Annotated in this window: 98 protein-coding genes, 1 pseudogene, 2 CRISPR repeat arrays and 1 other annotated feature; of the genes and pseudogenes, 76 read left to right on the top strand and 23 right to left on the bottom strand. The window is 48.5% G+C overall.

The genetic code is table 11. From position 1 onward, the window contains the following. Positions 1-242 precede the first annotated feature (242 nt). Both ACFVTB_RS02875 and ACFVTB_RS02870 read right to left on the bottom strand, forming a co-directional pair. Positions 243-1,328: an AbrB family transcriptional regulator gene (locus tag ACFVTB_RS02875; RefSeq protein WP_387744817.1), complete on the bottom strand. Its 1,086-nt coding sequence runs from the start codon at positions 1,326-1,328 to the stop codon at positions 243-245. After that, positions 1,325-2,056, bottom strand: a complete 732-nt coding sequence (locus tag ACFVTB_RS02870) for an MBL fold metallo-hydrolase (RefSeq protein ID WP_387744814.1) — start codon at positions 2,054-2,056, stop codon at positions 1,325-1,327. Before ACFVTB_RS02870 ends, ACFVTB_RS02875 begins: the two co-directional genes overlap by 4 nt. 203 nt (positions 2,057-2,259) lie before the next feature. Between ACFVTB_RS02870 and ACFVTB_RS02865 the strand changes: the two genes are divergently transcribed. The 11 genes from ACFVTB_RS02865 to ACFVTB_RS02815 all read left to right on the top strand — a co-directional run bounded on the left by ACFVTB_RS02865 (position 2,260) and on the right by ACFVTB_RS02815 (position 20,821). Continuing rightward, a complete protein-coding gene (locus ACFVTB_RS02865) occupies positions 2,260-3,156 on the top strand; it encodes a TetR/AcrR family transcriptional regulator (protein WP_387744811.1) in 897 nt (298 codons plus the stop codon). A gap of 88 nt (positions 3,157-3,244) precedes the next feature. Beyond that, positions 3,245-3,512: a binding site (T-box leader), on the top strand. Positions 3,513-3,630: 118 nt separating this feature from the next. Beyond that, positions 3,631-4,719 carry an aspartate-semialdehyde dehydrogenase gene (gene asd / locus ACFVTB_RS02860; protein ID WP_387744809.1) on the top strand — a complete coding sequence of 363 codons (1,089 nt, stop codon included), beginning with the start codon at positions 3,631-3,633 and terminating at the stop codon, positions 4,717-4,719. 1,056 nt (positions 4,720-5,775) lie between these two features. After that, positions 5,776-7,758, top strand: coding sequence for an AraC family transcriptional regulator (locus ACFVTB_RS02855; RefSeq protein ID WP_387744806.1), 1,983 nt, complete (start codon positions 5,776-5,778; stop codon positions 7,756-7,758). A gap of 178 nt (positions 7,759-7,936) precedes the next feature. After that, positions 7,937-8,869, top strand: coding sequence for a FecCD family ABC transporter permease (locus tag ACFVTB_RS02850; RefSeq protein WP_387744931.1), 933 nt, complete (start codon positions 7,937-7,939; stop codon positions 8,867-8,869). Then, a complete protein-coding gene (locus tag ACFVTB_RS02845) occupies positions 8,862-9,866 on the top strand; it encodes a FecCD family ABC transporter permease (protein WP_387744804.1) in 1,005 nt (334 codons plus the stop codon). Before ACFVTB_RS02850 ends, ACFVTB_RS02845 begins: the two co-directional genes overlap by 8 nt. 1,018 nt (positions 9,867-10,884) lie before the next feature. Then, on the top strand, positions 10,885-11,553 hold the full coding sequence (locus ACFVTB_RS02840) for a FadR/GntR family transcriptional regulator (RefSeq protein ID WP_387744801.1): 669 nt from the start codon (positions 10,885-10,887) through the stop codon (positions 11,551-11,553). A 28-nt stretch (positions 11,554-11,581) separates the two neighbouring features. Beyond that, entirely contained in the window at positions 11,582-12,799 is a 1,218-nt protein-coding gene (locus ACFVTB_RS02835; RefSeq protein ID WP_387744798.1) for a CynX/NimT family MFS transporter, read from the top strand. 583 nt (positions 12,800-13,382) lie between these two features. After that, positions 13,383-15,221 carry a UbiD family decarboxylase gene (locus ACFVTB_RS02830; RefSeq protein WP_387744795.1) on the top strand — a complete coding sequence of 613 codons (1,839 nt, stop codon included), beginning with the start codon at positions 13,383-13,385 and terminating at the stop codon, positions 15,219-15,221. A 143-nt stretch (positions 15,222-15,364) separates the two neighbouring features. Next, positions 15,365-17,752 carry a polyprenyl synthetase family protein gene (locus ACFVTB_RS02825; RefSeq protein WP_387744792.1) on the top strand — a complete coding sequence of 796 codons (2,388 nt, stop codon included), beginning with the start codon at positions 15,365-15,367 and terminating at the stop codon, positions 17,750-17,752. Between the two features lie 289 nt (positions 17,753-18,041). Continuing rightward, positions 18,042-19,520 carry an Lsa family ABC-F type ribosomal protection protein gene (locus tag ACFVTB_RS02820; protein WP_387744789.1) on the top strand — a complete coding sequence of 493 codons (1,479 nt, stop codon included), beginning with the start codon at positions 18,042-18,044 and terminating at the stop codon, positions 19,518-19,520. 56 nt (positions 19,521-19,576) lie between these two features. Beyond that, a complete protein-coding gene (locus ACFVTB_RS02815) occupies positions 19,577-20,821 on the top strand; it encodes a winged helix-turn-helix domain-containing protein (RefSeq protein ID WP_387744787.1) in 1,245 nt (414 codons plus the stop codon). A gap of 168 nt (positions 20,822-20,989) precedes the next feature. Here the strand turns inward: ACFVTB_RS02815 and ACFVTB_RS02810 are convergent, their stop codons facing one another. Further along, positions 20,990-21,496 carry an SRPBCC family protein gene (locus ACFVTB_RS02810; RefSeq protein ID WP_387744784.1) on the bottom strand — a complete coding sequence of 169 codons (507 nt, stop codon included), beginning with the start codon at positions 21,494-21,496 and terminating at the stop codon, positions 20,990-20,992. A 269-nt stretch (positions 21,497-21,765) separates the two neighbouring features. Here ACFVTB_RS02810 and ACFVTB_RS02805 point away from each other — a divergent pair, with 269 nt between their 5' ends. Then, positions 21,766-22,551 carry a nucleotidyltransferase domain-containing protein gene (locus ACFVTB_RS02805; RefSeq protein ID WP_387744782.1) on the top strand — a complete coding sequence of 262 codons (786 nt, stop codon included), beginning with the start codon at positions 21,766-21,768 and terminating at the stop codon, positions 22,549-22,551. A 187-nt stretch (positions 22,552-22,738) separates the two neighbouring features. Here ACFVTB_RS02805 and ACFVTB_RS02800 read toward each other — a convergent pair whose 3' ends face one another. Next, complete coding sequence (locus ACFVTB_RS02800) at positions 22,739-23,500, bottom strand: SDR family oxidoreductase (protein WP_387744779.1); 762 nt, start codon at positions 23,498-23,500, stop codon at positions 22,739-22,741. A 248-nt stretch (positions 23,501-23,748) separates the two neighbouring features. Between ACFVTB_RS02800 and ACFVTB_RS02795 the strand changes: the two genes are divergently transcribed. Beyond that, the gene (locus tag ACFVTB_RS02795) at positions 23,749-24,234 is read left to right on the top strand and encodes a DinB family protein (RefSeq protein ID WP_387744778.1); all 486 of its coding nucleotides are present in this window, start codon (positions 23,749-23,751) and stop codon (positions 24,232-24,234) included. An 86-nt stretch (positions 24,235-24,320) separates the two neighbouring features. Here the strand turns inward: ACFVTB_RS02795 and ACFVTB_RS02790 are convergent, their stop codons facing one another. Further along, positions 24,321-24,992 carry an HAD-IA family hydrolase gene (locus ACFVTB_RS02790; protein WP_387744775.1) on the bottom strand — a complete coding sequence of 224 codons (672 nt, stop codon included), beginning with the start codon at positions 24,990-24,992 and terminating at the stop codon, positions 24,321-24,323. 302 nt (positions 24,993-25,294) lie between these two features. On the opposite strand from ACFVTB_RS02790, the gene ACFVTB_RS02785 reads away from it, so the two are divergent. The 3 genes from ACFVTB_RS02785 to ACFVTB_RS02775 all read left to right on the top strand — a co-directional run bounded on the left by ACFVTB_RS02785 (position 25,295) and on the right by ACFVTB_RS02775 (position 27,991). Further along, positions 25,295-26,203 (top strand): NAD(P)/FAD-dependent oxidoreductase, encoded by a 909-nt coding sequence (locus ACFVTB_RS02785; RefSeq protein WP_387744772.1) that lies wholly within the window; start codon positions 25,295-25,297, stop codon positions 26,201-26,203. Between the two features lie 206 nt (positions 26,204-26,409). Beyond that, a complete protein-coding gene (locus ACFVTB_RS02780) occupies positions 26,410-27,186 on the top strand; it encodes a DeoR/GlpR family DNA-binding transcription regulator (RefSeq protein ID WP_387744769.1) in 777 nt (258 codons plus the stop codon). Beyond that, a complete protein-coding gene (locus tag ACFVTB_RS02775) occupies positions 27,179-27,991 on the top strand; it encodes an HAD family hydrolase (protein WP_387744766.1) in 813 nt (270 codons plus the stop codon). The genes ACFVTB_RS02780 and ACFVTB_RS02775 overlap by 8 nt, the downstream gene beginning before the upstream one ends. A 118-nt stretch (positions 27,992-28,109) precedes the next feature. On the opposite strand, the gene ACFVTB_RS02770 is transcribed toward ACFVTB_RS02775, so the two are convergent. Next, the gene (locus ACFVTB_RS02770; RefSeq protein ID WP_387744764.1) at positions 28,110-29,465 is read right to left on the bottom strand and encodes an MFS transporter; all 1,356 of its coding nucleotides are present in this window, start codon (positions 29,463-29,465) and stop codon (positions 28,110-28,112) included. A gap of 160 nt (positions 29,466-29,625) precedes the next feature. Here ACFVTB_RS02770 and ACFVTB_RS02765 point away from each other — a divergent pair, with 160 nt between their 5' ends. From ACFVTB_RS02765 to ACFVTB_RS02755, 3 genes are all read left to right on the top strand, one after another. Further along, positions 29,626-29,946 carry an ArsR/SmtB family transcription factor gene (locus ACFVTB_RS02765; RefSeq protein WP_387744761.1) on the top strand — a complete coding sequence of 107 codons (321 nt, stop codon included), beginning with the start codon at positions 29,626-29,628 and terminating at the stop codon, positions 29,944-29,946. Between the two features lie 142 nt (positions 29,947-30,088). Beyond that, on the top strand, positions 30,089-30,478 hold the full coding sequence (locus tag ACFVTB_RS02760; RefSeq protein ID WP_387744928.1) for a tautomerase family protein: 390 nt from the start codon (positions 30,089-30,091) through the stop codon (positions 30,476-30,478). Positions 30,479-30,555: 77 nt separating this feature from the next. After that, entirely contained in the window at positions 30,556-31,101 is a 546-nt protein-coding gene (locus ACFVTB_RS02755; RefSeq protein WP_387744758.1) for a GrpB family protein, read from the top strand. Positions 31,102-31,521: 420 nt separating this feature from the next. Here ACFVTB_RS02755 and ACFVTB_RS02750 read toward each other — a convergent pair whose 3' ends face one another. Next, positions 31,522-31,935 carry a hypothetical protein gene (locus ACFVTB_RS02750; RefSeq protein ID WP_387744756.1) on the bottom strand — a complete coding sequence of 138 codons (414 nt, stop codon included), beginning with the start codon at positions 31,933-31,935 and terminating at the stop codon, positions 31,522-31,524. 224 nt (positions 31,936-32,159) lie between these two features. On the opposite strand from ACFVTB_RS02750, the gene ACFVTB_RS02745 reads away from it, so the two are divergent. The 5 genes from ACFVTB_RS02745 to ACFVTB_RS02725 all read left to right on the top strand — a co-directional run bounded on the left by ACFVTB_RS02745 (position 32,160) and on the right by ACFVTB_RS02725 (position 38,978). Continuing rightward, a complete protein-coding gene (locus ACFVTB_RS02745) occupies positions 32,160-32,825 on the top strand; it encodes a GntR family transcriptional regulator (protein ID WP_387744753.1) in 666 nt (221 codons plus the stop codon). 20 nt (positions 32,826-32,845) lie between these two features. Then, entirely contained in the window at positions 32,846-34,531 is a 1,686-nt protein-coding gene (gene ilvD / locus ACFVTB_RS02740) for a dihydroxy-acid dehydratase (protein ID WP_387744750.1), read from the top strand. Positions 34,532-34,792: 261 nt separating this feature from the next. Beyond that, a complete protein-coding gene (locus tag ACFVTB_RS02735) occupies positions 34,793-35,572 on the top strand; it encodes an alpha/beta fold hydrolase (protein WP_387744925.1) in 780 nt (259 codons plus the stop codon). Positions 35,573-35,741: 169 nt separating this feature from the next. Then, positions 35,742-37,700, top strand: a complete 1,959-nt coding sequence (locus ACFVTB_RS02730) for an AraC family transcriptional regulator (RefSeq protein WP_387744747.1) — start codon at positions 35,742-35,744, stop codon at positions 37,698-37,700. A gap of 258 nt (positions 37,701-37,958) precedes the next feature. Beyond that, positions 37,959-38,978 carry a hypothetical protein gene (locus ACFVTB_RS02725; protein WP_387744744.1) on the top strand — a complete coding sequence of 340 codons (1,020 nt, stop codon included), beginning with the start codon at positions 37,959-37,961 and terminating at the stop codon, positions 38,976-38,978. Positions 38,979-38,981: 3 nt separating this feature from the next. On the opposite strand, the gene ACFVTB_RS02720 is transcribed toward ACFVTB_RS02725, so the two are convergent. Next, a complete protein-coding gene (locus tag ACFVTB_RS02720) occupies positions 38,982-39,245 on the bottom strand; it encodes a translation initiation factor 2 (RefSeq protein ID WP_387744741.1) in 264 nt (87 codons plus the stop codon). 135 nt (positions 39,246-39,380) lie between these two features. On the opposite strand from ACFVTB_RS02720, the gene ACFVTB_RS02715 reads away from it, so the two are divergent. The 11 genes from ACFVTB_RS02715 (at position 39,381) to ACFVTB_RS02665 (ending at position 49,689) form a co-directional block, all read left to right on the top strand. Then, on the top strand, positions 39,381-39,728 hold the full coding sequence (locus ACFVTB_RS02715; RefSeq protein ID WP_387744739.1) for a DUF1801 domain-containing protein: 348 nt from the start codon (positions 39,381-39,383) through the stop codon (positions 39,726-39,728). A 179-nt stretch (positions 39,729-39,907) separates the two neighbouring features. Continuing rightward, positions 39,908-40,228 (top strand): DMT family transporter, encoded by a 321-nt coding sequence (locus ACFVTB_RS02710; RefSeq protein ID WP_387744736.1) that lies wholly within the window; start codon positions 39,908-39,910, stop codon positions 40,226-40,228. Positions 40,229-40,243: 15 nt separating this feature from the next. Beyond that, positions 40,244-40,597, top strand: coding sequence for a DMT family transporter (locus ACFVTB_RS02705; RefSeq protein ID WP_387744733.1), 354 nt, complete (start codon positions 40,244-40,246; stop codon positions 40,595-40,597). Between the two features lie 22 nt (positions 40,598-40,619). Continuing rightward, the gene (locus ACFVTB_RS02700; protein WP_387744730.1) at positions 40,620-41,159 is read left to right on the top strand and encodes a TetR/AcrR family transcriptional regulator; all 540 of its coding nucleotides are present in this window, start codon (positions 40,620-40,622) and stop codon (positions 41,157-41,159) included. 250 nt (positions 41,160-41,409) lie between these two features. Continuing rightward, entirely contained in the window at positions 41,410-43,500 is a 2,091-nt protein-coding gene (locus ACFVTB_RS02695; protein ID WP_387744727.1) for a serine hydrolase domain-containing protein, read from the top strand. Between the two features lie 121 nt (positions 43,501-43,621). Further along, positions 43,622-44,305, top strand: a complete 684-nt coding sequence (locus ACFVTB_RS02690) for a response regulator (RefSeq protein ID WP_387744724.1) — start codon at positions 43,622-43,624, stop codon at positions 44,303-44,305. Positions 44,306-44,317: 12 nt separating this feature from the next. Next, positions 44,318-45,355: a sensor histidine kinase gene (locus tag ACFVTB_RS02685; protein ID WP_387744721.1), complete on the top strand. Its 1,038-nt coding sequence runs from the start codon at positions 44,318-44,320 to the stop codon at positions 45,353-45,355. A gap of 102 nt (positions 45,356-45,457) precedes the next feature. After that, complete coding sequence (locus tag ACFVTB_RS02680; RefSeq protein WP_387744718.1) at positions 45,458-46,243, top strand: ABC transporter ATP-binding protein; 786 nt, start codon at positions 45,458-45,460, stop codon at positions 46,241-46,243. Continuing rightward, positions 46,221-48,146 (top strand): ABC transporter permease, encoded by a 1,926-nt coding sequence (locus ACFVTB_RS02675; protein ID WP_387744715.1) that lies wholly within the window; start codon positions 46,221-46,223, stop codon positions 48,144-48,146. The genes ACFVTB_RS02680 and ACFVTB_RS02675 overlap by 23 nt, the downstream gene beginning before the upstream one ends. Before the next feature lie 155 nt (positions 48,147-48,301). Beyond that, positions 48,302-49,276 carry an NAD(P)/FAD-dependent oxidoreductase gene (locus ACFVTB_RS02670; RefSeq protein ID WP_387744922.1) on the top strand — a complete coding sequence of 325 codons (975 nt, stop codon included), beginning with the start codon at positions 48,302-48,304 and terminating at the stop codon, positions 49,274-49,276. A 47-nt stretch (positions 49,277-49,323) separates the two neighbouring features. Further along, a complete protein-coding gene (locus ACFVTB_RS02665) occupies positions 49,324-49,689 on the top strand; it encodes a HesB/IscA family protein (protein WP_387744713.1) in 366 nt (121 codons plus the stop codon). A 150-nt stretch (positions 49,690-49,839) separates the two neighbouring features. Here the strand turns inward: ACFVTB_RS02665 and ACFVTB_RS02660 are convergent, their stop codons facing one another. Beyond that, the gene (locus ACFVTB_RS02660; RefSeq protein ID WP_387744710.1) at positions 49,840-50,493 is read right to left on the bottom strand and encodes a helix-turn-helix transcriptional regulator; all 654 of its coding nucleotides are present in this window, start codon (positions 50,491-50,493) and stop codon (positions 49,840-49,842) included. Between the two features lie 199 nt (positions 50,494-50,692). On the opposite strand from ACFVTB_RS02660, the gene ACFVTB_RS02655 reads away from it, so the two are divergent. From ACFVTB_RS02655 to ACFVTB_RS02640, 4 genes are all read left to right on the top strand, one after another. Continuing rightward, a complete protein-coding gene (locus ACFVTB_RS02655) occupies positions 50,693-50,929 on the top strand; it encodes a ferredoxin family protein (RefSeq protein ID WP_387744708.1) in 237 nt (78 codons plus the stop codon). Between the two features lie 92 nt (positions 50,930-51,021). Then, the gene (locus ACFVTB_RS02650) at positions 51,022-51,609 is read left to right on the top strand and encodes a TetR/AcrR family transcriptional regulator (RefSeq protein ID WP_387744705.1); all 588 of its coding nucleotides are present in this window, start codon (positions 51,022-51,024) and stop codon (positions 51,607-51,609) included. A 206-nt stretch (positions 51,610-51,815) separates the two neighbouring features. Beyond that, a complete protein-coding gene (locus ACFVTB_RS02645) occupies positions 51,816-52,700 on the top strand; it encodes an MBL fold metallo-hydrolase (RefSeq protein ID WP_387744703.1) in 885 nt (294 codons plus the stop codon). Positions 52,701-52,720: 20 nt separating this feature from the next. Next, complete coding sequence (locus tag ACFVTB_RS02640) at positions 52,721-53,605, top strand: MBL fold metallo-hydrolase (RefSeq protein ID WP_387744700.1); 885 nt, start codon at positions 52,721-52,723, stop codon at positions 53,603-53,605. A 180-nt stretch (positions 53,606-53,785) separates the two neighbouring features. On the opposite strand, the gene ACFVTB_RS02635 is transcribed toward ACFVTB_RS02640, so the two are convergent. The 5 genes from ACFVTB_RS02635 to ACFVTB_RS02615 form a co-directional block, all read right to left on the bottom strand. Next, positions 53,786-54,061 carry a HesB/YadR/YfhF family protein gene (locus ACFVTB_RS02635; protein WP_387744697.1) on the bottom strand — a complete coding sequence of 92 codons (276 nt, stop codon included), beginning with the start codon at positions 54,059-54,061 and terminating at the stop codon, positions 53,786-53,788. Positions 54,062-54,291: 230 nt separating this feature from the next. After that, positions 54,292-55,767: a DHA2 family efflux MFS transporter permease subunit gene (locus ACFVTB_RS02630; protein ID WP_387744694.1), complete on the bottom strand. Its 1,476-nt coding sequence runs from the start codon at positions 55,765-55,767 to the stop codon at positions 54,292-54,294. A 43-nt stretch (positions 55,768-55,810) separates the two neighbouring features. Beyond that, the gene (locus ACFVTB_RS02625; protein ID WP_387744919.1) at positions 55,811-56,569 is read right to left on the bottom strand and encodes a MerR family transcriptional regulator; all 759 of its coding nucleotides are present in this window, start codon (positions 56,567-56,569) and stop codon (positions 55,811-55,813) included. A 375-nt stretch (positions 56,570-56,944) separates the two neighbouring features. Further along, complete coding sequence (locus tag ACFVTB_RS02620) at positions 56,945-58,234, bottom strand: arsenic transporter (protein WP_387744691.1); 1,290 nt, start codon at positions 58,232-58,234, stop codon at positions 56,945-56,947. A gap of 15 nt (positions 58,235-58,249) precedes the next feature. Continuing rightward, positions 58,250-58,558, bottom strand: a complete 309-nt coding sequence (locus tag ACFVTB_RS02615; RefSeq protein ID WP_387744917.1) for an ArsR/SmtB family transcription factor — start codon at positions 58,556-58,558, stop codon at positions 58,250-58,252. 168 nt (positions 58,559-58,726) lie between these two features. Between ACFVTB_RS02615 and ACFVTB_RS02610 the strand changes: the two genes are divergently transcribed. Then, entirely contained in the window at positions 58,727-59,386 is a 660-nt protein-coding gene (locus ACFVTB_RS02610) for a YHYH domain-containing protein (RefSeq protein WP_387744689.1), read from the top strand. Between the two features lie 152 nt (positions 59,387-59,538). Here the strand turns inward: ACFVTB_RS02610 and ACFVTB_RS02605 are convergent, their stop codons facing one another. Next, a complete protein-coding gene (locus tag ACFVTB_RS02605; RefSeq protein WP_387744686.1) occupies positions 59,539-60,162 on the bottom strand; it encodes a TetR/AcrR family transcriptional regulator in 624 nt (207 codons plus the stop codon). 306 nt (positions 60,163-60,468) lie between these two features. Between ACFVTB_RS02605 and ACFVTB_RS02600 the strand changes: the two genes are divergently transcribed. The 13 genes from ACFVTB_RS02600 to ACFVTB_RS02540 all read left to right on the top strand — a co-directional run bounded on the left by ACFVTB_RS02600 (position 60,469) and on the right by ACFVTB_RS02540 (position 78,005). Continuing rightward, the gene (locus tag ACFVTB_RS02600; protein ID WP_387744684.1) at positions 60,469-61,926 is read left to right on the top strand and encodes a 4-hydroxyphenylacetate 3-hydroxylase family protein; all 1,458 of its coding nucleotides are present in this window, start codon (positions 60,469-60,471) and stop codon (positions 61,924-61,926) included. Positions 61,927-61,985: 59 nt separating this feature from the next. Continuing rightward, positions 61,986-63,131, top strand: coding sequence for an FMNH2-dependent alkanesulfonate monooxygenase (gene ssuD, locus ACFVTB_RS02595; RefSeq protein WP_387744681.1), 1,146 nt, complete (start codon positions 61,986-61,988; stop codon positions 63,129-63,131). A gap of 163 nt (positions 63,132-63,294) precedes the next feature. Next, positions 63,295-64,062 (top strand): methionine ABC transporter ATP-binding protein, encoded by a 768-nt coding sequence (locus ACFVTB_RS02590; RefSeq protein WP_387744678.1) that lies wholly within the window; start codon positions 63,295-63,297, stop codon positions 64,060-64,062. After that, the gene (locus ACFVTB_RS02585) at positions 64,055-64,219 is read left to right on the top strand and encodes a hypothetical protein (protein WP_387744675.1); all 165 of its coding nucleotides are present in this window, start codon (positions 64,055-64,057) and stop codon (positions 64,217-64,219) included. The genes ACFVTB_RS02590 and ACFVTB_RS02585 overlap by 8 nt, the downstream gene beginning before the upstream one ends. 471 nt (positions 64,220-64,690) lie before the next feature. Continuing rightward, the gene (locus ACFVTB_RS02580; protein ID WP_387744672.1) at positions 64,691-65,584 is read left to right on the top strand and encodes an ABC transporter permease; all 894 of its coding nucleotides are present in this window, start codon (positions 64,691-64,693) and stop codon (positions 65,582-65,584) included. A 3-nt stretch (positions 65,585-65,587) separates the two neighbouring features. Beyond that, positions 65,588-66,481: a carbohydrate ABC transporter permease gene (locus ACFVTB_RS02575; protein ID WP_387744669.1), complete on the top strand. Its 894-nt coding sequence runs from the start codon at positions 65,588-65,590 to the stop codon at positions 66,479-66,481. Between the two features lie 96 nt (positions 66,482-66,577). Further along, positions 66,578-68,245: a type 2 periplasmic-binding domain-containing protein gene (locus ACFVTB_RS02570; protein ID WP_387744666.1), complete on the top strand. Its 1,668-nt coding sequence runs from the start codon at positions 66,578-66,580 to the stop codon at positions 68,243-68,245. A 152-nt stretch (positions 68,246-68,397) separates the two neighbouring features. Then, positions 68,398-70,206 (top strand): cache domain-containing sensor histidine kinase, encoded by a 1,809-nt coding sequence (locus ACFVTB_RS02565; RefSeq protein ID WP_387744663.1) that lies wholly within the window; start codon positions 68,398-68,400, stop codon positions 70,204-70,206. Beyond that, positions 70,178-71,785 carry a response regulator gene (locus tag ACFVTB_RS02560; RefSeq protein ID WP_387744660.1) on the top strand — a complete coding sequence of 536 codons (1,608 nt, stop codon included), beginning with the start codon at positions 70,178-70,180 and terminating at the stop codon, positions 71,783-71,785. Before ACFVTB_RS02565 ends, ACFVTB_RS02560 begins: the two co-directional genes overlap by 29 nt. Before the next feature lie 27 nt (positions 71,786-71,812). Next, positions 71,813-74,134 carry a glycoside hydrolase family 95 protein gene (locus tag ACFVTB_RS02555; protein WP_387744657.1) on the top strand — a complete coding sequence of 774 codons (2,322 nt, stop codon included), beginning with the start codon at positions 71,813-71,815 and terminating at the stop codon, positions 74,132-74,134. A 141-nt stretch (positions 74,135-74,275) separates the two neighbouring features. Further along, on the top strand, positions 74,276-75,712 hold the full coding sequence (locus ACFVTB_RS02550) for a spore germination protein (RefSeq protein ID WP_387744654.1): 1,437 nt from the start codon (positions 74,276-74,278) through the stop codon (positions 75,710-75,712). Between the two features lie 9 nt (positions 75,713-75,721). Further along, positions 75,722-76,876, top strand: coding sequence for a Ger(x)C family spore germination protein (locus ACFVTB_RS02545; RefSeq protein ID WP_387744651.1), 1,155 nt, complete (start codon positions 75,722-75,724; stop codon positions 76,874-76,876). 16 nt (positions 76,877-76,892) lie between these two features. Next, positions 76,893-78,005, top strand: a complete 1,113-nt coding sequence (locus tag ACFVTB_RS02540) for a GerAB/ArcD/ProY family transporter (RefSeq protein WP_387744648.1) — start codon at positions 76,893-76,895, stop codon at positions 78,003-78,005. Here ACFVTB_RS02540 and ACFVTB_RS02535 read toward each other — a convergent pair. After that, on the bottom strand, positions 78,002-79,144 hold the full coding sequence (locus ACFVTB_RS02535; RefSeq protein ID WP_387744645.1) for a chromate transporter: 1,143 nt from the start codon (positions 79,142-79,144) through the stop codon (positions 78,002-78,004). The genes ACFVTB_RS02540 and ACFVTB_RS02535 overlap by 4 nt on opposite strands. 363 nt (positions 79,145-79,507) lie before the next feature. Between ACFVTB_RS02535 and ACFVTB_RS02530 the strand changes: the two are divergent. From ACFVTB_RS02530 to ACFVTB_RS02520, 3 genes and pseudogenes are all read left to right on the top strand, one after another. Beyond that, positions 79,508-80,542 (top strand): annotated as a pseudogene (locus tag ACFVTB_RS02530) (IS1595 family transposase). 145 nt (positions 80,543-80,687) lie between these two features. After that, a complete protein-coding gene (locus ACFVTB_RS02525) occupies positions 80,688-81,041 on the top strand; it encodes a flagellar basal body-associated FliL family protein (RefSeq protein ID WP_387744642.1) in 354 nt (117 codons plus the stop codon). Between the two features lie 254 nt (positions 81,042-81,295). Continuing rightward, positions 81,296-81,748, top strand: a complete 453-nt coding sequence (locus ACFVTB_RS02520) for a hypothetical protein (protein ID WP_387744639.1) — start codon at positions 81,296-81,298, stop codon at positions 81,746-81,748. A gap of 60 nt (positions 81,749-81,808) precedes the next feature. On the opposite strand, the gene ACFVTB_RS02515 is transcribed toward ACFVTB_RS02520, so the two are convergent. Continuing rightward, positions 81,809-82,075, bottom strand: a complete 267-nt coding sequence (locus ACFVTB_RS02515) for a hypothetical protein (protein ID WP_387744636.1) — start codon at positions 82,073-82,075, stop codon at positions 81,809-81,811. 23 nt (positions 82,076-82,098) lie between these two features. Further along, entirely contained in the window at positions 82,099-83,529 is a 1,431-nt protein-coding gene (locus ACFVTB_RS02510; protein WP_387744634.1) for a glycosyltransferase family 4 protein, read from the bottom strand. A 293-nt stretch (positions 83,530-83,822) separates the two neighbouring features. Here ACFVTB_RS02510 and ACFVTB_RS02505 point away from each other — a divergent pair, with 293 nt between their 5' ends. Genes ACFVTB_RS02505 through ACFVTB_RS02485 form a run of 5 tightly spaced genes read left to right on the top strand, consistent with a single transcriptional unit; the run spans position 83,823 to position 89,933 of the window. Continuing rightward, positions 83,823-85,100 carry a nucleotide sugar dehydrogenase gene (locus tag ACFVTB_RS02505; RefSeq protein WP_387744631.1) on the top strand — a complete coding sequence of 426 codons (1,278 nt, stop codon included), beginning with the start codon at positions 83,823-83,825 and terminating at the stop codon, positions 85,098-85,100. A 12-nt stretch (positions 85,101-85,112) separates the two neighbouring features. Then, complete coding sequence (locus tag ACFVTB_RS02500) at positions 85,113-86,075, top strand: NAD-dependent epimerase/dehydratase family protein (protein ID WP_387744628.1); 963 nt, start codon at positions 85,113-85,115, stop codon at positions 86,073-86,075. Positions 86,076-86,089: 14 nt separating this feature from the next. Beyond that, positions 86,090-87,307 (top strand): glycosyltransferase family 4 protein, encoded by a 1,218-nt coding sequence (locus ACFVTB_RS02495; RefSeq protein ID WP_387744625.1) that lies wholly within the window; start codon positions 86,090-86,092, stop codon positions 87,305-87,307. Continuing rightward, positions 87,304-88,665 carry a glycosyltransferase family 4 protein gene (locus ACFVTB_RS02490; RefSeq protein ID WP_387744622.1) on the top strand — a complete coding sequence of 454 codons (1,362 nt, stop codon included), beginning with the start codon at positions 87,304-87,306 and terminating at the stop codon, positions 88,663-88,665. The genes ACFVTB_RS02495 and ACFVTB_RS02490 overlap by 4 nt, the downstream gene beginning before the upstream one ends. 32 nt (positions 88,666-88,697) lie before the next feature. Next, a complete protein-coding gene (locus ACFVTB_RS02485; RefSeq protein WP_387744619.1) occupies positions 88,698-89,933 on the top strand; it encodes a sialidase family protein in 1,236 nt (411 codons plus the stop codon). A gap of 59 nt (positions 89,934-89,992) precedes the next feature. Here ACFVTB_RS02485 and ACFVTB_RS02480 read toward each other — a convergent pair whose 3' ends face one another. Next, positions 89,993-90,451: a hypothetical protein gene (locus ACFVTB_RS02480; RefSeq protein WP_387744616.1), complete on the bottom strand. Its 459-nt coding sequence runs from the start codon at positions 90,449-90,451 to the stop codon at positions 89,993-89,995. Between the two features lie 133 nt (positions 90,452-90,584). Between ACFVTB_RS02480 and ACFVTB_RS02475 the strand changes: the two genes are divergently transcribed. Continuing rightward, the gene (locus ACFVTB_RS02475; RefSeq protein WP_387744613.1) at positions 90,585-91,226 is read left to right on the top strand and encodes a class I SAM-dependent methyltransferase; all 642 of its coding nucleotides are present in this window, start codon (positions 90,585-90,587) and stop codon (positions 91,224-91,226) included. A gap of 77 nt (positions 91,227-91,303) precedes the next feature. Here ACFVTB_RS02475 and ACFVTB_RS02470 read toward each other — a convergent pair whose 3' ends face one another. Then, entirely contained in the window at positions 91,304-92,215 is a 912-nt protein-coding gene (locus ACFVTB_RS02470) for an NAD-dependent epimerase/dehydratase family protein (RefSeq protein WP_387744610.1), read from the bottom strand. Between the two features lie 175 nt (positions 92,216-92,390). On the opposite strand from ACFVTB_RS02470, the gene ACFVTB_RS02465 reads away from it, so the two are divergent. Further along, positions 92,391-93,782: a glycosyltransferase gene (locus tag ACFVTB_RS02465; protein ID WP_387744608.1), complete on the top strand. Its 1,392-nt coding sequence runs from the start codon at positions 92,391-92,393 to the stop codon at positions 93,780-93,782. A gap of 229 nt (positions 93,783-94,011) precedes the next feature. Then, positions 94,012-94,557, top strand: a complete 546-nt coding sequence (locus ACFVTB_RS02460) for an HXXEE domain-containing protein (RefSeq protein WP_387744605.1) — start codon at positions 94,012-94,014, stop codon at positions 94,555-94,557. 126 nt (positions 94,558-94,683) lie between these two features. On the opposite strand, the gene ACFVTB_RS02455 is transcribed toward ACFVTB_RS02460, so the two are convergent. Beyond that, positions 94,684-95,067 (bottom strand): VOC family protein, encoded by a 384-nt coding sequence (locus ACFVTB_RS02455; protein ID WP_387744602.1) that lies wholly within the window; start codon positions 95,065-95,067, stop codon positions 94,684-94,686. Positions 95,068-95,339: 272 nt separating this feature from the next. Between ACFVTB_RS02455 and ACFVTB_RS02450 the strand changes: the two genes are divergently transcribed. Further along, the gene (locus ACFVTB_RS02450) at positions 95,340-96,374 is read left to right on the top strand and encodes a TIM barrel protein (protein WP_387744599.1); all 1,035 of its coding nucleotides are present in this window, start codon (positions 95,340-95,342) and stop codon (positions 96,372-96,374) included. A gap of 56 nt (positions 96,375-96,430) precedes the next feature. On the opposite strand, the gene ACFVTB_RS02445 is transcribed toward ACFVTB_RS02450, so the two are convergent. Then, positions 96,431-97,408: a helix-turn-helix transcriptional regulator gene (locus tag ACFVTB_RS02445; RefSeq protein WP_387744596.1), complete on the bottom strand. Its 978-nt coding sequence runs from the start codon at positions 97,406-97,408 to the stop codon at positions 96,431-96,433. 106 nt (positions 97,409-97,514) lie between these two features. On the opposite strand from ACFVTB_RS02445, the gene ACFVTB_RS02440 reads away from it, so the two are divergent. Next, the gene (locus ACFVTB_RS02440) at positions 97,515-98,744 is read left to right on the top strand and encodes a carbohydrate kinase family protein (RefSeq protein ID WP_387744593.1); all 1,230 of its coding nucleotides are present in this window, start codon (positions 97,515-97,517) and stop codon (positions 98,742-98,744) included. A 114-nt stretch (positions 98,745-98,858) separates the two neighbouring features. Here ACFVTB_RS02440 and ACFVTB_RS02435 read toward each other — a convergent pair whose 3' ends face one another. Next, positions 98,859-99,761, bottom strand: coding sequence for an SDR family oxidoreductase (locus ACFVTB_RS02435; RefSeq protein WP_387744590.1), 903 nt, complete (start codon positions 99,759-99,761; stop codon positions 98,859-98,861). Positions 99,762-100,004: 243 nt separating this feature from the next. Here ACFVTB_RS02435 and ACFVTB_RS02430 point away from each other — a divergent pair, with 243 nt between their 5' ends. From ACFVTB_RS02430 to ACFVTB_RS02385, 10 genes are all read left to right on the top strand, one after another. Beyond that, the gene (locus tag ACFVTB_RS02430; protein WP_387744587.1) at positions 100,005-100,682 is read left to right on the top strand and encodes a response regulator transcription factor; all 678 of its coding nucleotides are present in this window, start codon (positions 100,005-100,007) and stop codon (positions 100,680-100,682) included. Further along, the gene (locus tag ACFVTB_RS02425) at positions 100,679-102,094 is read left to right on the top strand and encodes an ATP-binding protein (RefSeq protein WP_387744584.1); all 1,416 of its coding nucleotides are present in this window, start codon (positions 100,679-100,681) and stop codon (positions 102,092-102,094) included. The genes ACFVTB_RS02430 and ACFVTB_RS02425 overlap by 4 nt, the downstream gene beginning before the upstream one ends. Before the next feature lie 106 nt (positions 102,095-102,200). Beyond that, on the top strand, positions 102,201-103,319 hold the full coding sequence (locus ACFVTB_RS02420) for a Fe(3+) ABC transporter substrate-binding protein (protein ID WP_387744581.1): 1,119 nt from the start codon (positions 102,201-102,203) through the stop codon (positions 103,317-103,319). Then, positions 103,319-104,974, top strand: a complete 1,656-nt coding sequence (locus ACFVTB_RS02415) for an ABC transporter permease (protein WP_387744578.1) — start codon at positions 103,319-103,321, stop codon at positions 104,972-104,974. The genes ACFVTB_RS02420 and ACFVTB_RS02415 overlap by 1 nt, the downstream gene beginning before the upstream one ends. Further along, a complete protein-coding gene (locus tag ACFVTB_RS02410) occupies positions 104,971-105,633 on the top strand; it encodes an ABC transporter ATP-binding protein (RefSeq protein ID WP_387744575.1) in 663 nt (220 codons plus the stop codon). Before ACFVTB_RS02415 ends, ACFVTB_RS02410 begins: the two co-directional genes overlap by 4 nt. Positions 105,634-105,861: 228 nt before the next feature. Next, positions 105,862-106,493: direct repeats of the CRISPR family, unit length 32 nt; unit sequence ATTTCAATCCACGCTCCTACGTAAGGAGCGAC. 1,053 nt (positions 106,494-107,546) lie between these two features. After that, positions 107,547-108,830, top strand: a complete 1,284-nt coding sequence (locus tag ACFVTB_RS02405; RefSeq protein ID WP_387744572.1) for an ABC transporter substrate-binding protein — start codon at positions 107,547-107,549, stop codon at positions 108,828-108,830. A 65-nt stretch (positions 108,831-108,895) separates the two neighbouring features. Next, positions 108,896-109,837, top strand: coding sequence for a carbohydrate ABC transporter permease (locus ACFVTB_RS02400; protein WP_387744570.1), 942 nt, complete (start codon positions 108,896-108,898; stop codon positions 109,835-109,837). After that, the gene (locus ACFVTB_RS02395) at positions 109,834-110,646 is read left to right on the top strand and encodes a carbohydrate ABC transporter permease (RefSeq protein ID WP_387744567.1); all 813 of its coding nucleotides are present in this window, start codon (positions 109,834-109,836) and stop codon (positions 110,644-110,646) included. Before ACFVTB_RS02400 ends, ACFVTB_RS02395 begins: the two co-directional genes overlap by 4 nt. Positions 110,647-110,735: 89 nt before the next feature. After that, positions 110,736-112,478: a cache domain-containing sensor histidine kinase gene (locus ACFVTB_RS02390; RefSeq protein WP_387744564.1), complete on the top strand. Its 1,743-nt coding sequence runs from the start codon at positions 110,736-110,738 to the stop codon at positions 112,476-112,478. Then, the gene (locus ACFVTB_RS02385) at positions 112,475-114,019 is read left to right on the top strand and encodes a response regulator transcription factor (RefSeq protein ID WP_387744561.1); all 1,545 of its coding nucleotides are present in this window, start codon (positions 112,475-112,477) and stop codon (positions 114,017-114,019) included. Before ACFVTB_RS02390 ends, ACFVTB_RS02385 begins: the two co-directional genes overlap by 4 nt. Positions 114,020-114,170: 151 nt before the next feature. Beyond that, positions 114,171-115,277: direct repeats of the CRISPR family, unit length 32 nt; unit sequence ATTTCAATCCACGCTCCTACATAAGGAGCGAC. Between the last annotated feature and the right edge of the window lie 66 nt (positions 115,278-115,343).

The raw sequence follows: 115,343 nt of genomic DNA, 5'->3' as shown, positions 1-115,343 counted from the left end.
AGAAAGAAAATATATGCACCGTATGCTTGCTGTATTACCGTTATTTTTCCTCATAATAACAGACTCGATAAGGCAGAGGTAAGTGTATTATCAAGTGATGTAATTTTAATTGAAATTCTCATTTTGTTAAACGTAATGGATGCTGCAAATCGTCGTTATTATAAGCTTCTCATATCATATATTGCAAGGACGCACAGGACTAAAATCCTGTGCGTCTTTCTTATAACTAGATCAGTGACAATTTATAAAGCTTTATCCTCGGCCGTTTGCCCCCGGTGGGCCATCCTTTTCAGCAGTACCCGCATCAATGGGGTGACGGCGAAAAAGATGAACCACGTTCGAAACAGCTGATAACAGGTGACGATGCCGGGATCGGCATGAATTTCCTTCGCAATTAACCCCATTTGATCCATGCCGCCAGGCGCCATGCTCAGAAATGCGGTAGCAGGGGAGAGCGGATGGAGCACAGTCAGAAAAGCGCTGAGTCCCAGTGTGCCGCCGATCAGTATCAGTCCGCTGGCAAGCGCCAAACCGATCGTTCTCACTTTATGCTGAAGCTTTTCCGGATGGAGCAGCAGGCCGATGTAGGCGCCAATCATAAGCTGTGCCGCGTTCAGGACGGTTGACGGCAAAGCCGGACCTTCCAAACCGGATAAATTTACAACGGCTGTCGCAATCATCGGTCCAAGCAGAAAGGCGGTAGGCAGCTTTATTTTCTGACCCAAAAATGCGGCTGCGACGATGATTGGCGCAAACCAAAGCGCATTCGGAAGCAAGCCTTCCCAAGTCGCGCCCTCTGCAACCGCCCGAGCAGCATCGGCAGGATGGACGCCGCCGAACAGCGGACTGAAAATGAGCGGCGGAATGCATAATACAATTAGCATCAAGCGCGACACCTGCATAAACGTCACGACAGTCAAATCAATATCTTTCGAATCCTCGGCCAGCATAATCATTTGCGACAGTCCGCCGGGTATGCTGCCCATAAGCGACGTAGCCAGCGGCTGGCCCGTCAGCTTGGAGACAACAAAGGCGATCAAACCGCAAAACAACATAAGCAATACGGTCATGAGCAGCATGGTAGGCAGTTGTCTCCACATTTCAAGCAGCGTTTCATGCGTTAGAGAAAGACCAAATGAGTAACCGATTAAGATCATGGCCGTATTTCGCATTGAAGTGGGCCAGTTCGGCTGCAGCGATCGGATAAGTCTGACGCCGATAAAGACGGCGACCATTGGTCCGAGCAGCCAAGCAATTGGTATGTGCAGTAACGAGAAGAGCGCTCCCCCGGCTAGTGCCAGCAGGAGCGTGCTCAGAAAGCGGATCATGAACGGTCAGCTAGTTTCGCGATCCGTTCATTGACGCCGCCTTGGATTAGTCCGCCATGATAACAGACGACTTGTTCGATATCATAATCGATTAATGCTTTCAGCGAATCGAGCGCCTGATCCAGATCGGGCGTCATTTGAGGATTCGGTCCTTCCAAAACACCGTCATTTGCGACCATCGCGTCGCCGGCGATTAATGTTTTGCTAGCGTGATGGTAGAAGCTGACATGGCCCGGCGTATGTCCAGGCGTATGAATAACGGTCAGCCCGCCACCGAATGGAAGCTTATCGCCATGGGTGAAGGTGCGATGCACATGCTTGAGGCCGGATTCAGGATAGGCCTGCTCGAATTGTACACGAGCCTCATTATCGGGCAGCGACTGCAGCATGCCGAATAGTTGCTCGCGGGATATTTTTTGGAACGGTTCGGTGCCGTTAATTGCCCCTTCGTCAGCAGGATGGGCCCATATGACAGGCGGCGTATCTGAACTAGCTACAATTCCCGGCAATCCGCCGATATGATCAAGATCCTGATGCGTAAGCAGCACGGCAGTGAGAAGCCGTTCCGCAACGCCGGCTTGTTTCGCTTGGTCGAACAGTGTCTGTGCCGAACCCGGCATGCCTGTATCAATCAGCACCCAGCCCGTTTCATCGAATACGATAACCGGATGAACAACCATTATTCCGAGGTCAAGCTCCAGCATTTCAATCTGATTTGCAATACGCATTTTGAACGCCGGATAGTCCGTTTCGCTCCAGCTTCGGCTGAAGGGCTATCCGGCTGTCCTCCCTTCATCATTTCATTGTAGTAGGATAAGTTCAACCAACAGAAAACTCACGAGTTCAATATAGAACACATGAGTTTTATTGTCAATGGGAGTTGTTGACGACATTTGCCGCACATGGCAAACTAGACAGGGGGTGATGCGCGGTGGAGGATTGGAAAAGAGAAAAAATAATGGAGACGGCAACTGAGCTGTTCAGAAAAAAGGGCTTTATGGCCGCTTCAATGCAGGAAATTGCGGAAGCTTGCGGGATGGCGAAAGCAAGCATTTATAAATTTTTCGGATCGAAGGAAGAATTGTTTACGGCCGTGTTCATCGCCTGTCATGAAGAACTGCTGACCGACGCATCCAAGATGGATCGCGAGGCGTTTCGGCAGGGGTTGTCCGCTAAGAAACGTTTACAAAACAAAATTGAATTCCAAATTCAATTTGTTGTCGAATATCATTTGATTGTCAGCGAATTCAAAGAACATCCGATTGTGAAGAACGATCATTTCATTGAGGCGTGGCGGCGGAAGAAAGCGATGATCTACTCCTGGCATCGGGAAATGCTGACGGAAGCTTACGGCGTCGAGATCGAGCCTTACATTGGAGATGTCGTGGCCATTTTTCGCGGTATCTACATTGAGTATATGACCTATGTCCGTCAAAAGACGGTTGCCGCACCGATAGAGGAGCTAGCCGCTTTTATCGTCGGTCGCATGGATGCAATCGTGGGCGATTTACTGCATGCCGCTCCGAAGCCAGTCGTCGACGGGCTAAGTATGCTTCTTCAGCTGTCCAATCCGGCAGGGTCGCAAGCTGGCCCGGCAACGGCGCTTCAAGCAATCGATCAATTGCAGGACAGCCTGTTGAAGCTGCCTAGAACTAGAACGAATGAACCTATAGACGAGCTGAGTAAAGTCGTAACGCTGCTGAGGGCAGAATGCGAAAAGACTGCGCCCGACCCGACGCTTATCCGCGTCGCTTGCGCTTATTTGGAAGCAGAGCCTGAGCTGCGGCCTTATGTTCGCCAGCTTCGCTACTTGTTGTCTCCATCATAAGTTTGTCGCAGATCCGTTTATTGCATTCAAAATTTATGATCCGAAACAGTTTACTATCAGCCGTTTTTTTGGTACGATATTTGTAATATGAAATGCGATGAAGAGAGCAGTAGATGAACGAATTTTTTCGCAGAGAGCTCCGTTTGCTGAGAAGGAGTAAAAAATCGTTTGTTGAAGAAAGACTCTGAGCAGCGCGTTGGAACCCGTTGAAATGCGGGGGGTGGCGCGACAGGAGCTCCTGTTACAGAGCTAGAGTATAAGCATAGCGGACGCTATACCGTACTTGAAGAGGCTGATCGGGCGACCGGTTGGCGAACCTGGGGTGGTACCACGAGCGCACAAATCTCGTCCCTAAGACTGCGGTCTTGGGGGTGGGATTTTTTTGTTACAACAATACAGTAATTGGAATGGAAATGACGGTCAAAAGCGCTAACGAACTCATCTAATGTTAACAGAACGAAAGGATTGATTGCGATGTCAGCTAAACTTAAAGCGGGTATTGTCGGGGGTACGGGGATGGTCGGCCAGCGCTTCATTCAGCTGCTGGATCAGCACCCTTGGTTTGAAGTAACAGCGATTGCGGCCAGCGCCAATTCGGCGGGCAGAACGTACGAGGAAGCGGTGCAGGGCAGATGGAAGCTCGATACGCCGATTCCGAACGAAGTGAAGCAAATTATGGTACAGGACGCGCAGCAGGTCGAGAAGTTTGCGAGCGAGGTCGATTTCGTATTCTGTGCGGTTGATATGAAGAAAGATGAAATTAAAGCATTGGAAGAAGCTTATGCGAAAACGGGTACGCCTGTCATTTCGAACAACTCGGCTCATCGCTGGACGCCGGACGTTCCAATGGTGATTCCAGAAATCAATCCGAGTCATCTCGAAGTGATTGCAGCGCAACGGAAACGGCTCGGCACTTCAACCGGCTTTATTGCGGTTAAGCCGAACTGCTCGATCCAAAGCTACGTGCCGGCGCTGAACGCGCTCCGCGATTTTAATCCAACGACCGTCGTTGCATCGACGTATCAAGCGATCTCTGGCGCAGGTAAAAACTTTACCGATTGGCCGGATATGCTCGATAACGTGATTCCTTACATCGGCGGAGAAGAAGAGAAGAGCGAGCAAGAGCCTTTGCGAATTTGGGGTACCGTCGAGAACGGCCAAATCGTCAAAGCGAGCTCGCCGCTCATTACGACGCAATGTATCCGTGTTCCAGTAACGGATGGTCATTTGGCAACGGTGTTTGTATCGTTTGAGAAAAAGCCATCGAAAGAAGAAATTCTTGCGCGCTGGCGTGAATATGCAGGACGTCCGCAGCAGCTTGCGCTGCCAAGCGCGCCGAAGCAATTCATCACTTATTTTGAAGAAGAAAACCGTCCGCAAACGAAGCTCGATCGCGACATCGAGCGCGGCATGGGCGTTTCCGTCGGCAGATTGCGTGAAGACTCGCTATACGATTACAAATTCGTCGGCTTGTCGCACAATACGCTGCGCGGAGCGGCTGGCGGCGCCGTGCTGATCGCCGAACTGCTGAAAGCGGAAGGTTATATCCAACCGAAAAAATGAATGATTTTAGTTAATACGTTCATGCGGGGCTGTCACAGAGCGATAGGGATACGGTTGATCTCGGCAGAGCTCGATTGAGCGGTATGTGCAAAAGATAGGACCTCGCCTTCCACTTTCATGAAGTGGAGGCGAGGTCCTTTTTTAATTGCAAGCTGATGATTAGAAGATGCTGAGCGAAGAGTGGCAGCGGCAGCGGACTTTTTCCGTGGTACCCGTTACGCTGTATTTTCATATAGAGGCTTGGCGCGATAGGATGGGAGCAGCCTCGTGTCAAATGTGTATGGTATTTCATACATAATTTGCTCGAATTCCTTAAAATAGACGATTATATATGAAATTTCATACATATTTTTCTCGAAATCAGAGAAATCGAAGATTATGTATGATATTTCATACATAAATCCGTATTTTTTATCGATTTAGAAAAATATAGTTGATTTTTCATACATAATCGAATGACGAACCGTTCGTACGCCTCAGCGCAAGTTATGGCGCCGAAGGCGCCGTGCGTCAACACGCAGCACGATCGCGGCGGTCGTGATGCAAACGAAAGGATGAACCTACGATGACGAACGACGGTGAAGGAAGGATGAATGAATGACGTCGAGGGACGGAATGAACGAAGGTGAAGGACGGGTAAACGCATGACGTCGAGGGACCGATGAACGAACGAAGGTGAGGGATGGATGAACGAATGAAGTCGAGGGACGGAGTGAGTGAAAGAACGAAGTCGAAGGAAGTGGTTCGTGCGTGTGTTGAGAGTGCCACGGTTGGGAGTCAGCAGCAATTGACCAACTGCCGTCATGTGGCGAAAAACCGAGCGATGGATGATTCGTGTCGTATGTTGCAGTTTTGAAATAGCAGATATGGTTCGTAATGAGAAAAAGTTATGGTTTTAGCTGGAGCAGATGTGTGTTTTGATTACCTCAACGAGGAAGCAAGCTCGGATTTTTGAAAAGAATTCATTTTATATATTGATAATGAGAATTGTTATCAAATATAATAAAATCAAATCATTCCATTCGAATGGGAACGAAGGGAAGGGAGATCCGCGCGGTGAATGTGAACGACTATGCTCTTTTATGGAATCAAGCCTACATAAAAATTATCGATGTGCGGCGTGCGAGCATACCGCAGGGTGAGATGATGCCTTTGTACCGGCTGCCTTCGAGCGCCTTTCTTTATGTCTCCTCCGGCAGTGCTGTCGTAACGGTCGACGGCACGGAATGCCGGATGAATCGGCATGCTCTGCTGCATGGCGGAAAAGGCATTTGCTTGACCATTACAGCCGAAGAGCTACTGGACTACTATTTAATTTTATACAAAGCGGTTATGGCGCTGCCGCTTCGGCAGGATACGGCCAAGCTTATGAACGGAAGCAATCCGTTTCAGATGCAATATTCGTTTACGCCTAGCTACCCGCTCGGCATCTATGAGCATATCGGTTCGATGAGCCGAGAATGGCAGCAGCCTACGGCTTCCGGACAGCTGCATGTGAAGTCGATATTTTACAAGCTGGTGCACGAAATTGCAGAAGATATGGCGCGACAAAATGTCGTATCGATAAAACCCGACCTAGCCGCTCAGGCGATACGCTACATCCAAGACCGATACCGGGAACCGATTACGTTGGAGCTATTGCTCGAACTGCTGGACTGCAGCGCCAGGCAACTGCTGCGGGCGTTCAAGCAGCAGACGCGAACGAGTCCGATCGACTATTTGATTCGAGTGCGAATCGAGAAAGCGAAGGAACTGCTGCTTTCGACCGATTTTACGCTAAAAGAAATTGCCGAGAGTGTTGGTTACATGGACAGCTACTATTTCAGTCGTGTATTTAAAAAACATGAGGGCGTATCGCCGATTCATTATAAGCAATCTGTACACGAGCAAGCCAAGCGTCAAAATAATCCATCCTTACCGTCCAAATCTCCCATTGTTGCATTTAGACGTCCAAGGTATATTGTTAATGAGTTTGATAATCGTTATCAATATAGAAGAAGGGGAGAGAAATCGATGTACAGAAAGTCCGGGACGGCTATGGCCGCCACTTTGTTATTTTGTATTGCCTTGTTTTTGAGCGCATGTTCCGCGGGGGGAGCGAACAATGGCACGCCTGCGAACGGCGGCAACTCGACAGGTTCAAATGTTGCTGCGACTTCAGCTCCGACAGCCAGTCCGGCTGCGGAAGTAGCGGAGAGCCGCGTCATTAAGCACGCAATGGGCGAGGAGACGCTGACTGGTACGCCGGAGCGCGTCGTTATTTTGACAAATGAAGGAACGGAAGCGCTGCTTGCGGTTGGCATCAAACCTGTTGGGGCGGTGCAATCGTGGATCGGGGACCCGTGGTACGATCATATCAAAGCCGACATGGAAGGCGTAACGGCGCTTGGCGACGAACTGCAGCCGAATCTGGAGCTGATCGCCAGCCTGAAGCCCGATTTGATTATCGGCAATAAGGTAAGACAAGAGAAAATTTATGATCAGTTGAAGCAAATCGCTCCGACAATCTTCTCAGAAGATTTAGCAGGCGACTGGAAAATCAACTTCAAGCTGTACACAGAGGCGCTGAACAAGCAAGTAGAAGGCGAGCAAGTGATGGGGGCATTCGACAAGCGCGTGGAAGAAGTGAAGGCGAAGCTCGGTGACAAGGCGAATACGAAGGTGTCGGTCGTTCGTTTCTCGGCCAAACAGGTTCGTATTTATCAGAAACAGACTTTCTCTGGCGTCCTATTGAACCAGCTTGGCATCGCCCGTCCGGAATCGCAGGATGTAGACAACTTCATCGAAGTGATGTCGAAAGAAACGATTCCAAGCATGGACGGCGATGTCATGTTCTACTTCGTCTCGGAGAATCCGGGCAAGACAGATGCGGCTAACGTCGTCGAAGAATGGAAGAAGGATCCGCTGTTCCAAAACTTGAGCGTGGCTAAAAACGGAAAAGTCATTCAAGTGGATGAAGCGATCTGGAACTCGGCAGGCGGATATGAAGCGGCGAATTTGCTGCTCGATGAACTTATTGCCTATTTCGACGTGAAATAATCGAAAGTAACGGGCCGTCAAGCCGACGATCACATTCGTCGGCTTGACGGCAATTTTTCGGATAGGGCAGCTTGCGCATGGGGGGGCGAAAAGGATTGTGAACGTCGCATTTATTCGAAAAAACAACAAACGAAAGCTCGCCGTGCTGGCGGTCGGTTTGGCCGCTTTGCTGGTAAGCATGCTGTGCAGCACGCTCTTCGGGCTGCAAGCTTTTTCACTATCGCAATTGTGGGAGGCGTACAGCCGGTTCGACGGTTCTAACGAACATCTGATCTTGACGACGGCGCGGGTGCCGCGAACGTTGATTGCGGCTTTGGTCGGAGCCGGTTTGGCGGTAGCTGGAGCGGTCATGCAAGTGTTGACGCGTAATCCGATTGCTTCACCATCGACGTTCGGCGTAAACGCGGGAGCCGTACTGTTCATCGTAATCGGCCTGACGACGCTTGGATCATCCTTGACCATGACCGGTATGGTGTGGCTCGCATTTATTGGAGCGGTGGTTACTTCGGCGGTAGTATACGGACTTGGGATGCAGGGCGGAGGCTTCGAGCCGATTAAATTGACGTTGGCCGGCGCCTGCATGGCGGCGTTCGCGGCATCCATTACGTCCGGACTTATTTTGCTGAATAAGGAATCGCTGGATTCGGCGTTGTTCTGGATGATCGGCTCTGTGTCGGGGCGCAATTTGGAGCATCTGACTATGGTGCTTCCTTATATGGCGACGGGACTGATCCTAGCGTTGACGTTGGCAGGTTCGCTTAACATCATGGCGCTTGGAGACGATGGTGCCAAAAGTTTAGGCCAGCGGCTCGGCCTGACGCGCGCTCTGGCAGCGGCGGCCGTTGTGTTGCTGGCGGGCAGCGCGGTTGCCGCAGCCGGTCCGATTGCGTTTATCGGTCTAATCGTTCCGCATTTGTGCAGGGCGTTAGTTGGCAACGACTACAAATGGCTGCTCCCTTATTGCGCGGCGGCGGGAGCGCTTTTGCTTGTGACTGCGGATTTGGCGTCGCGTTTTCTGCTGGATGCCAAAGAAGTACCGGTAGGTGTCGCCACGGCCGTTATTGGCGTGCCGTTCCTCATCCATGCGGCGAGGAGGAGAAAGCATGTCTAGCGCCAAAGGGAAAAAGTTCATTTGGACCTTAGCTGCTTTGACCGCTGCAGCCATTGCGCTGTCACTGCTGCATTTGTCGGTCGGTGGAGTGAGTGTACCGTTGAACGAAGTGTTTAATTCATTGGTGGGACGGAACGGCGAGGCTAGCGATTTGATCGTTATGCAATTTCGCTTGCCGCGCATAATCGGCGCTTTGCTTGTCGGCGCTGCGCTCGCTGTCGCAGGCGCGATTTTACAGGGCGTGATCCGCAATCCGCTTGCCTCTCCCGACCTGCTTGGCGTGACGGGAGGCGCTTCGGTAGCGGCTGTCGCTTTTATGACTTTTGTTACCGGCTACAGTATCCATTGGGTGCCGGCCATCGCGATTGTTGGAGCTTTTGCAGCAGCGTCAATCAACTATATTTTCGCTTGGAAGAAAGGCGTATCGCCTCTGCGTCTCGTGCTGATCGGCATCGGCATTTCGACCGCAATGGGGGCGCTCACGACGTTTCTGCTGCTGAGCGGGCCAGTCTATTTAGCTGCCCAAGTATTAAATTGGATGACAGGCACGCTGTACGGCACCAATTGGCGGTATATTGAGGCGCTTTGGCCTTGGGTTGTCCTGTTTATACCGCTGTCGCTCTTGCTTGCGAAAGAATTGAACGTTCAGTCGCTAGGTGAGGATACGGCCCGTGGCTTGGGAAGCAGACTTCAATTCAGCCGATTTCTGCTGTTAGTTTATACCGTTGCGCTGGCTGGGGCGGCTGTTGGCATTGCGGGCATGATCTCTTTTATCGGCTTGATGGCCCCGCATATGGCGCGCAAGCTGATTGGCAACAGCTATAGGCAAATCATTCCGGTTTCGGCATTGTTGGGGGGGATTTTGCTGCTGTTGGCCGATCTGGCTGGGAGAATGTTGTTTCAGCCGCTCGACATACCTGCTGGCGTGTTTACAGCGGCGATCGGTGCTCCGTTTTTCATGTTTCTGTTATTTAGGCGCAGAAAAATGGTGGGTTAATAGTGAGGGTAGTTTAATCACTCTCATGCTAGTGGTGATTAGAATTTCAGGAGAACCCTTGTCTTGTTTCGTTACAAGAGAAGGGTTCTTTTCGTTTTGCAGGCTGAAACGGGGAGGTCGCCCTTCTTCACTCAACAGCAGCATAAAACTGATTAATGATCAAGTTGGCTGCTACTGCATGCGATAGGGATGCAAACGCTGGAGTAGAGTGGGGCTTGATAATAGATGCGAAATGGCAGTAGCTGAATTTTTGTGTTGTTTATAAGGCGGGTGGGAATGGAGATGAATTTTAAGTAGTGAATAATGATTGAGACAATGCTTGAAAACTGGTGGTGGGAAATTTAAATAACTGCGAAAAGGCAGTTATTGTTTCTGTTTAGAGCAAGAAATGAGGAAATAACTGCCAAAATGCAGTTATTCGTTACGCTATGCGTGCAAACAGTGGGATAGAGCTTGAAGTAACTGCGAAAAGGCAGTTATTGTCTCTGCATGGGGCAAAAATGAAGGAAATAACTGCCAAAATGCAGTTAAATATTACGCATTGCGTGCAAATGGAGGGATAGAGCTTGAATTAACTGCGAAAAGCAAGTTATTGTCTCTGCTTGGAGCAAGATTGGTGGGAGTAAATGTGAGCCAGGCGAAATCGGCCGGCACCGTCGACTACTATCATGAGGCGCAGAACGCGAGTGAAGTAAAGTACGACGACGCACTGTCAAGCAACGCCTAATTAAGTCCAGAGAGACGAGTACAAGCGAGAAAAAATAAACGAGGAGCAAAAAAAGCCATGCAGGCTGTCGTGACTTAACTGGCAGACTTCATGGCTTTTGTGACTTTCTCAGCAGCCATGCATGGCTTTCATGCACTTACTTCGCATATTTACGGGAAGGCGCTACTTGCTTTACCCAGCACTTCTAAAAAAATGGGCGAAAGCCTCGCTTTTCCAAACTACTGATGCTATAATAAACCAAAGAACCAAACATCCTACGTTTAATCGAGTAGAAGGGAAGGAGGAATCGAGATGCTGTCGCAAACAAATCGATTGACACTTGTCGAGCAAGTGGCTATGCAAATTCAGCAGCTGATTGAATCCGGGAGATGGCCGGTTGGCATGCGTATTCCCGCGGAACCGGAGCTGATGGAGCAGCTGTCTGTCAGCCGCAATACGCTGCGGGAGGCGATCCGGGCACTAACGTACGCCGGGTTGTTGAAGACAAGGCAAGGCGATGGTACTTACGTGCGTGCTTCAAGCATTCTGGGCTCGGTAATCGGACAGATCGTCCGGCAGACGGAGCTGCAGGAAACGATGGAGGTTCGCCATGCGCTGGATCGGGAAGCAGCCTGCCTCGCCGCCCAGAGGCGGGAGGAGGATGACTTGGCCCTGCTGCGGCGCTGCTTGGATGCTTGTGCCAAAGCGATCGAGGAGAGAGATTTCGAAGCTTATGCGGAGTGGGACGTCCGCTTTCATAAAGGCGTCATTACAGCATCGGGCAACGGATTGCTATCGGAGTTGTACAACCACATTACGGATGCGCTTGAAACCATCATTCGGCAGACGATCGATTACGATAACTGGGACGGTTACCTGCATTCACACGAGCAGCTGTACAATGCTATCGCATCTGGAGACAGCAATCGTGCAGCTGAAGCGGTAGAAATCTATATCAGCAAGGCAAAGGAAGGCATATAGAGAGACAATTAATTGGAGGAAAAGGAAAGTGAAATCATACAATCAATCCATAGCGGCAGGTCAAACAAACAAGACTGCTGCAAGCTGGCTGCTCATACTCGGAATCGCTTTTGTAGCTGCTAATCTGCGAGCTCCGATTACGTCCGTCGGTCCGTTAATCGGAGACATCAAACAATTTGTCGGCTTATCCAATTCGGCAGCAGGCATGCTGACGACGGTTCCGCTGCTTGCGTTCGCGCTGTTGTCGCCGGTAGCGCCGAAAATCGCTAGACGGTTCGGTATGGAGCGGACGATTTTTTTCAGTCTGCTGCTGCTTACAGCAGGCATCGTCTGCCGATCGTTCTCCGGCACGGCTGCTCTGTTCGGCGGTACTGTATTGCTCGGAATGGGCATCGCGGTATGTAATGTACTGCTGCCAAGTCTCGTTAAACGAGATTATTCGAACAAGGTCGGTCTCGTAACGGGCATTTACTCCGTCTCGATGAACTTATGCGGAGCACTCGCTTCCGGCCTTAGCGTACCGCTCGCTAGATACGCCGGACTTGGTTGGAGCGGCGCTTTGAACGCCTGGCTGCTGCTCGCGGTGATCGGCATTCTGTTCTGGCTTCCGGCGTTAAAATCCGACAGGCTGCAAGCTGCCGTCAGCGGAACGGGAGAAACGGAGATTAAGCTGAGTCGCTCGCCGCTCGCTTGGCAAGTAACGATCTATATGGGCATGCAGTCGTCCATTTTTTACATTTTCGTGGCATGGTTCCCAGAAATACTAATTAGCCGTGGCATGAGCTCGGATAAGGCAGGCTGGATGCTGTTTCTATTCCAGTTTGCGATGCTGCCATTTACATTCCTAGTACCGATTATCGCCGGCCGCATGAAGGACCAGCGACCGCTGGTTGTGCTCACGACCGTCTTGTATTTGGCGGGAATCGGCGGCTTATTCTTCGCCGATAACCGTCTAGTGCCGCTTTGGTCGGCGCTGGTCGGCATTGGCGGCGCCTGCTCCTTCGGTTTGGCGCTCATCTTCTTCACGGCGCGCACGAGAAACGCGCATGAAGCGGCCCGCTTGTCCGGCATGGCGCAATCGCTCGGCTATCTGCTGGCCGCGGTTGGCCCTTTGCTGTTCGGCTTGCTGCACGACGCGACGCAGCATTGGACTGTGCCATTGATGGCGATGCTCGTTATAGCGCTTCTTATCTTCGCGTTCGGAATGGGAGCTGCGCGCAACCGGCAAATAGGCAACGAGAAATAGAGGTTTGACCGCCGTAGTGCAACCGAGTACCGTGTTTCCTGATGGTATCGCGCGCCGAGAGGTGCGTGGCGCGAAACAATTTCATAACGCGGGCTTCTCCCAGCGCGCGTTATGGCGCAGCCATCCGATGTTTATCAGAATTTGTACCATAAGCCTCGCGGCAACGCGGGGCTTCTTTATTATTTTGTGAAACGAGAAGCCCCTACCGCCATCCGATGGCTATAACGCGCACTGATCGTGCTGCGTCCTGACGCACGGCGCCTTCGGCGCCATAACGCGAGCTGGGAGAAGCGCGCGGACATTCATCCAGCAGCATCGCCCTGCCTGTAACACTGCTAACAGCCGTTTTACACAAGGTTTGACCGTCGAAATGTTACCGAGCACCGCGTGCCGCGATGGCACCACGCGCCGAGAGGCGCATCCTTGTCGACTCTTGAAACCGTCACCATCCGTTCAATTGTGCTTGAAGGCGATCGTAGTATAAAATGATAGAATAGAAGGCGGCGGCCAAGGTTTGCTTGGCTCATAAACAGCCGCATGAGACGAAATCATCATTACTTCGACGATTGGAGTTCAAATAAAAATGGTCTATCGCAATTTAGAGGAATGCGTGCTCGATCTGGAGAAGCACGGGCATCTCGTTCGCATCCGCGAAGAGGTCGATCCGCATCTGGAAATGGCTATGCTGCATTTGAAAGTGTTCGAGGCGGGCGGGCCGGCCCTTTTATTCGAGAACGTGAAAGGTTCCAAGTTCCGGGCTGTTTCGAATCTGTTCGGAACGGTAGAGCGGAGCATGTTCATTTTTCGGGATACATGGGAACCTGTCCAGAAGGTCATTGGCATTCGCAACGATCCGATGCAGGCGCTGAAAAATCCGTTCAAGCACATCGGCTCCGGCTTTGCGGCGACGACAGCCCTGCCTAAGAAAGGGAAAAGCGGAAAACCGCCGGGGATGGTCGAGATTAGCCTTAGCGATTTGCCGCAAATTGTGCATTGGCCGGATGACGGCGGAGCCTTTATTACGCTGCCGCAGGTCTATTCGGAAAATCCGGACAAGCCGGGCATTATGAATGCAAATCTGGGCATGTACCGGGTTCAAATTAGCGGCAACGACTACGAGCAAGACAAGGAAGCGGGCGTTCATTACCAAATCCATCGCGGCATCGGCATTCACCAGGATAAAGCGAACAAACGGGGCGAGCCGCTAAAGGTGAGCTGCTTTATCGGGGGCCCTCCGGCGCATACGCTGTCGGCGGTTATGCCGCTGCCCGAAGGCATGAGTGAGTTGACCTTTGCCGGCTTACTGTCCGGCAGACGATACCGTTACGGCTACGACGACGGTTTCTGCGTCAGCCACGACGCCGATTTCGTCATCACGGGCGAGATTTATCCAGGCGAAACGAAGCCAGAGGGGCCGTTCGGCGACCATCTGGGCTATTACAGCTTGACCCATCCGTTCCCGGTTATGCGGGTTCGCAAGGTATACGCTAGGGAAGGCGCGATTTTTCCGTTTACCGTTGTCGGTCGTCCCCCGCAGGAGGATACGGCTTTCGGCGATCTGATCCATCAGCTGACTGGCGGCGCGGTGAAACAGGAAATTCCAGGCGTAAAAGAAGTGCACGCAGTCGACGCCGCAGGCGTCCATCCGCTGCTGCTTGCTGTAGGCAGTGAGCGCTACACACCGTATGAAACGGTGAAGCGGCCAGCTGAGATTTTGACAATCGCCAATCGTATTCTGGGAACGGGCCAGCTCAGTCTCGCCAAATATTTGTTCATTACGGCCGAGGAGAATGAGCCAGTCGATACGCATCATATCGAACGCTTCTTCGGTTATGTGCTGGAGCGAATTGACTTGCGCCGGGACATTCATTTCCAAACGAATACGACGATCGATACGCTCGATTATTCGGGCACAGGACTGAATAGCGGCAGCAAAGTCATCTTCGCCGCCGCTGGCGATAAAAAGCGTGAACTGTGTACCGAGGTGCCAGGGGAGTTGCAAGGACTGCGTGACTTCGAAGGCGCACATATGGTTATGCCGGGCGTCGTTGCCTTGCAAGGCCCCGCTTTCCAATCGTATGCCGATGCAGAGCGCGAATTGAACGGCTTATGCGAGGAGCTTCGCTCGCGAGGAAAGCTCGACGGCTGCCCGATGATTATCGTTTGCGACGACAGCCGATTCTTGAGCGAGTCGACCTCCAATTTCTTATGGGCGACCTTTACGAGAAGCAATCCGTCGCATGACATTTACGGCGTAAACGGCGGCTATGAGCATAAACATTGGTCTTGCGACAACGTTATAATCGACGCCCGCGTCAAGCCGCATCAGGCGCCGCCGCTGCTGCCCGACCCGGAGACGGAGAGCCGCATCGAGCGCTTTTTCGCCAAAGGCGCCAGTCTGGACGGCGTTCTCAAGTCATAGGATGCGAGCAGCAATTAGAAGGATGTTCCCGAGCCGGTCGGGGGCGTCCTTCTTTTTTGCAGAAGACGTAACCCAAAGGAAGATTGCACGTATATTAGTTATTCACGGAATGATCATTAAATAGTAGATGAGGGAACGAACGCATGAATATGGCGCTCACGGATCATGCCGATCAATGGTACCGGCAAGCTGAGCAGAAAGCTGCTCGCTATTTTGCAACGCTGGACGCGCAGGTCAAGGATAAATCTTATTTGACGGCGCTCACGGCCGATTTTCAACTATGGAAAAAAAATCATCTCTCGCCGCATCCATTGCTGTCCTTAGCTTCCAGGGGCAAGATTCGGCCGGAATCCCGGCATTACCGTTCCTATATCCGATGGTTGAATGAAACGGGCGGGCTTGACCGCTATTTGGACCGGAGCGTTTCCTATATTTATATGAGAGATCTGGGCAAGGCGTTAGATGGCTCGAACGACCACAGGCGCGTAGCGCACATCGTCAGCGACGTGAAGCGGCGCTTGATCCGCTCGGTCTATGCGAATGGCAAAGAGTCGCCGGAATTGCTTGATCTGTCCGTCATTTACCGGTGGGCACAGAAGAAGGGCGTTGAAAACGCGACGATCTGGGCCATCGATAAAATTAAAAACGTTGCTGCCCGCATTCCGAAAGAAATGAACGGGGAGCATGCGATCCGCAAGCTAATCAAAATTATGATCGGCGTCGTCATGCATACCGAAGAAGAGATTGCAGGCCTCTCGCTGCCGAAAGCAGAACGGGCAAGAAGGCTGGATGAGGCGATCCGGCTCGGCTACTGCTATGGGCTGACATATCCGCTGATCGACGATTTGCTCGATTCCGGGATATTAAACGAGCGTGAGCAGGAGCATTATTCACGCATGATTCGGACTGCCCTTGCGAGCGGCACTGCGCCGGTGCTCGGCCATTGGAGCGGATCTCATACCGAGCTGATCCGATTCGTGCACGCGGAGCTTCGTGACGCTTTCGACTACATGAAAAGCCGTCAAAAACCGGAGACGCTGCATGCGTTTTTTCGCCAGTCCTACGTTTTCTTCCACGCGCAGGATGTAGACCGCGTCAAAGATCTGTCCAATGGCAGCTATTCAAACGAGGAGTTATATTTGCCAATTATTCTTAAATCGTCTTCATCACGGTCGATTGTGCGATACGTCATCGGCGCGACAGAGGACGAGGCTTTCGAGCAAAGAACGTTTTATTACGGCATCTATAATCAGTTAGCCGACGACTTTTCCGATTTGTTCGAGGATTATGCGAGCGGCTCGGTGACCGCCTACACTTATTACTATAAATACGGCAAAGTGCGAACCGATTTGATCAATCCGTTCGAAATGTATTGGGCGGTTATTTCCCATTTGATCCACAGCGTTTACCGATCGGATGACAAGGCCCGCGAGGTGATTCTGGATCGCGCGGTCAATGGGCTGAAACGATGCAAGGAACGATTCGGAGCCGAGAAGTACTTGGAGCTGATGAACATTTTCGCATCGGGCATTCCGTCATTCAATCGTCTTATCCAGGAACTGGCGCGCAAAGCGGACAACGTCGACTTTTTCGATAAGCTGCTGCGGGACCAGTTCATTACAGCGCTCCGCAGCGACAAGGAAGAGCAGGAGAGATTCACGCAAACGTTCGAGCAGGTACAAGCGCAAATCAATCGTCATTTGAAAATCGAAGAGCCGGACGAGACACCGCGCATGAAGACTTCGCTGATCGATGCTGCTAATTATAGTCTCGAAAGCGGCGGTAAACGATTGCGGCCGGTGCTTTCTTGGGTGATGGGCGTACAGCAGTACGGACTGAATGCTGAGGCGATCGTTCCGCTGCTGCGTTCCTTGGAGTATATGCATACTGCTTCCTTGATTTTCGACGACTTGCCGACGCAGGATAATGCATCTACTCGCCGGGGCCGCCCAACGCTGCATCGGCTGCATAACAGTGCTACGGCTGAATTGACGGGCTTGTTTCTCATTCAAAAGGCGATAGAGGAGCAGTCTTCGCTGAAGGGCTTCAACGCGAACGCGGTGCTCGCGTTGATCCGCTATTCGTCCCAAAAGGCTGCTGAAATGAGCATGGGTCAAGCGATGGATTTGCAGTCAAAAGGAGAGGCGCTGACGCTCGAGCAGCTTGCTCAGCTTTGCTTTTACAAAACCGGCATCGCCTTCGAGGCATCGCTCGTTATGCCAGCGATTCTAGCGCAGGTGAAAGAAGAGGAGCTGGCGCTGCTGAGAAAATTCGCTTACCATGCCGGCATCGCTTTTCAAATCAAAGACGATTTGCTGGACGCGGAAGGCGATCAGCGGGCGCTCGGCAAGCCGGTCGGCCAAGATGTTGAGAATAACAGCTCGACGTTCGTGACGATATTAGGCGCGGAGGGCGCGAGACAGGCGATGTGGGATCATTATTGCGAGGCGATGGAAGCGCTGAAGAAGCGGCCGCATTCCGCTGTTTTTTTGAAGCAATTGCTTAATTATTTAATCAACAGGGATCATTAAAGGTTGAATTGCATACGGCGCTATGCTATTATGTTGTCAACTTAAACGATTGGAGCTGAAGAGTATAATGGATTTTTCTTGCTAATGGGTCAATGGATAAAACAGCTAAGCGATCATTCGCTTGTTTTATTATTTCCTATGCAAGAAAGTTACTCCATTATCTTCATGCTGCCGATAAATCCCGCCTCATGTCCCGAGATCGGACATGGTTTGCCGTATTTATTTTAAGCTGCAGGAAGTAACTTTCTTGCAGCTTTTTCTTATTTTTACGGCACGGGAGGATACCACTATGTCACTAATACAAGTTTCTCAATTAACATTTGCCTATGAGGGCAGCTACGACCCGATATTCGAAAACATCAGCTTTCAGATCGATACCGATTGGAAGCTCGGCTTTACAGGACGCAACGGCAGAGGCAAAACGACATTCCTGAACCTGCTGCTCGGCAAATACGAGTATAGCGGTCATATTTCCGCCAGCGTCGGCTTCCATTACTTTCCGTTTCAGATTGCAGATCAAACGCAGCTGACGATGTACGCGCTCGAGGAAATTTGTCCCGATTTCGAGCAATGGCGGCTCATACGCGAGCTGACGCTGCTGGACATGTCTGAAGACGTTCTATACCGTCCTTTCGAGACGCTGTCGAACGGCGAGCAAACGAAGGTGCTGCTTGCGGCGCTCTTTTTAAAGGAAAATCGTTTTCTGCTCATCGACGAGCCGACCAACCATTTGGATCGCCAAGCGCGAAAGCTGATCAGCGATTATTTGCGCAAGAAGAGCGGCTACATTCTCGTTTCCCACGACAGAGCTTTTCTGGACAATTGCGTCGATCATATATTATCAATCAATAAAACAAACATCGACATTCAGAAAGGGAATTTCTCCGACTGGTGGGAAAACAAGCGCAGACAGGATCAGTTCGAGCTTGCGGCCGATGACAAGTTGCGCAAAGACATTAAACGATTAAACGAGTCGGCGCGGCGAACGAGCAATTGGTCCGACGAGGTCGAAAAGTCGAAAAACGGCACGCGGAATTCCGGCTCAAAGATCGACAAAGGCTATGTCGGGCATAAAGCCGCGAAAATGATGAAGCGGTCGAAGTCGATCGAGCAGCGCCAGCAAAACGCGGTTGAGCAAAAATCGCAGCTGCTTCATAATGTTGAAAACGCCGAAAGCTTGAAAATCGCACAGCTAAACTACCATAAGAGCAGGTTGGTTGAGCTCGATAAAGTATCGATTTTTTATGGCGATAAGCAGGTTTGCGGAGAGATCAGCCTGACGATTGAGCAGGGCGACCGGGTGGCGCTATCGGGTAAAAACGGCTCCGGCAAGTCAAGTCTGCTCAAACTGATTCGCGGCGAGGATATCGGGCATACCGGCCAGATGCGAATCGGGAGCGGGCTTGCCATCTCTTATGTGCAGCAGGACACCTCCCATTTGAAAGGGTCCTTTACCGATTATGCGGACGAATATGATATTGACGAAAGTTTGTTTAAAGCGATACTGCGCAAGCTCGATTTTGCCCGGGTTCAGTTCGAGAAAGATTTGTCGGCGTTAAGCGGCGGACAGAAGAAGAAGGTGCTTATTGCGCGAAGCTTATGCGAGAAAGCGCATTTGCATATTTGGGACGAACCGCTCAACTTTATCGACGTCATCTCGCGCATGCAAATCGAGGAGCTGCTGCTGGAGCATGAGCCGACGCTGTTATTCGTGGAGCATGACAGCCAGTTTTGCGATCATATTGCGACGAAAACAATTGAGCTGTAACGCGGGTTGATTGATCGACGTGATTCCAATTTGTAAGAGGAGGCAGGGGACACCGGATGAAAACATTAAAAGTTTCGAAGCGCGCATTAAGACGCTTTTTGCTCGAAAAACAGCTGCTGCTGAACCCGCATTCATTTCGAGCGGCGACAGAAGAGGAAGGAAAGCGGCAAGTGCTGGAGACGCTTCGGCAGCTGGAGTGCGTGCAAATCGATCCGGTGTCCGCCGTGCGGCCGAATCAGCATTTGGCACTATCCGCAAGAATCGGCGGCTATGAGCCAGACTGGTTAAACGGCTTGCTTCAGGGTGGCGAGGTGTTCGAATATTTCGCCAATGCAGCCTGCATCATTCCGATGAACCATTATGCGATGTTCGAGCCGATTCGGAATCGGATGCGACTGAACACGGCATCGCAGCTAGACGAGCTGCGACCGGTTGCCGAGTCGGTGCTGGATAAGCTGAATCGCGAGGGTCCGCTGCCTTCCAAGGCGTTCGAAAGCGATCAGCGGGTTCGCGGATATTGGGACAATGCCAGCGCCTCCGCCAAAACGAAAGCGACCTCGCATGCGCTCAATTTGCTGACTGATTCGGCGCAAGTGCGCATCGTCGGCCGGGATGGCAATCAGCGGCTGTTCGACGTAGCGAGCCGAAGCGTGCCAAGCGGCTTGCTGCAAGAGGCGGAGCGGATAGAGGAACGGGAGGCGCTTGACTCGCTGCTGCTCAAATACTGTCGCGCATACCGGGTTTTCGAGCCAAGTGACGCTCGCTTTGGCTGGCAAAGACTGAAGGCAGCGGAGAGGCGGGAAGCCATCGAGCGCAATGTGAATGACGGAACGATGGCTGCGGTTGAAGTGGAAGGGGTAAAGACGGTTTATTACGTGCTTGCCGAGGATGTCGGGCGCATCACGTCTCTTGAGGAGGACGTAATTGGGACCGGTGCTGCCGATCCAGAGGAGGAGACGCCGATCGCCTTCTTGCCGCCGCTCGACAACTTATTGTGGAGCCGGAAACGGCTGGAAGACTTATTCGACTTCGAATACCGCTGGGAAATTTACACGCCGGCTGTTAAACGCAAATACGGCTATTATACGATGCCGATCCTTGCTGGCGACCGTTTGATCGGGCGGATGGACCCGCGGCTCGATCGTAAGCAAGGACGGCTGGACGTGCAGCTGCTGCATTTTGAGCCGGATGTTGACGTTTCGCCGCGTTTGCTGCAGTCGGTGCATGCGGCGCTTGAGCAGTTTGCTCAAGCGAATGGGGCAAATCGTGTTAACGTGCCGAGTCCGGGGGCTGCTGGCTAAGCGCTCATTATGTAAGTGTAAGTGTTCGATATAGAGTTCGAAAACGATGCTGTGAAAAAAACAAGCCGTACGTGGTCGGCCGACCGTATACGGCTTGTCTCTCGTAAAAATAGGCCAACCAGTTTTTTCTGGTTGGCCTATTTTTATGGTTGTTTTTTGATTAACGCACTAAGAGGACGTATTACGCAAATGCTCGGCCAATCGGCTCCACGTTTGGGTCATGCCTTCGACTACACCGAGATTGAGGGTCCGCTTCAACGCTTGTGAGGAAACGAATTCAGCACGGTTAATGAGCTTCGTTCCGCCGTTATGGGATTGGAACGAAAGTGTGATCAGAATTCCTGTGCCTTCATTCACAATACCTTCCTCGTCGGAAGGATAATCCACGTAAACGAGCTTCACGTTTGGTTCTATTTCCTTGTAAATCATTTTTCCCCAAGATTTATTGTCGCTGTCAGCGGAGGCAATACAGTAATGCCAAGCGCCGTCTGGGCGCAGGTCGACTGTGCAGACGGGCAGCGTCCAGCCTCTTGGGCCCCACCATGCTGTGAGTTGCTCGGCCTTCGTGTAGGCTTCATAAACCTGCTCGGGTGTAGCATCGAACTGCCTTTCCAGCAGCAGTGTATTGCCTTTTGCTTTTGAAGTCACGGCGTTAGCCGATTTTTTCTTTAACATGCGGTTTCTCCTTTAAACGTTGAAGTATCTAAGCAGCAGCAGGCACGGGGGCTGTCCAATAGAAAACCCGCCCGGCGCGCTTCGAAATGATCTATTCTATTATGCCTGTTGACCCTCTAACATTTCAACCGTCTGCGTATGACTGCGATACGTACTTTACGTATTCATACGGTCATTGCGAAAAGCGATAAACCTTTTGACTGTTACAAACGACAATGATATGATGCCGTAATACCCTTTCGGGGGTCATAATAATAGGAGTGTTGTTTATGCCTCTACAAATGCACGAAGATTTTATTAACCATGCAAAAGAAATACTTCGTCAGGACAATCGTTTACTTGGACTTCTTGTGGGAGGTTCCATGATAACGGGCATAATGGATGAGTACAGCGACTTAGATTTTATTGTCGTATACGAAGCTGAATTCAAAGAAGAGATCATGAACCAGCGTATTCCAATTGCAGAGAAGCTAGGAAATTTATTAGCTGCTTTTACAGGCGAACATGTAGGAGAACCGCGAGTTATTATTTGCTTGTACGGATCGCCGCCATTGCATGTTGATATTAAATTCGTCACTGTTCAGGAACTTGAACAACGAGCTGAGAATCCGATTATCCTATGGGAACGGGGAAGTGAGATTAGCGCTTTAATGCAAGGCACTTCACCACAGTATCCGTATCCTAGTCTCCAGTGGATAGAAGATCGTTTTTGGGTATGGGTGCATTATGGGGCGACAAAATTGGGCCGGGGCGAATGGTTCGAGCTCATCGATCATATTACCTTTATGCGTAATGCTGTACTCGGGCCACTGTTCCATATCAAGAACGGTGAGCTTCCAAGAGGGGTAAGGAAACTCGAAGTACATGAGGGCGAAGAGCTTGAGGAACTAAAAGAAACGATTCCAGGTCACAGCGCTGAGCGTTGTTACCGCGCACTAAAAATGACCATTCGACTTTATAAACGGTTTCGTCAAAATTCGGAAGGTCTCGAATATAAAAGAGAAGCGGAACAGGTTTCAATTTCTTACCTAGAATCTGTTTACAATAAACAATAAGGGCGCGAGACGCTAAACGGGAGAGAGCAGGAATGCTTTTGCCCGTTTTTTTATTTAACGATAGAGATGCTCCTGCCTTGCTTGCTGCGTTTATAAAAGCCGAAGAAAAAACATGCTGCCGGTAAAACGACAGCATGTTCGAACAAAGGTTATTGAGGACATACTAGAACGGTAAAGGCTGCAAGCCCTACCAAGGAAGCGTGTTTTCCCCATAGAGGAAAGCGCCAGTCGGTCCGTCCTCTGGCAGGGTAGCGGCATAAATACTGGTCTTTGCGCCTTCCGCCTCATTCATATCGGCAGCATGTCCGCCAAGACGGGTGCGCACCCAGCCGGGATGAACCGAGTTCACTTTAATCGGCGTGTCCCGAAGCTCTGCTGCCAAATGAACGGTGAAAGCGTTAATTGCTGTTTTGGATGCATTGTAGGCGAAGGTTTTAATGCCATACACTGGCGAAGCTGGATTCGCCTGCAGCGCAAGCGAGCCAAGAATGCTCGAAACGTTGACGATGCGTCCGGCATCGGATTGGCGGATAAGCGGCAGCAGCGTTTGCGTAAGCGCGATAGGCGCGAAAAAGTTTGTATCAAACGTATTTCGCAAAATATCGGACGGGATCGTGCTCGAACGATTGACGACTTCTCTGGAAATATCGTCTTGGTCCAGCAATATTCCGGCGTTATTGATTAGAATGTCCAGTTTATTGAATTGTTGTTGAATGTAACGGTAGACGGCTTCGTGATCTTCGGCAACGTTGACGTCGATTTTCACGCTATGGGCATCATAGCCTTTATCCTTCAAAGACGCTGCGGCCTCTGCTCCTGCCGAGGCGTCTCTAGCTCCGATAATAACGGTTGCACCAAGCTCAGCCAGGCCTCGAACCGTCTCCAGACCGATTCCTCGCGTTCCGCCGGTTACAAGGGCTACTTTTCCTTTTAAAGTTGTTGCTGTCATGGATAGTCGACTCCTAACTTTTGTGTATTGTAGAAATGTTCTACGGAAGTGAGAGCACAATTTTTATGAGAACGATCATTCTCCTTTAGCTAAAAAAATGAGCTTCTCTCTATTCGCAGCCGCCTTCTGCGATCAGTATAACAGTTTGAGAACGATCAGTAAAGAATAATCGTCATTTATTTACAACCGAACATTCATTCGGTATAATTAATTCCGGTTTAGAAAGCTTCTTGGAAGGACGTGCGTTATTGAACAGAAAAGAACAACTGATTGCCGAATTTGAAGCGTTAATTCCATTCGTTGAATCTTTACGGAAGTATGGCGAGGGGAGACTCACTTCTCCTATAGGGGAAGGAAAATGGTCGCTGAAAGATATGTTGAGCCATTTCATGTTATGGGACCGTTACTATATTGAACGAGCATTAGAGCCGATTGCCGAGCGGAAGGATGAAGCCGTCATAGCGGTTAGCAATCAATTTGAGATTGAATCGTACAATCAGCAAGCAATTGCTTTTGCAGAGGGCCGAACAGCTTCGGACGTTATGGACTTGATGATCGAAACGCGCCAGCGGGTGCTGTATTTGTTAGAGCAAATACCGGAGGACTTGTATGACAAATCTTACTCTGATCTGGACGGCGATCCGTTCAATATCGCCGAATATGTGACCGACATGACCGGACATGATGGACATCATTTGGCTCAGATGAAGGACTATATCCTCACGGCTGATTGAACCGGCTGCCAAACATGTAGAGAAGATGTATTAAAAATGGCGAACCGTTGTCGGGACTTTCTTTCCCGGAGCGGCTCGCCGTTTTGCTATTGCACGGATTGCTGCTTCAACCGATTCAAAATGGTTTTCAATTCGGAAAAGCTGCGAATGACATGATCCGCATGAGCAAGCTCGTCGGGCTGAGCAAAATAGAAATGGCAGCCGATGGAGACTAAGCCGTTGTCCTGCGCCGCTTTAATATCGGACAGCCGGTCGCCGACGACGGCGCCATGCCGGATTCCGTATTTGCGCTTGATCGCTTGAACAAGGTCCGATTTGTGCTGTGACGGGATATGCTCGATGCTGAACGTTTCCGTTACCCAGCGATCCAACTGATAGTAGTCCGTTATGGCTTGCAAATAGGCGACTAGGCCGTTGCTTGCGATATAGAGTTCGAAGCCGTTCCGCTTCAGATCGGCCAGTATTTCCTCGACTTCCGGATAGAGTGCCCCGCGGCCTGCGGAAATTTGGGTGATTAGCAAGCTTTGGAACTGTTCATTCGCTTGCTGCCGCTCATCCTCTGCGTGTTCAGGCATCAGATGCTCCCATACGACCGGAAGCGGGACGCCCATTATTTGGCGGTACGTCTCGATCGGTGTCTCGCGATTCCAACGATTTTGCTCTCTTAAGCGGGTGAACGTGTCTTCCAGCGCAGGCTCCAGTATTTTATCCGTTTGAAATAAAGTGCCGTCCATATCGAAAATGACCGCAAAAGACATATAACCCCTCCTAATGTTCTCTATAACGACTATCATTTACCATCATTTTAATTACTTTAGTTCATTTATTCCGGATCGGCAACTAAAAAGAGGGTGCTTGACATTTCTAATCTATAATCGTTATTATGGATATAAGGAATCCATAATTGATATAGAGGGTTTCCAACATCTAGGTGACAGACATACGGTTCAAGTCGAAAAGCTCCCGTTACAATGCATATGCCAAGAAGCGGGATGCCTTTGCTTCGTTATATTGTAGATATAACCTATCTATAAAATCATCAAAAAGGAGATTAGAGAAGATGAGCTATGATTGTGTCATTATTGGCGGGGGACCGGCGGGATTAAATGCGGCATTAGTGCTTGGCCGGGCAAGAAAAAAAGTTGCAATCATTGATAACAGCCGTCCAAGAAACGGAGTTACGCATGCATCGCACGGTTTTATAACGCGGGACGGCATCGAGCCGTCCGAGTTTCGGCGCATCGCTTACGAAGAGGTGCTTCGTTATCCGACGGTGCAGCATTTGAATGTTGAAGCAACCGATATTCAGAAAACAGAGAACGGCTTTACGGTTCATACTGCATCTGAAGAGTTGCTGACAACTCGGAAACTGATACTAGCCGCTGGCTTGAAGGAAACGCTCCCGGCCATTGACGGTGTTCACGAGTTTTATGGAAAAAGCTTGTTCAACTGTCCGTTCTGCGACGGCTGGGAGCTGCGGGATCAGCCGCTTGCCATCATCTCCGATCACCCGTACGTATTTCATAAAATCAAGCTGTTAATTAACTGGACCCGGGATCTGGTGATCTGTACGAACGGAAGCGGCGTTATTAGCGAAGAGCAGCGCCAGGAAGCTAGCTCCAAAGGCATTTCGATTATAGACACGCCAATCCAATCTCTGTCCGGGAGCGATGGTATACTGGAGCGGATTTATTTTACGGACGGTACGCATCTGGATAGAAGCGGCGGATTTGTCGATCCGGTCTTGACGCCAAATATCCATTTTGCGGAAGCGCTTGGTTATGAAACATCCGAAAACGGAGCGATCGTTTCCGATGCGATGGGCCGTACGGCGGCAGCCGGCGTCTTCGCGGCCGGAGATTCGGCTTATGTGATTCCTTCTCAGCTTATTTATGCCGCTGCTTCTGGCAGCAAAGCGGCGATGTCCGTCGTGGCGGAGCTGATCGAAGAGGATTGGAAGGACGCTTAATCGCGAGTTGTTAGAAGCCTTGACCGGATATTGTCATCCGGTTAAGGCTTTTTTTCATGCAATGATGCAGCGATCTGCCCAAATCAGAAAAAAATGCCTTGAAATATTGCGTAATGACTTATAATGCATTATGATGACTTATAGATGATGCGATATAAAGGGAAGAAATGCTGCACATATCGGCACCGTTGAGAGGAGGCGAAGGCTTGTTTCAAGAAGAGCGCTTGAATGCGATTGTCGACTATTTGAACAACAACAAAAGAATCGATATTAAAGATATTTGCCGGCTGTTTGAGGTGTCGCGCGATACAGCTCGCAGGGATTTGATCCGAATGGAGGAGCTGGGACTCATTATTCGGACACACGGAGGCGGGGTTCTTCCGAAGCGGGCTAAGGAAGTGCATCAGTACAAAGACCGTTTGATTAGAGAATCGGACGAGAAGCGCGACATTGGCCGTCATGCGGCGTCTCTTGTCAACGGCGGTGATTTTATTATGATGGATACTTCGACGACCGTTCAGTTCGCGGCTGAGGATTTAACTGCCGACCCTCTGGTCGCCGTTACCAATTCAATCGATATCGCCGATGTGCTGTCAAAGAAAGAGTCGATTCGGACGTTTCTGTTGGGCGGAGAGCTGAACCCCAAACATCGATTCCTATTCGGACAAACGACCATTGACGAGCTGGCCAATTATACTGTGGACAAATTGTTTCTTGGCGCTTGCGGCATGACAGAGCACGGTTTGTCTTACCCCGACGTAGAAGATGGAGTCGTAAAACGCGAAATGATTAAGCGAGCGAAGCAAGTCATTGTGCTGGCCGACCATACGAAATTCGGGGAACAGATGTTTTATAAAATTTGCGGGCTGGAATCGATCGACTTGCTCATTACCGATCGCATGCCGGAGCGCGGGCTAATGGAGAAGCTAGCCGAGCATCAGGTTGAACTGCTCGTCGTAACGGAGGAGGATAACGATGATTAAGCTAATTGTGAGCGATCTAGACGGAACCTTGATGGACCATACGAGAAGCATTAATGGAAGAGACCGGCAAGCGGTGCAAAAAGCGCTGGATAACGGGCTGGAGCTCTGCATCGCTTCAGGCCGCATGTATGCGGAAATTAAAACGATTATGCAGTCATTCGAGCATCGCTTTCACGCTTTAGGTCAGAACGGCGCGACGATCTACAACAAGAACCAGCGCCTCGCGGCCGCTTACGAGTTTGCACCTGACATTAGCGCCAGTTTGATGGAATTGACGCAGCTTGACGATCGGTTCGTTCACTTTGTACATTGTACAGACGACTCCTACTATACGAGTCAACGGAATGAAGTCACTTTGCCTTACGAGTCCCGCATCCTCATCTCGTGCAAGGAGCGAGTCGGTTTGGCGGCCGACTTGGCTGAGGATCGATTGAGAAGCAGTAAAATATCGTTTTTCGGACCTATTGAGGGACTGCTGCAGCTGGAAGCGGAACTAAATCGCCGCTTTAGCGATCAGGTCGAAACGTTTATTAGCGATAAGGATTGTCTTGACGTGATGCCGAAAAATGTTTCCAAAGGCGCGTCCTTGACACTGCTGATCGAAAAGCTTGGCCTGCGACCGGACGAAGTTGCGTGCATCGGGGATTCATTCAACGATTTGTCAATGTTCGCGATTACGCCTCATAGCTACGCGATGGCCGGCAGTCATGCGGACGTCCGTTCTCAGGCAAGTCACGCCGTAGCTTCGGTAGCCGACGCTATCGACGACATTATTAACGGACATCATACAACGGCAATCCGTTAAACAACGGTTTTATTTGCTCCTATGCTTCATTAGAGGCTGGCAGCCTCAACGTAAAAACAGCCTGTCTCATGAGGAGACCGGCTGTTTTTTATTGTGGAGTAACGTTCATCTCAGCGTATTAAGCAGACCTTTTACGATAAAAGTAAGAAAATGCGATGCCCAAGAGTGCTAAGAAGAACATTCCCCAAAAAATATTGGCATACGATAAGGCGGGCGGCAAATGATTTTGCCAAATCATCACATTGGATACGGCAGCGATGACAAAAGCTCCACTAAAGAACTGCAGGAGCTGATACAACCCGGTGCCAGACGTAATTTGCGACGAAGGCAATAAACGGGTTATTTCATTCATGACGCTGCTTCCGAGGATCGTAAAGCCAAGACTTAATACAATATATCCGATAATATTGGCAAACCAGAAGTGGACGCCGAGCAGCGCGAATAATAAAGTGGCTACTAGCGGCAGCAGCGGTACATAGTTCAATATGGACTTGTTGCCATTAGCATCGATGAAGTTGCCGGCTTTTCGCGAAACGAACATCGCCAATAACGCGCCGGGAAAAACGACAAGACCGGCTTCGCTGGCATTCAGCTTAAAATGGTTCATTAACATTTGCGGAAGTAAATATAAAGTTGCAAAGTTGCACATATAAGCCATTATGCCAATAAAGGATAATGTCAGATAGGTTTTATTTTTGAATAAAGACGCTTCAATGAACGGGTCTGGCGTTCGCGTAATATGCAAGGCGAATAAGATAAGGCCAACGATTCCAATGCCGATGCATATCCACCATGACGGGTTGGTCAGGAAGAGGAGCAAACCGGCAGTTCCCATGCTGATGTAGAGCGCGCCCTTCACATCGAAGCTCCCTTTCGTAAACGACTCTTTCGGGATGAGAATGTAGAGGAAAGGGACGATAAGCAGCAGCAGCATAGATACAGCGAAAAGGTATTTCCAGCCCCAATATTGAACGATCAGACCGCCGAGAATAGGACCTAATCCAATTCCAAGCGAAACGGATGCCATGATTAAAGACATTGATTTCCCGCGTCTGTTCAAAGGAACGTAGCGGCTGAGCAAAATAATCGATAGTGAAATGCCAGCCCCGGCTCCGCTCGCTTGAAAAATTCGCGCAACCAATAGCAGCCAGAAGTGATTGCTAAAGAAGCCGATGATGGAAGCCAGGCCGATCGAAGTTAAACTTATAGCAAACAGCAGGTGAATTGGCACAAAGTCTGACAGTCTGCTGTAAGTAATCGATGATATGGCAAACATAATGGAATAGCCTGTTATCGTTAACGAAGCTGTGGAGGGCGTGAGATGAAAATAATGGGTTATATCCGGTACTGCAAGATTAAACATGGCCGTATTCATTAAAATAAGAACGGTAGTGACGGCTAATAAAAATGAGGTTAACCCTTCCCTCTGAAGTGTGACATTGGCGTTTTGCTGTGGAGCTTGTATATCGCTCATAAAAAAAATCCCTCCGGTTGATCTATCCTTAGTTCGAAGATTATCGAACAAGAGAAAATATATCACGGCTTTTTTGAAAAAGCAATCGGTCTTTAAATAGATATTTTTGTGCGCGATTTGGAATTCTGATATGATAGTATGTGACGAAGGGGGAAGAGATATGAAATCGCAACAGCATCCTCAATCAGAAGGCGACATTCAATTATCACCCGTTTTGTATGCGCTAAGCGACCCGATCCGGCAGCATATTGTCGATGTAATTAGGGAGCATGGCGAGCAAGCATGCAATTTTTTTAATGTGCCTATCGCAAAATCGACCTTCTCGTATCACGTTAAGATATTGCGCGAAGCGGGAATCATTCATGCCCGGTCTCAAGGAACTCTCCGGTTGTTGTCATTGCGGGAAGAGGAATTGGAGCAACGGTTTCCCGGATTGCTCGATTCCATCTTGAAGGCTTATGAGATCGAAAAGAAGAAATGAGTATCCGAACATTCCCCGTGTGATGAGGAATGTTTTTTTTCTGCTATTTACGACAGGAAGAACATGTTATAATTTGGTTGAACTAGAAACTTAGTAAAGATGAGTAGAGATGAGATGAGAAGAGAAAGGTGAGATGAGCAGCATGGCTCAAGTGAAAATTTATGGTTTGAAGGAACGGCTGAATCCGGTCAAGGAAAAGCTGTCGGAGGTCATTCACTCCTGCGTCGTCGAAGCGCTGCAAATGCCGGCCGATAAAAAGTTTCAGCGGTTCTTTCCGATGGACAGAGAAGATTTTTATTACGCTCCCGGACGCACCGAGGCCTATACCGTCATTGAGATCAGTCTATTTGAAGGCCGATCGACAGAATCGAGGAAACGGTTGATCCGGCTGCTTTTTGAACGCATTCAGGACGAATTGGACATTTCCCCGCAAGATGTTGAAATTACGATTTTCGAAACGCCGAAATCGAACTGGGGGATCAGAGGCCTGCCCGGCGACGAGCTTCAGCTGAATTATAAGGTTAAAGTGTAGATAGGTGAAATTGAGAAGGTGATCGGTTAGATTGCCTTCTTTTTTATTTTTCAGTGGGCCAACGAAAGGAGAACAGGATGGAAGATCAATGGAGAATCGCGGCTTATGACCCGCAATGGAGAGTTCTGTTTCTGGATGTAGCTTCGAGGCTGCGCGCAGCGCTTGGGGATTTGGACATTCGGATCGATCATGTCGGCTCCACCTCAGTAGAAGGCATGGACGCCAAACCAATCGTGGATATTCAGCTATCTGTTGCAACTATGGAGCTTCTTTCGAGCTATAAAGCCAAGATCGAGCAGGCTGGCTTCGTATTTCGAGAGGAGAATCCGGATAAAACGAAGCATTATTTTCGCGAGCTGCCGGGCGAGCGCAGAACACATTTGCATGTGAGAGAAGCAGGCAGTTTCTCGGAACAGCTTACGCTGCTTTTTAGAGATTACTTGCGCGCCCATGCTGATGAATGCTTAAGATACGCTGAGGAAAAGCATCGATTGATGGAGCTGTACAAGCATGACCGGCCGAAGTACGTAGAAGGCAAAGCTCCCGTCGTTTGGGATATCGTGCAGAAAGCGCATAGCTGGTCGCAGAAAACGGGCTGGAGGCCCGGGGCTTCTGATAGGTGAAGGTGTTGAAAAGCGGGAGCCGAAAAATCATTTATCTTTTTGGACTCAGAGAGAAGCCCGGAAGATTATATGCGAAAAATCGTATATATTTTTCACTATATTGGAGTTTTGGTTAAATATATGCGAAAAATCATATATAACCTTTCTCTAAGGCGGAGTTCTGAGTAAATATGTATGAAATTTCATATATATTTGGTGCTTAGGTGTGATTTCGGGAAATTATATATGATAAATCATATACATTACGCAATCAGATGAAGATAGGGGGGATGTGAAACATTCATATTATATTAACGATTCACAATTAACTGAAACTGACATTCCGAGACAGCGTGTAGAACTTTTCAAGCAACAGGGTTTTAACGAGGAAGGTGAAGGTTAGCAATGTGTTCCAACAAGTTACTTCTATAGACCTAAGTGTTATTGAGGATGATTTTCGTGATGTCTACGAGTGACATTAATACTATCCGTGATATTCCCACCTTCTTCAGAGGCTTCAACAACAAAATGATCATGAATAGAATCTTCTTTGGTATATCTCCAGATACAAGTCCAGTCATCTGTTTTTCCTTTTCCCTTACAAATCAGGATTCGATTTTTCCATTGTTGTGTTCCAGTTGGAACTCTCCACACATTAAATGTATTTGGATAAGCGGTAGAAACATGAATCACCATCTCTCCATTACCTTCAGGTAGGTAGACCCAATTGCCTTCAGGAGCAGGAATCGTTTCTATGCTCATTAAAGGCGGCTGTGGTATATCCGCATTAGCAAAGCCACTACTGGTGATAAATGCAGAAACAATGATAACAAGTTTAGTCGTATTCCTTCTCATAAAAAAATCACCTCAATGATAATGTCACCAGTTTCATCTACAATTAGCAACAAAACAAAGCGTACAGTCACTTATGCTTTTTACATTGCTTATTCATGTCCCAAACCTCAACAATCTGACCAAGCCGAGAAGGGTTGGTTTTTTTTGTGTAAAAAATAATCTTGCGCTTGATATATATATGCGATATATTGCATATAATAATTCTGTTAGCGAGGTTGATGTTCATGCCTGTACCTAAAAATTATGTCTCACCGATTCGCATGTCGGCAAAGGAACGAGCGTTGTCCCAGTTGCAGCGTTGGATAATTGACGGCACACTGCAGCCGGGGGAAAAACTGATCGACGCCGAATTGGCCGAATCGCTGGGCGTAAGCCGTACACCTATTCGCGAAGCTTTTCAATTGTTGGAGGTGCAGGGGCTTGTCTCGATGCATCCAGGCAAGGAAACGAAAGTAACAGTCATCGAGAAGGAAGATATTTTTAAAATGTATTCGACGATGGCGGCGCTGCAAGCTCTGGCTGCGGAAGTGGCTGCCGCAGTTATTGTGCCGGAAGAAATCGAGCAGCTGCGGGCGATTAATTCAGAATTTGCGAATGCGATCCGCAACGGACAGGCTTTCCAGGCGATGGAGGTCGACGAACAGTTTCACAATTTTATCGTAGAGCTGTCTGATAATCCGTATGTCGCGAATTTCAGCGCTTCGCTGCAAATTCATATTCGCCGCTTTAAATATGTGTTTTTGAAACAGCCGGTTGATGCTACCCAAGCATCCGTCGATGAGCACGCCGCCATCATTGCCGCATTTGAGCAGAAGGACGGCAAGCGAGCCTATGAGCTTATGAAGCTTAACTTTATCCGTCCGATGCAGGAACTGCACGAGCTGCTTTAATCAAAAAGGAGGAAACGAAGATGAGTGAACGCAAAGATTTGCGAATCCGCAGTAAAGCTTTAAGCGAAGACGTTAACCGAATGCCCAACCGGGCGATGCTGCGGGCCGTTGGCTTTCAGGATGAAGATTTTAAGAAGCCGATGATTGGCGTTGCCAGCACATGGAGTGAAGTAACTCCTTGCAATATGCACATCAACGATCTTGCTGTCCATGCGAAAAAGGGAGCGCGTGAGAATGGCGGGGCTCCGCTTATTTTCAATACGATTACGGTGTCGGACGGCATTTCGATGGGGCATGAAGGCATGCTGTTCTCCTTGCCGAGCCGCGAAGTGATTGCGGATTCGATTGAAATCGTATCAGGCGCGGAACGCTTCGACGGTCTGGTGGCGATAGGAGGCTGCGATAAAAATACGCCTGCTTGCCTAATGGCTATCGGTCGCTTAAATATTCCTTCGGTCTATGTATATGGCGGCACGATCCAGCCCGGCAAACTCGACGGCAAAGACGTCGATATCGTCACGGCCTTTGAAGCGGTAGGCAAGTACCATGATGGCAAAATGACAGATGCGGAGCTGCACAAGGTAGAATGCAGCGTCTGTCCGGGACCGGGCGCATGCGGCGGTATGTACACGGCTAATACAATGGCGGCAGCCGCCGAAGCGATGGGGATGACCTTGCCTGGTTCTTCCTCGACGCCAGCGATTTCACCGGCGAAAGCGGCCGAATGCGCAGCTGCCGGAAAACAAGTCGTGGCGCTGCTGGAGAAGGGCATCTATCCAAGAGACATTATGACCAAAAAAGCGTTCGAGAATGCGATTACGGTCGTAATGGCTTTAGGCGGATCGACGAATGCCTTTCTTCATCTTCTCGCCATTGCCCATTCGGCAGGCGTTGATTTAACACTGGACGATTTCGAACGTATCCGTCTTCGTGTGCCTCATCTGGCGGATTTGAAGCCAAGCGGCAAGTTTGTCATGCAGGATTTGAACGATATTGGCGGCGTTCCGGGCGTCATGAAGATGCTGCTTGCGGAAGGTCTGCTGCACGGAGATTGCTTGACCGTCACCGGCAAAACATTGGCAGAAAACTTAGCGGATTCGGATTCTCTTGCGGATGAACAGACGATTATCCGGCCTTTGGATCAGCCGTTGAAGGCGAATGGACCGTTAGTCGTTTTGAAGGGCAATCTTGCTCCTGAAGGAGCCGTTGCGAAAATGTCGGGGATGAAGAAGCTGCGGTTTTCCGGACCGGCGAAAGTATACGACAATGAAGAGGCTGCTACGGAAGCTATTTTGAGAGACGAAATTCATAAAGGGGACGTATTGGTGATCCGCTACTGCGGTCCGAAGGGCGGACCCGGCATGCCGGAAATGCTGTCCGTTACGGCGCTCATTGTCGGCAAAGGGCTTGGGGGAGAGGTGGCGCTGATGACGGACGGCAGATTCTCGGGCGGATCGCACGGTTTTGTAGTCGGCCACGTGTCGCCGGAAGCGCAAGTAGGCGGGCCAATCGCGCTGCTGCAAACCGGAGATACCGTGACGATCGACAGCGAGACGCAGCAAATTACAATGGAGATATCCGAGGAAGAGCTGGCTGCAAGAGCAAAAGCGTGGGTAGAGCCGCCGCTCAAAGTATCGTCCGGCGCGCTTGTCAAATACGCTCGCTTAGTCGCCTCGGCTTCCAAGGGAGCAGTCACGGATAGTTAGTAGATTGAATAGTTGAATCCAATCAAAAAAACCGCCAATTGGCGGTTTTTTGCTCTATAGAGAGCTGATTCAAGTTAGGAACGAAGCATCATTGCTTTCCGAAGAAAACCGATGGGTAAATGCGCAGCGAATTGAGGTTTCAGGCGGCATGTCAATCTAAGCGGACAGAATAGTCCTCTTTTCGGCAAATAGGCATTCACCCTCTGTGAAATTGATGAGTATTCTGTTATGAATGCGACATTATTGATCGGAGGATACGCAGTGGGATACTATGTGAACGTAGAGCCTGGCGTAAAGCTGTTTGTCGAGGATCTCAATCCCGGAGGCAGCAAAACGATCGTGTTTCTACACGGTTGGCCGTTAAGCCATAAACAGTTCGAATATCAATTTAATGTGCTGCCCGCGATGGGCTATCGGTGCATCGGCATTGACTGGAGAGGTTTTGGAGATTCTGATAAGCCCTACCATGGTTACAACTTAGAGCGTCTGTCGGATGATATTCGTGTAGTCGTCGATACACTGCAATTAAAAAATTTCGCGCTTGCGGGTCATTCTACCGGCGGCTCAATTGCAGTCAAATACGCGACTCGCCATGACGGTTATGGCTTATCCCGCCTTATCCTGATCGACGCCGCCGTGCCGACGGGATTTACGAAAGAGGGAGCGGCCAAATTTTTGGAGGAGTCATTAAACGATCGGCCTAAAATGTTACGGGAAGTCACCGATATGTTCTTTTTCCAGTACATTTCGCAGCCTTTTTCGGAATGGTTTCTCCAGTTGGGGCTGCAAGCGGCCGGATGGTCGACAGCCGCAATTATTCAAATGCTAAGCGAATTCAATCTTGAATCCGATCTGCCTCATGTTAAAGTTCCAACGCTCATCGTTCATGGCACACACGATAAAGTGATTCCGTTCTCGCAGGCGGAAGACATGCATCGAAAAATTAATAACTCGCAGCTTGTTCCGTTTTATTACAGCGGTCACGGTTCCTTCTACGATGAGCGTGATAAGCTTAACAAGGTATTGCAGCAATTTGTTTGATTGAAAAGCAGGTCACGAAATAATAAAATCCGAGATCAAATGGTCTCGGATATTTGCTTTAGTCGGATAATAATTGAGGAGCGCACTGGTAGTGAGAATGATTTTCAATTATAATGAGATATAGATTCAATGGATTGGCAACATTTTTTAATATCAGGAAGTGATTGGTTTGAATTGGAATGAACATTTATTGCTGTGGAACGAAGCCACTGTCAAGCTGCTGGACATTAGACGTCAGTCGATGACGCAAGAAGACGAGCTTCGCGGTTATATACTTCCCTCCAACGCTTTCCTGTGGGTGACGCGCGGACGCGGACGGGTAACGCTGGACGGGATTGGTTATTCTGTCGATGGCTTTCATTTGCTTCATGGCGCAAAGGGCATGAGTCTGGATATTATCTCATCAGGGGATTGCCTCGAATATGATCTCATTATGTACAAGGCTCTGTTAGCTTTTCCTGGCAACCGCTACTTGCATCGACTGTTGAAACGCAACAGTCCTTTTCGCATTCAATATGGATTCACGCCTCGTGCTCCGCTTGCCCTTCATTCCAAATTCGAGATGATGGAACAAAGCTGGCACAAGCTTACGCTGTTGGACAAGCTGCATGCCAAAGGTGTTCTTTATCAATTTGTACATGAATTGCTTAGTCAGATGGCTAGTCAGGAGCTTGGGGAGACGCGTGCTGATCTTGTGTCCCAAGCTACACGCTACATAGAGACCAGCTATTCGGAGGCCATTACGGTTGAGGGACTGGCCGAGCTGCTTGGGTGCAGCTCCAGCTATTTGTCACGGTTGTTCAAGAAGCAGCTAGGAACAACTCCGAATGAATATTTGATCAACGTTCGTATCGGACACGCCTGCAGGCTTTTGTCAGAGACGAAGGCGCCACTGCAAGAGATTGCGTCGAGCATCGGCTATTTGGATGTTTACTATTTCAGCCGTGTGTTTAAAAAACAAACGGGCTTGCCGCCGCTGCGTTTTAGAACAATGGCAGCAGAGAAACGGGTTCAGAAAAGTCCATTTAATTGTTCAGAAGAAGCTATTGTCCCTCGCAAAGGCCGTCTCTATAATGAAAATGATTCTCATTATAAAGAAGAGGGAGATTTAATGATGTACAAAGATTTTAAACTGTCAGTAGGTGCAGTGATGCTGCTTTGCATGACTTTGTTATTCAGTGGCTGCGGAGCTCCCGCAGGTCCCAACGAACCATCCGCTACGGCTGGCTCTCCAGCAGCAACTGTCACACAGGAGAAACAACAGACTACACTGGTGAAGCATATGATGGGAGAGAGCAAGATTCCTAGCAACCCGCAGCGCATAGCGGTGAACGGGCTCGAAGATATTATGCTGGCGCTTGATGCTCCGATCGTTCATGCCCAATCTATGAAGGGGCAATACTTGTACGATACTTTGCAAGAAAAAAACATTCCATCTGTCTACACGCCAGGCAGTATAAATTATGAGTCCATTCTCGAATCTAAACCTGATTTGATCATTGCCAATCTTTTGGCCACGGATACAGAATCGTATGAGAAGTTAAGCAAAATTGCCCCAACGATCGTCTATGATCGCAGCGATTGGAAGACGTCCATGGCTGCTATCAGTAAGGCAATTAACCGTGAAGAGAAAGCTCAGTCTATCATTCATGACTACGAGGAAAAATTGCGCAAGGCTAAAGAGGCTATTGTTGCAAAAATAGGGGCAGATCGAACATTGGCTTATATTCGTCCATCGAAGTCGGATGTTCAACTATTTTTCCCGGCATTCTCCTATACAAGCATTGCTTACGAAGATTTAGGATTGACGCTTGAACCGATGCTTGCAGAGTTGCGGAATAAAGAGGAAGAAGGCGCTTGGGGAATAGAAGCATCGCTTGAAAAACTGCCTGAATTGACTGCCGATTATTTATTTGTCACGGTAGGCGGCTCGTTTGATTCTGAAGATGAGGCGGAAGCTGCTTTAAAAGAAATGAATGAAGTGGAAGATCTGAATGTATGGAAGTCCATTCCTGCAGTTAAGCAAGGACATGCGTATAAGATGTCAGCCAGACATTGGATGCTAAACGGACCTACTGCAGACAGTATGAAGATCGATGATGTACTCGCTGCCTTCGATTTGCAGTAATAAGCACAATTCATAGAAAAAGGGGAGGCAGGTTTGCTTCCCCTTATTTGTATTTTCCGGATCAAACATAAAAATCAGTGCTTGAATGAAAAGGAGAAAACAGAGAGGGGCTGAGGGATTCTGGAGAAACGGCAGTGGTCGTTTATAAAGCCAGATTCCTACCGCAAACTTCTATGAAGCTGCAAATATAATTTCTGTTGACTGGAGAACAAATGTTCTATACAATAAATGGTAATTGAGTGAAGCGGAGGGGAATGAGTGAGCGAGGCAGTGAAGCCATTGAAGCGATTTTGGAGTCTAGTAGAGGATGCACCTGTTCTTGACCTTAAAGATTCGAATGCAAGCATTGGCGAATGGCGAGGCGTTAAAGCGTTAAAGTTTGTAAAGGCTGGTACGGCCGCCTTTATTAACGAGCCGTTTCACTTGCAAGCTTTTCGTCTGCAAGCTTATGTGGCGATACCGGAACCGGTAGGGTTTATCGGGTTGATTTTCGGAGCGCGCGATGATTCCAATTACGAATTAATTTATTTATCGCCTGGAGACAGCAGCGACAACGGAGAAATTCAATATGATCCGGTCATGAACGGGTCGACCACTTGGCAAATCTATAACGGCCCCCGCTACTTAGCTTATACGCCTTATCAAGTTGGCGAGTGGGTTAAGCTTACGATTGATGTAGGCCAACAATCCGCCAAAGTGTATATCGGCGAGGATACCGAGACTCCCCGGCTGACGATTTCCAAGCTGCAGCATGGGGAGGTTTATGGAAAAATTGGCGTTTGGGGTTATTTGCCGGGGTACGTTCGCGATCTAACCATTGAGGAAATTTCGAGCGATTCACAGCCGATTGAGACTGTTAGCAAAAAAGGATACATAAATGAGTGGCGTGTATCTGAACCTTATCACTCTAATTCGCAGCCAGAGGAATGGAAGTGGATGGAGGCGGTAACCGAGGAGAACGGCACTTTAAATATAAACCAGCTTTATTCATCGGAGAAGGATAAGGCGGTGCAAATAAAAAGCTTTCTGACGTTGCCGGAGGAAACATACTCTATTATTTCCTTCGGGTACAGCGACGAGCTGCGGCTGTGGATCAACGGAGAGGAGGTATACCACGGCGTCTGGATGTGGGACCCGCCGCAAAATGATGGACGAATACTACCGAATCATCATATGGTACCAGTCGTTTGGAAAGCCGGACTTAATACGATTCGGGCAGAATTAATAAGCAAAGAAACGGTTTTTGGGTGGGGAGGCGCTTTGAAACCCGGTATTTAGCTGTTAACGGATATGTGTTCGAAGCTTAATTAGTTCCTGTATAAAGTAATCAAGCTGCTTTTGCGTAGATTCTAATTGTTGAGACGGATTGCTTTGGAAATATGATCTTTGATCACTTTGGATTTTCTGGATTTCCAGCGATTCTAAGGCAAGACCGGCAGCCACTGCAGCTATACCGTCTCCCAGCGTAGCGATAGACGCCCCGATAAAAGCGAGTCTGGCAATTTGAATATCGGCGAGTTCGAAGTCAGTTTGGTTTGGGTCCATCACGGTTCCCCTTTCTGCATGGAGAATTGCTCTAACGCATTATATGCAATCTAGGCTGGTGCGGTGAAGAAGCCGCGGTATGATCAATAACGTCCTAATGGACCTATCTTGAATTAATGAGGGAGAGTGTTCGAAGTGAGTGCAAATCAAGAGGTAACGACTTTTATCGATAACCTGAATCAGCCTTGGCAAGTTGAAGTATGCAACCGGCTTCGCAGCCTGGTGCATGAAGCGATTCCGGATGTAGCGGAACGCATTCAATATAAAAAGCCTCATTTCTTGAAAAACGGTCATTACGCCGCTGTCATTAGTCCGTCCAAAGATGCTATCGCTTTTATGATTATGAATGCAAACGATATAGAGGCGCCGAAAGATCAATTCGAGGGTCCGCCGGAGAGGAAATGGATCAAAATTCGTGAAAACCATACGCCTGATTATGAATTGCTGTCCCGACTGCTTATCCAAGCTTCGAGTACGCTTTAATGCTTGAATGGAATTGTATATTTTAGCGAAACAAGAGGCGGCCAAGGCTGCCTCTTGTTTCGTTATTCGGAGATCATTGTGACTGTAATTGACAAAAAACCGTCTGGACGGTATAGTTAATTATTAGCTCAAGTTAGAGATAAAAAATGAAGAAAAGTGAATAGGAGGGAACGGTTGTTTTGAATGCTTACTTGATTCTTGCCGCAGCGATTGTTGCCGAAGTTTTTGGAAGCTCGATGATGAAATTATCCAATGGATTTAAACGACTGTTTCCGACAATTGGCATGATTGTCGGCTTGAGCATTGCCTTTCTCAGTCTTTCGTTTGCGCTCCGCAGCATCCCGTTAGGGACAGCTTACGCGATATGGTCAGGCGTCGGCACTGCGCTGACCGCCTTAATCGGCATTTTTGTATATAAAGAAAAAGTGAGTGCCATTAAAGTATTAGGACTTATCATGATCATTGCTGGAGTAGCGGTTATGAAGCTTGCAGCTGGTTAAGGGAGGGGCACTGGTATGAAAAAAGGGTTTTTGTTATTAGCGTTTGCCATCGTATTTGAAGTTTTCGGAACGACGATGTTAAAGCTGAGCGACGGCTTTACAAACTGGCTTCCAGTAGTGGGACTCGTTATCGGCATGGGAATGGCTTTCTATTTAATGACATTAAGTTTGCGCTATCTTGCGTTAAGCTTGGCTTATGCGATTTGGTCGGGAGTGGGCACGGCTTTAACGGCTATTGTCGGCATTGCGATATGGAACGAGCCGTTTGGCTTCGCTACAGGTGTGGGTCTATTGCTTATTATAGGAGGAGTCGTTTGTTTGAATGTATCAAGCGGTTCGCAAACGGAGGCTTCTTCGTCGAAAGGATAAAAACCGGAAGGAGGAAGCGGGGATGAGAAGCAATTCAAAGATGAAAGAGGTATTGGCAGCAACGGCATCGATCATCGAACAGCAGGGCATGGACAAAGTAACGCTGGAAGCGGTGGCCAAGCAAGCCGGAATGAGCAAAGGAGGATTGCTGCACCATTTTCCGAACAAAGAAGCGCTGATTAAAGGGATGATCGACGAATGCACGAGTCTCTTCTTGGAGGATGTTCATCGCAGAGCGGAAGAGTCGCCGCAAGCGGCAGGCAAGTGGCATCGCGCATACTTAGAGTCGGCTATTAACGATAAAGTATCGAATGGCCTGATCGTCGCTTATACGGCTTCCTTATTCTCCAATCCGGAATTTATCGTTCAGTTGGACCATGTATTAAAAGAGCTGCATCTCAAGATGGAAGAGGATAAGCTGGACCCGATTGCATCGGCAATGTTTAGAATGGCCGTTGACGGATTATGGTATTCGGAGATTTTCAATGTCGGGAAGCTGAAGCCGGATTTGAAACATCAACTAATCGAACAATTGAACGGGATGTTGGCAGGGCGTTCATGACGCTTCTAAAAAACGACTCCGAAAGCCGGCTGCAGATAGATAAGCAGATGGCTTTCGGAGTCGTTTTTTTATTTTCAGCAACGATTGTAATCACAGCAGCTATGGCTGCTCAAAGTGACAAGAATGTAACGTTGCACGCATGGTTTGTCATCCCAATCAAACGACTCTCCCTGAACAATAACGTACAATGAGCCTGTACGAACGACATCTGACTCATTCACAGATTCAACTTCAAGGGAGAGGATTAATAATGAACAAAAATAAGAAAAACAGCCGCCGCACATATGGCCTTATGGCCGCACTCTTGGCGTTAAGCCTTGCCGGTGAACCGATCAATGCGTACGCGCAGCTTCAGCCAGCATCCGATTCGCTTACTTCCGTGAACACGTCCGCGACGATATCAAGCAGCAACTCCGCGAAAGCTATTGTCAGTGGACCTCGAGAGGCAAAGGAGGTTGCGGCGTTTCTTGACGCTTTCTTTGCGCAGGATGCCGTTAAGCAAAAAGCCGGAGCCGTATCGATATCTGTCGTCCGAGACGGAAAAGTGCTTGCCTCCAAAGGCTATGGCGTCGTCGATCAAACCTCGAAAACGCCTGTAGACGCAAGCCGCACCGCCTTCCGGGTCGCCTCCGTCTCCAAAGTATTTACGGCGGCCGCCGCTATGCAGCTTGTCGAACAAGGGAAGATTTCGCTTCAAGACAATGTGGAACAATATTTGGACGGCTATAAAATAACGAATCCTTTCGATAAGCCCGTTACGATCGAACAACTGCTTACACATACGACAGGCTTCGAGTCGGTTCAGCCTTCGGACGCCAGCTATGTATTCGATCCTTCGATTAAGCCAGGCACGTTGAAAGATAGCATTTTCGATGCGTTCCCTAAAGTTATACGCGAACCTGGAACATCTTATATGTATGATAACTTCGCAACGAAGCTGCTTGGCTATATCATCCAGCAAGCAAGCGGGGAGCCCTTCGGAAGCTATGTGCAGAAGCATATTTTCGAGCCTCTTGGCATGACATCCAGCAGCTTTACGCTGACGGAGGAACTGGCTAAACGGATGGCGACCTCCTACGACCCGGCGAACGAAACTATACCGCAATACGATTTGTCGCCGCGCGTATGGCCGGAGGGCAGCATGGTATCGACAGCTTCCGATATGGCTCTGTTTATGAACGTTTTCCTGAACAATGGTCGCACGGCTGACGGCAAAATCATTCTTTCGCCAGAATCGGTGAAGGCGATGTCTACCTATGAAGTGGCGATCCACCCGGCATTCCCGGATATGACTTACGGCTTTGAATCGCCGGTCGTTCCAGCTAAAACAAATGGCGAGAACGTGATCTCCAAAGGCGGCGACATTATTGGCTTCAGCTCGCTCTTGTGGCTGCTGCCGGATCGCCAAACCGGCGTCTTCGTCTCGTACAATGCCAACTCGGATTTGCGCAACGATCTGTTTGCCGCCTTCATGGATCATTATTATCCGGGCCATCAGGTGACCTATGAACAGAAAGGCTTTAAGCCGCAATCGAAAGAGCAGCTCGCCAAGTTCGAAGGGCTGTACTCCGATCTGAGGATCAAGTTTCTGACCAGAATTGAAGCTTCTGGCGATGGCCTCTTGACCGTGAGCGATGTGACCAGCCGCAATCAGTTGAAGCAGGTGGGCGAGCTGTTGTTCGTTGACGAGCAAGGGAATCCACTTGCTTTCAAACAAGATGCTAGTGGCCGTATCACCGATTTAAAATACTTGAATTTGTTTAGCTACGCAGTCAAATTACAAGAGACGGAGGCGAGCTTCCCGGATGTAACTGCCGATCATCCTTATGCCTCCTACATTTTCGCGCTGAAGACACTCGGTTTGCTGCCGGACGATCCGGCAAAGCCGTTCCAGCCTGAGCAAGCTGTCACCCGCGGTGCCTTTGTACATGCCTTTAACGCACTATGGGGCATTCAAGCGTCTGTAAATCCGCCATCGTTCAAAGACATTGACGGTTCGCTGTACCGGGGAGATATTCAAGCCGCTTTCGAGTCTGGATTGCTAATGGGAATAGGAGAAGAATTGTTCGAGCCGGACCGGCCGATCCTCCGAGAAGAAGCAGCTGCTATCGCATTCCGCTTGCTGGCAGGAAATGAGATTAAGTTGCCGAATGCCACAGCAGCGCTTGCGCCGGGCACGTCGGAATGGGCTGTCGAGGCGGTCAGCTCCGCTGTAAGCTGGAAGCTTCATGGGCCGGAAGTAACCGAATCGAACGGCAAGATCGAATACGGCTCGCAGCGGGCACTTAACAAACAGGAGCTGGCGGCGCTCTTGTACTCGATGCTGCTGCCTAATGAATAGAGCCGCCAGAGACGAGGAAGCCACGCAAGTGGTTTCCTTGTTTTATTTTGTCATACAAATCACCGATAATATAAGGAATAGACCGTTGCAAAATGGCAGTTGGGGAAGGAGCTTGACCTTTATGGAAATGAACATTTTTATTATTGAAGACGACACCGCCATCTTTCGCTCCTTGAAGGAACGATTGGAGCAGTGGTCGTTTCATGTCTCGGGACCGGATCTGTTTGACGATGTGATGGGCCCGTTTATTGCCGCTCAGCCTCAGTTGGTTATTATCGATATCCAGCTTCCGAAGTATGACGGTTTTCACTGGTGCCGCGAAATTCGGGCCGTATCGAAAGTGCCGATTCTGTTCCTATCCTCGCGCGATCATCCTTTGGATATGGTCATGGCGATGAATATGGGGGCCGACGATTACATTCAGAAGCCGTTTCATATCGATGTGTTAATGGCCCGGATTCAGGCGATCCTTCGCAGGACTTATGCATACGGAGACGATTCGGCCGAGCTGATCGAATGGAACGGCTCGATCCTCGATATGAAACGCGGTTTGATTCGCAAGGACGGGCAGGAAGTGATGCTGACGAAAAATGAATTTTTTATACTCGTAGTACTCGTTCAGGCTAAGGATACAGTAATATCGCGGAATGACTTGATTCGCAAGCTGTGGGATGACGAGCGCTTCGTTAATGACAATACGTTGACTGCGAACATTACGCGTCTGCGCCAAAAGCTGACGGCCCTCCATTTGGAGGAGGCAATCGTAACGAAGAAAGGACTCGGCTACATGGCCGTTACGCTATAAGGAGGAAATGACTTGCTGCTCCGTTTTTTGGCTGACAGAATCAGCTGGATACTATTTTTCCTGTTTTCTTTGCTTTTCGTAGATTTGTTAATTTGGCTTGATAACGGCATTGCAGTCCAAACGGAGTCGCTGCTTTATTTGAACGTGCTGCTTCTGGTATCGATGATCGTCTTTCTTGGCTGGCGATTTCGAGTCGAAACGAGCTATGCGCGGTCTCTCGCTCAATTGGCAGACGACATTTCGGAAGATTGGATGGACGCGCTGCCGACTTCCCGCTTTCATCACGACGCGGCAACCGACCAGCTGCTGCTGGCGGCTGGAGAATTGCATCGGCAAAAGCTTGCGGACAGCCGCAATGCGCAAATGGTGGAGCAGGACTATGTGGCTGCCTGGGTGCATGAAGTAAAGGCGCCGCTGACGGCGATGAAACTAACGATTGATGCAAATAGAAGCGACCCGGTTATCCGTACGATCGAATCGGACTGGCTGCGAATTCATCTGTTGATCGACCAGCAGCTTTATATTTCCAGACTGCCGACGCTGGAGGCGGATTTTGTGCTCGAGAAAGCGGGCATTCAACAACTGGTCGCTATGGAAGTGCGAGAGATAGCCTCTTGGTGTATGGAAAAAAATATAGCTGTCGAATTCGAAGGCGAAGAAGCGTACGTCTTAACGGATCGCAAGTGGTGCCGATTCATCGTTCGGCAATTGCTGACAAATGCGGTCAAATACAGCCCGGAGGGGTCTGAGATTGTATTGACGACAGATGTCTCGCCGGACGGCCATGTGCGCATCACGATGAGAGATGAAGGTCCGGGTATGGCCGATCATGACTTGCCGCGCATTTTCGATAAAGGATTTACCGGCGACAACGGCAGGCTGCAAAATGCCGCTACCGGACTCGGACTGTATTTGGCGCAGACGGTGGCAAGCAAGATCGGAATTCACTTAGCGGTACGGTCCGAGCTGCATAAAGGAACGGAAATGGACATGATCTTCACCGCCCGCAATGCGTTCGAAGATATTCAAGCAAGACGATTGCCATCATGACAATAATGTCACTTTAGATCTCCCGCTTGTCATCTGTTGCGAGCGACGGGCATGATCGGATTCTCTAAAATGAAGATAGATTAGAGCGGGAGGCTATTACACATGAATACAAATGACTGGCAACAAACTGTGCTGCATGCGCAGCAAGTCCGTAAATCGTACGGATATAGAGGAAATGTTCAACAGGTGCTGAAGGGCATCGACCTGCGCGTCATGGAAGGCGAATTCGTCGGGATTATGGGACCTTCCGGGTCTGGGAAATCTACATTAATTAACGTGCTGGCGACGATCGATAAAGCGACGGAAGGAAAAATCGTAGTCGAAAATGCGGATATTTCGGCCATGAAGAACGCTGAATTAGCGAAATTCCGGCGGGACAGGCTCGGCTTCATTTTTCAGGATTATAATTTGCTGGACACGCTGACGGTGAAAGAAAACGTGATGCTGCCTGTTTCGCTTGGCAAGTCGAACAGGTCGGAGGCAGAGGCCGCTTTTCAGGAGATTGCTTCGCATCTCGGCATTTTGGAAATTGCTCATAAGAATCCGAGTGAGATTTCCGGCGGCCAGCGGCAGCGAACATCCGCAGCGCGGGCGTTGATTCATAAGCCTGCTATCGTATTTGCGGACGAACCGACAGGCGCGCTTGATTCGAAGGCGGCTTCCGCGATGCTTGGCAAGATGGAGGAATTGAACCAACAGCATCGTATTACAATTATGATGGTGACGCACGATCCGGTCGCCTCGAGCTACTGCAGCCGCGTCGTCTTTTTAAAGGACGGCATGCTGTATTCCGAGCTGTACCGCGGCAGCAAAACGCGGCAAGCTTTTTTCAAAGAGATTATGAATGTGCAGGCCGTGCTCGGAGGTGACCACGTTGACGTTATTTGAGCTGGTCATTCGCAGTATGCGAAAAAATATAAAGCAATACTACCTATACTTTTTCGCGCTTATGATGAGCGCAACCCTTTACTTCATATTTGCTGCGCTGCAGAACGATACGACCATTCTGACGGCGACTTTCGGGGACGTTCAATTCGCATCGCTGTTCAAAGCGTCGGGCATTTTGCTCCTAGCGATTGCCGCGATCTTCATGCTCTATGCAAACAGCATTTTTCTGAAACGGAGAAGCAGAGAAATCGGCCTGTATCAGCTCATCGGCTTGACGCGGAACAAAGTGGTGCTGCTGCTACTTACCGAGACAATTATGCTTGGACTGGGAGCGCTGCTGTTAGGAATTGGCGTCGGCGCGCTGATGTCGCGGCTGTTCTTGCTTATTCTGATGAAGCTGATCGGTATTCAAGGCGTCTTTTCGCTCAGCTTCTCCACAGAGGCTGCCATCCAGACTGCCTATGTATTTGCTGCGCTCATTGGTCTTACGATCATTCAAATGGTGTTCAAAGTATTCCGCACGACGCTGCTCGATCTGTTCAGAGCGGAACGCGAAACGGATCATTCGAAACGTCCGAACCAGGTACTGTCCGCGGTGACGGGGCTGCTAGGCATGGCATTGATTGCGAACGGATACTGGTTTTCCGGCAACCTGTTCGGCGACGGGCTGCTTACGCAAATTATGATCATTCTCTTCTCAACCATATTGGGTACCTATTTGCTGTTCCGCGTTACGATTGGCTGGCTGTTCTATCTGTATAGACGGCGCAAAAACGGCCAGCTCGGATTAAAAAACAGCTTGTCGCTGGCTCCGATCATGCACCGTTTTAAGGCGAGCGCCAATTCGCTAACACTCATTACCATCCTGTCCGCCATGACGCTGACGATGGTTGCCGTTGCCTATTCGCTTTATTATTCGACGGAGAGCGAGTCGCGGGCGATGCTGCCGTATGATTTTATTTTTGAAAATAACGAGCAAGAGGCGGCAGCTTTCCGCTCCGATCTGAAGCAGGCGGGAATTGCTTTTCAGCAAGAGCCGTTTGAAGCGGTATGGTTGAAAGCCGGCTTCGGCAAAGGAAAAGAGGAGAGACGCGGCAGCCTATTGCTGCTTCCAGCGGAACAGCTGCAGAAGAGCGGCGCCGAGGTTGCCGTGCCGCAGCAAGGCGAAGCCATTTGGTATAAAGGGCAGAAAAATGCGCTGGAGAAGGAAATGGACATGACTGCACTGCCGTTAGCGGCCGAGTGGAACGAAGGGGGATCTCCTCTTCATCTCCAAGTCGTGAAAATCGTAGATCGCTACGCGATGAATTACAGCTTGAAGGGACGCCAACTGGTTGTGTCGGCAGCGACGCTGCAAAGCATTCGCAGCGAGCTGACTCCAGATTATGAGCATGAAATCGTCGTTATTAGCGCGTACCGAATTGCGGAGAAGAGCAATTACGCAGCGGCATCCCGTTTATATGCCAAGTATGAAGAAGCTGAATCATCCAATCCTGACTACTACACGTATGCCCAAGCATCGCTGCAAAAGTTCGGATTGATCATTTTCACAGCAGGCTTTCTCGGCCTTATTTTCCTAATCGCAACAGGCAGCATCTTGTATTTCAAGCAGATGACGGAGGCGGAGCAGGAGAGAAAGAGCTATACGATTTTGCGTCAGCTCGGATTTGGCGAAAGAGAAATAATGGGCGGCATTCTCCGAAAGCAGCTATTCGTGTTCGCGATTCCGCTGGCAATCGGGCTTGTCCATTCCATCTTCGCGATCAAGACAGCCACCGCGCTGACGTTGTCGGATATTACTTTTCCGGCAGCTGTCGCAATGGCCGTCTATACGCTTGTTTATTTCTTATTTGCGGCTCTCACCGTAGGCTATTATCGAAAAATTGTAAGGGCAGCATTATAACCGCTTTGCGTAAAAAGGGTCGAGGGAGAATATCCTTCGGCTCTTTTTCCTATGTTGAGACCAAAACGGATGTGGTATTTATACTTTTTATATATTATAATATAAAATATATCTTAAAAGGAGAGGTAATCATTTTGCTAAACGAACAAACAGAGATGACAGACATGACGATAATCGGCGGAGGGCCGGCAGGGATGTTTGCCGCTTTTTATGCGGGAATGCGTCAAGCAAGCGTGAAAATCATTGACAGCATGCCGCAGCTTGGCGGACAGCCGATCGCACTTTATCCGGAAAAATATATTTATGATGTAGCCGGTTTTCCTAAAGTGACAGCGGCTCAGCTTATTCAAAATTTAGAGGAGCAAATGCAGCTGTTCCCAGTAGATATATGCTTAGACGAAAAGGTCCAACAGGTCGTGAAAAAGGGCGAGCGCCATTTCGAAATTGTGACCGATAAAGCGGTTCACTATAGCAAGTCGGTCATTGTAACGGCGGGAGTAGGGGCGTTCGAGCCGCGGCGTTTGGAGCTGCCGGATTCCGAACGGTATGAAGGGGTTAACCTGCATTATTTTGTGAACGATCTTAAGCAATTTGCCGATCAGCGTGTCATTATCAATGGCGGCGGCGATTCTGCGGTTGATTGGGCGCTTATGCTTGAGCCGATTGCGAAAGAGGTCACTCTCATACATAGGAGAGACAAGTTTCGCGCGCATGAGCACAGTGTAAATAAGCTGATGGCATCCAAAGTAAACGTCATCACACCGGCTGAAATTACCGGGTTGCATGGCGATGAGCGAATTGAAGAGATTACCATTACTTCGGCCAAAACAGGAGAATCGACGGTTATTTCCTGCGACGCTCTTATTGTAAACTTTGGTTTTGTTTCTTCTCTCGGACCGATTGCGGAATGGGGGATTGACGTTCAAAAAGGCTCCATCGTTGTCGATACCCGCATGGAAACGAGCATCCCCGGCATTTTCGCAGCGGGCGATATTACCGCTTATCCAGGGAAAGTGAAATTGATCGCCGTTGGCTTTGGTGAAGCGCCTACCGCTATTAATAATGCAAAAGTGTATATCGACCCAACGGCAAAATTATCGCCCGGCCACAGCAGCAATATGACGCTGTGATGGATGAAACGGTGAATTTTCCTAACTTGAAATAAGGAGTGATTGAAATGATCGCAATCAGCCAAGAAGCTCGAACGAAGATTCATCAGATGATTCTCGAGCATGATGCCCATGATGCTGCCAATCTCTTTCTGCGCGTTGGAATTACCGACGGGGGATGCAGCGGCCTATCGTACAACATTAAACTAGACGATGAAGTGACGGACGAGGATGAAGTACGGCATGACGGGCGGTTTGACGTTGTATGGGACAAACGGAGCGAGCCCTTTCTGGAAGGGATAACGATTGGTTATAAAAATCAAGGGATGACCGGCGGCTTTACGATTGACAATCCGAATGCGAGAACGACATGCGGCTGCGGAGCGAGCTTCAGAACGGCGACCTTCAAAGGGGAAAGAAAGAAGTGCGATTGATGCTGGGCTGGTGAGTAAGGGAAAGATTTATGTATGGCTGCACGAGGTTTGACTGTCGAAGTGTGACCGAGCACCGCATGCCGCGATGGCACCGCGCGCCGGGAGGCGCGCGTGGTGCGGTCAAGAACCCTCACCTGGCACAGTGAAGCGCTAGGATTGCGATTTGTAATTTTTTATAGAGTACGTACATCGCTGTCCGCCGTCCGCCAGGCATTCCAATCGCTTAACTTCGGCGTCACCGAGCAGTGCTTTAAACATTTTTAACTCGCATTGGCAAACGTTTTTGAACTTCGTAGCCACATGTTCGATGGGACAATTATGTTCCATCAAAACAAATTCGTCGTCGCTAATCCGTTCCAGTTCAACCATATAGCCGTTTTCATTCTGGATATGGGCAAGCGTTTCTACGCGCTCGGCGATATCTTTTTCCTTCATGCTTTCGTCGTACTTTTGAATCATTTTATTTTTGCGGCTTTCAAAAAGCTTATCGACCGCTTCCTGTCCGTAGAGCTCTTCGATTTCATTCAGCAGCTCAATCGTTAGCGAGTGATAGTTTTTTGGAAAAAAACCGCCGGCTTGTTCTGACAGAAAGTAGACCGTCGTCGGTCTACCTAAGGCCTGCCTGACCATTTTTGAAGCAATCAGACTGTCTCGTTCGAGGGCTTGTATATGTCGCCGAACAGCCATGATGGTAATTCCAAGCTCGTCGGTTAAATCTTTGGTGCTCATGTCTCCTTTTGTTTTAAGGAGATGGAGTATCAATTCCCTGGTTGGCAGCTGTTGTACCAGATCCGGGCTAGTCATTATGATCACCTCCTGTAAAGTGGTTTTGTAATCCTATCTTTATTACTCCGTTGAGTTTGAGAATATTAAAGTTGTTCCATACGACTATCATACCATGTTCCTAGAAGTACGTGAATTGGACAGAGGCGCGAAGCTCAGATGATGCTGCGCGCAACTGTCAGTATTGAATATGAGCAGCAGAAAAAGGAGGGGTAGAAGGATGGCATTTATTATTACGGAACCTTGTATTAACGAAAAGGCGGCGGATTGCGTAAGCGTGTGTCCGGTCGATTGCATCGAAGAGGGAGACGATCAATACTTTATCGACCCCGATCTATGCATTGAATGCGGAGCCTGCGAGGCGGCTTGTCCTGTCGGAGCGGTTTACTACGATGAAGATTTGCCCGAGCACTATTTACCTTATAAGGATAAAGCAGCGGCGTTCTTTGGAGCGTAATAGATGGATGAAACGACTTGTTGGAGAAGCAGCAGAAGCTCTATAATGGGAGGAGCGATTAACTTTTGATTTTGAAAAAGAGGTAAATGACCATGACGACCATACCTTCGCATAATCCGAACGATCCTCGTGTTATCCGAACGCGTCAGCTGATATTAGATGCTTTTATGTATATGTTGAACAAAAAAGATTTTAATTCCATAACGATCAGCGATGTAACGAAAGAAGCGACGATAAACCGGGCCACCTTTTATTCTCATTTTCCAGATAAATTTGGTCTTCTGCATGCGTTATTGTCTGATGCGTTTATGGATTACGTGCATAGAAGAGTGCCTGAAGATGCGGTTTTGACGGAAGAAACGGTACAAAATTTGATCCAGTCCTTATGCGACTATCACGAATCGTCAAGCAAGCAATGTGTAAGGAACTACGATTCCGTTGCCCCGTTAGTGGAGAAGAATGTGATTGCCGAACTAGAGAAATTTGTTTTTCAGCTACTATCTAAAACCTGCACGCAAGAAGACGGCAGAAGTTTAGAGCAAGCGGCAACAATCATTAGCTGGTCCATTTACGGGATAACTTATCGCTGGTTTATTAAGGGCAAAATCGAAACAGCCGTTGAATTATCCCATAATATCGCCCCCTTATTTTCATTGTGGATCGTTACCGAAACGAATTGATAAGCGGCAATAGAAGAAGCCAACAGGTTATGTACGCCTGTTGGCTTCTTCTATTTGCTTGCTGCTCAACGGTAATTAAACAACATATACAGGGACTTGTGCGTTATGCGACAAATTGAACATATTGATGGTTGATGTGCCTTGAGGCAGGCTGTAAGATTACACCTGTAACATAACAAACAGATGTTGTTTAAGGAGGAGTTACAGTGAGTACAACTTATAAACCTGTGCATCAGGTTCCAAGTGTTTTCCATAAAAAGATAGGTGAAATTATCGTTACGGTATTATCGGATGGGAATGCGGAATTAGGTTTGGATGTCTTTTATGAACTAGACAAGGGAGAGGCCGTTAAAATTTTGCGAGAGCATCTTCAGACGGTTCCTGCACACATGAATACGAATGCATTTGTGGTGAACAACAATGGTCATATTACGTTAATTGATACAGGTTTGGGGCAAAGCATGGGGCCGGCCGCTGGCCGCTTGCTGGATCATTTGGCAGCCGCGGGCTATTCGCCTAGCGATGTCGATTCCGTTCTTTTAACCCATATGCATCCGGATCATATCAACGGTTTGATCTTGGCGGACGGAACGAAAGCTTTTCCAAACGCAGAGGTCATCGTTCATGAAAAGGAATATGAGTTTTGGATGAATGGCAGCGCGGAAGAGCATTTGCCGGATGACTGGAAAATGATCGTTAATATGGTTCAAACGGCAATGGAGCCCTATAAAGATACAGCTGTGAAATTCACAGATTCTGTTGATCTTCCTGGGATAACGGCAATCGAGGCTCATGGACATACGCCCGGTCATACGGCTTTTCTTATTGAATCGGATGGCGACCGGCTATTAATCTGGGGCGATATTATACAGAGTCCAGCTATCCAGCTGTCGAGACCTGAATTGAAGATCGCGATGGATATCGATTCTGAACAGGCTTTAGTTTCGCGTCTAAAATTGCTTGATTTTGCGGTGCAAGAGAGAGTTAGAGTGGCGGGCATGCACTTGGACTTCCCGGCTTTCGGATACGTGAAAAAAGAAGGTAATCGCTATGTTTACGTGCAAGAGCAGTGGAGAGCAAACGACATTTAATGGTTTAAGGAGGAATTACAGTGAGCACAACTTATAAACCAGCACTTCAGGTCCCAAGTGTTTTTCATAAAAAGATAGGTGAGATTATCGTTACGGTATTATCGGATGGAAATACGGAACTTGGTTTGGATACCTTTTATGAGCTAGAAAAGGATGAACTCGTTAATATTTTACGAGAACATCTTCAGAAGGTTCCGGTACACATGAATACGAATGCATTTATTGTGAACAACAATGGTCATATTACTTTAATTGATACGGGGTTCGGGCAAAGCTTCGGGCCAGCCGGAGGGCGCTTGCTAGATAATCTGGTGGCCGCCGGTTATTCCGCCAGCGATGTAGACTCCGTACTTTTAACCCACATGCATCCGGATCATATCAATGGTTTGATCTTGGCGGACGGAACGAAAGCTTTTCCAAACGCACAGGTCATCGTTCATGAAAAGGAATATGAGTTTTGGATGAATGATAGCGCTGAAGAGCAGTTGTCCGATGAATGGAAAATGATCGTTAAAATGGTTCAATCGGCAATGGAGCCTTACAAAGATACAGTGAAGAAATTCTCCGATACCGTTGGCCTTGCGGGGATAACGGCAATTGAAGCCCATGGACATACGCCCGGTCATACGGCTTACCTCATTGAATCGGAAGGCGACCGGCTTTTAATCTGGGGGGATATTATTCAGGTTCCTGCTATCCAGCTGACTAAACCAGAATTGAAGTTCGTTATGGATGTCGATTCCGAGCAGGCTGTGATTTCACGTCTCAAATTGCTTAATTTTGCGGTGCAAGAGGGAATTAGAGTGGCGGGCATGCATTTGGACTTCCCGGCTTTCGGATATGTGAAAAAAGAAGGTAATCGTTATATTTTGGTGCAGGAGCAGTGGAGAGCGAACGATATTTAAAAGTTTGAATCCGATGCGAATGAGGCGGAGGTTTCTGGCTAAACGATTATGTTAATTCTTTTAGCAGTAGCTGACAGGTGAGTGCTTGAAGCCGTCTTGCTGCTGGCCCCCAAGCAGGAAACCAGAAGACGCCGGAATCCCACCGGGTCTTCTGGTTTTTTTCATAAGAGCAAACACCCATCACTTCCGAATAAACGTAATCTCATCGTTTACACTATCAATAATGAGTTCCTTCCCATCCAAATACCAGGTATCGTTCTCCGCCATATAGAAAGTAATCCCGCCAATCTCGTAGTGGATACTCATCCGTTGATGGTCCGCTTTCATAATGCCAAAAGCAAAGGCGTCACTCCCGCCGCCGCTGTACCGCACAAAAATTCGAATAAAATCCCCGTTTTTGAAATCCCAATCCGCAATAAAACGACTCAACGCCGCATCAGTTACTGTAAGCTTCATATGAAGGCCTCCTTTACGCAATACCTGCTGTTCTATTATATTTTATATATATTAAATATAAATGTATATAAATTATGATAAAATGCTTCCATTTTGTCAATCGGCGATAGGATAGGAGGCTGTTGAAAATGCGCACTTTAACTCTCACTGAATAGAAAAAGGCCTTACCGCTTCATTAGATTTGAAGGGAGAGGCCTTTTTGTTCGTTAAGTTTCAGATGGATAATTCTATCATTGCTCACCTGGTTTTACACGCTTCATAAAAAATGATATGAAAAGGGCGATGATCGACATGACACCAGCAAAAATAAAGGCGCCTGTGATACCAGAAACAAAGGAAGACGGCAAATGCTCTATCATAGCAGGATCTACTTGAGCAAAATCAAGTCCATTGCTCATATCAAATCCTTTATCGCGCAAGTAGCTTGATTGACCCGTCGCTAACATCGTCATCGCCAGCGCGCTGCCAATTGCTCCAGCCACTTGCTGCAAGGTACTCATGATAGCTGTACCGTGCGGATACAACTCCGCTGGCAATTGGTTCATCCCATTGGTTTGCGCCGGCATCATGACCATTGACAAAGCTAACAAGAATACGCAATGCAAGGCAATAATAAAAATGGTCGAGGTATTAACCGTAATGGTGGAGAAGATGAACATAATGACGCCGATTAAAATCAGCCCAGGTATAATTAGCTTTCTCGGTCCGTATTTATCGAAAAGTTTACCCATAAACGGACCGGCAATACCGCTAATAAGTGTACCAGGCAGCAAGAGCAAACCGGCCTGCAATACATTTTTTCCAAGGCCGTTCTGCAAAAGCATCGGCAGCAATAGCATGGACGACAACAGCAGCATCATAACAACAGTGAAGAGTACTACGGACAAACTAAACATCGGATAACGGAATGTACGGAGGTTCATGAGCGGCGATGCTATTCTAAATTGGCGCCAAGTGAAGAGCGCAAGCGCGAACACGCCTATTGTTACGCAAGATAAAACGAGTACATCACTCCAGCCCAACTCGCCGGCCTTGCTGAAGCCGAATAGAAGACTGCCGAAACCGATTGTCGAAAGCAGCAGGGAGAGGAGATCGATTTTAGGACGTGTAATGAAGGATATATTTTTCAAGAAAATGATACCGGTAATTAAGGCAATAAGGAGAACTGTACTGGAAATCCAGAAGATCCAGTGCCAAGACAGCTTTTCAATAATTAAACCGGCAATTGTCGGACCAGATGCAGGCGCAAATGTCAAAACGAGCCCCATCAATCCCATCGCTGCGCCGCGTTTTTCCGGCGGGAAAAGAATCAGTATGGCATTTAACATAAGAGGCAGAAGCAAGGCTAGACCAGCGGCCTGAAAAAAACGAGCAGCGAGCAGTACTTCAAAGTTAGGAGCTAAACCGGCAATCAGTGAGCCTAGTGTTGAAAATGAGAGAGACGCGATAAATAATTGTCTCGTTGTAAACCATTGAAGCAGCAGGCCGGACACCGGACCTAAAATGCCTAGTACGAGCATATAGCCTGTCGTTAGCCACTGTATGGTCGTTGGACCGACTTGTAATTGCTTCATTAATTCCGGCAGTGCAATATTCAAGGCGGTCTCGCTGAACATGCCAATGAAAGCGCCCAGTAATAATGAAAAAAGGATCGGCGCTGCTTTGACCTGTTGTTTTGTTGCATTCGTTTGAATAGATGCTTCCATGTCTCACTCTCCAGTTCATAGAGGGTTAAGTATTACATGTAGACTAGCTTGTAGGGTGAGACTCTTCGTTGCGATTGCCCAGATGGACAAGCACTTCACGCAAATAGGTTTTAAAGTCTTGCTCAAAGCTGCTAGGGAAGAGCTGCGGATCTATCTCCTCCAGCACTCTTACCGTCTCGCTCATCTCGAGCACCTGCAGCTGTTGTCCCAACAGCCGCTTTAATATCAGCTGCAGACTAATCGCTCGCTCCTGTACAAGCGGATGTTCCGGCTGCAGCGCCTGCTTGAACATGATGAGCAGATCATTAAGTCCTATTACCATCTCATGTTCGATCTGATGTCGTTCTTCCAAGCTGAATCCACTCATAAATAGAGATTGAACGAGTGCATCCGGCAGCCGATCGGAGAGCCACTGTTTCTGCTTCTCCTCGTGCTGAATGTTATGGATTGTCGTCATAATGAGCCCAGGATCAATCGTACGGTTATCCTTAATAATCGCTCTTAACCGTTCAATCGCAGCCACAATGCGCTGGATATGCTGCTGCTTCTGCAGCAGGAGCTCATATTGCATCTCCAGAGAAACGTGAAAATCCTTGCCGTCTTGTTCTAAATATTGACCGATCTCATCTAGTGAGAAGTCTAAATATTTTAAGGTCAATATTTGTTGGAGCCGGAACAAGTCCTCGTCCGTATAAGTCCGGTGTCCCTGCTCATTATAGCTGCTTGGCTTGAGCAGCCCCTTACGATCGTAAAAGCGCAGCGTTCGCCCTGTTGTCGAGGTCATATCTGCAAATGAACCAATTGTGTAATTCGTCTTCTTTATCGTTCTCAGCTCCTTCTTAGCGTCAGTCTAGCACTTGACGTAACGTCATGCGCAAGACCTGTTTGGCCTGTTTTTATCAAAAAAAGGGGATCGTACTTTACGCAAACCTCTATCAAATAAAGGAATCAGGCTTTAATGGCGATCGGAGGAACCCTCCGCCCCGCAGCGCTCTCCGCACTTAAACTCAAGCACTGATTTCGGTTTTGAGCCAAAAAAGAACCATATCCGAAATTCCATCCATTGTACGCTGCCGGGACAACACGACATAGAAGGAATTTGGTATGGCTCAAAATTTGAAGCAGTGCAGTCTCAAAAACTTGAAGATTTTAGTAGAAACAGGCGAAAGTAGAATAACTATACGATTACTTTCAGCCAAATAAATAAACCGCAAAGCGTAATAAACAGAACGGGAACCGTTAATATAATTCCCGCTTTAAAATAAGCGCCCCAAGTAATTTTCACGCCTTTGCCGGATAAAACATGGAGCCAGAGCAGGGTAGCGAGCGAACCGATCGGCGTAATTTTTGGCCCCAGATCGGACCCAATCACGTTCGCGTAAATAAACGCCTCCCGTACAATGCCTGTTGCATGCGTTCCGTCAATTGCCAGCGCATTAATCATGACGGTAGGCAAGTTGTTCATAACGGACGAAAGGACGGCCGCTATAAATCCGGTTCCAATCGTGGCGATAAAGAGTCCTTTATCTCCGAGCCAAGCGAAAAGCTTGCCCAGCTCATCCGTCAGTCCGACATTTCTAAGCCCATATACGACGACATACATGCCGATCGAGAACACGACAACTGACCATGGCGCGCCTTTCACAAGCTTCCAAGTCTGAATTTCCCGGCTTTGTCTCGCCAGCAGCAGCAAAACGACAGCCGCGACGCCGACAATAATCGAGACAGGAAGCGCGATGAATTCGCTGATTAAGTATCCGATAAAGAGTGCGACCAGCAGCACACGGGACAGTTTAAACAATCGTATGTCTTTAATAGCCTCGACCGGCTGCTTCAACTGAGATAAGTCGTATTGCTTCGGAATGCTCCGCCGATAAAACAAGTAGAGTACGAGCAAACTGGAGGCGACGGAGAAAAGAGTCGGTAAAAGCATGCGGCTTGCGTATTCGGTAAACCCGATGCCGAAGAAATCGGACGATACGATGTTTACTAGATTGCTAACGACAAGCGGCAGCGAAGCGGTATCTGATATAAAACCGCTAGCCATGACGTAAGGAAGAATCATTCGATCGTCAAATTTTAACGCCCTTACCATGGCCAACACGATTGGCGTTAAAATGAGCGCTGCTCCATCATTGGCGAAGAAAAAGGAGACCGCGGCTCCAAGCAAGATGACAAAAACGAACATGAGATTGCCATTGCCGCGCGCAATCCGGGCCATATGAAGCGCAGCCCATTCAAAAAATCCGATTTCGTCTAAAAGGAGTGAGATCAGGATGATAGCCACAAACGCGAGAGTGGCGTTCCAGACAATTTGCGTTACTTCCCATACATCATGGAAGCTGACCACTCCGCAAAGCAGAGCAATTAGCGCGCCTCCGCTAGCGGACCAGCCGATATTCAACCCTTTAGGCTGCCAGATGACGAAGAGCAGAGTGATCAGAAAAACAGCAGCAGCAGCGAGCATAGTTCCTCCCGATTATCAACAATTACGAGTTTTATGAGCGTCAAGTTTTTCCTTCACGGAAGGCAATTGCTTCAGAATATCCATTAAGAAAGGATAATTTTCTCGGTTCAGCGAGTAGTAAATCCACTGGCTGCGGCGGGTTTCCGTTACAAGGCCGCCTGTTTTTAATTTTTTTAGATGCTGGCTAATATTGGGCTGGGAAGTTTCCAGAATATCTACAATGTCGCATACACAAAGCTCGCGCTCATTCAATAAGGCGATTATCGTTAACCGAGTTTTATCGGAGAGCAGCTTTAGTAGATCTGACATCGAGTCAATAGTCATTGCGTTAACAGTCAATAACGTCACTCCTTTGCATTCGGTTTGAATGATTGCGACGCTAATTATATAACTCTATGTTTATATAATCAATAATCTATATAGTTCTTGCAGGATAAATGTGGTATGTTTTACCTGTTGCTACTAGAAATAACACAAGACGGAGGGATAGCTTTGAAAAGTACAATTAGCAGTATAGTGACATTGGCCTTACTTATTACACTCTTATTTCCGGCGACAACCTATGCGCATTCCGGACGAACGGATGCAAACGGCGGCCATAATTGCTCGGCGAAGTCGATTCGAAAGGGTTTATGTACCGGCTATCACTATCACAACGGCGGCAGTTCGGGAAGCACGAGCTCAAGCAAGACGAGCAGCAGCTCCAGCTCCAGTAAAAGCAAAACAAGCAGTTCGGGCTCAAGCTCGTCGGCAAAGAGTACGAAAGAAAAAACGTCGAGCAATAAGCCTGCTCCGCAGCCTCAATACACGGTACTCGATAAGAAACTGACCGTAAATGATAAAAATCAAACGCTGCAAAAGAGCTTAATCCTTTATGATCAAAATACCTATATTTATGTGAGAGATTTTGCAGCGGCATTTGGTTATAGCGTTGAGGTTGACCAATCGAAAGATGTCATTTTGTCCAGGAAAAGCAATTCAATAAAAATCGCAAACGATAGCGGAAAGATCTATCTGGACGGGAAGTACACCGGATTTAATGCGAAAAAGATAAATGACAGCTTCTACATTAATCTCAGAGCGGGCGTCCAATGGGCCAAAGGGAAAATAACATCCGTTGATGATAATTCCGTTGCAGTAGAGAGTAAATAAGAGTGGGGAAGAGCCGAAAAAAACATCCCGTCTCACGATTTAAAGTGAGGCGGGATGTTTTTTTGCAGAGCTGGAGAAAAGGTAAATGACAGTTAAGCCTGACGGAAAAGGTGAGTAAAGCGAGATTCCTACAGCACCTATTTCCGTCTCGCTTAACTGGCGTTTCCACTGGCGTCCTTGAGTCCCATAGCGTTGTACACGCCCAGGTTGGACAGACGGGTGAGCTGCAGCGCCATATGGTTGGAGGAATAAACCATGCCTTGTTCGAGCCAGCGCTTGCAAATACCGTAAAGCGAGGTGCAAAGATAATCGAGTAAAAGATCTAGCGGCACAGACAGCTTCTTATCTTTTCCGATGCGCGCCGCCCGTTCATAAAAGATGGAGCGAATCTCCTCCAGCATTCTCTCGGTAAATGCATCAGTAGGGCTGCTGACGAACATGGTGCGGTAAAACTTCTCGTGCTTTGCGACATGATTGAAAAAGGTTGTGAAATAAGGGTCGATCGTTTCGGCAGCCGTATCTTCAATTCGGAAAGCGATCGGCAATTCACTCATCTCGCGCGACAAAGTGCTCATCGTTTCACTAATGATTTTGTTTAGCAAATCGTTTTTATCCTGGTAATGAGCATAAAAGGTTGAACGATTGACGTTCGCTCTTTCCGTGATATCCCGGATGACGATATCCTCGTTGGACTTCTCCTTCAACAGCTCCAAATAGGCATGCGTAATAATTTGCCGTGTACGAATAATTCTTCGGTCTGTCGCAGATTGTTCCATACCGTTTTTTCCTCCTCTTCTGTGTAATCAAACAAAAAATAACGATATGTTGGTTATCCAACATTTTAGAAATAACAAAATAGAAGAGCAAAACATGAATTCCCATCAAATCAAGCAAACACTTAGAAATCGAAAATAGGATTATTTCAAAATTATCGAATACTTATCTGCTTTTCTGTTACTTAGCCAACATTATTGCTAAAACTGTTTGTTGCTGGAATCATGTTACTAGCTATAATAAAGAATAATTCCCACTGAATCAATGGGGATAGTAAAAATAGTTTTGAGGGGAGGTAACGCCCTTACATGAGAGGCGAAAAATTTATACGCAGCTTGAACGACGGAAGATCGGTATGGCTGGAGGGAAAACAAATCAACAGCCTTTCCGAACATTCTGCGTTTAAAGGCACATTGGATACGATTAGCGGACTATTCAACCAACTGGATGAGCCCTGTACGCAAGGGGTTGTCGGATATAGAGCCGATGACAGCGAAAGGTACTCGCACAGCGCTTTTCTGGTTCCCCGCAGTCTCGAAGACTTGCGCAAGCGCAGTACTTCCTTCCATCACTGGTCCAAGTCGACATTCGGCATGATGAGCCGCTTGTCCGATTATGCCCGCTCGATGGTAACCGGCTGGTATGCGGCGCGCCATCAGCTGTCAAAGCTCGATCCGAGCTTCGAAGCGAAAATAAGCGCCTACTACGAGCAAGCCCGCGATAACGACTTGTTCTTAACGACGGCGATTATCGATCCGCAGATTGACCGTTCAAAGGGCTTGGATGACGACAGAATCGCAGACCGGTTTCTGCATGTCGTCAGAGAGACGAGCGAGGGTATTGTCGTGAGGGGAGCCAAGATGATAGCAACCGGCGCTCCGTACACCCATGATTTCGTCATCAGCTCTTTCTTGAAGTTCGAAAGCGCCAATAAGTCGCACGCTCACGTGCTCATCGTACCGGCCAACTCGCCGGGCTTGCATATTGTTTGCCGGGAATCATTCGCGGAAGTTCGCAAGCAGGATCATTATTTAAGCGCCAGCTACGATGAAATGGACGCGGTGTTGTTTTTCGAGGACGTGCTGGTGCCATGGGAACGCGTATTGCTGTACGGCGATCCAGCCAAGGTGCTCGAATTGCGAGCGAACAAAACAGCCAACGCGCTGGCCTTTCACCAGAATGTCGTCCGTTACGTCGCCAAGCTTGAATTTATTACAGGCGTTACTTACGCAGTAGCTGACGCAATCAAGGTGGACGGTTTCCTGCATGTACAGGAAAAGCTCGGCGAGCTTCAGACGCAAATCGACGTCATTAAGGCGCTCATTATTGCATCGGAGACGGAAGGAAGGATTGACGAATCGGGTGTATATGTACCGGCTTTGTCGTATATCGATACGGCGCGCAGTATTGGCACCAAATACTACCCGCGGGCGATTGAGATCCTTCAGCAAGTGGGCGGAGGAGGCTTCGTCCAAACGCCGTCCAGCATGGAAGATTTTTATGGACCGATCTCCCATCACATGCATTCGTACTTTGAGGGATCATCGGTAAGCGCGGAGAAGAAGGTGCAGTTGTTCAAGCTGGCATGGGATTTGATCGGAAGCCAGTTTGGTTCCAGGCACGAGTTGTACGAACGTTTCTATGCGGGAGATCCGGTGCGCGCTTATGCCAATCAGTACTTAAGCAGCAATAAGGAGCAGCTGACGGACCCGATTTGGAAGCTGCTCAAGGAATCGAGCATGCGAGGGGCTTCGCCTATTCGTTAAACCAATTATACCTATGTGAAAACAAAGTTAAATTCCAAAACAGAAAGGAAGAATGTCTGATGGAAGTGTTCTGGTTTATTCCTACTCATGGCGACGGAAGATATTTGGGGACGCGCGACGGAGCCCGGGCGGTCAGCTACGCTTACTGCAAACAAATTGCCACGGCTGCCGACGAGCTTGGATATAGCGGCGTTCTGCTGCCGACAGGCAAATCCTGCGAGGACGCATGGATTGTCGCTTCGACACTCGTTCCGGCAACGCGAAATCTGAAATTTCTAGTAGCGGTTCGCCCCGGACTGACGCTCCCTACGGTAGCTGCACGAATGAGCGCTACCTTGGATCGATTCTCGGAAGGGCGGCTGTTGATTAATGTAGTAGCCGGAGGAGATCCGGCCGAGCTCGCCGGAGACGGCTTGTTTCTCAGCCATGACGAGCGGTATGCGCTGACGGATGAGTTTCTCGAGGTGTGGCGCAGAGAGCTGCAAGGAGAAGAAGTTCATTTTAATGGCGAGCATCTTCGCATCGAGGGCGGAAAAGTGCTTTACCCGACAACGCAAAAGCCTTATCCGCCGCTGTACTTCGGAGGTTCGTCCGACGCGGCGATCGAGGTGGCGGCTGAGCACGTCGACGTGTATCTCACATGGGGCGAGCCGCCCGATCAAGTGAAGGAGAAGATCGACCGGATGCGCGAAGCGGCGGCACGCAAAGGCCGCACCGTGCGGTTCGGCATCCGGCTGCACGTTATTGTGCGGCCGACGGAGGAAGAAGCGTGGGAAGCGGCGGGTGAGTTAATCCAGCATCTGGACGACGAGACGATCCGCTCCGCGCAGTCGGTCTTCGCACGAATGGATTCCGAAGGGCAAAGGCGAATGGCGCAGCTGCACAATGGAGACCGCACGAAGCTTGAAGTGAGTCCAAACTTATGGGCGGGCGTCGGGCTGGTGCGGGGAGGAGCGGGGACGGCGCTTGTAGGCTCCCCCGAAAACGTGGCCGCCCGGATGAAGGAATATGCCGAGCTAGGAATCGAGACCTTTATTTTATCCGGCTATCCGCATCTCGAAGAGGCTTATCGTACGGCGGAGTTGCTGTTTCCGTTACTGCCGCTTAAGGCCGGCGGGGGCCAGGAAAAGGAGAAGGGTCCATCCTACATTTCACCGTTCGGCGAAATGATTGCCAACAGTCAAATTCCTGTATCAAAGTCTTAACAGGCAACGCAGAGAACGAATGTACTACACGCTCACCAGATGGCTGGAAGCACTGCGGACCCGAGTTCCATTGGAAAAGCGCTTCCCGGCATGCCGATGAAGCCGTTTTTTCGTCCGGGAGAAGCGGCTTTTCCCATTTTGCAGAAAGGAGCGACCTAAATTCATGATTGTACTTGAAAACATAAAGAAGACTTACAATACGGCAAACGGACCGCTTGATGCGATTTCGTCGGCTTCCTTCCAAATCGATAAAGGCGATGTTTACGGCATTATCGGCTTCAGCGGAGCTGGAAAATCGACGCTTCTCCGCACGATCAACCTGCTGGAGAAGCCGGATAGCGGCACCGTTCTGCTGGAGGGGGAAGATTTGACGAAGCTGCCGCGCAAGCTGCTGCGGCAGAAACGGCAGAAAACAGCTATGGTGTTCCAACACTTTAATTTGCTGTCGAACAGGACGGCGTACGCCAACGTTTCGCTGCCGCTCGAGCTTGCCGGATTTCCAAAAAAGCAGCGCAAAGAACGGATTCTGGAATGCCTTGATATCGTTGACCTGTCGGACAAGGCGGACGCTTACCCGGCCAAGTTGAGCGGAGGGCAGAAGCAGCGCGTAGCGATCGCCAGGGCATTGGCCAATCGTCCCGAGGTGCTCTTATGCGATGAGCCGACATCGGCGGTAGACCCGCAAACGAAGGAGAGCATTCTCTATTATTTGAAAAGAATCAATGAGCAGTTAGGCATTACGATCGTGATCGTTACCCATGAAATGAACGTAGTGAAGTCAATCTGCCATAAAGTAGCGGTCATGGAGCGGGGCCGGATTGTGGAAAAGTTTGAGCTGACGGACGCCAATTACAACCCGAGGACAAGAATTGCCAAGATATTGCTGGGCGAAGCCTCCCAAATCGAGGAAAGCGAGGTCGCCTATGTTTGATAACATAATCGAGGTGCTACCAGAAATCGGCAAGGCGTTCGGCGAAACACTGTATATGCTGTTCATCACAGTCGGATTCGCAGTGGTGCTTGGCATCCCGCTTGGCACTTTATTGTATTACAACGATGCGCGAGCGATTGTACGGCGGCGGCATTAAGCGACTGCCGGATACGCACCCCGCCGCAGGCTACCGGAACTGGAGCGAGACTCCCGTTTAAACCCGCTGTCAATCTGCATATAGTAGTAGGAAGACGCTGACGATTTGCAAAACCGCAAAGAATCAGCGTCTTTTTTATGAAACCGGCGTCTATTATTACGGCCTCTCCGCTTATTGGACGACAGCTAATGGCAAGTATTCGAAAGGCGACACCTCATCCGTTTTTGTAATCGAGGTCAAATAGGCGCGCAACCATCAAGCCTCACATGCAAGAGCTCAATTGGAAAGAGGAATAGACAGAAGATACTTAACTGAGGAAGCCGCTTAAATGCGGCTTTTTTTCTTTTTATACACGAGTTAGGCGAACGATCGCAGAAAATATTTCAAATACAATCAATACGATATAAATCCAATCGTTGTTATATGGTTACGCTTTCAACACCCCTCTATAATTGACCTAGAGGTGATGACATGCTTGCAAAACTGACCAAATACCGCTGGCAGTACGTTATGGTTTTACCCGCAATTGTCCTGTTGTTTCTATTCAGCTACATTCCAATGGCGGGCATTCAAGTCGCGTTCAAAAATTTTCACATTGGCTACACGATCTGGAATGCCCCATGGACCGGGGTTGAAAATTTCTCCTTCTTACAAGACGATCAATTCTGGATTGTGGTGAAAAATACAATTATCATCGCTGCGCTTAAATTCGTCACCGGCTTCCCGGCGCCGATCTTGCTCGCTCTACTCATTAATGAAGTGAGAAATAGCGTATTTAAGCGGTTCGTCCAGTCCGTCAGCTACTTGCCGCACTTTTTCTCATGGATCGTCGTGGCGTATATTCTTCAGTCGTTGCTGACGCTCGACGGCGGACTCGTCAATGATCTTGTTAGAAAAACGGGCGGAGAACCGATCTTCTTCCTTGGTTCCACCGAATGGTTCCGTCCAATGATCGTGGCAAGCGGACTTTGGAAGGAAGTAGGCTGGAACACGATTCTGTACTTGGCGGCTATTACCACGATCGACCCGCAGCTCTACGAAGCGGCGAAAGTCGAAGGAGCAGGCAGACTGTCGCAAATCCGTAATATTACGATCCCGGGCATTATGCCGACGATTACAATCGTATTGATTCTGAGCATGCCAAGCCTCATTACGGTCGGGATGGATCAAATCTATCCGCTTATGAATCCGGCCAATCAACCGGTTGCCGATGTGTTGGACACTTATATTTTGCGAAATGGGCTTCAGCAAGGCTATTTCGGAATGGCGACAGCAGTCGGGCTGCTATCTTCTGGGCTCAGCTTAATCCTTGTTTTGATAACGAATCAAATATCGAGAAAAATCAACGGGGAGGGGCTCTGGTAATTTATGAAACGATCGTTTGGCGATAAAGCAACTCAACTCGTGATCACTGTCCTATTATTACTGCTTTGCGTCTCGGTTATCTATCCCTTCTTGTATATGCTGGCCATTTCTTTAAATACAGGGAGCGATGCGGCTAAAGGCGGCGTATACCTGTGGCCGCGTGAGTTTACACTTTACAATTATCAGGTTGTGCTTGGCAACGAAGTGATTCGGAACGCCTATTGGATTACGATAGCGCGCACCGTTATAGGGACGGTTGCCGGCCTGCTCATTACGATACTCGCGGCGTTCGGCTTGTCCTATCGGGGACTGCCGCTTCGGAAAGTGCTGCTTGGCTATGTTTTGATTACGATGCTGTTCAATGGCGGACTTATTCCGTTCTACATCCAATTGTATAATCTTTCGCTTATCAATTCCTTCTGGGTGTACATCCTGCCGACCGCTTTCTCGGCCTGGAACATGTTCGTCATGATGAGATTTATCCAAGGCATTCCCGAGGCGTTGATTGAATCAGCCGAAATTGACGGCGCTCGGCCGTTCCGTGTGCTTTGGTCAATCATATTGCCGCTGTCGAAGCCAATGTTGGCGGCGCTCGGACTGTTTACTGCTGTTACCCATTGGAACGATTGGTTTGCCGGCGCGTTCTTCGTACAGGATCAGAGCCTGATTCCGGTACAAACCTTCTTGCAGCAGCTGCTATCCGCGCAGGATATGTCGGCCGTTCTTGGCACGGGCAGTACGGAAGCGCTGATCCGAGGCACGAATATCAACAATGTTACGCTCATGTCGGTCAAGATGGCGACAGTTATGATCAGTGCGCTTCCTATTCTGTGCGTCTATCCGTTTCTACAGCGTTATTTTGCGAAAGGCGTCCTTATTGGTTCCGTAAAAGGCTAATCGCTTAATTAATAGTCTATATCCAAAATGATTTATCCATACGGGTGTCCGGAAACACCAAATATAATAGAAGAGATAGAAAGGGGAAAATATGCTATGAAGAAGATGACAGCAAAGAAGAGCATGGCCATTCTATTGACAGCGTTTATGCTGGGGCTTTCTGCATGCTCCGGGGGTAATGCTCCGGCAGGCGGAAAGGACGCTCCTTCAACGAGCGAAAATGCAGGCAAGGGCAACGGTACGTTCAAGCTGTGGCTCGGCTGGACGGCGACAGTCAACAACGAAAGTATGGTACAGAAATATTGGAGAGAGAACGAACCTTTTATTGATGTGAAAATTGAAGCGACGCAAGGGGATGCTGCTACGGCGCTTAACCTAAAGCTGAATACGGGAGGCTTCGATGACGCGGCTCTCTTCAGCCGCAGCGATATCGTGAACACGTCGATGATTCGATCCGGCAGTATTCTTCCGCTTGAGGAGTACTTCAATATGCCTGACAAGTATCCCGGTTTGGCCTCGATTCCGAAGCAATACCTGGATCGAATGAAAGACAAGGACGGACATATCTGGTCGATCCCGACCTGGTTCGATCAAAACCCGGAAAAGCCGTGGCCGGGCTGGGCTTCGCTAGGCTGGTTCGTGCGCTCCGATGTGCTGGAGAAGACCGGCATGAAGAAGGAAGAGCTGAGCACGCTAGAAGGAGTCGAAAAGTTCCTGCGTCTGGCTGCGAAACAAACCGACGAGTCAGGCAAAACGCTTCTGCCGCTTAGCTTCTCGTCCGATTTGAACGATGAGAATGTCATTATTAGCACCTTCGGCGTAACGACAGCAGTCGCTGGCGGCGTCATTCCGGTAGAACAGAAGGGCAATGACTATGAATTTATTTATGATAATCCGCAGTATAAGGAAGCCTTTAAATGGATGAACAAGATGTACCGTGAAAACTTGATCGATCACGAGGTCATCACAGACAAGAAAGAACGGTACAAAGAGAAGAACAAAACAGGCAGAGTGGCAATGAATGCAGGCGGCTTCTTCAATATGGATCATTTATTGTGGGAGTCGCTGGACGGTCCAACAGAACCGGCTTGGTTCTATGAGACGATTCCGTTTCCAAAGGTTGAAGGCGTAGACCATGTCGGCTACAACCAAATTATTAACCCTTATCCAGGCAATGATCTGTACATTAGCAAAAATACGAAAAACTTGGATACCATCCTCAAGTTTGTCGATTATACGCTGCAGCCGAATGCCGAGCAGCAGCATGTCATCAGCGACGCGCCTCCAGGCGTGTTCTGGGATTGGGTGGATCAACCGCTGGGTCAATGGAAGTACATTAATAAAGAATATGAAGCATTGATCACTTCCGGCGACACGGTGAAAATGGCCAGCTCCGGTTCGGGATTATTCTCCATCACTTCTTACAGCAACGATTGGTATCCATGGTGGAACTTCCAGAACACAGGTCCGAAGGGCCGTCAAAAGACGATCGACTTCTCGCAGCAAATTGGTCAAATGGGAGCTGCGCGAGTAGCTGAGCCAAGAGACATGGTGAAGGCTAAGGCAGGCGGCTTATGGGAAAAATATTTGCCGGAGCTGGAAAATGTCCGCAAAGAGTATAAAGCAAAACTGCTGATGGCGCGGAATGACAATGAATTCGAGCAAGTATGGACAACCTTCCAGAATGCGCTGGAGACGCGCGCACATTGGACGGATCTGAAGAAGGAATGGCACGGCACGCTGGCCGAAGAGTCCAAATCTTAAGATCTTCATGAATGAGCCGTTAACGCTAGGAAGAGAAGTCGTCGGTGACGGCTTCTCTTTCCGGTTGCCGGATCCTTCTATCGGCTAGGCCGCTTCCATCGGCGGGATGATGAAGCACAATACTATTGCTCTATAAAGGAGGGTCAAGCATATTGCGTTCATGGCTGGAGAAAATGACCATCCGCTTTACCCGCAGCATGAGCCTGCGCGGTAAAATACTGGTGATGTTTGTGCTTATCTTGCTGCTGCCGACGCTTGTTCTAAGCGGCGCAGCCATCTCCCTTGTTATTCAAAGCTATCAGAAAAGCTATTTCATTACGATGGATGAAGCGGTGCGGCAGACGGCTCGCAATGTCGATTTCGGGAAACAAAGCTATGAACTGCTGGCAGTCCGCACGGCGACCGATATCGAGCTGATTGCTAGGCTGGGCAGAAAGTATGACGAAATGCCGCAAATTGTCGATACGGTCAATTATGTAGACAGAACCTTTCTGATTACGAGCAAATACTTGCCGGGCATTGCCGACTTCCGCATTTACCATACCAACGAGACGCTGGTGCAGGACGGACAGCTGCTGTGGCGGCCGGAAGGACGAATGCTTGCGGGCAAGGATGAACGTACCTGGTACAGCGAAGCGGCGCAATCACCGACCGCCTTGCGCTGGAGCAATGCACCCGACAATGCAAACCAGATCGTCATCACGCGCAAAATTGCTGACGATACCGGAACTGCGCTCGGCATGGTATATATTTTGCTAAACTATGATACCGTTTTTAGCGAAATGCTGTCCGAGCCGTTCAAAGGCCGCGGCAATCTGTATATCATCGACAGCGAGAAACGGATACTTGCAGCGACTGACCGCTCCAAAATCGGAGGCAGTCTCCACGACGATATCTCTGCAAACCACAGCAGGACGAATAATGAGGTTAGTATCGGGTCAAGCGATCAGCTGCAAATTGTGAAGCCGCTTTCATCCGGCTGGAACGTTGTGGGGCTCTTTTCAATGAAATATATCGACACCCAGAACGGGACGGTGCTTATCCTTATTTCGGCCATTACGTTGTTCTTCTTGCTTTTATCCACTTTCTTGATGCTGACTATAGTTAAAAATATCGTTTATCGGATTCGCAAGCTGGGCGGCAAAATGAGCAATCTGTCGCGAGGGGATTTTGACGTCGTCGTCAGAAATCAGCAGCAGGACGAGCTGGGAGAATTGGAGAGAGTATTTAACTCGATGACGCGTCAAATCGGCAAGCTTGTCGACGACATTACGAAGGCGGGCAAGCTGGAGAAGGAACTGGCTTTCAAAGCGCTGCAGGCGCAGATCAATCCCCATTTTGTATACAATTCGCTAAGTCTGCTGCGCTGGCGGGCGCTGGATGCCGGGGATGAAGAGCAGATTGCCATTATCGATGCGCTCAGTACCTTTTATCGTTTTACGCTTAATAATAACAGCAGCTTTATAACGATTAACGACGAGCTAACGCATGTAAGAGCGTATCTGGATATTCAGCAATTCCGTTATATGGGGCGCGTACGGATCGAGTGGAACATTGATGAAAGCGTCGGCGAGCTGTATGTGCTCAAAACGATGCTTCAGCCGATTGTAGAGAACTGCTATATTCACGGTGCGATTACGAAGAAGAAGGACGGTCTTATCCGTATTTCAGTCTGCAAAATAGACGATAAGGTGCTATTTACCGTTTATGACAACGGCCAAGGCATCCCGAAGCAGGTGCTGCAGGAGATAGAAGCAGGGACGTATGTCAGCAAAAATAATGGTTTCGGCACCTCCAATATAAAAGAACGGTTAGCGCTCTATTTCGGCGATCGGGCGAGCTTTAAATTGGAAAGCCGGGAAGGCGAGTGGACGAATGTGTCCGTTGTCATTCCCGTTAGCTCGGAGAAGCCGGCGATCAGGGGGGAACAGGATGCAGCTCAAAGTGATGATCGTGGATGACGAGCCGACCAATATTTATGGACTCGTGAAATATATCAAATGGCAGGAGCTGGGGTACGCAGAGCCGGTCACGGTCGAGTCGGGCGAAGAAGCGCTGGAAATACTCGCGGAAACGCATTGCGATGTGCTTATTTCTGATGTTTCCATGCCTGGCATGAACGGAATAGAACTCGTTGCGCGTGCCAAGGAAATCCACCCGCAGCTGCAGGTTCTAATTATTAGCGGCTACAATGAATTTGAATTTGTGCAGGATGCGATTCATGTCGGCGCACAAGCCTATGTGCTGAAGCCGCTAAAGCTGGAGGAAGTGTCCAGCCGGCTTGCGGCAGTGCGCGGCTCTATTGATAAAATGCGCCAGATTGTTGAGCAGACAACCGAACTGGAGCAGAAAATAACAGGCAGTTTAAAGCTTGTGAAGGAAAGATTCGTCAGTGATCTCATATCCGGTCTGGCGTTGACGGATGATCTATTAGCTTCCTGGGGCGATCTGCTGCCGCTTCCTGATTGCCGCCAGGGACTGCAGGTGACGGTGTACGGGCTCGATCGGTTCTTGTCTCCTGGCATGGAAGCAAAGGAGCGGATGCGGCTGGGAAGCGGGTTTAAGAAATCGGTGGAAATCGGGCTCTCCGACTTCGATACGCTCTTCCTGATTCAGACGCGTCCCGACGAAATGGTTGTACTGCAAGCAGGGACGTCGCCGGATGATAAAGCAAAGACCGATAAACAGGCGGGATTTATTCAGAGGATGATGAATGATGAGTACGGCTGTACAGTGACGGTCAGCAGTAGTCGAATCGGAACCGATTGGCAGGAAGTGCCGGCGCTTTACAAGGAAGCGAGATTTCTGATGGCACAGGCCCGGCTCGCAGAAGACGGACAAATTGTACGTCACGATTATATGGATGAGACAGAGTTTAAAAATCATAGGCTGCGTGAGGAGTTTATCCCTCAAATCGTTAGCCTGATTGAGCAAGGCGATGCAGTCAAGGTTAGCGAATATCTTGGACGCATGCTTAACCTGCTGCTGGTCGACGAGCCTGTCTCCTTCACTTATGTACAGGCGCTAGGGATGAGCTTTCTAAGCGAGCTGATTCGAGCGGTGAAAACTGGCGATACGACGGATGGTAAAGCCAATGTGGAAATGTGGCACCGTTTCTTGGAATGCACGGATACGGAACAAGTTATCGCGTTTTTAATCGAATCGGTTGATCGTTATATGAAGACGGAAGGGAAAGCGAGACAGAATCAGCAGCATCATCTGATTCGGCAGGTCGCCGCTTTTATTGAATCGCATATTCAGGAGAGCTGGACGGTCAAGCAACTGGCCGAGCAATTCCAATTAAATGCCAGCTATTTAAGCGTGTTGTTCAAAAAAGAAATGGGACGCACCATATCCGAATTTGTACAGGATACCCGCATTGAAGCCGCAAAACGACTGCTTCAGAACCCTGGCATTAAAGTTTACGAGGTAGCCGAAATGGTCGGCCTGCAAACGTCGGCTTATTTTACGTATTTATTCAAGAAAAACGTTGGCAGCACACCCCAGGAGTTCAGAGACTACTATTACTCCGGTTCATAAACAATTTCTATTATGGGAGGCAGCATCATGAGTGAGATGAAACTGTGGTACGACAAACCAGCTGTGAAATGGTCCGAAGGGATTCCTGTCGGCAACGGAAGGTTGGCAGCGATCGTTTACGGCGGTGCAGAGCAAGAAGTTTGGAATATTACTGAATCGACCTATTGGTCAGGCAAACGGGAAAAGATAAACAGCCAATCTTCGGGAAAAGAAGATTTGGCGCGAGTGCGGCAATATTTTTTCGACGGGGATTACGAGGGCGGGGAAAAGCTGTCCAGCCAACTGCTTGAGCCGGCCAAGAGCAATTTCGGAACGAACCTGCCTGTATGCGACGTTGTTTTGAAGTTCAATGATGCCGGGCAACAACAGCTGACAAGAGAGCTTAATCTCGAGAACGCGATCGTGAAGACGACTTATGAGCGAGGAGGCTCCGAAGTACAGCGAGAGCTCTTTGCTTCTCATGCTGATGGACTGATCGTTTGCAGAATACAAAGCGAGCTGCCGGAAGGGCTTTCGTTTTCGATCGAACTGGAAGGTATGACAGACTACTTCGAGAGCTGGAGCGAGCCGCAGCAGGCAGGCGTACTTTCCTTTAAGGGCCAAGCCCTTGAACAACTGCACAGCGACGGAAAATGCGGCGTTCGCTGTCAGGGCAGCATTTTCGTAAAAGCAGTAGGCGGGCAATTGACAGGAGCTTCAGGGAAGATTGAAGTCGCGAATGCAAAGGAAGCTGTCATTTACTTCGCTATAGATACGGATTATGGTGTGACAGGTGATGACTGGATCAAGGCGGCGGAACACAGAATTGCGCTGGCCGAAGCGAAAGGATACGAGAAGCTTCAGCTTGATCATATCGCCGATTATCGAAGCCAGTTTGACCGGGTAGATCTGGATCTGGGGAAAAGCGAACAAAGCAAGCTGACGACGGACGAAAGAATTCGCGATTTATCCGAGGGAAGATATGACGATCCAGCTTTAATCGCGTTGTTTTTCCAATACGGCAGATATTTGACCCTTTGCGGCGCCAGGGAGGACTCCCCGCTGCCACTGCATTTGCAAGGGATTTGGAACGATGACCAGGCATGCCGCATGGGCTGGACTTGCGACTACCATATTGATATCAATACGCAAATGAACTATTATCCGACGGAAATGACCCATTTGACCGAGTCTCACCAACCGTTAATTCGATACATTGAACAGTTGTCGGAAAGCGGGAAGGCGGCTGCGCAAGATTTTTACGGCAGTGAAGGTTGGGTCGCTCATACGGTTTCCAACGCTTGGGGCTTTACGGCGCCGGCCTGGCAAAACTCTTGGGGACTGAACGTGACAGGCGGCCTATGGCTGGCTATGCAGCTTCGCGATCATTACGAATTCACACTGGATGAGCAGTTCTTAAAGCAAACCGCATACCCGATCTTAAAGGGAGCGTCACAGTTCTTTCTCGATTATATGACGATACATCCGAAGTACGGCTGGCTTGTAACGGGACCTTCTATTTCTCCTGAAAATACGTTCCACGCCAATGGCACGAAGGTGCATCACTACTTGTCGATGGGTACGACGCTGGATCAAGTATTGGTCAGCGATTTGTTCGAATTTTGCTTGAAGGCGGCGGAACAGCTTCAACTGGACGAGTCCTTTCAAGCCGAATTGAGGAAGGCGATTGAAATTCTCCCGCCACTTCAGATCGGCAAGAACGGCCAGCTGCAAGAATGGCTGGAGGATTACGAGGAGGCGCAGCCGGAGCATCGGCATTTGTCGCATCTTCATACCTTGTATCCGGCTTATCGCATAACGCCGCAGCAGACGCCAGAGCTAAGTGAAGCCGCGCGAGTAACGTTGGAGAGACGCATATCGACAAATAATCACGAAGATGTGGAGTTTACGGTTGCCGCGTTTGCAGGCTGCTATTCCCGTCTTCATGATGGGGAAAATGCATACGAGCAGATCCTGCATTTGATTGGCAGCTTATGCTTTACGAACCTGATGACCTTCTCCAAGCCTGGCATTGGCGGAGCAGAGAGCCCTATTTACGTGGCGGACGGCAACTTCGGGGGAACGGCGGCGATTGCGGACATGCTGCTGCAAAGCCATGCCGGTGAGCTTCATCTACTGCCAGCCCTTCCTGCTAAGTGGTCCTCAGGCTCATACAAGGGACTTCGAGCAAGAGGAGCGCTGGAGGTGGATGTTGTCTGGGCGGAAGGGCGTTTGACCCACGCGTCCGTTCAAGCGTTCGCAACGGGACAAACGATGCTGCGCAGCGGGAATGGCACAGTGCCGTTCCATTATGAAGCGGGACATCGTTATCGCGTCAATTCTGATCTCCGAATTGAGCTTCAGCAATAAATACAGCACTTATTATCGTTTACTTTCCGAAACGCTCCTGACTTTCAGTCGGGAGCGTTTTTAATGTGGAGCAAAGTGGCAGTGGAATAATTTCACTTCGTCAATGTCATAATATAGAAGTCAAAATGAGAAAGGGGGCGAATGATGAAAGCATCCGGGCTGGAGCTTCTACTCAAACAACTGACGGAAAGTCCGGAGCTGATCTGCAAGCCCTTTCCCATTCATGATTGCATTTGCAGCTTAATCTTTATTCCTTCCATCGTAGATCATGCGCTGCTTCAGCAGAACGTCATCCATTTTTTGCAGCCCGACGATCGGAAGGATGACGGATGGGACGTTTTCCATTCCGCATTAGAGAGGGGCGTTGCTTTTCCGATCGTTTATCGCGCCGCATCCGACGCGAACGAGGCTGCTGATATGATTGTGCGAGGAAAAGCGGTTCTCTATATAGATCGTATGGATGTTTTTTATTATTTTGAAACGACTCAGTACCAGAAGAGAACGATCTCCGAATCGCAAAATGAACTGGTCATCACAGGGCCGCAAGAAGCCTTTATTGAGGATATACATAGCAATACGTCTTTGCTGCGCCATAAAATCCGGCACCCGAAGTTGAAATTGAAAGAATACCTTATAGGCGATTATTCTCGCACGATCGTTTATGTCGTTTACATTGAAGGGCTTCCTAAAAAAGAGGTACTGCAGCAAATCGACGAAAAGCTTCGCTCTATTTCTGTGGACGGAGTGTTCGGCATCAATTATTTGGTTGAGCAGTTTAAGGACCAGCCCACGCCATTTCCTCTTTTTCAAAATACCGAACGTCCGGACGCTTTGGCCGCTTCGATACTCGAAGGGCGCGTCGGCGTTATGATGGATGGCGTGCCCAATACGCTGATTGCGCCGGTAACGATGTTTTCGTTGCTGCAATCGCCGGAGGACTTTTACCAAAGTCCGTTCGCAGCCAGCTGGATTCGATTTGTAAGATTTACTTTCTCTTTGTTATCCGTTTTTCTTCCTTCCCTCTATGTGGCGGTTACGACGTTTCACCCGCAGGTTCTTCCGTCACATTTGCTGCTAACAATCGCTTCTGCACGCGAGAACATTCCATTTTCCGCACTGGTGGAAGCGCTGCTCATGGAGCTTACCTTCGAAGCGCTTCGGGAAGCGAGCATGAGGATTCCGAAACCGGTAGGCCAGACCGTCTCCATTATTGGAGGCATCGTGATCGGCCAAGCTGCCGTGCAAGCGGGGATTGTTTCCGCTCCGATGGTTATCGTCGTCTCGATTACAGGAGTGGCGTCTTATCTCATTCCGCATTTGGAGTTGGGGCTTATTTTTCGTCTTTTGCGATTCCCGTTTCTCTTGCTAGGCGGAACGATGGGGCTGATCGGTATATTCGCCGGTGCTTTTGTTCTTTATGGACATCTTGTAAGTTTAAGATCCTTTGGCGCTCCTTATCTTCAGCCGGCGGCTCCACTCGTGTGGTCCGATTGGAGGGATACCTTTGTGCGAATGTCGCTGCCTTGGTTGAATAAACGGAGCAGTGCCTTTTCTAGAAACAGGCAGCGAGGGAGATGAGCAGGCCGGATGAGAAAATCGTTTGTGAAATTAACGCTCCTTCTCATACTGTTACTAAGCACGACAGGCTGCTGGACAAAGGTTGAGCTCGACGATCGCGTTTTTGTAAACGGGCTGTTTGTCGATGTCGGTGAGGAACCCGGAACAGTAAAAGTGTCGATCAGCTCTCCGCTTACGAACCGTTTGCAATCGGGACAGCTGAGCGGCGGGGCGAGCGGTAACGACAAGCCTTATTCCCTCATTTCCAAACAATCGACGAGCATCAGTAAAGCAATCGAATACATGCAAAAGGATTTGCCGCGTAAGCTCGGCTTCACCGAAATTAGAGTGATCGTGATCAGCGAAAGATACGGGAAGCAGGGTATCAGTGACCTTCTCGAATGGGTCAAAAGGGACCCTGACGTTCCGATCGGGGCGTACCTGTTAGTCGCTTCCGACAAACTTGAAGAAACGGTGCGCTTAACTCCGATTTTTGAACAAATGCCTACAGCGGTGTTAATCAACTTTGCCAGACAAGGCTATATGTTGAACACAACGATTAGCGATTGCCTTTTCGCCGACTCGGCGGGCATGGGTTTTGCTGTGACGCTATTGAAAAATAGCATTATTCCTTCTTCCTCCAGCTCGGATAAAAACGAAAATTGGACGGGCATTAAGGGGGCTGCGCTTTTTCAGCAAAGCAAGCTGAAGGGAATATTGCCTTACGAAGAAGCAAAAGCGATCGCTTGGGCAAACGGCACGCTTAAGAGTCCGATTTACTCTATACAATGGGGTCATAAAAAGAACAGCGCAGATCTTGAATTCAGCTACGCGAAAGGGAAGACGTCGTTCAAAATGACTGAAGAGGGACCCGTATTCACGATTCATCTAAAAGGCAGAGTCAGCATCCTTGCCAATAAAAACGAATCCCATCGTTTCGGGAAAGACATAAGTGAAATGATGATGAAGCAATTGGAGAAAAAAGTGATCGAAGAAACCGAGAAGAGTATGGCGTATTCTCAACAGATCGGAGTAGACGTCCTGCAGCTCGGATTTTTGCTGGAATGGAATCGTCCGCAATATTGGCAGCAAGTGAAGGAACGCTGGCCGGAACACTATAAAAACGATGTGAAAATTAAAACGGTCACTAACTTTCGCTTCGTAGATATCGGCAAAGAATACTGAGCAGGGGAAGAGTGAAATGACTTCAAATGACTGGAGACTGGCCCGTTTTGCTTTTGTGTATTTTAATGCCCAAACGATTATTTATCTCATTCCAGAGTTGGCATCGTCTTCGAACTACCAAGGAATCGCCGGCATCCTTGCCGGCTCTCTTCTCAGCTTGGCCGTTTTATTTTTCGTCGTCTATATTGGGAGACTTCAGCCGAACGCCTCATGGGTTAATTTCGGGAAAAGAATCTTGGGTAAAGGGTTGCATAGCGCGATCCTTTTCCTGCTGCTGATATGGTCGGTATACTATGCTTCCTATGATATCCAAAGCTTTGTATTGTTTTTCGGAGCTAATTATATGCAAGGCACGCCGCCTTGGTTTCTTCAGCTCATCATTGCTATCGTCGTCATGTACGCTGTGCGGCTCGGGATCCGGACGATCGTCTATATGTCAGACGGTATTTTTCTGTTGACTTTTTCCGTTATGTTATTCGTTTTCTATTCTTATGGAGAAAAAGCAAACATGCAGATGATTCCGGCTTTGTTTCATTATTTTGATGTCCCTACCTTTGTGGAAAATACGCTGGCTACCTTCTCTGTCGTGACCGAGTGGGTCGTTTTTTTATTTATCTCTCCCGAATTCAAATTTGGAAAGGGGACTTTTAATAAGCTGGCCATAACTGCGGCAGGCGTTTGCTTGAGTGTGCTGGTCGCATGGGGGTTCACCATTCTTAATTTCAGTCCGCATTTCGCCAGACAGTTCCAGTATCCTTTCCTCGAATTCATTCGCAGCAGAGTGAATGAAGGGTTTTTGGAGAGCATGGCTCCCTTTATGATTGGATTATGGACCGCATCCATGTTCATTCATTGTTCTTTATTAATCTATGCCGCGACTAAATGCATGTCTTACTTTACGAAAGGGAAGGGCGAGAAGATGATTATCCCTATTCTCTCCTTACTATCAGCAGGGATTGCTTTTTATTATGCTTATCATGTGTATGTCTACCACGAGCATTATTTTTCCTTTACCGCCGTGCTCATATGGGTGTTCGTCGAGTTGATTCCTGTGTTGTATGGGGTTGTGGCGATGCTGAGATATGGGTCGAGCAAAGGGTTTAACAAGTCAAGCCAGAGTTCCCGCTAGTTAATATACCCGATTATAACGCCTCCAAGTGCACCCGACAGGACGACGATCCAAGGCGGGAGCTTCCAAAAAACAAGCAAAATAAATAAGAGCAGCGCTAACGCAAAATCAACCGGCGCTTGAATAGCGGTCGTCCAAAGCGGATCGTACAGCGCTGCGATTAAGATGCCGACGACTGCGGCATTAATGCCAACTAAAGCGCCTTGAATCTTTGGACTGCTGCGCAGCACGTTCCAGAAAGGCAGCGCTCCGACAACTAGCAGGAAAGCGGGCAAAAAGATCGCAACGGTTGCGATTGCTGCTCCGGCAGCGCCGCCGGACAGAGCGCCAAGATACGACGCAAATGTAAACAGCGGACCGGGAACGGCCTGCGCGGCGCCGTATCCGGCTAAGAAATCCGCCCCGCTTACCCAGCCCGTTGGAACAACCTCGCGCTCCAGCATCGGCAATACGACATGGCCGCCGCCAAATACAAGCGATCCTGACCGGTAGAAGCTGTCGAATAAAGCGATCCATTCGATCCCCGTGGATTGCCTAATAACAGGGAGACCAAAGAGAAGAAGGACAAACAAGGCTAGGCAGCCAATGGCGAAACGTTTGCTAATGGTGATGTGAAGGCTATGCGTCTGCATAACTGAACTTTTATGATACAGCCAGAGTCCAAGTATACCGGCCAATATAATAATGAGAAATTGCGCGTAGGCTGTTTGCCATAGCAATGCAATCGCAGCTGCGGCGACTGCGATGGAAGCGCGATTTCGGTCTGGCGCAAGCTTTTGGCCCATTCCGAGTATAGCGTGGGCTACGATGGCAACGGCAACGATTTTAAGCCCATGAATCCAACCTGAGCTTGCAATATCGAATCCTTGCATGAGCCATGCGAATAAGACCGAGGCAATAACAGAGGGGAACGTAAAGCCTAGCCAAGCGATGAATCCGCCCCAAAGTCCAGCTCTTACAAGGCCAATGCCGATACCGACTTGGCTGCTTGCCGGCCCAGGCAGAAACTGACAAAGCGCAACAAGATCGGCATAGCTCTTCTCGTCCATCCATTTCCGGCGGCGAACATATTCGTCATGAAAATAACCAAGATGGGCGATAGGACCGCCGAATGAAGTGAGGCCTAACTTTGCCGACACGCGAAAGACCTCCCAGACGGAGGCGGTCTGAGAGCGTTTAGCGCTATTTGTATCGTTTTGACCGGAATCCAAACATATCGCTCCTTTAGCTATGTGTAGGTACTGCATATGTACATATTGAAGTTTCATTGTATGATAGAATTGTCATGGTAATATTATTGCTATTTGAGCTTTGCATAAAAAGAGAGCACAGCGGAGGGGTAGAGGGATTCTGGAGAAACGATAGTGGTCGCTTTTAAAGCCAAATTCCTAACGAAACTATATATAAAATAAAGCTATGTTAAATCTAAATGTTGATATTCGATAAATGAGAACTAATGTTCTATAATGAGGGTAATATCTCTGTTCGGAGATGGTGTGCCCATGGATTTAAAGGAACTTAAAAAACTTGCTGAAACGTTGGACGATAATAGCAAGCGGGAGCTTATCTACTTCTTGCAGTCCCGAACCAAGGGCGTGTCGGCTCCAGTTCGAGCAATTGATGAAATCCAAGAGCAGAAGCACAAAGATGGGCTTGTTTGTCCTCATTGCGAAAACCATTCTGTCGTGCGGTTTGGAAAATATACTGTTCAAACACGTGCTGGAGTGGTAAAACGGCAGCGTTACCGTTGTAAATCCTGTTTACAGACGTTTAACGACCTCACAAACACCCCTCTTCAGCGCACACGTAGACCTCATCTTTGGGTTCGTTTCATTGAATTCATGATTGAGGGTTATTCACTGCGGAAATGTGCTGGTGAAGTTACACACGTCACCTTGTTTTATTAACGGCATAAGATTCTTGCTGCCCTGAAGCAGGTTCCAACTGAAGCATTCCAAGGTATCGTCGAAATGGACGAGACCTACTTTCTGTACTCGGAAAAGGGCAAGCGGAACATCGCTGAACGCAAGCCAAGAAAACGCGGCGGAAAAGCCAAAGATCGTGGCATCAGCAACAACTAGGTATGTGTCCTCGTAGCCCGTGACCGTCAGAAGATGACCTACTCTGGTGTTCTTGGACGTGGTCGTATTAGGACAACAAAATTGGACGAGGCGATTGGTGGTCATTTATCGGACTCCAATGTGCTTTGTACGGATTCCTGGCGGGCATTCAGCTCTTATGCGAATTCAAAAGGTTTGACTCATTACCGATTCAAATCCGATGGAAAACAGCGCGTCAAGGGCGTTTACCATATCCAAAACGTAAACAGCTACCACAGCCGCTTGAAGAAATGGATGGACCGCTTCAATGGTGTTGCAACCAAATATTTGCAACATTATTTGGTTTGGTTCCGTTATATAGACAGCAAGGAATATGAGAATACCTCATCGAATAAGAAGAATATGTTGGTCAAATCGTGCTTGTTTACTGTGAACGACACGAATAAAAAGCTTCGGCTGTCTGCTTATTCTTGTTAAGCTAACGGGCAGTTTAGTTCCAGGAATTACATCACTCGTCGATATAACTTTTTCTCTCAAAACGTGTCTATTATATGGCAGTAAATTAGCGAGAGTCAGCGGGAGGAAGATTGTTTGAAGAAATCATTTCTTGTGGGGGGATTTATTGAGTAAAAATCTTATGTTACTTACTTTAATATTTATGGCTGGAATAGCGTTGATTGGATGTAGCAACAGCACAGAACATTCATATGCTGCTATTTTATTGGTTAACGGGAAAGAATATATATGGCAAGGTGATATGGAAAGTAATGAGTTTACAATTGATGATAAAATAGGAGAAGTTAAAAAATCAGTAGATGCTAAGGTGTATCCAACAGATGATTTTTCGTCAAATTTTTTAAAAGTTGGGGAAGAAATTTACACCTCAAATGAGGAAGCGAAAGTTGTTATCGTAAAACGAGAAGACGGAAGTTACGATAAGTTTACTGAAGAAGGTTACTCTAAAGATGAAGAATAATTCTTCTCGATATATAGATGGGATTGAGCTAACGGTGAACGATAGCTCGATAAACCGCCTTATTCACCAAGGCGGTTTTCTTATGCTTAAAAATCAACATTAGAGTTTAACATAGCCTAAAATAAAAGGAATCAGGCTTTAATGGCGATCGGAAGAACCCTCTGACCAGTAGCGTTCCCCCTCGCTTGAAGTAACGCTCTGATTCCGGGTTTATGCTCGATTCTAGTAAACTTCTCGATAGGGAGGCGCAGACGATGCAATTAAAGACGGCTTTGATTATTTCGTCATGCTTATTCGCGCTAAATTTATTCGTCATCTACTTAGTCAGTGTATTTACGATGGAGCTTCTTCCCGGTAAAGGCATTTCAGGCAATGGCAATCCTGGCATTGTGCTTTGGTACATCGAAATACCAATCTACATTTCGCTAATAGCATTAATAATTTATATCATTAACAAAGTAAAGTTTTTCGCTAACCGAACTATTTTTTATCCAATATTGCTTTTATGCGCATTGCTGCTAGTCTCTTTTTTAGAGTATCGCTTTGCAGCTTCGCTCTATCATTCGATACATGATCGGATCAAAGAGTTTGGCGCTGTGAACCAATACACCAATACGATGTTTATTAACTACTATACGTTTACGATAGGTATATTACTTGCATTAATTATACAGTCTATTGTTCAAAAGTTACGGCGAATCCATTAATGATCTGCCGAAAAAGCCGAAGAACCGCTTAGCCATGCGCTAAGCGGTTCTTCGGCTTTTTTAACCGACTTCCAGCAATCTTTGACGAAGCGGCTGCAGGATGACCATGTCCGGTACGGTATACTCGGCGGGAAGTGCAAGCAGAATTTGTTGCCATGCCGCTGCGTCATATTGAAGCTCTTCGGCGCCTCCATGCATGGCAGTAATTAAGGAATCGATGGTTCGGGTTGTACTACTATCGGACGACGCATGAAGGTCGTTAGGTTTATCCGAAGAGGAGGACTCGCTCAGCGGCAGGGCAACCGAATGAACGGAACGTCTTCGCAAGCGAGCCGATTTTCGTTGCCGGACTATCGACTTTTTCTTGCCCTTCTTCGCTTTCCGAACAATGAACTTCTTTTTCTTCGTTTGAAAACGGATCTTCTTCTTTTTCTGACCTTCCATTTTCGATGCGCCGCCTTTCCTTTCGGTTGTTGATCGGTCGCTGCTTCAGACTGAAGCTCGGCGTTTGCAGACGTCAAAGGTTCAGGCAAAGGCGCAGCGGATTGACTACGCGCAGGACGTTTGCTTATGGTTTGCCCGTACAAATCCAGCATGCGCTCGGTTAAATGCTGCAACGACCAATGCTGCAATGCCCATTCCTTGGCGGAAAGCGCCGTTACGTGGGAGGCGTCTGCGTGGTCAAGAGCATTTTTTATAGAGAGATATAGCTGCTCGCTGTCACCGGCACGCGAAATATGCTGGTTGAACGGAGGAGGAAGCATTTCTGGAATTCCTCCAGCATCGGAAACGATCAAAGGCTTGCCTGCTACTTGCGCTTCAATAACGGCAAAGGGCTGGTTATCCTGAATGCTGGGCAGCACGACAAAGTCGGCCTGACCGATCAGTTGGGGAATATCGGCGCGATTACCTAAGAACAGAATCTGCTCGTCAAGCCCCAGTTCGGAAACGGCTTGCATGACCGCTTCGCGGAGAGAACCGTCTCCGGCAAGCCAGCATACCCAGTCTGTGCGTTCTTCCTTCAACCTGGCAAGCGCATGTACGAGATGAATATGGCCTTTGACAACGTCAAAGCGTGCAGGACATAACAATACCGTTTTCGAGGCTGGTTTTATCGTAATCGGTTCTCTGTTCATGCTTAGCAAAAATTTATCGATGTCGATTCCGTAATGACTGACGATTACCCGGTTCTCCGGTACGGAAAATTCATTAACGAGAAGTTCCTTCAACCAATTCGACGGCGCAATGGTGATATCGCCAACCGTAGCGCCGATATGTTCACGCATGACGGAGTAAAACCATAGAGGAGAGGTCGTGTCTTGCTCCGGCAGCCCCATCTCTTTCAATTTGACGAACCATTCTTTCGCGAGGCATCCATGAATGGTGGTCACCAGAGCGACATGAGGAGGCTTCACCCGCGAAATGGCATGGGCGCTTACGATGTCCTGAGCGTGAATGACGTCATAATCGGATACGCCGAAATAGGAGGCCGCCGCTTCCAGCGTATAGCGTTCGATCTCGGAATAAGTGATCCATGGATCGAGGTTCGGGATATGAGGCCCTGTGTAGCTGTAGGTTTGATGGGCAAGCAGCGGCCGCAGCGCATTTTTATCAATGACAGCGTTTCTTTCCGGAATATGAAACCCCTGGCCGTCAGGAGTAGGGGAAAAGGTGTGTACCTGATGTCCGGCTCGCTGCAAGCCTGTAAGCAGCTGATTGACGTATGTGCTTACTCCCCCGGCATGAGGAAGCGACCAACTGCATGCAATTAATATTCTCATTTGTTCAGTCCTTCCGGTCGATTGGTCGGTCGTCCCCACATTATATGAGCGATCTATACCATTGATCACGGACAAGAGCCTCAATTCATTCCCCAAAAGGATAGGCGGACGTTTATTTGCGAACTAGATTATAGGTCCGGCGGGCTTAACGGAAAGGGATAACTTGCACAGAATTCTATTAATATTCCGATTTCGGGATACTTCACTATATTCAATGAAAATAGTCTTTCATCTAATGCGAAATTAATTGATTTGCGTAGGATGCTAGAAGATCAATTAAGGGAGTTGTAACAATGATGGAGGGCAGTCTCAAATATAACATTAGTATAATCGGGCTCGGATACGTCGGGCTGCCGCTGGCGAAGTTGTTTGTAGAGAAGGGCCATACGGTTTACGGCATTGATGCGAATGAGCAGAAAGTCAACATGCTGCTTAAACGGCAGTCGTATCTGACCGATTTCAGAAAAAACGAGATTCGTGGTTTATTCAGCACCAACCGCTTCCACGTCGGCACGTCTTTCGAAGCGGTAGCCAAGACGGAGGTTGTTATCCTCTGCGTGCCGACGCCTCTTGACAGCAATCATCAGCCGGACTTGAGCTACGTACTGCAGGCGGCGCAAAGTACGATTCCTTATTTGAAGCGGGGCCAGCTTTTCGTGCTGGAAAGCTCGACATTTCCTGGAACAAGCGAGGAGAAGCTGAAACCGATTTTGGAGTCTACAGGACTGCTCGTAGGAAGAGATATTTCGCTGGCCTATTCGCCCGAGCGGATTGATCCCGGTTCGACTTGGGAGCTGGCGCAAATTCCGAAAGTGGTTGGCGGCGTTACGCCTTCCTGTACAGCGTTCGCCAAAAGCGTATATAGTGCAGCCTTTGATGAAGTCGTTGTCGTGTCTTCGCCGAGAGTCGCTGAGATGACGAAGCTGCTGGAGAATTGCCAGCGTTTCATCAATATTTCGTTCATGAACAGCTTGCTGCAAGTAAGCGAACAGCTGGATATCAATCTTTGGGAAGCGATTGAGGCAGCCGGAACGAAGCCTTTTGGATTTACGAAATATTATCCCGGTCCAGGAGTAGGGGGCCACTGCATACCTGTCGATCCGCTCTATTTATTATGGAAGGCAAGAGAGCTTCAATTGGATTTGCCCTTTATCGAGCTTAGCCATCAAGTTAACGAAACGATGCCGGAGTATATCGTCGAGCGAGTCGTCAAAAGCTTGTATCCGAAGTCGGCGGGCGAAAGCAGTGTGCTCGTCATAGGCGTGACCTATAAAAAGGATGTCAATGATATGCGAGAGTCCAGCGCCATCCCGATTATGGAAAAAATGCAGGAAGCCGGCTTGAAGTTCGAATATTTCGACCCCTATATTCACGAATTAACGATTAAAGGGAAGAAATACCGGACGCTGCCGCTAACGGCCCGAAATGTAAAAAAATTCGATTGCACGCTTATATTGACCGATCACTCCGATATCTCGTACGAACTGCTGGTTGAAAATTCCACCATTGTCTTAGACACTCGCAATGCCACAAAGAACATGAAGGACCGTCAGTCAATCACTTTACTCTAAGGATGGTGCGTTATGAAAATAGTCGTTACCGGCGGAGCCGGGTTTATCGGTTCGCATTTGGTGGACCGATTGCTTGGCGCGGGCCATACGGTTTGGTCGATTGACGATTTCTCGAATGGAAAACGGGAGTTTCTAGCCCAGCATGCTTCCAATAACCGTCATACGCTTATCGAGGGCTCGGTAACGGATCGCGGATTGATGAAGAACTGGATCGATAAAGCTGACGTTATCTTTCATCTTGCAGCCGTATTAGGCGTTAAAAATACAGTGGAAGATCCGCTCAAGGTCATTGAGGGCAATATTGACGGTACGAGAAATGTATTGGAATTGGCGTACCCGCGCCAAGCAAAAGTTATTTTTGCATCGACTTCCGAAATTTACGGTAAAAATAGCGAATTGCCATTCCATGAGCTGTCCGGCAGATTTTATGGAGCGCCGTCCGTTCACCGGTGGTGTTATGCGACCGCAAAATCGCTGGATGAGCATATGTGCTTCGCTTACGCCAAAAAGGGACTTCCCGTCACCGTTCTCCGCTACTTCAACGCCTATGGCCCACGACAAACGAATTCGCAATACGGAGGCGTCATTGCGAGATTCATCAAAGCGGCCTTGAATGGAGAGCCGCTCGAGGTTTATGGCGACGGAACGCAGTCGCGCTGCTTCACCTACGTCGACGATTCGGTGTCCGGTACGGTCGCTGCGCTCAGTCCGAACGCAAATGATCAGGCGTTCAATATCGGAACCAATCGTTCCATTACCATTAGAGAGCTTGCCCAGTTGATTGTTTCCAGTGCCGACTCAGCCTCGCCGATTATATCGAAGACCTATGATGAAGCGTATGGACCCGGCTATGAGGATATGCCCGCCCGGGAGCCGGACTTGACGCGCGCGGGAGCCGTATTGAGCTATCAGCCCTCCGTATTGCTGGAGGACGGAATTCGCAAAACAATCGAGTGGTACCGCAACCGGGCGTAGCAAGGAGGATACGAATGAGAATCGCTATTGTCTCTTATTGGTGCGTTCCGTACACAGGCGGCGTATCCACTTATGTGCTGGCGCTGCGGAAAGGGCTTCAGGACAGAGGGCATGAGGTTGATATTTTATCCCATGACGGAACCGGGACGAACTATCATAACATGGACAAAAATGTATGGCTGAACAAGGAGTTTGTGCTAAGGCCAATCCGAGATCAGATCGCCAGACAATATAACGATAAAGTAGGCGGTTATGATCCGTGGCTTGCCGCCATGAAAGCGGAACGTCTCGCTTTCCGGCAAGCGCTGTCGGTGTTTACACTAAATAACTACGATATCATCCATGCGCAAGATGTCATTTCGGCTATTTGCGTATCGGAAGTAAAACCAGCCGGCACGCCGCTCGTTGTAACGCTGCATGGGAGGCTGGCAGCTGAGTGGGAGTATCAAGGAGCTATCGCGAACGGATCAGCGTCATGGCAGTGGGCCCATGAGCTTGATCGCTTCGGCAGCACGGTTGGCGACCGTGTGATTATGCCTTCGCAATGGCTGCTGAAGCGATATGATTCGTTCAGGAAGGCCAATGAGCAAACGGACATTGTTCCTTACGGAATGGACACCATTGCCTTTCTGCGAGCGGCCGCAATCCCTTCTGCGAATTCGGGCAAGGAGGGCGGTAAATTGATTGTATGTCCGGCTCGCCTGGACCCGGTCAAAGGCCATCACGTACTGCTGCAAGCTTTAGCCGCGCTTGCCAGTCATCGTTCGGATTGGATCTGTTGGCTGGTCGGAGACGGTCCGCTTCGCGGTCATTTGGAGCAATTGGCGATCCAATTCGGTTTGCAAAACCGCGTCCGGTTTCTGGGCCATCGAAACGATATGCCGGCCTTATTAAAGGAAGCGGACTTCGTCGTTGTACCAAGCATCCACGATAACACCCCATTCGTTGTCATGGAGGCGCAGGTTTCCGGCAAAGCGATTATCGCTTCGGAAGTGGGGGGGATTCCGGAAATGATTGCAGACGGAGAGAACGGCCTGTTGTTTCCGCCTTCGCGAGCCGACCTGCTGCATGCGGCGATAAACCGGCTGCTGGACGACGACAGCCTGCGTATACGGCTAGCAAATCAAGCACGGCTGGACGGTTTGCGAAAGTGGCCGATCAATTTGATGACTGGGCGAACGGTTGCATTGTACGAACGAACGCTCCTTGCAGCGCAAGGAGGCAATCGATGAAAATACTGATTGCAACTTATTGGCTGCTGCCGCATGTCGGGGGCGTTTGGGCTTATATTCAAGATTTGAAAGCGAGCCTTGAGCGACAAGGGCATCAAGTCGACATCTTTGCCCGTCATCCTGACAAAATGAGCTATTATATGATCCAATCGGGGAGCCGAGTAGACAAGAAAAGATTTATAAGCGTGATTGAGCCGTATATACGCGACGCTTATGCGCCCTATGCGGGCAAAATTGATTCATGGATCATCGAGCAAGAAATCGAATTATGCGCCTTTGCTTTGGCCGCTTCCTTTTTCGGGCTGCAAAAATACGATCTCATTCATGCGCAGGACGTCATCTCCGCTAGAGCTTTATGGCAAATTAAACCGGCTGGTATTCCGCAAATCAACACCATTCACGGGTGTCTGGCCAATGAATACTGGCTTACCCGCGGCGGTCAGGTTCCGCAAAACTCCATTTGGAAATATGCATGCGCAAGAGAGTATTACGGCGTAACCTCCAGCGATGTATCAATCGTCCCTACGCAATGGCTGCATCGCATCTTAGCTGGCTACAAGGTGCCGCACGCTCATATGGAAGTCATCCCATACGGAATGGATATCGTTCGTTTTTTATCGCGAATGGAAGAAGGGGCTGCATTATCGTTTCCGAAATCGACAAGCGTAATCATATGCCCTGCCAGGATGGACTATGTAAAAGGGCATAGTTGTCTGCTGGAAGCTTTATATAGACTGAAACAGTCAAGAAGCGATTGGGTTTGCCTTCTGGTAGGCGATGGAGATTTGAGGCAGGAGCTGCAGCAGAAGGCTTCGCAGTTTGGACTGGATCAACACGTCATATTTATGGGCAACAGAAGCGATGTTCCTGCGCTGTTGAAGCACTCTGATATCGTCGTCCTTCCCAGCTTGCATGACAATCAGCCGTTCACGGTTATGGAGGCGCAAGTCGCGAAAAAGGCAGTCGTCGCCACGGATGCGGGAGGGATACCGGAAATGATCACGCAAGGGGTTACCGGACTTCTGGCCCATGCGGGCAGCGCCGGTCACTTGATGGTTTGTTTAAAGGCGCTGCTGGATGACCCCGCACTGCGCAATCAATTGGCGGCAAACGGCAGACAATGGGGGTTGATGCAATGGTCGCTGCCTACAATGCTGCAGCGGACGTTGTCGCTTTACGATGATGTTCTAAAAGGTAAACGGGTGCGAACAGCGGCGCATCCTCCTAAAAGCGTGAACAAGTATACGCCCCTGGTACGCACGGCCTTTTACAGCCGTTACAATATGCAGATTCCTACATCGTTCTCTCTAGTTGACGATCATATCGTTGGTTCTATTCTGTTTGGGGCAAGCGGCTAATAAATAAAAACCAAATTGGGAGGAAAGCGATTATGGTTAATATTCAAGTGACGCCTGGAGGGCCTCAGCAGGAACCATCGATCACGCTTAATACGTTGAATCAATCGACAATTATCGTAACAACAAACGACTTGCGGTCGGGCAATAATATGACGACAATTTATCGATCGATTAACGGGGGTGCCTCGTATACTCAATTGCTGCAGCCGCCTCCTGCCGGTTTCGCAGCTTCGGGAGACGCCGTAGGCGCATACGGTTACCGCAATCTCTTTCTAGTTGCGGCTACGGCGCTCAACGTCAATCCGGTGCGAGACTCTTCTATCATCGTGTACCGGTCGACCGACAACGGCGCCACCTTCTCGACGCCCATTATTGTCAACCAAGGATTTGAGACCGCTGTTTATAATGATAAGCCGGCGTTAGAGATCGACACGGCAAACGGCAGTCCTTTTTTGGGTCAGGCGTACATTGCTTTTACACGTTATTTTAACAACTTTACGAGCTCGGAGACGTTGTTTACACGCTCATTGGACCAAGGTTTGACCTGGTCAGCTCCGATACTACTAACCAATCAGGTGCAGAACGTTTCGAATTTTGGCTCGACGATCGCAATCGGACCGAGAGGTGAGATCTATGTCGGTTGGATGCAATACGGGCCGGGCACACCGCAATTTCTATTGCGAAGATCGGATGACGGCGGCGTAACTTTCGGTCCGATAGTCAACATTTCCAATGTATCATTGGTGCCAACGCCGCTCCCGGTCCCGACCTTCGGCTTCCGTGTTTTGACGATTGCTTATTTGGCTGTCGATATTTCACCATTTAATGGAGGAGGGGTTGTTTATGCCGCCTGGCAGGACAATCGGACCGGAAGCGCACATATTTTCATGTCGCGCTCTACTAACAGCGGTGTCTCATGGTCGACGCCGATACAGGTCGACGACAGTCCAGCAGGCACGCAAAACTTTTTGCCCAATTTAACCGTTTCCCGCGATAATGGGTCGGTGCAAATTATGTATTATACCAATCGGGTCACAAGCAATCTGATCGATGTCTTCTTGGCAGTATCCAACAACGCCGGTTCTACGTTTCTGCCGAATACGCGCATAACGAGCGTTTCTTTTAACCCGAATGCCGATCCGTCTCTCGGTACGCCGACACCCTCGATTGGCGACTATAACGATCTTGTCATTAATGCTGCAGGCAATACGATTACCGTATGGATGGATACTCGAACCGGCTCGCAAAATATTTTCGAAAATTTGTAGCAGTAGAAAACAGGCACGGAAGTCCGCGTGAACGGATTCCCTGCCTGTTTTTTTACGGATTAAAGGTATACGATTCCGTCTAAGTGTACGGGGCCGGTGATGGTTGCTGTGTTTTGGCCGACATGTTCAACGGTGAGCGCATATTGCTGGAAAGTGCCTACAATAGGTGCAATTGCCGTTTCGGTATGCTGGAAGGAGGTTGTGAAGTCGAGAGCGACCCAAGGGCCTTCCTGCGCGGTTCCGAGGAAAGCGGAATCGGTCGTCTGGAATACGACAGGCGCTGGTGCGCTAATACCGCCGCGTCTAATACGGAACAGAAGCTTTGGCACAATATTTAACGTTAGCAACTGGGCTTCCCAACCGATTGTCGCTTTGAGCTCAATCCGATTGTTAATGCTGTTAATATTTAAAAAGATCGAGGTCAGCAGCACTTCAGCACCGGGAGCAATGAGAAGAGGAAGAGACAATGTATTCTGGGGGATCTCCTGGAATTGATAATCGTTAATCGTAACAGCCATTTCTTTCACCTCCTTTCATTAAAAAGATGTGGTATTAGGTGATCATATCGATTTTTAAAGAGAAGAAACGTTTCCTTACCGAGAGTAATAGAATAGATTAATCTATTGGATTTGCTATTAGGAGGAATGGGGAATGGATGACGAAACGACAGAAATGGAGCGCATGTACGCGACCTCGTTCTATGACGTAATGATGGATCATCATTACCGGTATCACTATGCGCTGCGTTTTATTAGCCGGCACAGTTTTGTTTTGGACGCAGCTTGCGGATCAGGATACGGTACGAACTACTTGGCAAAGCATTCAGAATGCGCTCTGGCTGTCGGGACCGATCGTTCGGAACATGCGCTGGAATGGGCGCTCCGTTATTTTCACCATGAGAAAGCGGTCTATCTGAATTCGGACCTTTCCGGCGATTTTCAAGCGGACCTGCCCATTAAGCGCTATGACTTAATCGTTTGCTTTGAAACGGTGGAGCACATGCGGGACGACCGGTCCTTTGTCAAGAAGCTCTATCGCTGTCTGAATGATGAGGGAATTCTACTAATCTCGGCTCCGAATGAAAATGTCATTCCGTACTTGAAAAATCCGTATTATGCTGGAGGTGTGAATCCGTACCATTACCGGCACTATCGTCCTAAGGAGCTGCGAGATTTATTGAAAAAATGCGGCTTCCAGATTCTCCAGACGGTAACGCAGGATAATGAAACCTATGAAGTCGTGCCAGGAAGGGAAGATGGCTTTACGACGATTGTAGTAGCGGGTAAAAAGTAACCCTAGATGCCAAAACGATCCTTTATTGCTGTGAGAGGCGATAAAGGATCGTTTGATATTCGGCGTCTGATTAGCATTTAGTTGTTGTAGTGCCTGTACGTCTCGATAAGCGCCTCTGCCAGACTGCTCGTTGGCTGCCATTTCAGCAGCTGTCTTGCTTTATCGTTCGAGAGGCAGCTATTGAGAATATCTCCTTGTCGTGCGGGGCCGTATTCGATTGCGACGGGCTTGCCGTGCAGTGTTCTTATAAGCTGTGCCAGATTGTTGACGGAAGTGCGAAGACTGGTGCTTATGTTGATCGTTTGCTGGTCGCCGTGATCGATAGCCGCCAGATTAGCTTGAACGACGTCTTGAACGTAAATAAAGTCGCGCGTTTGATTGCCGTTTCCATGGATGTGCAGCGGCTGGCCTTGCTGGAGTTTGTTCATAAAGATAGCGACAACGCCGCCTTCGCCTTTCGCCGTCTGACGAGGGCCAAACACGTTGCTGTACCGTAAAATGGTATAGTTCAACCCATACAAAGCGTGAAAGAGCCGAATATACTGTTCTCCAGCCTGCTTGGAAAGCCCGTAATAGGAGATCGGGGCCGGGGCAGTAGTTTCCTTCAAACGATTGTGGACCGAATCGCCGTAAACCGCGGATGTAGAGGAAAATATGACTTTGCGTACACCCGCTTGCCGGCAGGCTGACAGCAGACGAACCGTCCCTACAACATTGATATTGGCATCATAAGCAGGGTCGGCCACCGAACGCTGAACATCCACTTGAGCCGCCATATGAAAGACGACGTCCGGTTTTATTTGCTCGACCATACGAATGAAGGAATCGCTCGTAATATCTTCATGATGCAGAACAGCGGCAGGATTCACCCAACGGCGGAATCCAGTAGAGAAATTGTCGACGACGTGCACCTCGGCTCCAATGCCGATTAGCGCGTCCGTGAGGTGGGAGCCGATAAAGCCGGCGCCTCCCGTTACCAAGCATTTCATAACCCAACTCCTTGCAGGGTATCGATATGGTTCATAGTACGCGCCATGCCGGAGTTGGATAAGTACGTTCGTCACAAAGGATTTCGCCCGTTTTTCTGCACATATAGACAATCGAACAGTTAGCTGAAAGCAATGCGGAATATCGTGATTGTGAATAGGAGGAGGTAAATGTCTCATGCCGATTAAACCGAAGCTGTTTGCCTTTTCTCATATTTGCGGAACTTCCTATGTAACCGGAGCGGAAAAAGCGCTGCTCTTTCTGATGAGCGAATTGCAGCCGTTTTTCGATATTACGCTAGTTGTGCCAAATACAGGTTTTATGTCCGAACGGGCCACGGAAAAAGGGATTCCGATTATTCAGCTATCGATCCCGCTAACGGATTTCATATATTTGGCGAAACCTGACATCGATGATGAACTACAGAAACTTAAGAGTACGGAATCGTATGGGTGGCTTCTCCAGCTGTTGGCGAACGACAGACCGGAAGCCGTCTTAGTCAATACCGCTGTTCATCCTCTGCCAGCTATGGCGGCTAAGGAGCAGGGCATCCCAGTCGTCTGGTCCATCACTGAGACGATTCGCAAAACGCCTCATACAGCCGCTGCCGCAGCTGTGATCAATCAATTCTCCGATTGGATCGCCGGTATTTCGGAGACGGCTGTCGAGCCGTTAAGAAATGATAGCGTTGCTGCACACGGCCGGGTGCACGTCCTGCCGCCATCCTGGTATCCCGAACAGCTTCGGCCGGACGAATGGGAAGTGAATCGACAATCGAGGCGCCAGCAGCTTGGCATAGAGGCCCGGCATACGCTGGTCGGCTTTATCGTTTCAGCGATTTACGATAGCAAAGGGTACATCCCTTTTATGGATATGGCCGCCGAATTGTCCAGCCGGCATGCGAATGCGATGTTTCTTGTTGTCGGGAATCCCGTCGACAAGAGCTTGTATGAAGAGGGTAAAGAAATCGTTCGGCGGCGGGGATATTCGGAACGCGTGCGATGGGTACGATTCGAGGAACAGATAGCAACGCTTTATCCGGCCTTGGATCTGTTAGTCGTGCCGAGCTTAATTCCGGAAGGCTTCGGGCTTACCGCCTTGGAAGGTCTGATGTTCGGTAAACCGGTCGTGGCATTCGGTTCAGGCGGTCTTAAAGAAATTATGGAGCAAACGGGCAATGCCGATAACGCCGTGCCGGCTGGGGATCTCGCGGGTCTTGTGGAACGGGTGCATCGATTCCTGCAAAACGAAGACGCTAGGACAGCAGCGGGAGAACATAACCGCCGGGCAGTCGAGCGTGTCTACGGACTGGATGCGTACCGGCAGAGATTGCAAAAACTGTTGGATGTCCTCCTTGCCGCTATACCGGAAAGGAAAGATTCTGATGCAGGGTTGAACGTTATAAATAGAAAGCCGCGCAGGGGGCGGAAGAGAGCAGGTCGGCGCAACAAAACCAGACCGTCAAGGAAACGGAGCGGCGCAAAGCGTCAAAGGAAAAGAAGCGGTGGCAGACGTTACGGCGCCAGAAGAAGCAGGCGGCATCGAAAAATGGCCAAAAGGGCCAGATGAAACAGTGCGAAAGCCGCTTAGATCGGCTTTCGCACTGTTAGCGTGAGTCAATCAAAAAGTAGCGAATGAACTCATTTAACTTAGCCGTCTGCCGGACGGCATTTTTTATTTTATGGAGAATAGAAACGGTATTACATATTTATCCAGAATAAACATAAATCAAAGCGGCTTGTCCTTGAATGGAGTATTAGAGCCATGCCCTATTTTAGGAACGGGAAGAGGTGCAGGCGTGATTGGTTTTTTGGATGTGCAGATCGGAAGCGCAGCTTTGATCTGGCTTTTTCTAGCGGCGTTTATGATCCATGATTTGGAGGAGATCATCGTTATGGAAGGGTGGATGCGGAAGCATCATTCGTCCTTACAAAAAAGGCTGCCGCGAACCTTCGCAAGATTGATCGGCAAGCTCGGCCCGATGACCGGCTCCCGGTTTGCGGTTCCGGTTGCGTTCGAGCTTATCGCTTTTATTCCTATCACTTTCTATGCGGCGGAGCGGCAGCAGTATGCGTTTTTTCTAGGCATTAACGCGATTATGTTTATTCATGTTTTTACTCATTTGGGGCAAAGCTTTTTACTTAAACGCTACACGCCTGGAGTGGTCACCGCTGTTGTTGTAGCGCTGCCTTATTCGGCCTATTTATTTTACCGATTAATCAGCGACGGGCTGATTACATGGAACGACATTTGGTTGAGCCTTCCTTACGGTGCAATTCTGGCTCCTATAATTGGGTTAGGTTATTGGGCTAGCCGGTATTTGACTCCTGCTGCCGTTGAATAGCTCTGTGACTATTCTTTAGAGTACATCAGGTTACTCCTTTGCAAGTACGGCCCGAAATATTGTACAAGAGGAAGCCGCTGTGAGCAAATGGGAGAGGGGTCGAATACTGGATTTTGGATATTGCGATCAATCTGGAAGAAGAGATTCTAAAAACTCAAGCCGATTTCCAAAAGGATCGTTTACATAGAAGCGTCTTATTCCTTCCTCAACCCGTGCCTGATCGTCAATTGTTTGAATATGGTTGCGGTGAAGGTGCTCTCGCAGTTCATTTAAGTTCTGTACTCGAAATGCGGGGTGGGCCTTTGCAGCGGGAACAAAATCTTTTTGTACTCCGATATGGACTTGATGAATACCGCATTGAAACCAGACGCCGCCGCGTTTTTTTAGATTTTCAGGTTTTGGAATTTCAGCCCAACCTAAGAGGGTATTGAAGAAATGCCGAGCTGCTGTCTCGCAGCCTTCCGGGGCTGCCAATTGAATGTGATCTAAACCGTAAAAGTGGTATGTCATAGGATCTCCTCCTTGTCAGTTTCGTTGAGTGAAACTTAGTTTCATTTATTAGTTCCATTTTATAGTGATTTGTGGTGAAATTCCAGTTGTTTTTATGTGAGTTTGAAAGCAATTATCCTTAAGAAAAGAGCCTGGCATTTCTATGAGAAAATAATCGTAAAATTGTAGGCGCGAAATCGTAAACAAATACATGTCGGGCGTGAACAGATCGATTATCGTTAAGTGGCAGATGTTAAAAAAGCAATCCACTACTTAACGAGGGAGTCGATACGATGTCACAGTTTAAATTTTCGGTAGGTCCTTGGAATGTTCATAATGGAGCGGATACTTACGGGCCGCCTGTACGTAATGAAATCGAGTTTGAGGAAAAAATCAAGAAATTCGCGGAGATGGGCTTTAGCGCTATTCAGTTCCACGACGATGACGCCGTACCTAACATGAATGAGCTGACGGAAGAGGAAATCAAATTAGAAGCGAGAAATGTGAAAGCGCTTTTAGATAAATATAATCTGGTTGCGGAGTTTGTTGCCCCGCGTCTATGGATGGATCCGCATACGATCGAAGGCGGCTTTATGTCGACATCGGAGAAGGACCGCGAGTTCGCTCTCTGGCGCTCGTACAGATCGATTGATATTGCTAATGAGCTTGGCTGCGACAAATTGGTGTTGTGGCTAGCTCGGGAAGGGACGTTATGCGCCGAAAGCAAAAGCCCAGTTGAGGCGACGAAACAGCTGATAGACGCGCTTAATTCGATGTTGAGCTACGATAAAAATATTAAAATCCTGATCGAGCCTAAACCGAACGAGCCAATCGACCGCAGCATTTGCGGCACGGTGGGACATGTTCTAGCTGTATCCGCCGCTACGATCGATCCTTCTCGGGTCGGCGCGTTGATGGAATCGGCGCATGCGGTGCTGGCCGGTCTCGATCCCTCTCATGAGCTTGGCTTCGCCATGGCGATGAATAAGCTTTGGGGGGTTCACTTGAACGACCAGAACGGAATGAAGTTCGATCAGGATAAAAGCTTCGGGGTGGAGAACCTTCGTCAAGCGTTCAATCAGATTAAAGTATTGAAGGAGAACAACTACGGCGCTAACGGCGAATACGTGGGGCTCGACGTAAAAGCGATGCGGACGACAGGCGATAAAGACAGCTATAAGCACTTGGAGAACAGCTTGAAAATCGTGAGAGCACTAGAGGATAAAGTGAACCGCTTCGACTATGACTTCCAGAAGAAATGCGTGGAAACGAGAGACTTTGAAGGTCTTGAAATGTATGTGATGAATTTGTTGATGGGAATCGAGTAGGCGGGCATAGCGTTAGGGCGCGGCGCTTCACAGCGGCAATGCGCCCTAATGGCTGTTCATCTAGGTATTATAGAGGCTGGTTCGACCGAGTCTTTTTCCATGAATGTCTGCTTGATTTTGTTCATGAGCTGCAAGCTTTCGGTTTCGGAATAAAACCGCTGTCCGCTTTGCATGTGCGAGGTTGTCCCATGCCTATCCCAGCTCGCTTTATTGTCTCTATATTGCTTAGGCGTACAGCCGATTTGTTTGACAAACATGCTATTCAAATAGCGGGTGTCGGAGAATCCGCTTTCAAGACAAATATCGATTAATCTTCTGTCGGTTTGCGCGACCAGTTGTCTCGCTTTCTCGAATCGCACCTGATTGAGATATTCTTGGAAGGTCATATTCAGGTTCTCTTTAAAAAAATGAGACAGATACGACAACGAAAGCTTCTCTTGTTCGGCAATCGTTGAAAGCAGCAGCTTGCCTGCGTAGTTTTCTTCAATATAGCTGAGAATGCGATTCATCCGATGAAGACGCTGTGTGTTTTTCGCCCGTTCTTCTTCGCTAATCAGATGATACGGCACTTTTTGCAGCAGCTCGTAAAACAATTGGTTCAGCAAGCTCGCGCACGCCATTTCGTAGGCTGGTTTTTGCTCAAAGTAAACATGAGCGATCTCGACAAGCAAAGACGATAACGAGCGGGCATCCTCGTCCGCAAGGCCGTCTGTCAGATTCGATAGATCGAATACGACGTTGGGCAGAGCGGGGAAGTAGGAGCTGCAAAACTTTGCCGAGACTTGCAATGATAGAATAAGCGCGCTTCCATGGGAGGCTCGCAGCTCATGAGGCTGGATCGGGTTGAATAAAATCATCGAATGCTTCGTCAAATGATAGCTTTCTCTTTTGGAGTTTACCGTCAATTCGCCGTCGAGCAACAAACAAATTTCAAAATCATTATGCAGATGCGAATTGCGATAGGATAAATGGACGAGAAAAGGGTTCATATACTTAATTCGGGGGTGCTTAATGACTTCGAATTCATCGTTCATAGTAGACCTCCGTCCATTGAAAACCGGCATTTATCCGGCAATTATATAGTAGTTTAGCATTTTTTTTGTCTATCGTCTTGAAATGTTTCCATTTGGAGGAATGCGTATGCCTGATATAAAGCTACCGTACTCGGTCATCGTAGGCGGGCATGTATGTCTCGATATTATCCCGACCGTGCAGGGCGGAGGCTTTCAAATGATTCCCGGAAAGCTGGTTGATGTCGGTCAAGCCGTTATTTCCACGGGAGGGGCCGTAGCGAACACGGGGATCGCACTGCATCGATTAGGCATGCCTGTCCGTCTGATGGGCAAGGTCGGCAACGACATTTTTGGCGAGGCGGTGCTTGCCGTTTTCCGCAAGGAGGGAGAGGGGCTAGCGGACGGTATGATTGTCGCCGAAGGCGAACCGACTTCCTACTCCATCGTCATTAGTCCGCCAGGCATCGATCGGATGTTCCTGCATTGTACGGGCGCGAACGATACGTTCCATTCCAGTGATGTGGAGATGGAGGCGCTCGAAGATGCGGGGCTTTTCCACTTTGGTTATCCGCCGTTGATGCGGCAAATGTATGTGGACGACGGTGCGGAACTGATTCGGCTGATGCGAAAGGTGAAGGAAGCGGGATTAACCACCTCGCTTGATTTGGCAAAGCCGGACCCCGACTCGGCGGCGGGGCAAGTGAATTGGAAAGCCATTTTAACCGCTGTATTGCCTGATGTCGATTTGTTCCATCCCAGTATAGAGGAAATACTCTATATGCTTCGGAGAGAGCGCTATGAAGCTATGCTGCAGCAATATGGCAGCGAACGATTGATTGAGCATGTCGACGGCGAGCTGCTGGAGGAGTTATCATCCGAACTGCTGCGTATGGGGGCGGCTATTGTTGTTTTGAAGCTAGGCGAGCACGGCTTATATATGAGAACGACGGCTAATGCCGCAAGGCTGGCCGAAACGGGAAGGTATAGCCCGCAGCTTCAGAACAACTGGCTGAATCGGGAGCTCTATATTCCTTGCTTCCAGGTCGAGGTTGCCGGCACAACAGGGGCTGGGGACTGTACGATAGCAGGTTTTCTTGCCGGTTTCGTTCAGGGTCTGACTCCGGAAGAGACGATCATTGGCGCAGTAGGAGCCGGGGCGTGCAACGTTGAACGGCCGGATGCGACAAGCGGCATTCAAGCTTGGCAATCTGTACAGGGGCGCATTGCAGCAGGTTGGGCACAGCATCGGCCGAAGCCGTATCTTGGTGGTTTTCAAACGGATGTGTACAGTGACACGATGATCTATTCTGGGCCCAAAGATCAGGTTCTTACGGTTGATGAGAAAGTAGAGTTGTAGCTTTTCGGGGATGAGAGCTGCACAGCGCAGCAGGATGGCAAAAAGAAAGCAGGGCTTGCGAAGAGCAGGCTCTGCTTTCTTTTTGGTATGGATAGAGCGGCGATGCCGTTCTGATTACGTTTCCGTGCTCATGCCTCCGTTGACGTGAAGGACTTGCCCCGTCACGTAGGAGGAGTCGTCGGATGCAAGATAGACATAGGTCGGTGCCAGCTCGAACGGCTGCCCGGCACGCTTCATCGGGGAAATAAGACCGAAGGTCTTGACGTATTCGGCAGAGTAGCTCGATACGATCAGCGGCGTCCATATGGGTCCTGGAGCCACAGCATTTACTCGAATGCCATAGTCGACAAGCTGAAGCGACAATGAGCGAGTGAACGTGACCACAGCGCCTTTCGTCGACGAGTAATCGAGAAGCAGGCTTTTTCCTTGGTAGGCTGTTACAGAGGCTGTACTGATGACCGTACTTCCGGGCTTTAAGTAAGGCAGCGCAGCTTTGGTTAAGTAGAAGTTCGGAAAAATATTGGTGCGGAACGTATCTTCCATCTGCTCATCCGAAATATTCAAAATGCTCTCTTGCGGGAATTGCACGCCTTGATTCAATATAAGCGTGTCGATTCTGCCGTACGTTTCTATCGTTCGTTTTACAATTTCTTTCGAGTATTCTGGTTTTCTTAGATCGCCCTCGATTAGCAAACATTGCCTGCCATATTTTTCGACAAGCTGTTTGGTGGTTAAAGCATCAACTTGTTCACGAGGCGTATACACAATAGCGACATCGGCGCCTTCTTTAGCGAATGCGATAGATACTGCGCGTCCGATTCCGCTATCTCCTCCCGTAATAATTGCAGCTTTATTTGCCAGTTTACCGCTTCCTATATAGTTAGGGTTATCGGAAATTGGCTGTGGCTGCATGATCGCTTGAATCCCCGGTTGCACATCCTGATGCTGAGGCGGGAAGGTGATCGGAACCTGATTGCACACGGTCTCTTGACTGTAATAGGGGTACACTGGAATCAACGTCAAGCCCTCCAAAAAATGAAGTTTAAACCCACTATATTCTTTATGGGCTTGGCAAGTGATTTTTGGAAATAGCAGCGAACAAAACCGTTCCGATCACCGGGACGGCTTTTTGTAATGGCTAAATAGGAAATCATATTTACTCCAATCTGATGACAAAAATCAGGAACCTCATTGACTATGAGAATAATTATCATTTATCATAACCTTAATTAATAGGAACGGATCAGAAAGGAATATGGGATGAAACGCATTTTATTGATAGAAGATGAAAAGAATTTTGCTCGGTTCATGGAGTTGGAGCTCCAACGCGAGTTATTTCAAGTAACGGTTGCTGCTGACGGTCAGTCTGCTCTTGAGTTAGCGTTGAATGAGAGCTGGGACCTGATTTTACTGGATCTAATGCTGCCGATCATGGACGGCATTGAAGTGTGCAAACGAATTCGTGAGGTAAAAAAAATGCCGATCATCATGATTACCGCGAGAGACAGCGTTACCGATAAAGTGTCTGGACTCGACAGCGGCGCAGACGATTATATCGCCAAGCCGTTTGCAATCGAGGAATTGTTTGCACGAATTCGCGTTGTGTTCCGCAGGCTGGAGGAGCAACAGGAGGAGCAGCGAACGCTGCTTGTTTCCCATGATTTGAGTGTGGATGTTGAAGCGAGAATTGTGATGAAAAACGGAGCGGAAATCGAGCTGACGAAGCGAGAATACGGACTGCTCGAGACGCTGTTGAAGTTTGCGAACCGCGTACTGTCGCGTGATGAGCTTCTCGATAAAGTGTGGGGCTATGATGCGGCTGTAGACAAGAATGTCGTGGACGTATACGTTAGATACTTGCGAAACAAGATTGATAGTCCCGGCCAGCCTAGTATGATTGAAACGGTTCGCGGCATCGGCTACGTGATTCGCAAATGAGCGGCAAATGGAGAGGCAGCATTGCCCGATTGCCGATCAAGTGGAAGCTGACGCTTTCCTCCGCATTCTTGTTATTGCTGCTTATGGTGATATACAACGCAATCCAATTTGCGTTTGTCGATCGCTGGATGGTGAAGGAGCAAGAGGCAAACGCCAAGGCGGATATGCGTGAGATTTTGAACTATTTGCTGGAAACGGAGCATACCTTCACGGAATCGGAAACCTCGACCATTCGCAACTATTTGGAGAGAGTTAACGATCGCAAACAGATGATCCGCATACTGGACGGAGAAGGCAGGCCAATCATTGAGGTGAAGGATGATTTCCCGGACGAGTGGCTCGATCGACATGAATACGCCTTGACGCAGGAGAAGGCCGAACGTTTGGTGATAGGTGACATGCTTGTTTATCGTAGTCCATTAACGATATTCGATTACAACGGAACGGTAGAAATTATAAGCAGTATGGATGAGTTTAGCCGTTTAAAGGCTGCGTATACGCGTGTTATGCTCTTTTGTTTGGCTGGGGCGGTCGTACTTAGCGGATTTGGCGGATGGCTGCTGTCCCGCAGGATGCTGTCGCCGCTACAGGCGATGAATGAAACGATTCGCAAAGTAAAGAAGAATGGATTGCAGGAACGGATGCCGCTGGACGGCCCGCCGGATGAATTGCATGCGCTGATGAGTCTTTTTAATGAAATGATGGAACAGGTCGAGCGTTCGTTCAAACAGCAGAGACAATTCGTAGAAGACGCCTCCCATGAGCTCCGCACGCCGGTTGCGATCCTGGAGGGGCACTTAGCCATGCTGAATCGATGGGGGAAAAACGATCCGGCATTACTAGGTGAGTCGCTCCAGATCTCTATGCATGAGCTTGGTCGTTTAAAAAGACTTGTCGAGCAACTGCTGTCGTTAACACGAGCCGAGCAAAAGACAATCGCCGAACACGAACTCCAAGCCTCAAGTGCTGTGGAAACGATCCAAAAGACGGTTCGGAACATGTCATTGCTATATCCTACCTATCGGTTTGAAATCGATACGACAGCGATAACAGGCGTTCAATTGGCGATAACCGCCGATCATTTGGAGCAGCTTCTGCTCATCGCTCTTGATAATGCAGTCAAGTATTCCGGGGAGGGCCGTGACATTTTGGTTTACTGTGGAACAGATGTTGCAGAACGTTTTGCATTGGTTGCCGTTGCTGACCGTGGTATTGGCATACCAGAAGACGAGCTGCCGTACGTTTGGAGCCGATTTTTCCGAGTGGACAAAGCAAGAGGCGGGGGGCAAGACGGTTTCGGACTAGGCTTATCCATTGCGAAGCAGATTACTGAACAATACGGTGGCGATGTCGCGATCGAAAGTGAAGAAGGCGTAGGCACGACGATAACGTTCAAACTGCCCTTCCATTAGATTGATGAGAAGAATTTTCATTTTCACAGCGTTTTCTCATTTTCGTTCGTTACAATACTGGTAATGAGATTCATTATCAAATAAAAGAATGAGAGGTAGCATCAAAATGAGAAAGAAAAACGCGATAGTGATGTTTATCCTGTTACTGGCGTTCGCCTTAGTCGTGTCCGGATGCGGTGCGAACAATGCGACAGGCGGTAATAGCAACAAGCCGGAAACGGAAAAGTCAGAAGGGAATCAGACATCCGGTGCGGGTAATTCCAGCGCTAAAAATCAGGTGGTAAATGTATATACGGCAAGGCACTACGATATCGACAGCAAGTTATTCGATGCGTTCACGAAAGAAACGGGTATTAAAGTCAATGAAATCAAGGGCACGGCGGAAGAATTGGTTGAGCGTTTGAAGCGGGAGGGCGAAGGCTCTGAAGCGGATTTGTTCATTACTGTAGATGGCGGCGTGCTAAATTATGCGAAGGAAAACAACGTTCTTCAACCGATAGTATCGGATACGATCAATAGCAACGTTCCAACAGAACTTCGCGACAAAGAAAACTACTGGGTAGGCATGGCGACACGCGCACGCGTTATTGTATATGCAAAGGATCGCGTAAAACCTGAGCAATTGTCTACATACGAAGATTTGACGAGCGATCAGTGGAAAGGCAAGCTGCTTGTTCGTTCCTCCTCCAGCTTGTACAATCAATCGTTGCTAGCTTCCTTTATTGAGCTCAACGGAGAACAAAAGGCGGAAGAGTGGGCTAAGGGCGTCGTAACGAACTTATCCCGTGATCCGGACGGCGGAGATCGAGACCAGGCGAAAGCAATCGTCGCCGGCGTTGGCGACGTCGCGATCATGAACACGTACTATGTCGGCCAAATGCTCGTTTCCAAAGATGCCGAAGAAGTAAAAGTAGCTGAAAACATTGGTGTTTTCTTCCCGAATCAAGACACGACAGGCACGCATATCAACATTAGCGGCATCGGTCTTGCTGCACACTCGAAGAACAAAGAGAATGCTCTGAAGCTCATTGAATTTATGACGAGCGCAGAAGGGCAAACGATGCTGACGAACGGCAGCTTCGAGTTCCCTGTCAATGCGGCGGCGGAGAAGCCGGAGTTGTTGCAGCAGTGGGGTCAGTTCAAAACGCAGCAAATCGACTTTGCCTCGCTTGGCCAGCATAACAAAAAAGCGACTGAACTGATGAACAAAGCAGGTTGGAAATAATGAAGAAGCCTTCCGTCATGCTGCGCGATACAAAGCGCAAGCTGAACGGTTGGATTGTAATAAGCGGAATCGGAGCCATCGCGGCTCTGCTTCCGTCTCTTTACATTTTAACCGGATTATTTCGGAAGCCGAATGAAAATTGGGCTCACATCCAGACCTACCTTTTAGCGGATTATGCGAAAGAAACGCTCATCCTCGTTGCTTGCACTGTTTTTTTTACGGTGATGATCGGTGCGATCCTGGCATGGCTCGTCGCAGCGTACGAGTTTCCATTTAGGCGATTTTTCGCATGGGGGCTTGCGTTGCCGCTTTCTATACCTCCATATATAGCGGCATATACCTATGGGAGCATGTTTAGCTATACGGGAAGCGTCCAGCGTTTTTTCCGCAATACGCTTGGCATGCAGGTCGACCAGCGATATTTTGACATCTTGTCCATGAAGGGCGCTATTTTTATTTTTACACTGTTTTTGTATCCTTACGTTTATTTGGTGACTAAAACGTTTTTGGAGCGCCAAAGCGCTGCTTTTATCGAAAATGCAAGGCTGCTCGGAAAAGGGCCGATCACAATCTTCTTTCGAATTGTACTGCCGCTTTCACAGGCGGCGATCGTCGGGGGCGCTAGTCTTGTTGCGTTTGAGGTGTTGAACGACTTTGGCTTAACGAAGCATTTTGGCATCCAATCCTTTACCGCTGCCATTTTCAAAACGTGGTTTGGCATGAATGACATCGATTCGGCTAACCGATTGGCTGCATTGCTCATGAGCTTAATGATCCTACTGCTAGTTGTCGAGAGGCTGCTCAGAAGAAGAAAAAGCTATAGCTCGCCAACCGGACGTTCAGCGCCGCTTCAGCGGAGAAAGCTTAAGGGGGCCGGTGCAGGAGCGGCGTTTACAATATGTCTCGTTGTATTTTCACTTTCATTTCTAATTCCGGTCATCCAGCTTGCAGTTTGGGCTAGTTGGACCTACGACGATGTCATCAATTCTTCTTTCTGGGTTTTAATCCGCAATACGATCGGGATTTCGCTGCTCGCTGTGCTTCTGCTCATCATATTTGCTTGCATCGCGGCCAATGCAAGTCGCTTTGATCGTTCCATATGGTCGCTTGCGATGACGAAAATGATCGGCATGGGGTATTCGATACCCGGCGCGGTCTTGTCGATCGGCGTGCTCGCCATATTTATTTCGACCGACGAAAGGCTTGCTTCCTTCTATAAGCTCCTCGGTTATGCTGAAGGCAAGCTTGTGCTGACGATGTCGCTTGTGATGCTTGTCTTTGCCTATATCGTCCGCTTCGCGGCGGTCGGCTTCAATGCGGTGGAGACGGGATTCGAGAAGAGAGGTATTCGGTACGCCGAGGCGTCGCGGATGCTGGGTCGCGGGCTTACCCGAACGTTTTTTACCGTTGATTTGCCAATGATTAAAGGGGCGGTGCTGACTGGCTTTCTGCTTGCTTTTATGGAAATCGTGAAGGAGCTTCCGCTCACGCTGCTGCTGCGGCCTTTTAATTTCGATACGCTGGCGACCAAGGCTTATCAATACGCGAGCGACGAGCAAATTCACCAAGCTTCCGTTCCGGCTCTTATCCTTGTCGCCATTGGAGTCGTATCGGTATTGATCTATCACAGAATAGGGGAGAGACAGTCCGCATGACGACGGCAAATTTCGTGAAATTGAGCGGCATTTCGTTTGCGTACTCGTCAGAGAGTGAAACGATTAGCCAATTTGATTTGACGCTTCGCAAAGGCGAGACCGTGGGTTTGGTCGGACCAAGCGGGTGCGGCAAAAGTACATTGCTGCGGCTCATCGCCGGGTTAGCGGCTCCGGCAGCAGGAAGCATAGAGATTAACGGAAAAAAGATGGTGGACGAGAAACGTTTCGTGCAGCCGGAGAAACGCGGCATCGGGATGGTGTTCCAAGATTATGCGTTGTTTCCGCATATGACGGTAGAGCAAAATGTACTGTTCGGCTTACATCGTTTGTCCGGACGGTTGCGTACACAACGCTTGGAAGAGATGATGGAGCTTGTGCAGCTTGAAGCTTACCGCAAACGTTATCCGCATGAGTTGAGCGGGGGGCAGCAGCAGCGCGCTGCTTTCGCACGATCACTCGCACCAAAGCCGGATTTGCTGCTTATGGATGAGCCATTCAGCAGCTTGGATGCCGATCTGAGGGGAGAGATTCGTCTGCAACTAAAGGAGATTCTGCGGAAAGCGCAAATGACCTCGATACTGGTCACGCATGACAGCGAGGATGCACAAATCATGTGCGACCGTGTCGTTCGGATGGCCCCGCATGTTTCTTTTTCATAATCGTAGAGGGAAATGGGATAGGGGAGAAGGAAGTGTTGTCGTTCTATTGAGACATAAGTGTTACGTTAACGAAGTCGCCAAAGAGGTGACTTCGTTTTATTTCGGGGGGGAAGCATTTGTTTAGATCTAAAGATAAGTAATAGAAAAGGATGCGAGCGGTAATAAGAAGTAACGCTTCTACGTGAGGATCTACTACTCATTATCTGATCTCAAAACTAGATTTAATCTATTTCAATCCACGCTCCTATGTAAGGAGCGACGCTTCCGGCTAGCGCAGAAACATATCAATTAGCAATTTCAATCCACGCTCCTACGTAAGGAGCGACGAAAAATCAGCTAGAATCGATAAAAGATACAAATAGATTTCAATCCACGCTCCTACGTAAGGAGCGACCCCTGCCAACCCTTCAGTAATGCCGGGAAGCGAATTTCAATCCACGCTCCTACGTAAGGAGCGACGCTGGCGTAATGGCGGACTTCCCGCAAGCGACTGAGATTTCAATGCCACGCTCCTACGTAAGGAGCGACAAGTAACATCGGTCTTATTGCCTAAACTACCGATATTTCAATCCACGCTCCTACGTAAGGAGCGACGTTCGGGTACGCCTATAGACACCGGAATACCAAACGTATTTCAATCCACGCTCCTACGTAAGGAGCGACGCTTATGGGTCACCGACACCCCCCCCTCATATAATTTCAATCCACGCTCCTACGTAAGGAGCGACGAGAAGGAAGCGATAGAATGCCTACCGCTTAATATTTCAATCCACGCTCCTACGTAAGGAGCGACAAGTACAAACCGCAATTATTGGTTTGCTAGGTGGGATTTCAATCCACGCTCCTACGTAAGGAGCGACAGCGAGCAATTTCGACCCTTGTAGGACAAGGGTTTGCAAACGCTTTAGTGCGAGTGGCATAGAAAAGTTGCTACGGAATGTAAGTAAATGTAAATAAAACCCCCGAATCCCGCTCCAGACGCAGGGTGCGAATCCCCCAGGGATTTCATGTGCGCTTCACATTCGCACCAGCCTCTTGTTTCCTACCAACAAATGGTCGAGTACTCTATGTTCAACTATCATTCATTATACACTTCCCAGTATCTTACTGCTAGAATAGAACGTCGCAACGCTCAGTTTGGTGTAAACTGAGTTGTCGGCTGAACTTTGAAATTCATTGCACCGGATTAAAAAATAATAATGGACTATAATAACAATTTTTGTCTCTACACCATAATCAGTGCTTGACCCTCATATTAGTGAGGTCTGAACCAGAAGTGACCGTTATAGCAAGACTTTGCATTCGAAAAGAAGGAGTGATGGTTTGAGCCAAGCCCTGATTTTCGGTATTGAGCCTAGTTAATGGACAGTAGTGACCGTTAGCGTCGATTATTCGAAAATTCGGCTCGTTTATGGACATTATTGTCCCTAAGCAAGGGATAGGGGCGGAGAATAGCATGAAATCATCTTCTAACGGTCACTAGTGTCCTTAAAAAAAGGAAATAGGCTTTGTTTTTTGCTCTAACGGTCAGAATGGACCGCTTGATGGATACGATAACGCTGCTGTCCATGTGACCATTAAAACACTCCTCTCCACAAGCTTGTCTTGTGGATCGATTGAGGCGGGTTGATCGCACAACCATCTTACGGAAGGTAAAGGACACGCAGCTTTTCCCCTCGCTTCATGTCAAGAACTGATTTCGGTTTTGAGCACAATTTTGTATCATGAAACAACTCAGCGCACATTTCGTCTACTTGCGGTTTCAGTCTACAACTGATCAGTCAACTATTAATAGCGATCGAAAAATATAGCGCTTTGACTGTAGATTTAGTACATATGTAAACGTTATCACGTGTGATAAATTTGTTTTTGTAACGGATACAGCAACATAAAAAGGGAGGCACAAGCAAGTTATGAGACTTAAAACGGTAAGTGCATGGGTAATGATTCTGGTTCTCTTGGTTACAGCTGTTGGCTGTTCCCAGAGTTCAGATGGTAAGACGGATTCGGCCAAAGGGAATGGTGATTCAGGCGACAAGATCAAGCTGACTGTATATAGCTCCACTACAGAGCAGTCCGCACACGAAGTATTAAGAAGCATTGTTGATGAGTACACGCAGCAAAACCCTAATATCTCAGTTGACCTTCAATTTCCAGGTACTGAATATGAAAGCATCATGAAAGTAAAGATGGCAGCTAATGATCTGCCGGATATTTTCGATACACACGGATGGGCTAAAGTCCGTTACAGCAAATACTTGGCTGACTTGCGTGACGAGCCTTGGGCTGCTGAAATGACAGATACGATCAAGCCCGTTGTAACCGACGACACTGGCAAGGTAAACGTGCTTGTGCTTAGCGAAGCGAAGGACGGCCTGACGTACAATGCAGATGTATTGAAAAAATTCAATATTCCGGTTCCTAAAACTTATAAGGAACTGCTAGATGCAGCTGAAAAAATTACGAAAGAGAGCAATGGTGAAGTATCCCCGTTCTTCATGTCCGGTATCGATAACGGTTCCGTAGGCGGTTACTTGGATCTGTTTGCTTCCTCGATGTTCATCAGCCATAAACAAAATGATGAGCAAAGCTTGCTCGATGGAACCTTCGACTGGAACAAGTGGACGCCATTTGCACAGATGCTGCTTGATCTCAAGACCAAGGGATACGTTAACGTAGACGTACTGACAGCTAAAGGCAGCGACTTGCCGCAGCGATTTGCGCAAGACAAAGTAGCATTTGTTATCGGCGGCCCAGCTATTGCGGATGATGTTCATAAGCTGAATCCAAATACAGAAATCGGCATTATGCCGCTTCCAGCTATCGTTGATGGAGACGAGCCAATCCTGATTGGCGGCGAGCGCTACTCCTTTGGTGCTTGGAAGGATGGGAAAAACCTGGAAGAGTCCAAAAAGCTGATTGCTTTCTTTGCTCAACCGGAAAATCTGGCCAAAGTAGCCAACGTATCGAAGCTGGCAGCAGGTTTGAAGGGTGTTACGACGGATCACGAGTTCTCCAAGTACTTTGATGAATATGCAGATGTTCGTGTATTCCCTTACTTTGACCGCGTTTACCTGCCGAATGGCATGTGGGATGTACTTTGCAAAACAGGAACAGCGCTGCTCGCAGGTGCTGTAACACCGGAGCAATTCTCCGAGAAAATGAAGCAAGAATACGAGCGTTTGCGCACGAACTAATAGTGGGGAACAGGGAGGCTGATCCCTTCCTGTTCCTATACTTTATTTGCTAAGGGGTAGATGGAATGGCAGGTTTTAATCAGGCAAATTCTGCTGAGGTGTACGTTCGTTCGAATAAGGGAGGGCGATTTAGACGTTTTGTTCGCAGCGGAGCTGCTATAAATCTTCTTTATCTGCCGGCGCTCATCTTATTCCTTGTGTTTATCGTATATCCTTTTTTGAAAGGTATTCAAATATCGTTTACCAACTGGAACGGATACAACCAGGATTATAAATGGATCGGTTTGCAAAATTATAAACGAATGTTAAATGACCCAGATATCGGCAAGGTCATTACAAATACACTTATTTACGGTGTGGGCAGCGCGGTATTGCAAAATGTTATCGGTTTGCTGTACGCACTATTTTTGAATTTAAGCTTCCGTATGCGGGGCGCGGTTCGAGCCGTTATTTATATGCCGGTAATAGTAAGCTCCTTGATTATGGGCTACATTTGGTACTTCTTCTTCCAGTATGATGGCGGGGCTATTAATGACATTGTGCTGTTGTTCCAGGACAAACCGGTGAATTTACTCGGTGATCCGAATTTGAATGTATGGTTGATTACATTTGTTAATACGTACCAGTACCTTGGTATTGCGATGGTATTATTTTTAGCTGGTCTGCAGACCATTCCCAAAGAGCTTGGGGAAGCTGCTACAATTGACGGCGCAGGACCATTCAAACGTTTTGCGAATGTCACATGGCCGTTATTGGCGCCTGCTTTTACGATCAGTATGGTTATCAATCTAATCGGCGGTTTGAAGCTATTTGATGTCATTACAGCGTTGACGAACAGCGGGCCGGGATATTCATCGGCTTCCATGTCCACTCTGATGTACCAGCTCTATTTTGGGCGTGAAGATGCAGGTTATGCAGCTTCTATCGGTATTTTAATGTTTGTCATTATCTCCATTATCAGCTTGGGTTCGCTGCTGTTTTTACGCAAAAGGGAGGTCGCAGCGTGAGCAAAAAAATAGGGCTTTCCATCATTTCGATTTTTATCATCGGCCTTCACATTTTACCGTTTTATATTCTAATCACAACTTCGTTTAAAGAACTGAATGATCTGAGCTCAAAATGGGTTTTGCCGAACTATTTATATTTGGACAACTTCATTAATGCATGGACTAGCGCTAACCTGGCAACGGCCTTCAAAAACAATATTATTGTGACCGTGATCTCGATCGTACTAATCGTTATTTTGGGATCTATTGCGGCTTATCCGCTGTCTCGCAGACAAACCTCTTGGAATAAATTCGTATATTTACTGTTCATTTCAGCATTAATTATTCCGCCGCTGACCAGCTTGGTGCCATTGTACAAATTCATGGTGGATCTGGGCGGGATGAATCAATACTGGGGAATCATCACACTTCATGTTGCGTTTAACTTACCAATGACGGTCTTCTTGTACGCGGGCTTTATCAATACCATTCCGAAGGAATTGGATGAAGCGGTAATGATCGATGGCGCAGGTCAATTTAAGCTGTTCTATAAAATCATTTTGCCTTTGCTTAAGCCGATTACAGCAACCGTTATTATTCTTCATGGGGTTTCGATTTGGAATGACTTCCAATTCTCACTGTTCTTCATGCAGAAGACGGATCTTAGAACGATTTCTGTAGCCTTATCCAGCTTCTTCTCTGAGGGCGGCAATAAAATCAGCTGGGTGGCAGCGGGTTCCTTGATCAGCGCACTTCCAATGGGCATTATCTACTTGTTCCTACAGCGTTACTTCGTTGCAGGGCTGTCCGCAGGCGCTGTTAAGGGATAAGCGAGCATATTTTTATCAACTTTATTCCGGGCAAGATGCTAGAATAGATAGCAGACTATCAGATGAACCGGATGGGGGGAGTCGGACAGATGCGATCTATTCGAGTTAGATTGACTATCTTGTTCCTTGCAACTATTGTATTTCCCGTTGTTGTTATTATTATTGCGATCCCATCCTACTACCAGCAGTTAATCGTAGATAAGGAAGCGACACAGACAGAGAGGACCTTGATCTCGCTGAACTATGGCATTGAAACCTATCTAGACGATCTGGAGCGTATGACGATTGCACCTTATATGGATGATGAAGTCATGTGGGCGCTTAAGCTGAAAGCGTCTTCCTATAAATACGAGAGACTGACGCCTTATGAGCAAAATCAGGCTGAACGAAGTCTGTCGTTTAACTTGCCGAACGCACTTAAAAATATGCGCAAGGACATTCTCGGTACCATTCTTCTTCCAATGGATCATTCCGTATATATGGCTTCGTCTAACGGTTATTCTACTAAAATTGTTGAGGGATTTCCGTTCGAAGCTCAAGACTGGTATAAGCAGGCGATACAGCAGGATGGCAAGGTTGCTTTTATAAGCGTACACAAGCAGGATTATATCCAAGGGGAAGAAACAGAAGTGTTTTCTGTGGCCCGGCTTATTAAAGACCCTGACTCGCAGCGTCCGTTAGGCGTCATCATGGCGGATGCCCATACAGGCGTGCTTGAAAAAATGATCAAGGGAATTAAGCTTGACCGTGAGGTCATTGCAGCTATTATGGACAATAAAGGGAAGCTGATTTACGCCAGCAGCCCTCTTGATCAACACACCCTTGATCAGTTGAATGACGATAAACTAATGGTTTCATCTTCCCAAGAAAAATATCGGGTGGTCGGTGAAACCATAAGTCGCTCTGATTGGCGTATCGTTGTCTTGTTTCCGGAATCCGTAACCCAGAAGCAGCTTCAGTCCATTTATTTAGTAGGGGGAATTGTTGCTGTTGCGGGGTTGGCCGTCTCACTGGTTCTGTATTTTACGGTGTCGCACTGGATGGTGACTCCATTCAAGCGCATGGCACAAGTGATGAAGCGGGTGCAGCGAGGCGATCTCAAAGCATCTTATCCTGTTCACGGCAATGACGAGATCGCTCAATTGGGTCAAAGTCTGAATACGATGATCGTGCAGCTCAGTGAGCTGATAGATAGCGAGTTCCGTGCTGTTTTGGGACAACGAAATGCAGAATACAGGGCGTTACAATCCCAGATTCAGCCTCATTTTTTATACAATACGCTTAACAGTTTTATTGGCTTAAATCGTGCCGGCCAAACTGCCGTACTGGAAAGAATGATTCTGTCATTAAGCAGTATGATGCGTTATACGTTGGAGCAAGATGACTGGGCTACATTGAAAGAGGAAGTTGCATTTATTACAAGATATTGTGATTTGCAGCAAATGAGATTTAATGAGAAGCTCGACGTCAACATTTATGTTAGTCCCGACATACCAAATATTCCTATTCCTAAGCTGTTGCTGCAACCCATTGTGGAAAACGCTTTCGTTCATGGAATCGAGCCGAGTGCGAAAAAATGCCTGCTGTCCATTCATATTTCTATCCAACCTGGGATGGATGAAGATGAACGGATGAGCCAATTCGTTATTCGAATATCTGATGATGGTGCAGGCTTTAATTCGACAGACAAGCGTGAAGGTGTAGGCATGAAAAACGTAAGAGAGAGGCTGCAGCTGGCTTATGAAGACTCATCTATAGAGGTGTATACGGTATTAGATCAAGGCACAGACGTTTTCATAAAAATACCGTTCAAGGACGTGAACAACGAATGAAAATGGTTATTGCTGATGATGAGAGTCTGGTTCGGGCAACACTGAAAAGCATGGTCAAGGATATGGAAGCGTCGTGGCAAATTGTAGGCGAAGCGACAAACGGCGAAGAGTTGCTGGAGATGATTGAATATTACAAGCCGAACATCGTGATTTCTGATATTCGAATGCCCAAAATGGATGGTCTTGAGGCAATCCGGAGGGGGAAAACGATTTCTCCAATGACCAGTTGGATCATCCTCAGCGGTTTTTCGGATTTCAGTTATGCTCAACAGGCGCTCACCATGGGCGTCTCTGATTACTTATTGAAGCCAATCGATCCTCTAGAATTAGAGAAGACGCTTAATCTTATCTACCGGAATAATAAAGAATACATCACGCTGCTGAATCGACAGTTTGAAAATAATGTATTTGCACTGTGCCATGGCTTAACTTCATTGAAGCAGGAAGAACGCAGTACGATGTTTTATCAAGGGGAGTTCGTTGCATGGACGTTCCACTTCGATCAGGCAGAATTTGAGTTTGGGAATTCAAGTATGCAGCAAAGCTTTTATGAAGAACTACGATCATGCATGGAGGAGCAGCTGGCTTTTGGCATGAACTTGGCGCTGCTTGCATTGCCGAGCGGTGACCTGGCGGCGATCGGGGCATGGGACTCCGGGAAGGATGCTGGAGCAAGAAGAAGTGTATATGGCTTTTTCGAAAAATTAGGCCCGATTATTGAGCGTTATCAGAGTTCGAATTGCTATATAACGGTGATGCAAACTGGTGATTGCGAGGGGTTCGAATCTGTCTTGCTTCGGCTGGAGGAGCTTCAGAATTGGGCGGAATTGCGGTCGGTATGCGGCATTGGTAAAAATCTGGACTATGAGGAGCTCAAGCGTAATGCAGCAGATGAGGGGAAAATGGAAGCAGCCCGTTTGTTGTGCGCATGCGGTCTATATGCTCAAGAGGACTTGTACTTGAATTACAATAATACGGTCAATGAACTGGAAAAGCGGCTGAAACAAGCTGAATGGCTTGCCGGTGCCAATACTCATGCGATTTATGTGTATAGTACGGTGATATTAAGGCGGACAAAGGGGGATTACCAGGCTCTGCCTTTGCATGAGTATGGGGAAGCAAAGCTTTTTGTACAGAAGCTCATGCAGGAGTTGAGGCAGGGCGGTGAGGAGGCGCTGCGCGCAAAGAGTGTGAAAAGCAGCGAATCAGGAGACATCGTGAAGGAAGTCATCCGATATATTGAGCAATATTATATGGATGATATTGGGGTCGGCCAAATCGCGGGACTGTTGAATGTATCGCCCAATTATTTAAGCGGTCAGTTTCATAAAAAAACCGGTATCATGTTCGTCAAATATTTGGTCCGCATTCGAATGCTCAAGGCGAAGGAGCTCTTGATGGACACGAATCTTCAGGTCAAGCAGGTAGCAGAGCAAGTAGGCTACCACAGCACACGCCATTTTACGAAGCTATTCATCCAATCCTTCGGCAAGTACCCTTCTGATTTCCGGAAAACCAGCAGCGTTGGGGCTGAGATGTAAACGGTTTGAATGGTTTGGACTTATAACAAAAATCAAACAAAGCCGTTCCAATTCTTCCTGGAACGGCTTTTTGACGTTTGCATTGATTCCAAGTCATGCTCCCGGTGTAGGGAGCGACTGGAAAAACACAAGGCGATTATACCTTTGACGTGTTTCAATCCACGCTCCTATGTAAGGAGCGACCATATCAGCATCCGTGAAAAAAAGACGAACAAAGAATTTCAATCCACGCTCCTACATAAGGAGCGACTGTGATCGCCTCTGCTGCATTGCGGACTGCCGGCGCATTTCAATCCACACTCCTACATAAGGAGCGAAGGAGCGACAGTTCCGATTCGTTAGATACTTTTGCATTTATCGTATTTCAATCCACGCTCCTACATAAGGAGCGACCAGCGCAGACGCAAACGCCTATAGCAAAGGTTACAAATTTCAATTCACGCTCCTACATAAGGAGCGACTGAGAATTTACGCTACTCAGGTAGCCTTCCAATGATTTCAATCCACGCTCCTACATAAGGAGCGATTTGTCCAGCAATATCTAAACCCGTTCCGTGACGCATTTCAATCCACGCTCCTACATAAGGAGCGACATGTCTAATCGAGAATTAAAGGATTACCAAACAATTTCAATCCACGCTCCTACATAAGGAGCGACTTTGCAGATGACGGCCGACCGATCGATATCAGCATTTCAATCCACGCTCCTACATAAGGAGCGACCATAGAGGCAATACCTGCGATGATACATGACGAGATATTTCAATCCACGCTCCTACATAAGGAGCGACCCTCGAAATTGTGACCAACGTGCTGTGCTTCGATATATTTCAATCCACGCTCCTACATAAGGAGCGACGTTTCTGTACTATGCAAGGCGAAAGGAGTTGGAAATTTCAATCCACGCTCCTACATAAGGAGCGACTGACCATATGCGACGTCCGGTAGCGACTGCCGAAATTTCAATCCACGCTCCTACATAAGGAGCGACCTGCACGAGCGTCTGCCCTAGCCGCAGCGATGCGAAATTTCAATCCACGCTCCTACATAAGGAGCGACATTGATTTTTGCAAATTAGTACATGTGCGGAAGGTATTTCAATCCACGCTCCTACATAAGGAGCGACTCTCACGGAGGGACGCTATGGGGGCTGGTGCAAATTTCAATCCACGCTCCTACATAAGGAGCGACGTTGCCATACGCACCTCCTAAAGCAATGTCAGCGAATTTCAATCCACGCTCCTACATAAGGAGCGACACGGAAAAATCATACATTTGAGGTGAATTAATCGTATTTCAATCCACGCTCCTACATAAGGAGCGA

Source organism: Paenibacillus sp. NPDC058071 (assembly GCF_042885235.1).
GTDB lineage: Bacteria > Bacillota > Bacilli > Paenibacillales > Paenibacillaceae > Pristimantibacillus.
This window is presented reverse-complemented; position numbering and strand designations above follow the sequence as displayed.

What these genes read in the sequence shown, in the direction of transcription:
- ACFVTB_RS02875 (WP_387744817.1), bottom strand. Translation starts at nt 1,328, where the DNA reads ATGATCCGCTTTCTGAGCACGCTCCTGCTGGCACTAGCCGGGGGAGCG.
- ACFVTB_RS02870 (WP_387744814.1), bottom strand. Translation starts at nt 2,056, where the DNA reads ATGCGTATTGCAAATCAGATTGAAATGCTGGAGCTTGACCTCGGAATA.
- asd (WP_387744809.1), top strand. Translation starts at nt 3,631, where the DNA reads ATGTCAGCTAAACTTAAAGCGGGTATTGTCGGGGGTACGGGGATGGTC.
- ACFVTB_RS02850 (WP_387744931.1), top strand. Translation starts at nt 7,937, where the DNA reads ATGCTGTGCAGCACGCTCTTCGGGCTGCAAGCTTTTTCACTATCGCAA.
- ACFVTB_RS02845 (WP_387744804.1), top strand. Translation starts at nt 8,862, where the DNA reads ATGTCTAGCGCCAAAGGGAAAAAGTTCATTTGGACCTTAGCTGCTTTG.
- ACFVTB_RS02840 (WP_387744801.1), top strand. Translation starts at nt 10,885, where the DNA reads ATGCTGTCGCAAACAAATCGATTGACACTTGTCGAGCAAGTGGCTATG.
- ACFVTB_RS02830 (WP_387744795.1), top strand. Translation starts at nt 13,383, where the DNA reads ATGGTCTATCGCAATTTAGAGGAATGCGTGCTCGATCTGGAGAAGCAC.
- ACFVTB_RS02825 (WP_387744792.1), top strand. Translation starts at nt 15,365, where the DNA reads ATGAATATGGCGCTCACGGATCATGCCGATCAATGGTACCGGCAAGCT.
- ACFVTB_RS02820 (WP_387744789.1), top strand. Translation starts at nt 18,042, where the DNA reads ATGTCACTAATACAAGTTTCTCAATTAACATTTGCCTATGAGGGCAGC.
- ACFVTB_RS02815 (WP_387744787.1), top strand. Translation starts at nt 19,577, where the DNA reads ATGAAAACATTAAAAGTTTCGAAGCGCGCATTAAGACGCTTTTTGCTC.
- ACFVTB_RS02810 (WP_387744784.1), bottom strand. Translation starts at nt 21,496, where the DNA reads ATGTTAAAGAAAAAATCGGCTAACGCCGTGACTTCAAAAGCAAAAGGC.
- ACFVTB_RS02805 (WP_387744782.1), top strand. Translation starts at nt 21,766, where the DNA reads ATGCCTCTACAAATGCACGAAGATTTTATTAACCATGCAAAAGAAATA.
- ACFVTB_RS02800 (WP_387744779.1), bottom strand. Translation starts at nt 23,500, where the DNA reads ATGACAGCAACAACTTTAAAAGGAAAAGTAGCCCTTGTAACCGGCGGA.
- ACFVTB_RS02790 (WP_387744775.1), bottom strand. Translation starts at nt 24,992, where the DNA reads ATGTCTTTTGCGGTCATTTTCGATATGGACGGCACTTTATTTCAAACG.
- ACFVTB_RS02785 (WP_387744772.1), top strand. Translation starts at nt 25,295, where the DNA reads ATGAGCTATGATTGTGTCATTATTGGCGGGGGACCGGCGGGATTAAAT.
- ACFVTB_RS02775 (WP_387744766.1), top strand. Translation starts at nt 27,179, where the DNA reads ATGATTAAGCTAATTGTGAGCGATCTAGACGGAACCTTGATGGACCAT.
- ACFVTB_RS02770 (WP_387744764.1), bottom strand. Translation starts at nt 29,465, where the DNA reads ATGAGCGATATACAAGCTCCACAGCAAAACGCCAATGTCACACTTCAG.
- ACFVTB_RS02765 (WP_387744761.1), top strand. Translation starts at nt 29,626, where the DNA reads ATGAAATCGCAACAGCATCCTCAATCAGAAGGCGACATTCAATTATCA.
- ACFVTB_RS02760 (WP_387744928.1), top strand. Translation starts at nt 30,089, where the DNA reads ATGGCTCAAGTGAAAATTTATGGTTTGAAGGAACGGCTGAATCCGGTC.
- ACFVTB_RS02755 (WP_387744758.1), top strand. Translation starts at nt 30,556, where the DNA reads ATGGAAGATCAATGGAGAATCGCGGCTTATGACCCGCAATGGAGAGTT.
- ACFVTB_RS02750 (WP_387744756.1), bottom strand. Translation starts at nt 31,935, where the DNA reads ATGAGAAGGAATACGACTAAACTTGTTATCATTGTTTCTGCATTTATC.
- ACFVTB_RS02745 (WP_387744753.1), top strand. Translation starts at nt 32,160, where the DNA reads ATGCCTGTACCTAAAAATTATGTCTCACCGATTCGCATGTCGGCAAAG.
- ilvD (WP_387744750.1), top strand. Translation starts at nt 32,846, where the DNA reads ATGAGTGAACGCAAAGATTTGCGAATCCGCAGTAAAGCTTTAAGCGAA.
- ACFVTB_RS02720 (WP_387744741.1), bottom strand. Translation starts at nt 39,245, where the DNA reads ATGGACCCAAACCAAACTGACTTCGAACTCGCCGATATTCAAATTGCC.
- ACFVTB_RS02705 (WP_387744733.1), top strand. Translation starts at nt 40,244, where the DNA reads ATGAAAAAAGGGTTTTTGTTATTAGCGTTTGCCATCGTATTTGAAGTT.
- ACFVTB_RS02700 (WP_387744730.1), top strand. Translation starts at nt 40,620, where the DNA reads ATGAGAAGCAATTCAAAGATGAAAGAGGTATTGGCAGCAACGGCATCG.
- ACFVTB_RS02695 (WP_387744727.1), top strand. Translation starts at nt 41,410, where the DNA reads ATGAACAAAAATAAGAAAAACAGCCGCCGCACATATGGCCTTATGGCC.
- ACFVTB_RS02690 (WP_387744724.1), top strand. Translation starts at nt 43,622, where the DNA reads ATGGAAATGAACATTTTTATTATTGAAGACGACACCGCCATCTTTCGC.
- ACFVTB_RS02680 (WP_387744718.1), top strand. Translation starts at nt 45,458, where the DNA reads ATGAATACAAATGACTGGCAACAAACTGTGCTGCATGCGCAGCAAGTC.
- ACFVTB_RS02670 (WP_387744922.1), top strand. Translation starts at nt 48,302, where the DNA reads ATGACAGACATGACGATAATCGGCGGAGGGCCGGCAGGGATGTTTGCC.
- ACFVTB_RS02665 (WP_387744713.1), top strand. Translation starts at nt 49,324, where the DNA reads ATGATCGCAATCAGCCAAGAAGCTCGAACGAAGATTCATCAGATGATT.
- ACFVTB_RS02660 (WP_387744710.1), bottom strand. Translation starts at nt 50,493, where the DNA reads ATGACTAGCCCGGATCTGGTACAACAGCTGCCAACCAGGGAATTGATA.
- ACFVTB_RS02655 (WP_387744708.1), top strand. Translation starts at nt 50,693, where the DNA reads ATGGCATTTATTATTACGGAACCTTGTATTAACGAAAAGGCGGCGGAT.
- ACFVTB_RS02650 (WP_387744705.1), top strand. Translation starts at nt 51,022, where the DNA reads ATGACGACCATACCTTCGCATAATCCGAACGATCCTCGTGTTATCCGA.
- ACFVTB_RS02635 (WP_387744697.1), bottom strand. Translation starts at nt 54,061, where the DNA reads ATGAAGCTTACAGTAACTGATGCGGCGTTGAGTCGTTTTATTGCGGAT.
- ACFVTB_RS02630 (WP_387744694.1), bottom strand. Translation starts at nt 55,767, where the DNA reads ATGGAAGCATCTATTCAAACGAATGCAACAAAACAACAGGTCAAAGCA.
- ACFVTB_RS02620 (WP_387744691.1), bottom strand. Translation starts at nt 58,234, where the DNA reads ATGCTCGCTGCTGCTGCTGTTTTTCTGATCACTCTGCTCTTCGTCATC.
- ACFVTB_RS02615 (WP_387744917.1), bottom strand. Translation starts at nt 58,558, where the DNA reads ATGACTATTGACTCGATGTCAGATCTACTAAAGCTGCTCTCCGATAAA.
- ACFVTB_RS02605 (WP_387744686.1), bottom strand. Translation starts at nt 60,162, where the DNA reads ATGGAACAATCTGCGACAGACCGAAGAATTATTCGTACACGGCAAATT.
- ACFVTB_RS02600 (WP_387744684.1), top strand. Translation starts at nt 60,469, where the DNA reads ATGAGAGGCGAAAAATTTATACGCAGCTTGAACGACGGAAGATCGGTA.
- ssuD (WP_387744681.1), top strand. Translation starts at nt 61,986, where the DNA reads ATGGAAGTGTTCTGGTTTATTCCTACTCATGGCGACGGAAGATATTTG.
- ACFVTB_RS02590 (WP_387744678.1), top strand. Translation starts at nt 63,295, where the DNA reads ATGATTGTACTTGAAAACATAAAGAAGACTTACAATACGGCAAACGGA.
- ACFVTB_RS02585 (WP_387744675.1), top strand. Translation starts at nt 64,055, where the DNA reads ATGTTTGATAACATAATCGAGGTGCTACCAGAAATCGGCAAGGCGTTC.
- ACFVTB_RS02580 (WP_387744672.1), top strand. Translation starts at nt 64,691, where the DNA reads ATGCTTGCAAAACTGACCAAATACCGCTGGCAGTACGTTATGGTTTTA.
- ACFVTB_RS02575 (WP_387744669.1), top strand. Translation starts at nt 65,588, where the DNA reads ATGAAACGATCGTTTGGCGATAAAGCAACTCAACTCGTGATCACTGTC.
- ACFVTB_RS02570 (WP_387744666.1), top strand. Translation starts at nt 66,578, where the DNA reads ATGAAGAAGATGACAGCAAAGAAGAGCATGGCCATTCTATTGACAGCG.
- ACFVTB_RS02560 (WP_387744660.1), top strand. Translation starts at nt 70,178, where the DNA reads ATGCAGCTCAAAGTGATGATCGTGGATGACGAGCCGACCAATATTTAT.
- ACFVTB_RS02555 (WP_387744657.1), top strand. Translation starts at nt 71,813, where the DNA reads ATGAGTGAGATGAAACTGTGGTACGACAAACCAGCTGTGAAATGGTCC.
- ACFVTB_RS02550 (WP_387744654.1), top strand. Translation starts at nt 74,276, where the DNA reads ATGATGAAAGCATCCGGGCTGGAGCTTCTACTCAAACAACTGACGGAA.
- ACFVTB_RS02545 (WP_387744651.1), top strand. Translation starts at nt 75,722, where the DNA reads ATGAGAAAATCGTTTGTGAAATTAACGCTCCTTCTCATACTGTTACTA.
- ACFVTB_RS02540 (WP_387744648.1), top strand. Translation starts at nt 76,893, where the DNA reads ATGACTTCAAATGACTGGAGACTGGCCCGTTTTGCTTTTGTGTATTTT.
- ACFVTB_RS02520 (WP_387744639.1), top strand. Translation starts at nt 81,296, where the DNA reads ATGCAATTAAAGACGGCTTTGATTATTTCGTCATGCTTATTCGCGCTA.
- ACFVTB_RS02510 (WP_387744634.1), bottom strand. Translation starts at nt 83,529, where the DNA reads ATGAGAATATTAATTGCATGCAGTTGGTCGCTTCCTCATGCCGGGGGA.
- ACFVTB_RS02505 (WP_387744631.1), top strand. Translation starts at nt 83,823, where the DNA reads ATGATGGAGGGCAGTCTCAAATATAACATTAGTATAATCGGGCTCGGA.
- ACFVTB_RS02500 (WP_387744628.1), top strand. Translation starts at nt 85,113, where the DNA reads ATGAAAATAGTCGTTACCGGCGGAGCCGGGTTTATCGGTTCGCATTTG.
- ACFVTB_RS02495 (WP_387744625.1), top strand. Translation starts at nt 86,090, where the DNA reads ATGAGAATCGCTATTGTCTCTTATTGGTGCGTTCCGTACACAGGCGGC.
- ACFVTB_RS02490 (WP_387744622.1), top strand. Translation starts at nt 87,304, where the DNA reads ATGAAAATACTGATTGCAACTTATTGGCTGCTGCCGCATGTCGGGGGC.
- ACFVTB_RS02485 (WP_387744619.1), top strand. Translation starts at nt 88,698, where the DNA reads ATGGTTAATATTCAAGTGACGCCTGGAGGGCCTCAGCAGGAACCATCG.
- ACFVTB_RS02480 (WP_387744616.1), bottom strand. Translation starts at nt 90,451, where the DNA reads ATGGCTGTTACGATTAACGATTATCAATTCCAGGAGATCCCCCAGAAT.
- ACFVTB_RS02475 (WP_387744613.1), top strand. Translation starts at nt 90,585, where the DNA reads ATGGATGACGAAACGACAGAAATGGAGCGCATGTACGCGACCTCGTTC.
- ACFVTB_RS02470 (WP_387744610.1), bottom strand. Translation starts at nt 92,215, where the DNA reads ATGAAATGCTTGGTAACGGGAGGCGCCGGCTTTATCGGCTCCCACCTC.
- ACFVTB_RS02465 (WP_387744608.1), top strand. Translation starts at nt 92,391, where the DNA reads ATGCCGATTAAACCGAAGCTGTTTGCCTTTTCTCATATTTGCGGAACT.
- ACFVTB_RS02455 (WP_387744602.1), bottom strand. Translation starts at nt 95,067, where the DNA reads ATGACATACCACTTTTACGGTTTAGATCACATTCAATTGGCAGCCCCG.
- ACFVTB_RS02450 (WP_387744599.1), top strand. Translation starts at nt 95,340, where the DNA reads ATGTCACAGTTTAAATTTTCGGTAGGTCCTTGGAATGTTCATAATGGA.
- ACFVTB_RS02445 (WP_387744596.1), bottom strand. Translation starts at nt 97,408, where the DNA reads ATGAACGATGAATTCGAAGTCATTAAGCACCCCCGAATTAAGTATATG.
- ACFVTB_RS02440 (WP_387744593.1), top strand. Translation starts at nt 97,515, where the DNA reads ATGCCTGATATAAAGCTACCGTACTCGGTCATCGTAGGCGGGCATGTA.
- ACFVTB_RS02430 (WP_387744587.1), top strand. Translation starts at nt 100,005, where the DNA reads ATGAAACGCATTTTATTGATAGAAGATGAAAAGAATTTTGCTCGGTTC.
- ACFVTB_RS02425 (WP_387744584.1), top strand. Translation starts at nt 100,679, where the DNA reads ATGAGCGGCAAATGGAGAGGCAGCATTGCCCGATTGCCGATCAAGTGG.
- ACFVTB_RS02420 (WP_387744581.1), top strand. Translation starts at nt 102,201, where the DNA reads ATGAGAAAGAAAAACGCGATAGTGATGTTTATCCTGTTACTGGCGTTC.
- ACFVTB_RS02415 (WP_387744578.1), top strand. Translation starts at nt 103,319, where the DNA reads ATGAAGAAGCCTTCCGTCATGCTGCGCGATACAAAGCGCAAGCTGAAC.
- ACFVTB_RS02410 (WP_387744575.1), top strand. Translation starts at nt 104,971, where the DNA reads ATGACGACGGCAAATTTCGTGAAATTGAGCGGCATTTCGTTTGCGTAC.
- ACFVTB_RS02405 (WP_387744572.1), top strand. Translation starts at nt 107,547, where the DNA reads ATGAGACTTAAAACGGTAAGTGCATGGGTAATGATTCTGGTTCTCTTG.
- ACFVTB_RS02400 (WP_387744570.1), top strand. Translation starts at nt 108,896, where the DNA reads ATGGCAGGTTTTAATCAGGCAAATTCTGCTGAGGTGTACGTTCGTTCG.
- ACFVTB_RS02390 (WP_387744564.1), top strand. Translation starts at nt 110,736, where the DNA reads ATGCGATCTATTCGAGTTAGATTGACTATCTTGTTCCTTGCAACTATT.
- ACFVTB_RS02385 (WP_387744561.1), top strand. Translation starts at nt 112,475, where the DNA reads ATGAAAATGGTTATTGCTGATGATGAGAGTCTGGTTCGGGCAACACTG.